Source organism: Alteromonas sp. ABV4_515, from assembly GCF_056160345.1.
Map to the genome: position 1 here is coordinate 346,029 of NZ_JBSWWZ010000002.1, position 115,343 is coordinate 461,371.

Annotated in this window: 97 protein-coding genes, 1 other RNA gene and 1 riboswitch (2 of these 99 cut by a window edge); of the genes, 64 read left to right on the forward strand and 34 right to left on the reverse strand. The window is 48.5% G+C overall.

From position 1 onward, the window contains the following. The 3 genes from ACXAGX_RS05840 to ACXAGX_RS05850 all read right to left on the reverse strand — a co-directional run. Positions 1–782 carry the 5' portion of a GGDEF domain-containing protein gene (locus ACXAGX_RS05840; RefSeq protein WP_474837167.1) on the reverse strand. The gene continues 253 nt to the left of window position 1, outside the view, so only the first 782 of its 1,035 coding nucleotides appear in the window; its start codon is at positions 780–782; its stop codon lies off the left edge, out of view. Positions 783–961: 179 nt separating this feature from the next. Beyond that, positions 962–1,294, reverse strand: a complete 333-nt coding sequence (locus tag ACXAGX_RS05845; RefSeq protein WP_474837169.1) for a ribbon-helix-helix domain-containing protein — start codon at positions 1,292–1,294, stop codon at positions 962–964. Beyond that, complete coding sequence (locus ACXAGX_RS05850) at positions 1,254–1,949, reverse strand: AAA family ATPase (protein ID WP_474821170.1); 696 nt, start codon at positions 1,947–1,949, stop codon at positions 1,254–1,256. Before ACXAGX_RS05850 ends, ACXAGX_RS05845 begins: the two co-directional genes overlap by 41 nt. An 89-nt stretch (positions 1,950–2,038) precedes the next feature. Further along, a riboswitch (cyclic di-GMP riboswitch) is annotated at positions 2,039–2,129 on the reverse strand. Positions 2,130–2,381: 252 nt separating this feature from the next. Between ACXAGX_RS05850 and ACXAGX_RS05855 the strand changes: the two genes are divergently transcribed. The 5 genes from ACXAGX_RS05855 to ACXAGX_RS05875 all read left to right on the forward strand — a co-directional run bounded on the left by ACXAGX_RS05855 (position 2,382) and on the right by ACXAGX_RS05875 (position 8,995). Then, entirely contained in the window at positions 2,382–3,425 is a 1,044-nt protein-coding gene (locus ACXAGX_RS05855; RefSeq protein WP_474821174.1) for an alpha/beta hydrolase, read from the forward strand. Positions 3,426–3,657: 232 nt separating this feature from the next. Continuing rightward, positions 3,658–4,047, forward strand: coding sequence for a YybH family protein (locus ACXAGX_RS05860; protein ID WP_474837171.1), 390 nt, complete (start codon positions 3,658–3,660; stop codon positions 4,045–4,047). A gap of 145 nt (positions 4,048–4,192) precedes the next feature. Then, positions 4,193–4,534: a hypothetical protein gene (locus ACXAGX_RS05865; protein WP_474837173.1), complete on the forward strand. Its 342-nt coding sequence runs from the start codon at positions 4,193–4,195 to the stop codon at positions 4,532–4,534. A 56-nt stretch (positions 4,535–4,590) separates the two neighbouring features. Then, positions 4,591–7,164 (forward strand): protein translocase subunit SecD, encoded by a 2,574-nt coding sequence (gene secD, locus ACXAGX_RS05870; protein WP_474837175.1) that lies wholly within the window; start codon positions 4,591–4,593, stop codon positions 7,162–7,164. Between the two features lie 115 nt (positions 7,165–7,279). After that, positions 7,280–8,995 (forward strand): potassium/proton antiporter, encoded by a 1,716-nt coding sequence (locus tag ACXAGX_RS05875; RefSeq protein WP_474837177.1) that lies wholly within the window; start codon positions 7,280–7,282, stop codon positions 8,993–8,995. Positions 8,996–9,090: 95 nt separating this feature from the next. Here ACXAGX_RS05875 and ACXAGX_RS05880 read toward each other — a convergent pair whose 3' ends face one another. Both ACXAGX_RS05880 and ACXAGX_RS05885 read right to left on the reverse strand, forming a co-directional pair. Next, a complete protein-coding gene (locus ACXAGX_RS05880) occupies positions 9,091–10,260 on the reverse strand; it encodes a dipeptidase (protein ID WP_474837556.1) in 1,170 nt (389 codons plus the stop codon). A gap of 80 nt (positions 10,261–10,340) precedes the next feature. After that, positions 10,341–12,269, reverse strand: coding sequence for a S9 family peptidase (locus tag ACXAGX_RS05885; protein ID WP_474837179.1), 1,929 nt, complete (start codon positions 12,267–12,269; stop codon positions 10,341–10,343). Between the two features lie 450 nt (positions 12,270–12,719). Here ACXAGX_RS05885 and ACXAGX_RS05890 point away from each other — a divergent pair, with 450 nt between their 5' ends. After that, complete coding sequence (locus ACXAGX_RS05890; RefSeq protein WP_474821193.1) at positions 12,720–13,487, forward strand: SapC family protein; 768 nt, start codon at positions 12,720–12,722, stop codon at positions 13,485–13,487. A gap of 81 nt (positions 13,488–13,568) precedes the next feature. Here the strand turns inward: ACXAGX_RS05890 and ACXAGX_RS05895 are convergent, their stop codons facing one another. Next, positions 13,569–13,895, reverse strand: a complete 327-nt coding sequence (locus ACXAGX_RS05895) for a YkgJ family cysteine cluster protein (protein WP_474821195.1) — start codon at positions 13,893–13,895, stop codon at positions 13,569–13,571. A 234-nt stretch (positions 13,896–14,129) separates the two neighbouring features. Here ACXAGX_RS05895 and modF point away from each other — a divergent pair, with 234 nt between their 5' ends. From modF to ACXAGX_RS06075, 36 genes are all read left to right on the forward strand, one after another. Further along, on the forward strand, positions 14,130–15,569 hold the full coding sequence (gene modF, locus ACXAGX_RS05900; RefSeq protein ID WP_474837181.1) for a molybdate ABC transporter ATP-binding protein ModF: 1,440 nt from the start codon (positions 14,130–14,132) through the stop codon (positions 15,567–15,569). A 268-nt stretch (positions 15,570–15,837) separates the two neighbouring features. Beyond that, positions 15,838–18,573, forward strand: a complete 2,736-nt coding sequence (locus ACXAGX_RS05905) for a TonB-dependent receptor (RefSeq protein ID WP_474837183.1) — start codon at positions 15,838–15,840, stop codon at positions 18,571–18,573. 64 nt (positions 18,574–18,637) lie between these two features. After that, positions 18,638–19,591, forward strand: a complete 954-nt coding sequence (locus tag ACXAGX_RS05910; protein ID WP_474837185.1) for a pectinesterase family protein — start codon at positions 18,638–18,640, stop codon at positions 19,589–19,591. Positions 19,592–19,921: 330 nt separating this feature from the next. Continuing rightward, positions 19,922–20,380: a division/cell wall cluster transcriptional repressor MraZ gene (gene mraZ / locus ACXAGX_RS05915; RefSeq protein ID WP_070124983.1), complete on the forward strand. Its 459-nt coding sequence runs from the start codon at positions 19,922–19,924 to the stop codon at positions 20,378–20,380. Further along, the gene (rsmH, locus tag ACXAGX_RS05920; protein WP_474821210.1) at positions 20,377–21,312 is read left to right on the forward strand and encodes a 16S rRNA (cytosine(1402)-N(4))-methyltransferase RsmH; all 936 of its coding nucleotides are present in this window, start codon (positions 20,377–20,379) and stop codon (positions 21,310–21,312) included. The genes mraZ and rsmH overlap by 4 nt, the downstream gene beginning before the upstream one ends. Then, positions 21,309–21,650 carry a cell division protein FtsL gene (gene ftsL, locus ACXAGX_RS05925; RefSeq protein WP_070124987.1) on the forward strand — a complete coding sequence of 114 codons (342 nt, stop codon included), beginning with the start codon at positions 21,309–21,311 and terminating at the stop codon, positions 21,648–21,650. The genes rsmH and ftsL overlap by 4 nt, the downstream gene beginning before the upstream one ends. Then, the gene (locus tag ACXAGX_RS05930) at positions 21,647–23,422 is read left to right on the forward strand and encodes a peptidoglycan D,D-transpeptidase FtsI family protein (RefSeq protein WP_474821216.1); all 1,776 of its coding nucleotides are present in this window, start codon (positions 21,647–21,649) and stop codon (positions 23,420–23,422) included. The genes ftsL and ACXAGX_RS05930 overlap by 4 nt, the downstream gene beginning before the upstream one ends. Continuing rightward, positions 23,412–24,938: a UDP-N-acetylmuramoyl-L-alanyl-D-glutamate--2,6-diaminopimelate ligase gene (locus ACXAGX_RS05935; protein ID WP_474837187.1), complete on the forward strand. Its 1,527-nt coding sequence runs from the start codon at positions 23,412–23,414 to the stop codon at positions 24,936–24,938. Before ACXAGX_RS05930 ends, ACXAGX_RS05935 begins: the two co-directional genes overlap by 11 nt. Further along, positions 24,938–26,341, forward strand: a complete 1,404-nt coding sequence (locus ACXAGX_RS05940; protein ID WP_474837189.1) for a UDP-N-acetylmuramoyl-tripeptide--D-alanyl-D-alanine ligase — start codon at positions 24,938–24,940, stop codon at positions 26,339–26,341. Before ACXAGX_RS05935 ends, ACXAGX_RS05940 begins: the two co-directional genes overlap by 1 nt. Beyond that, complete coding sequence (gene mraY, locus ACXAGX_RS05945; protein ID WP_070124995.1) at positions 26,335–27,417, forward strand: phospho-N-acetylmuramoyl-pentapeptide-transferase; 1,083 nt, start codon at positions 26,335–26,337, stop codon at positions 27,415–27,417. Before ACXAGX_RS05940 ends, mraY begins: the two co-directional genes overlap by 7 nt. 2 nt (positions 27,418–27,419) lie before the next feature. After that, positions 27,420–28,730, forward strand: a complete 1,311-nt coding sequence (gene murD, locus ACXAGX_RS05950; RefSeq protein ID WP_474837191.1) for a UDP-N-acetylmuramoyl-L-alanine--D-glutamate ligase — start codon at positions 27,420–27,422, stop codon at positions 28,728–28,730. Then, entirely contained in the window at positions 28,727–30,037 is a 1,311-nt protein-coding gene (ftsW, locus tag ACXAGX_RS05955; protein WP_474821230.1) for a cell division protein FtsW, read from the forward strand. The genes murD and ftsW overlap by 4 nt, the downstream gene beginning before the upstream one ends. Then, positions 30,030–31,103, forward strand: a complete 1,074-nt coding sequence (murG, locus tag ACXAGX_RS05960; RefSeq protein WP_474837193.1) for an undecaprenyldiphospho-muramoylpentapeptide beta-N-acetylglucosaminyltransferase — start codon at positions 30,030–30,032, stop codon at positions 31,101–31,103. Before ftsW ends, murG begins: the two co-directional genes overlap by 8 nt. Next, positions 31,103–32,548 carry a UDP-N-acetylmuramate--L-alanine ligase gene (gene murC, locus ACXAGX_RS05965; protein WP_474821236.1) on the forward strand — a complete coding sequence of 482 codons (1,446 nt, stop codon included), beginning with the start codon at positions 31,103–31,105 and terminating at the stop codon, positions 32,546–32,548. Before murG ends, murC begins: the two co-directional genes overlap by 1 nt. Beyond that, a complete protein-coding gene (locus ACXAGX_RS05970; protein WP_474821240.1) occupies positions 32,548–33,498 on the forward strand; it encodes a D-alanine--D-alanine ligase in 951 nt (316 codons plus the stop codon). Before murC ends, ACXAGX_RS05970 begins: the two co-directional genes overlap by 1 nt. 6 nt (positions 33,499–33,504) lie before the next feature. Then, positions 33,505–34,233, forward strand: a complete 729-nt coding sequence (locus ACXAGX_RS05975; protein ID WP_070125002.1) for a cell division protein FtsQ/DivIB — start codon at positions 33,505–33,507, stop codon at positions 34,231–34,233. Positions 34,234–34,253: 20 nt separating this feature from the next. After that, positions 34,254–35,483 (forward strand): cell division protein FtsA, encoded by a 1,230-nt coding sequence (gene ftsA, locus ACXAGX_RS05980; RefSeq protein WP_070125095.1) that lies wholly within the window; start codon positions 34,254–34,256, stop codon positions 35,481–35,483. 107 nt (positions 35,484–35,590) lie between these two features. Continuing rightward, positions 35,591–36,754, forward strand: coding sequence for a cell division protein FtsZ (ftsZ, locus tag ACXAGX_RS05985; RefSeq protein WP_070125003.1), 1,164 nt, complete (start codon positions 35,591–35,593; stop codon positions 36,752–36,754). Positions 36,755–36,910: 156 nt separating this feature from the next. After that, positions 36,911–37,822: a UDP-3-O-acyl-N-acetylglucosamine deacetylase gene (lpxC, locus tag ACXAGX_RS05990; protein ID WP_474821249.1), complete on the forward strand. Its 912-nt coding sequence runs from the start codon at positions 36,911–36,913 to the stop codon at positions 37,820–37,822. A 221-nt stretch (positions 37,823–38,043) separates the two neighbouring features. Further along, the gene (locus ACXAGX_RS05995; RefSeq protein ID WP_474837195.1) at positions 38,044–41,115 is read left to right on the forward strand and encodes a diguanylate cyclase domain-containing protein; all 3,072 of its coding nucleotides are present in this window, start codon (positions 38,044–38,046) and stop codon (positions 41,113–41,115) included. 129 nt (positions 41,116–41,244) lie between these two features. After that, positions 41,245–42,126, forward strand: coding sequence for a peptidoglycan DD-metalloendopeptidase family protein (locus ACXAGX_RS06000; RefSeq protein ID WP_474837197.1), 882 nt, complete (start codon positions 41,245–41,247; stop codon positions 42,124–42,126). Between the two features lie 152 nt (positions 42,127–42,278). Then, positions 42,279–44,993 carry a preprotein translocase subunit SecA gene (gene secA, locus ACXAGX_RS06005; protein WP_474837199.1) on the forward strand — a complete coding sequence of 905 codons (2,715 nt, stop codon included), beginning with the start codon at positions 42,279–42,281 and terminating at the stop codon, positions 44,991–44,993. After that, positions 44,993–45,376, forward strand: coding sequence for an 8-oxo-dGTP diphosphatase MutT (gene mutT / locus ACXAGX_RS06010; protein ID WP_474837201.1), 384 nt, complete (start codon positions 44,993–44,995; stop codon positions 45,374–45,376). Before secA ends, mutT begins: the two co-directional genes overlap by 1 nt. 407 nt (positions 45,377–45,783) lie before the next feature. Beyond that, complete coding sequence (locus ACXAGX_RS06015) at positions 45,784–47,694, forward strand: methyl-accepting chemotaxis protein (RefSeq protein WP_474821264.1); 1,911 nt, start codon at positions 45,784–45,786, stop codon at positions 47,692–47,694. A 36-nt stretch (positions 47,695–47,730) separates the two neighbouring features. Continuing rightward, positions 47,731–49,260 (forward strand): chemotaxis protein CheW, encoded by a 1,530-nt coding sequence (locus ACXAGX_RS06020; protein WP_474837203.1) that lies wholly within the window; start codon positions 47,731–47,733, stop codon positions 49,258–49,260. A gap of 7 nt (positions 49,261–49,267) precedes the next feature. Further along, positions 49,268–50,323, forward strand: coding sequence for a chemotaxis-specific protein-glutamate methyltransferase CheB (gene cheB / locus ACXAGX_RS06025; RefSeq protein WP_474821270.1), 1,056 nt, complete (start codon positions 49,268–49,270; stop codon positions 50,321–50,323). Positions 50,324–50,332: 9 nt separating this feature from the next. After that, the gene (locus ACXAGX_RS06030) at positions 50,333–50,962 is read left to right on the forward strand and encodes a HEAT repeat domain-containing protein (protein ID WP_474821272.1); all 630 of its coding nucleotides are present in this window, start codon (positions 50,333–50,335) and stop codon (positions 50,960–50,962) included. Further along, positions 50,959–51,831 carry a CheR family methyltransferase gene (locus tag ACXAGX_RS06035; protein ID WP_070125021.1) on the forward strand — a complete coding sequence of 291 codons (873 nt, stop codon included), beginning with the start codon at positions 50,959–50,961 and terminating at the stop codon, positions 51,829–51,831. The genes ACXAGX_RS06030 and ACXAGX_RS06035 overlap by 4 nt, the downstream gene beginning before the upstream one ends. Continuing rightward, positions 51,828–52,196 carry a response regulator gene (locus ACXAGX_RS06040; protein ID WP_474821276.1) on the forward strand — a complete coding sequence of 123 codons (369 nt, stop codon included), beginning with the start codon at positions 51,828–51,830 and terminating at the stop codon, positions 52,194–52,196. Before ACXAGX_RS06035 ends, ACXAGX_RS06040 begins: the two co-directional genes overlap by 4 nt. Before the next feature lies 1 nt (position 52,197). Continuing rightward, a complete protein-coding gene (locus ACXAGX_RS06045) occupies positions 52,198–54,912 on the forward strand; it encodes a chemotaxis protein CheA (RefSeq protein WP_474837205.1) in 2,715 nt (904 codons plus the stop codon). Further along, entirely contained in the window at positions 54,903–55,166 is a 264-nt protein-coding gene (locus ACXAGX_RS06050; protein ID WP_474821284.1) for a hypothetical protein, read from the forward strand. The genes ACXAGX_RS06045 and ACXAGX_RS06050 overlap by 10 nt, the downstream gene beginning before the upstream one ends. Then, positions 55,163–55,906 (forward strand): ParA family protein, encoded by a 744-nt coding sequence (locus ACXAGX_RS06055; protein WP_474821288.1) that lies wholly within the window; start codon positions 55,163–55,165, stop codon positions 55,904–55,906. Before ACXAGX_RS06050 ends, ACXAGX_RS06055 begins: the two co-directional genes overlap by 4 nt. Before the next feature lie 14 nt (positions 55,907–55,920). Next, positions 55,921–56,283 carry a response regulator gene (locus ACXAGX_RS06060; RefSeq protein ID WP_070125032.1) on the forward strand — a complete coding sequence of 121 codons (363 nt, stop codon included), beginning with the start codon at positions 55,921–55,923 and terminating at the stop codon, positions 56,281–56,283. 8 nt (positions 56,284–56,291) lie between these two features. Next, positions 56,292–57,581, forward strand: a complete 1,290-nt coding sequence (locus ACXAGX_RS06065) for a methyl-accepting chemotaxis protein (RefSeq protein WP_474837207.1) — start codon at positions 56,292–56,294, stop codon at positions 57,579–57,581. Between the two features lie 545 nt (positions 57,582–58,126). Beyond that, entirely contained in the window at positions 58,127–58,774 is a 648-nt protein-coding gene (locus tag ACXAGX_RS06070; protein ID WP_474837210.1) for a hypothetical protein, read from the forward strand. Between the two features lie 45 nt (positions 58,775–58,819). After that, on the forward strand, positions 58,820–60,082 hold the full coding sequence (locus ACXAGX_RS06075) for a hypothetical protein (RefSeq protein ID WP_474837212.1): 1,263 nt from the start codon (positions 58,820–58,822) through the stop codon (positions 60,080–60,082). Between the two features lie 75 nt (positions 60,083–60,157). On the opposite strand, the gene ACXAGX_RS06080 is transcribed toward ACXAGX_RS06075, so the two are convergent. The 9 genes from ACXAGX_RS06080 to ACXAGX_RS06120 all read right to left on the reverse strand — a co-directional run bounded on the left by ACXAGX_RS06080 (position 60,158) and on the right by ACXAGX_RS06120 (position 67,218). Then, positions 60,158–61,030, reverse strand: a complete 873-nt coding sequence (locus ACXAGX_RS06080; RefSeq protein WP_474837214.1) for an aspartoacylase — start codon at positions 61,028–61,030, stop codon at positions 60,158–60,160. A gap of 78 nt (positions 61,031–61,108) precedes the next feature. Then, entirely contained in the window at positions 61,109–61,339 is a 231-nt protein-coding gene (gene yacG, locus ACXAGX_RS06085; protein ID WP_474837216.1) for a DNA gyrase inhibitor YacG, read from the reverse strand. 51 nt (positions 61,340–61,390) lie between these two features. Beyond that, positions 61,391–62,143 (reverse strand): cell division protein ZapD, encoded by a 753-nt coding sequence (gene zapD, locus ACXAGX_RS06090; protein WP_474821309.1) that lies wholly within the window; start codon positions 62,141–62,143, stop codon positions 61,391–61,393. 146 nt (positions 62,144–62,289) lie between these two features. After that, complete coding sequence (coaE, locus tag ACXAGX_RS06095) at positions 62,290–62,907, reverse strand: dephospho-CoA kinase (protein ID WP_474837218.1); 618 nt, start codon at positions 62,905–62,907, stop codon at positions 62,290–62,292. After that, a complete protein-coding gene (locus ACXAGX_RS06100) occupies positions 62,904–63,785 on the reverse strand; it encodes a prepilin peptidase (RefSeq protein WP_474837220.1) in 882 nt (293 codons plus the stop codon). The genes coaE and ACXAGX_RS06100 overlap by 4 nt, the downstream gene beginning before the upstream one ends. 109 nt (positions 63,786–63,894) lie before the next feature. After that, a complete protein-coding gene (locus ACXAGX_RS06105; RefSeq protein ID WP_474837222.1) occupies positions 63,895–65,103 on the reverse strand; it encodes a type II secretion system F family protein in 1,209 nt (402 codons plus the stop codon). Positions 65,104–65,164: 61 nt separating this feature from the next. Next, positions 65,165–65,593 (reverse strand): pilin, encoded by a 429-nt coding sequence (locus ACXAGX_RS06110; protein ID WP_474837224.1) that lies wholly within the window; start codon positions 65,591–65,593, stop codon positions 65,165–65,167. A gap of 242 nt (positions 65,594–65,835) precedes the next feature. After that, positions 65,836–66,693 (reverse strand): carboxylating nicotinate-nucleotide diphosphorylase, encoded by an 858-nt coding sequence (nadC, locus tag ACXAGX_RS06115; RefSeq protein ID WP_474821324.1) that lies wholly within the window; start codon positions 66,691–66,693, stop codon positions 65,836–65,838. Positions 66,694–66,711: 18 nt separating this feature from the next. Then, positions 66,712–67,218, reverse strand: a complete 507-nt coding sequence (locus tag ACXAGX_RS06120) for a retropepsin-like aspartic protease family protein (RefSeq protein ID WP_474837226.1) — start codon at positions 67,216–67,218, stop codon at positions 66,712–66,714. A 99-nt stretch (positions 67,219–67,317) separates the two neighbouring features. Between ACXAGX_RS06120 and ampD the strand changes: the two genes are divergently transcribed. The 12 genes from ampD to ACXAGX_RS06180 all read left to right on the forward strand — a co-directional run bounded on the left by ampD (position 67,318) and on the right by ACXAGX_RS06180 (position 83,186). Continuing rightward, complete coding sequence (gene ampD / locus ACXAGX_RS06125; protein ID WP_474821331.1) at positions 67,318–67,863, forward strand: 1,6-anhydro-N-acetylmuramyl-L-alanine amidase AmpD; 546 nt, start codon at positions 67,318–67,320, stop codon at positions 67,861–67,863. A 25-nt stretch (positions 67,864–67,888) separates the two neighbouring features. Beyond that, positions 67,889–68,755 (forward strand): regulatory signaling modulator protein AmpE, encoded by an 867-nt coding sequence (gene ampE, locus ACXAGX_RS06130; RefSeq protein ID WP_474837228.1) that lies wholly within the window; start codon positions 67,889–67,891, stop codon positions 68,753–68,755. A 380-nt stretch (positions 68,756–69,135) separates the two neighbouring features. Further along, on the forward strand, positions 69,136–69,894 hold the full coding sequence (locus tag ACXAGX_RS06135; RefSeq protein WP_474821338.1) for a GntR family transcriptional regulator: 759 nt from the start codon (positions 69,136–69,138) through the stop codon (positions 69,892–69,894). Between the two features lie 165 nt (positions 69,895–70,059). Then, the gene (gene aceE, locus ACXAGX_RS06140; RefSeq protein WP_474837230.1) at positions 70,060–72,726 is read left to right on the forward strand and encodes a pyruvate dehydrogenase (acetyl-transferring), homodimeric type; all 2,667 of its coding nucleotides are present in this window, start codon (positions 70,060–70,062) and stop codon (positions 72,724–72,726) included. Between the two features lie 20 nt (positions 72,727–72,746). After that, positions 72,747–74,762, forward strand: coding sequence for a pyruvate dehydrogenase complex dihydrolipoyllysine-residue acetyltransferase (gene aceF, locus ACXAGX_RS06145; protein ID WP_474837232.1), 2,016 nt, complete (start codon positions 72,747–72,749; stop codon positions 74,760–74,762). Positions 74,763–74,905: 143 nt separating this feature from the next. After that, positions 74,906–76,324 carry a dihydrolipoyl dehydrogenase gene (lpdA, locus tag ACXAGX_RS06150; protein ID WP_474821346.1) on the forward strand — a complete coding sequence of 473 codons (1,419 nt, stop codon included), beginning with the start codon at positions 74,906–74,908 and terminating at the stop codon, positions 76,322–76,324. Positions 76,325–76,464: 140 nt separating this feature from the next. Beyond that, the gene (gene amt / locus ACXAGX_RS06155) at positions 76,465–79,533 is read left to right on the forward strand and encodes an ammonium transporter (protein WP_474837235.1); all 3,069 of its coding nucleotides are present in this window, start codon (positions 76,465–76,467) and stop codon (positions 79,531–79,533) included. A 3-nt stretch (positions 79,534–79,536) separates the two neighbouring features. Continuing rightward, on the forward strand, positions 79,537–80,034 hold the full coding sequence (locus tag ACXAGX_RS06160) for a hypothetical protein (protein WP_474821351.1): 498 nt from the start codon (positions 79,537–79,539) through the stop codon (positions 80,032–80,034). Between the two features lie 173 nt (positions 80,035–80,207). Then, positions 80,208–80,489 (forward strand): DUF1289 domain-containing protein, encoded by a 282-nt coding sequence (locus tag ACXAGX_RS06165; protein ID WP_474837237.1) that lies wholly within the window; start codon positions 80,208–80,210, stop codon positions 80,487–80,489. Between the two features lie 75 nt (positions 80,490–80,564). Beyond that, the gene (locus tag ACXAGX_RS06170) at positions 80,565–81,383 is read left to right on the forward strand and encodes an HDOD domain-containing protein (protein WP_474837239.1); all 819 of its coding nucleotides are present in this window, start codon (positions 80,565–80,567) and stop codon (positions 81,381–81,383) included. 59 nt (positions 81,384–81,442) lie between these two features. Beyond that, entirely contained in the window at positions 81,443–82,264 is an 822-nt protein-coding gene (locus tag ACXAGX_RS06175) for a DUF481 domain-containing protein (RefSeq protein ID WP_474821363.1), read from the forward strand. 178 nt (positions 82,265–82,442) lie between these two features. After that, positions 82,443–83,186: a DUF481 domain-containing protein gene (locus ACXAGX_RS06180; protein ID WP_474821367.1), complete on the forward strand. Its 744-nt coding sequence runs from the start codon at positions 82,443–82,445 to the stop codon at positions 83,184–83,186. A 72-nt stretch (positions 83,187–83,258) separates the two neighbouring features. Here the strand turns inward: ACXAGX_RS06180 and ACXAGX_RS06185 are convergent, their stop codons facing one another. The 9 genes from ACXAGX_RS06185 to ssrS all read right to left on the reverse strand — a co-directional run bounded on the left by ACXAGX_RS06185 (position 83,259) and on the right by ssrS (position 91,872). Then, positions 83,259–84,062, reverse strand: a complete 804-nt coding sequence (locus ACXAGX_RS06185; RefSeq protein WP_474821371.1) for a substrate-binding periplasmic protein — start codon at positions 84,060–84,062, stop codon at positions 83,259–83,261. A 1-nt stretch (position 84,063) separates the two neighbouring features. Then, positions 84,064–85,185 (reverse strand): porin, encoded by a 1,122-nt coding sequence (locus ACXAGX_RS06190; RefSeq protein ID WP_474837241.1) that lies wholly within the window; start codon positions 85,183–85,185, stop codon positions 84,064–84,066. Positions 85,186–85,392: 207 nt separating this feature from the next. Next, positions 85,393–86,622, reverse strand: coding sequence for a phosphoglycerate dehydrogenase (gene serA / locus ACXAGX_RS06195; RefSeq protein WP_070125060.1), 1,230 nt, complete (start codon positions 86,620–86,622; stop codon positions 85,393–85,395). Positions 86,623–86,765: 143 nt separating this feature from the next. Beyond that, complete coding sequence (gene rpiA / locus ACXAGX_RS06200) at positions 86,766–87,422, reverse strand: ribose-5-phosphate isomerase RpiA (protein ID WP_474821381.1); 657 nt, start codon at positions 87,420–87,422, stop codon at positions 86,766–86,768. A gap of 118 nt (positions 87,423–87,540) precedes the next feature. Beyond that, positions 87,541–88,149 (reverse strand): 5-formyltetrahydrofolate cyclo-ligase, encoded by a 609-nt coding sequence (locus ACXAGX_RS06205; protein ID WP_474837244.1) that lies wholly within the window; start codon positions 88,147–88,149, stop codon positions 87,541–87,543. Next, positions 88,130–89,734: a GAF domain-containing sensor histidine kinase gene (locus tag ACXAGX_RS06210; RefSeq protein WP_474837246.1), complete on the reverse strand. Its 1,605-nt coding sequence runs from the start codon at positions 89,732–89,734 to the stop codon at positions 88,130–88,132. The genes ACXAGX_RS06205 and ACXAGX_RS06210 overlap by 20 nt, the downstream gene beginning before the upstream one ends. A 77-nt stretch (positions 89,735–89,811) precedes the next feature. After that, the gene (locus ACXAGX_RS06215) at positions 89,812–90,753 is read right to left on the reverse strand and encodes a nucleoside hydrolase (protein WP_474821392.1); all 942 of its coding nucleotides are present in this window, start codon (positions 90,751–90,753) and stop codon (positions 89,812–89,814) included. A 15-nt stretch (positions 90,754–90,768) separates the two neighbouring features. Further along, entirely contained in the window at positions 90,769–91,668 is a 900-nt protein-coding gene (locus ACXAGX_RS06220) for a ribokinase (protein WP_474837248.1), read from the reverse strand. A gap of 21 nt (positions 91,669–91,689) precedes the next feature. Beyond that, positions 91,690–91,872: non-coding RNA, 6S RNA (gene ssrS / locus ACXAGX_RS06225), on the reverse strand. 330 nt (positions 91,873–92,202) lie between these two features. Here ssrS and ACXAGX_RS06230 point away from each other — a divergent pair. Genes ACXAGX_RS06230 through ACXAGX_RS06245 form a run of 4 tightly spaced genes read left to right on the forward strand, consistent with a single transcriptional unit; the run spans position 92,203 to position 96,465 of the window. After that, positions 92,203–92,769, forward strand: a complete 567-nt coding sequence (locus ACXAGX_RS06230; RefSeq protein WP_083272975.1) for a UPF0149 family protein — start codon at positions 92,203–92,205, stop codon at positions 92,767–92,769. Between the two features lie 2 nt (positions 92,770–92,771). Continuing rightward, positions 92,772–94,082: a Xaa-Pro aminopeptidase gene (gene pepP, locus ACXAGX_RS06235; RefSeq protein WP_474837250.1), complete on the forward strand. Its 1,311-nt coding sequence runs from the start codon at positions 92,772–92,774 to the stop codon at positions 94,080–94,082. Between the two features lie 3 nt (positions 94,083–94,085). Continuing rightward, positions 94,086–95,282: a 2-octaprenyl-6-methoxyphenyl hydroxylase gene (gene ubiH / locus ACXAGX_RS06240; RefSeq protein WP_474837252.1), complete on the forward strand. Its 1,197-nt coding sequence runs from the start codon at positions 94,086–94,088 to the stop codon at positions 95,280–95,282. A gap of 10 nt (positions 95,283–95,292) precedes the next feature. Continuing rightward, positions 95,293–96,465 carry an FAD-dependent monooxygenase gene (locus tag ACXAGX_RS06245; protein WP_474837254.1) on the forward strand — a complete coding sequence of 391 codons (1,173 nt, stop codon included), beginning with the start codon at positions 95,293–95,295 and terminating at the stop codon, positions 96,463–96,465. A gap of 40 nt (positions 96,466–96,505) precedes the next feature. Here the strand turns inward: ACXAGX_RS06245 and ACXAGX_RS06250 are convergent, their stop codons facing one another. After that, the gene (locus tag ACXAGX_RS06250; protein ID WP_474821412.1) at positions 96,506–96,751 is read right to left on the reverse strand and encodes a hypothetical protein; all 246 of its coding nucleotides are present in this window, start codon (positions 96,749–96,751) and stop codon (positions 96,506–96,508) included. A gap of 160 nt (positions 96,752–96,911) precedes the next feature. Between ACXAGX_RS06250 and ACXAGX_RS06255 the strand changes: the two genes are divergently transcribed. Next, positions 96,912–98,198 (forward strand): M24 family metallopeptidase, encoded by a 1,287-nt coding sequence (locus ACXAGX_RS06255; RefSeq protein ID WP_474837256.1) that lies wholly within the window; start codon positions 96,912–96,914, stop codon positions 98,196–98,198. Here the strand turns inward: ACXAGX_RS06255 and ACXAGX_RS06260 are convergent. Then, positions 98,195–99,388: a porin gene (locus ACXAGX_RS06260; protein WP_474837258.1), complete on the reverse strand. Its 1,194-nt coding sequence runs from the start codon at positions 99,386–99,388 to the stop codon at positions 98,195–98,197. The two genes, ACXAGX_RS06255 and ACXAGX_RS06260, sit on opposite strands and share 4 nt — an antisense overlap. Before the next feature lie 256 nt (positions 99,389–99,644). Next, on the reverse strand, positions 99,645–100,496 hold the full coding sequence (locus ACXAGX_RS06265) for a LysR family transcriptional regulator (protein ID WP_474837260.1): 852 nt from the start codon (positions 100,494–100,496) through the stop codon (positions 99,645–99,647). A gap of 139 nt (positions 100,497–100,635) precedes the next feature. On the opposite strand from ACXAGX_RS06265, the gene gcvT reads away from it, so the two are divergent. The 3 genes from gcvT (at position 100,636) to gcvP (ending at position 105,130) form a co-directional block, all read left to right on the forward strand. Further along, positions 100,636–101,715, forward strand: a complete 1,080-nt coding sequence (gcvT, locus tag ACXAGX_RS06270) for a glycine cleavage system aminomethyltransferase GcvT (RefSeq protein ID WP_474837262.1) — start codon at positions 100,636–100,638, stop codon at positions 101,713–101,715. Between the two features lie 32 nt (positions 101,716–101,747). Continuing rightward, complete coding sequence (gene gcvH / locus ACXAGX_RS06275; protein ID WP_070125073.1) at positions 101,748–102,137, forward strand: glycine cleavage system protein GcvH; 390 nt, start codon at positions 101,748–101,750, stop codon at positions 102,135–102,137. A 95-nt stretch (positions 102,138–102,232) separates the two neighbouring features. Beyond that, on the forward strand, positions 102,233–105,130 hold the full coding sequence (gcvP, locus tag ACXAGX_RS06280) for an aminomethyl-transferring glycine dehydrogenase (RefSeq protein ID WP_474837264.1): 2,898 nt from the start codon (positions 102,233–102,235) through the stop codon (positions 105,128–105,130). Between the two features lie 116 nt (positions 105,131–105,246). On the opposite strand, the gene ACXAGX_RS06285 is transcribed toward gcvP, so the two are convergent. The 4 genes from ACXAGX_RS06285 to ACXAGX_RS06300 all read right to left on the reverse strand — a co-directional run bounded on the left by ACXAGX_RS06285 (position 105,247) and on the right by ACXAGX_RS06300 (position 112,135). Next, positions 105,247–109,080: an NACHT domain-containing protein gene (locus ACXAGX_RS06285; protein ID WP_474837266.1), complete on the reverse strand. Its 3,834-nt coding sequence runs from the start codon at positions 109,078–109,080 to the stop codon at positions 105,247–105,249. 390 nt (positions 109,081–109,470) lie between these two features. Continuing rightward, positions 109,471–110,478, reverse strand: coding sequence for an MBL fold metallo-hydrolase (locus tag ACXAGX_RS06290; RefSeq protein ID WP_474837268.1), 1,008 nt, complete (start codon positions 110,476–110,478; stop codon positions 109,471–109,473). Positions 110,479–110,578: 100 nt separating this feature from the next. Continuing rightward, positions 110,579–111,445, reverse strand: a complete 867-nt coding sequence (locus ACXAGX_RS06295; RefSeq protein ID WP_474837270.1) for a lysostaphin resistance A-like protein — start codon at positions 111,443–111,445, stop codon at positions 110,579–110,581. Positions 111,446–111,553: 108 nt separating this feature from the next. After that, positions 111,554–112,135: a YceB family lipoprotein gene (locus ACXAGX_RS06300; RefSeq protein ID WP_474837272.1), complete on the reverse strand. Its 582-nt coding sequence runs from the start codon at positions 112,133–112,135 to the stop codon at positions 111,554–111,556. A gap of 18 nt (positions 112,136–112,153) precedes the next feature. Between ACXAGX_RS06300 and ACXAGX_RS06305 the strand changes: the two genes are divergently transcribed. After that, the gene (locus ACXAGX_RS06305) at positions 112,154–112,375 is read left to right on the forward strand and encodes a M61 family metallopeptidase (protein WP_474824190.1); all 222 of its coding nucleotides are present in this window, start codon (positions 112,154–112,156) and stop codon (positions 112,373–112,375) included. A gap of 242 nt (positions 112,376–112,617) precedes the next feature. On the opposite strand, the gene ACXAGX_RS06310 is transcribed toward ACXAGX_RS06305, so the two are convergent. Next, a complete protein-coding gene (locus tag ACXAGX_RS06310; protein ID WP_474824192.1) occupies positions 112,618–113,295 on the reverse strand; it encodes a type 1 glutamine amidotransferase domain-containing protein in 678 nt (225 codons plus the stop codon). 120 nt (positions 113,296–113,415) lie between these two features. Here ACXAGX_RS06310 and ACXAGX_RS06315 point away from each other — a divergent pair, with 120 nt between their 5' ends. Further along, a complete protein-coding gene (locus ACXAGX_RS06315; RefSeq protein WP_474837274.1) occupies positions 113,416–114,300 on the forward strand; it encodes a LysR family transcriptional regulator in 885 nt (294 codons plus the stop codon). Between the two features lie 82 nt (positions 114,301–114,382). On the opposite strand, the gene ACXAGX_RS06320 is transcribed toward ACXAGX_RS06315, so the two are convergent. After that, the gene (locus ACXAGX_RS06320; RefSeq protein ID WP_474837276.1) at positions 114,383–114,718 is read right to left on the reverse strand and encodes a beta-propeller fold lactonase family protein; all 336 of its coding nucleotides are present in this window, start codon (positions 114,716–114,718) and stop codon (positions 114,383–114,385) included. Further along, positions 114,718–115,343 carry the 3' portion of an MBL fold metallo-hydrolase gene (locus ACXAGX_RS06325; RefSeq protein ID WP_474837278.1) on the reverse strand. It continues 19 nt past the right edge of the window, so the window shows 626 of its 645 coding nt (coding positions 20–645); the start codon falls outside the window, past its right edge; it ends in the stop codon at positions 114,718–114,720. The genes ACXAGX_RS06320 and ACXAGX_RS06325 overlap by 1 nt, the downstream gene beginning before the upstream one ends.

The window sequence follows — 115,343 nt, forward strand, 5'->3', positions numbered from 1 at the left end:
ACACTGCAGGTAAGATGGATAACCTCTCCGTTCGCCACAATGAACCGCTTTTGCCTTACCGCTTCAATCAATCGATTTGCCAAATCGGTCAATTCTCTTCTGTCGGCCTGCCGACAGATGATCAGAAACTCTTCTCCTCCCCATCTCACTAACAGATCGGTGCTTCGAAAAAGCGTTTTTAACACCTGAGTGAACTGTACGAGGACCTGGTCGCCAGCAAGGTGACCGTATACATCGTTAATCCGTTTAAAGTGGTCGATATCGACCAGAAAGCACAGCAGATCTTGTTTGGTAGCATGTTGTAGATGCTTGGTACTGGCGTAATAGTGCTGCACTCGCGTAATCTCACCAGGAAGATGGGCATTCAAAAAGTTGCGGTTGTTCAGCCCCGTGAGCGGATCGCGCATGCTCACTCTTTCCAAAGCTTTGTTGGCCGCTTCTAATTCGGTATTTTTTAATTCGAGTTCACTGGTACGGGCTTTTATCTGTGCAGCAAGGAAACGGTTTTGACGATATTGTTCGTAGCGCCCCCAGCATAAAAAGATGAGCAAAAGGGCTGATACCAACGAACCTAATACAAACATATTATACAAACTGCGCTGTCTGAGTGCTGCGAGTTCCTGTGTTGCCACCAACTGTTGCTTTTCAAGTGAGAGGGTACGAATTGCCAACTTAGCATCGGCACTGGTTTTTGCCAGGTAGGCAGCTTGTTCTTCAGTCAGTTGCTTACTGAATGCCTGTGTGGTGTTATCGGCCAGGTCATAGTCTTGTGAATTTGCCACAGCACAAACACTACAAAACGCAGTGAGAACAAAAATACTGCGGTACCAGAAACTCTTCATCATCATCCTGTCTTGAAAAAGTTAACAGCAAAGGGAAGCAGTAAATGCTTCCCTGGGTGGCCGGAGAGCACTCCATGTCACTCCGTATTGTGAATTGCCTTGTTATTAAGGCAGAAGAATCAGGGGGTATTGTCGGTGAGTACAGACGCTATCTCGCCGTTAATTTGTTTTTCAATCCAGATCCTGATTAATCTGGAACGACATATCCCGGTCGTTTCTGATAACTCACTCAGTTTATCTATGGCATTTTCAGTTAGCGTGAAGGTGGCTCTGCGCATGGGGCCCGTAGGCAACGGTGTAACAACGGGTGCGGGTTCTGGCAACGCGTAGAGTTTTGCACCTGAAGGCTTACCTGCAGCGTAGGTGAGCGCATCATCAATAAAGCTATCAATACTGACTGGCGCCGCAGGTTTAGCTGACAGCGTGGATTTTTTGAGACTGCAAAGGCTCATAAGATTCCCCCTTACCCCGGGACAGAAGCTCTTCGATAATACTGCGAATTTCCGTCGATGCTTTGCCGGTAGGCTCACTTTCCATTACCGACTGGCCGGATTCCTCAGAATCATCATACATGTTGCGACTGAATGTCACGGCATCCAACACCGGCACTTCAAAAGAGCGGCAGACCTCTTTGGCTTCTAATATGCGACTTGCCAGAGAAGGAAGGGAAGGACACTGGGTGATAACGAACGCCGCATTCATAGTGGGGTTAACCATTTTACACGTCGATAAAATGTCTTCCATATGAGGTACGGTTTTCAGGTCGCGACGTTTCGGACGCAAAGGAATAAGAATGTGGTCAGCCACCGCCATGGATGAGCGCAGAGCGAGGTTATCCTGACCACCGCAGTCGATAACGACAAAATCGTAATGTTCGCGCAGACTGAGAAGCTCATTACGGATCTTTCCGTATAGCTGAACGCAGTTAATCGAAGGTAACTTTTCGTTTGCCTTGCGTTCCTGTATCCAGTCTGACGTGGTGCGTTGAGGGTCGCAGTCGACCATCAGCACGCTGGCATTTTTTTCAGTTCGTAAATATACAGCGATGTTTTGTGCGAGACAGCTTTTTCCGCTGCCGCCTTTTTCGCCACCAACTAACACGATCATTGTCAGTTCCTCAACGTTCGCTACAGCAACCACTGCAGCTAATGAATGTGACTGAAAAAGTGAACCTAAGTCCCGAAGAACTATGCTTGTTCGGTAACCCCGCTATCGTGGTCTGCTACACAGACGGTAGACCGGAGGCTTTGCGTCACGGGTTTTCACGCCGCTTTGCCTTTTTCAACAGATTTACTACAGGCATTACAGCCGATTGTGGCTGCAGTAACCAGTTGGTGAGATAGTAGTCAAAACTGAATGCATCCGCCGCATGTTACGGAATATTCAGGGATAAAATAATATACCTTTCATTTCTTTACTACCGGTACAAATAAACCGTATCTGCGCACCGTTTATCCAATGTATAACCATCCTAAACCGGTTTTTATCTGTTACTATTAAGAGGTTATCAATATTTATACCAGCGAGAAGGAGAGGCGAGTGTCTAAGGCTGCCTTATTCAGTGCACTGTTGTTGGTTATCAGCGCCACAACAACCGCAAAGGAAAACGAACTGAGTGACGGATTCGCCGCTTTCAGTCATTTGTATGAAGAGCGGTTAGGGCAGGTGCGAGCCTGTATGAACCGTTCAGTGACGCGTTTTGATGTGTGTTCACCGGCTCTGCGAAACGATGGAAATGCGCCTTATATCCTTCATCACGGAAATAAAACCGCGAAAGTGGCCGTACTGCTCCACGGCCTGAGTGACTCGCCCTTTTATATGACGGGCATTGCCCGCTTCCTGTATGACAAAGGGTTTAACGTGATTGTGCCGCTGAACGTCGGGCATGGTCAGCTAGAAGCCGACGACGAAATGAGTGACAGCCAACTCGATGAGCGCTGGGCTGCACATTTGAATGATGTTATGGCGCTGGCTCCCCAGTTTGGCGACGAAATTTTCCTCGGCGGTTTTTCGACCGGTGGGGCGCTGTCGGTACAGCACTATCTTCATCACCCGGATAATATCAAAGGGCTAATGTTATTCTCTGGTGCACTGGCGCTGGATAGCGGGGTAGAGCGGTTGTCAAAAATCTGGGGAATTAGCCTGGTTGCACGGATGATCGACGGTACCTATGTCACCCAAGGGCCTAATCCATATAAATATCCGACAATCGCCAGCTTCTCTGGGTTGGAGTTAATGGATGTCATTAACGATATACGCGAACAATACGAAGAGGGTAAGACCATCGATATACCGGTATTTGCAGCCCATTCGCAGGCCGATACCACTACGCCCATTGTGGGAATTGAGACCTTGATGGCGCACACGACCACCAAAACAAATACCTTCTTTGTTATTGATGAGAGCTTTAAAACTTGCCATGCCGATGTCGTAGTTAACAGCAAAATGGTGGTAGACATGCATTTCGACGATAGCAACGTGGACTTGCGAGACAACTGTGCCGCACCGCAGGCAAACCCGCTGTTCCGGCAGATGATTATGATGTTAGGCAGCTTTGTTGATGAAGTGGCGGAAAAAGGTTAAAAAGCCATTTGACTCCACATGCCATAACGCTTACCTTTTAGGCATCACGTACCGGAAAAATAATGAACCTTACTACCAGCGCTATCAAGGCAACTAACATCGCTCTTATTATTCTACTCGCTATTCTTAGAAATGGGCGGGTTTGCTAGTACGTAAATAAATTAACTAAAACCCGCCGCGAAGGCGGGTTTTTTGTTCGTCTTCGTGGTTATAAATCAGGAGACGACAGATCATGAACCACCCAATATCCCAGCAATTACAGGCGTTGCATCAGGCTGTAAATAGCAATGATGCCGCCGCATTGCAGCAACTCTACAAAGATGACGCTGTGCTGGTAGATAAGCCTTTTATCTCTGAGCACCGCGATATTCACGGCGCGTTACATGAGTTTAAGTCTCGTTATATGCCAGAACATGTAGTGTCCCATGGTGATGAGGTAGTGATTGAAGCGGGCGATACCGCGTTGGTGATCAGTAAGTTGTACCTGAACAGCAAACAGGCCATCGACAAGATGGGCTGCGACTACAAAAAAGCCATTTACGTGTTCCGTAAAAATGAGAGCGGGGAATGGCAATGCGCCATCGACAACTTTTTTGGTGTCGATCTCATTGATTATGTGTAATGGCAGCAGGGCTGATATTGAATTTCAGCCCTTCGCTCCCATATCTGATGCACAGATAATGCGGTCTGCGTATGCTTACGTCCGCAAACAGAAGAATTAAACCGTGAATCACACACCATTACCGAACAGGCAATCCAGCCGGACCATGCAATTTGTGTCCGCTTTTTTGTTGTTCCTGGTGTTAGCTGCTGCAGCAAACAGTGGTCATCGGTTTACTGGTAATGCGTCGACGAACTACGCGCCTTTTGAGCATTACGGCGGCCTGGTACTTTCGCGCACAGATTTGCTGCCTTCAAGACAAACCTTACCTAAAGCGTCTCGTGTTAGCTTTGATGGTAATGGTACTGAATGGACGGAGCAAAACTATCCTCAACCGGCAGTACACTGGCACCTTCGTGGCATTGTAAGTGAGTCAGTTTATTCCGTTTTATTCACACCGGCGTTTCGCTGGTTCCGCCCCTTACTACGTGCACCACCTCAACCTTAGAACTTTCACTTTCACGGGCTAAACGCCCATTTTGCTGACAATTTCTAAGGATAATCATGAAAAAATTCTCCGTACGGGGCGTGATATACGTGCTCGTAATTTTGCTTGGCCTATTCAGCGCCTTGCCTAACCTGCTGCCCGCGTCTGCGCAGCAGAAACTGCCAAACTGGTATACCCAAAATCAGCTATCGCTGGGATTGGATTTACAGGGTGGTTCTCATCTTTTGCTCACTGCGGATACGGCCCCGCTGTTCGACAAAGCCTTTGACGATATGCGTGAAAGTCTGTTTAAACAGTTTCGCGATGCGGGTATTCGCTATCAGGTGCAGTCGGCGGCGAACCATCACCTTCAGTTCACCTTGATGGCGAATGCTAATGCACAGAAGGCGTGGGATATTCTCACTGCTTATCGCTACAGCACCGAGGGTAAACCTCAGTTCGCTATAGACCGCAACGACAATGTGATTTCGGTTGCGCTTACCGATGAATATAAAACAGCGCTGGTGAACGATGCCATGGCGCGTAGTGTGGAAGTGGTGCGCCGCCGACTGGATGAAACCGGGCTTGTCGATCCCAGTATCTCCCGGCAGGGCGATGACGGTGTATTAGTGCAAATGCCGGGGATGACCGACCCCTCAGCTATTCGAGATCTCCTTGGCACCACCGCGCAAATGCGCTTCCACTGGGTAACCGACGGCAGTCAGCGAACCGGCGTTATTCGTGTTCCCGACATGCAAGGGAACACCACCTACACATTGGAAAAGCGGGTGGCGATGGAAGGCGAACACATCAGTGATGCCCAGCTAGCGTTCGACCCCAACACCGGCAACCCTGTCGTAAACTTTAAACTCGATAGTGTGGGCGGCAGCCTGTTTGCCGACATGACCCGTTCGCATATCGGTGTGCCTTTGGCTGTGGTGCTCGACGGCAAAGTAATTACAGCACCGGTGATCCGGGCGGTTATTGGCGCAGGTGGCGGTGAAATAAGCGGCGACTTCACTGCTAACGAAGCCAAAGAGCTGGCGTTGCTTTTACGGGCGGGGGCATTACCCATGCCTCTGCATGTTATTGAAGAGCGTACGGTTGGGCCGGATTTAGGCAGTGATGCTATTGAAATGGGATTAACCACCGGCCTTATTGGTGCCGCCATGGTGCTGGCTCTGATGGTGGTAATGTACGGCCGTTGGGGCGTAATTGCCTGTACCAGTCTGGCAATTAACATTGGTATGTTGTTTGGTGTGCTCAGTGTGTTTGGTGCCACACTCACGTTGCCCGGTATCGCAGGGATAATTCTGACGTTGGGCATGGCGGTAGATGCCAATATTCTGATTAACGAGCGTATAAAAGAAGAATCTCGGCGTGGTAAACCCGCGGGCACGGCTATCCGGGCTGGGTTCGACAAAGCGTGGTCAACGATTCTCGATTCCAGCCTAACTACACTCATTGCTGTGAGTTTGCTGTTTATGTTCGGTAGCGGCCCGGTGAAAGGGTTCGCCATTACCATTGGCATTGGTTTGTTTACGAGTATGTTCACCGCAATCGCGGTCACCCGAATGCTAATTTCAGCCGTAACCCGCGGGAAAGAGCGTCAGATTCTGCAGTTCCCCGGCACTGGTTGGTTCAAGCGAAAAGCCGGAACCCCGATAAACTTTCTTCGGGGACGAGTCACCGGCCTGTGTGTTTCTGCATTTTTGTCGGTGGCCTCAGTGGTGGCCTTTTTCACGCCAGGTTTACAGCATGGTGTTGATTTTACTGGTGGCACACTGGTCGAGGTAAGCACGCAGCAGGTCCAGGTTGATGCACTGCGCAGCGCTTTTGAAGCCAATGGTATCGAAGGCGTGTCTATACAGGAGTTTGGCAATCAGGGGGACTACCTGATTCGTGTGCCCGTTGAAGACAGTCCAAATAAGGCCAATGCGGAAGGTGTGAATACTGAGCAATCTGAACCTGATACCAGTAGTCAGGTCGCGCAGTCGGGTCAGGTAGCAGCAGTAAAACAGGTCGTGCAAAGCCTTGATGAAGATGCAACCTTTCCTCGTGTTGATATGGTGGGCTCAAAAGTCAGTAGCGGCTTTGCAGATGCTTCTATTTTAGCGGTATTGATTGCGGGCGGTGGCATTCTGGCCTATTTATGGCTGCGCTTCGAAAGTCACTTTGCTTTAGCGGCCACCGCCACCATTGCGCTAGACCTCACCAAAACCATTGGTTTCTTTGCGCTCACAGGGCTGGAGTTCAATCTTACTGCGGTGGCAGCCTTATTGGCACTGATTGGTTATTCTATCAACGATAAGGTCGTGGTATTTGACCGGATCCGCGAAGGATTCCGTATGACACCGGATAAACCCATTGAGGAGGTGCTCAATAGCAGTATCACCGCAACGTTAAGCCGTACGGTGTTTACCTCATTAACCACGTTGCTGGCATTGTTACCTATGGGCATTGCTGGCGGGGCGTCGGTCGCGAGTTTTGCGCTGCCCATGCTGTTTGGCATCGTTATTGGCACCAGTTCCTCTATATTTATTGCATCACCTATTCTTTATTACCTCGGTAAACGCCGTGAGGCAAAAGGACTGGCGCAACTGCGTCCAACATCAGAAGAAATCAGGGAGTCGCTGGCGCACATTCCCTAACACTTACAGTGCAGAGCCATTATGGCTCTGCATAGTGAACGATTACCCTGACAACAGGGTCTGTTATTACTGTAGGAACACGAAACACATGGCTGAGGTTTAAAGGAGTACCGGTATGTTTGCCATTGATTATCAAATCCTTATCGCATCGGTATTACTCTTTGTCGGCATACTGTCGAGTAAATTATCACCCCGACTCGGATTACCTCTGCTGGTGGTATTCCTGCTGGTGGGAATGTTCGCCGGCGAAGACGGCCTTGGCTTATCTTTCGATAATGCTGGTGTAGCCCATGCATTAGGTACGCTGGCACTGGCGATGATCCTGTTTGATGGTGGTCTGCAAACCTCATTTTCTTCCATTAAGCTGGTGTGGAAGCCCGCATCCATCCTGGCAACCTTAGGTGTGGCAATTACCGCCGGGGTAACTGGCTTTGCTGCAGCCCATATTCTCGGTGTGCCGCCCATGGTGGGCTTTTTGATAGGCGCCATTGTGGGTTCAACCGATGCCGCGGCGGTATTTTCCATTTTGCGCAATGCCGGTGTATATCTAAGCCCGCGCTTAAAAGCCACCCTGGAAATTGAAAGTGCTTCCAACGATCCCATGGCAATCTTCCTTACCGTGGGCATTCTTGAACTTCTTACGCATCAAATGGAGCCGGGTTGGGATTTAGCCATGCTTTTTGCTATGCAAATGGGCATTGGTACGCTGGTGGGTTTAAGCATTGGCTGGCTTGCTGTGAAGCTGATTAACCGCATTACGCTGGGGGCGCCTGGGTTGTATCCAGTGCTGGTTGCCGTATGCGGTTTCCTTACGTTCGGGGTATCCGCAAGTCTTGGCGGCAGCGGCTTCCTCGCGACTTTTATTGCCGGTGTTTTTATTGGTAACAGTCGGTTTGTACTCAAACGCGCCACCTTCATGTTTCACGATGGCCTAGCGTGGATGAGTCAAATCGGCATGTTTGTCATGCTGGGATTGCTGGTGAATCCCAAATCTCTGCTCGATGTCTGGGCAGAAGGCTTGCTGATTGCCGCCGTACTGATATTTGTAGCACGGCCGCTGGCAGTGGCGCCATTTATGGCGATGGCAGGTTTTAACAAGCGTGAAATTGGCCTGTTATCCTGGGTTGGGCTTCGGGGTTCTGTCCCTATTATCCTGGCGATATTTCCGTTGCTGTTCGACATTCCACAAGCGTATTTGATTTTTAATGTGGTGTTCTTTGTGGTGCTAATATCCGCCACCTTGCAAGGTTCTACGCTACCGTGGATGGCGCGAAAGCTGAAGTTGCTGGAAAGTGCCCCGGTCACGCCCTCAGCCACATTAGAAATTAGCTCACTGGGCGATGTAAACGCCGATATCGTGCAGTACACCCTTGGTGATAAAGCCAAGGCGGTAAACCGCACTCTGGGCGAACTAGCGTTACCAGAAGGGGCGGTAGTGGCGATGATCACAAGGGGCGACGCGGTATTTCCGCCACGGGGGTCTACCATGCTGTTACCGGGCGATCACATTTTTATTCTTATCCGGCCGGGCCTGAAACCTTTTGTCGACAATATCTTTTCACACATACAAAGTCTGGAGAAAGCCCATTTTTCCCGCAGCGAATTGGTCATAAAAGGGGTCGCTAAGATGAGTGAAATCAGTCACGCCTATAATCTGGATTTCCCATTGCCGGAAGACGAGATGGAGTTGACGCTGAACGAGTTTCTGAAAAAGCATCTGGGGAATACCCTCAGTGAAGGGCAAGCGCTAAGTCATGATTTTGGATTGTTTGAAATAAAGCATGTGCGCAACGGTTACGCCATGGCTGTGCAATTTCGCCCGACAGTATGAGTGGTGTTTAGATACGAGAGCCTGTGAACAAAAAATGCCGACACACGTGACTGTGCGTCGGCATGCTTTTTAATGCTGATTTTTTGCTGAGCGGATTAGTGGCTGGCGGCGTATTTTTCTACTTCAGACCATACCCGTAGCAGGTTGCCGCTGAGTACTTTCTCAATTTCTGCACGAGAATAGCCACGATCTAACATGCCTTGAATGAGGTTCGGGTAAGACGATACGTCTTTCAAGCCCACCGGCAGCGAATCACCGACGCCATCATAATCAGACCCAATACCAACATGGTCAATGCCGATCAGTTCCACCACGTGATCGATATGGTCCAGCACCTGCTCAAGGGTGGAATACGGATAAGGATTCTCTTCACGATATTTCTTATCAAATTCCGCCACCTGCGGGCTATCTTCACCCACTTCCTTAATTAACGCATTTTTGCGCTTAGTCAGATTATTGCGCCAATCCTGGGTTTCTTTGGAAACAAAACTAGAGCCAAAGTTAATCATGATCACACCGTTATTTTCTCCCAGTGCTTTCACCATCTTGTCGTCCATATTCCGCTCAAATCCTGGCGTGTATTTACGTAACGATGAGTGGGAAGCAATAACCGGCACCTTGCTGATTTCAATGGCCTGATAGAAAGCTTCATCTGACACGTGACTGATGTCTACCATGATGCCTAAATTGTTCATTTCTACCACCACCTCTTTACCGAATGGGCTCAAACCGTGCCACTGGCGACGTAAGTCGTAAGATGAATCAGAAATATGGTTGCTGAGCGAGTGGGCGAGGGTGATATAGCGTATACCGCGCTCGTAAAAGGTCTTCAGGTTTTCCATGCTGCCTTGTAAGGGGGAACCGTTTTCCATACCCATTGGTAAAGAGATCAAGCCTTCCTTAAATTGTGCTTTTACATCTGCGACCGACTTTGCGATAGCAAATTTATCCGGTGAGCGGTACACCATGGCTTCAACCAAGTCGATCAACTGGTGAGCAACGGCGGTAGATTCCGCAGAGTTGTCTAAACTCGCTGGCACGTAAATCGACATGAAAGGCGCGGTAAGTCCGCCTTTCTTCGCTCGGGGATAATCAAAGTCACCGCCTTCGGTGGCAACGCTGACATCTTCCCATTTTTTATGCACACGGTAAGGTACGTCAATATGCCCGTCGACAATGATATTCTCTTGCGCAATCTGGTTTGCCTGCGCCGATACTTTGATTGGCGAATCTGCATGACTGCTGAAACTTGCCAGTGACAGCATGGCTGGAATGATAAGCGCCAGTGTTGATTTCCTTGCTAAGATTGTGTTGCTGAGTCGCCCCATGTTATTTCCCTTCATCATTATTGTGTTTTTAAGTGCAGCTCTAAGAATGCAGCGAGTTCCCGATAAAAAATAATCCTGTTTTCCAGCTTACTTACACCGTGGCCTTCATCAGGAAAGCGCAAATAAGTGACAGGTATGTTTTTGTCCCGAAGGATTTTTACCATGCGATCGGATTCTGTTACCGGATCACGGGGATCGTTAGCGCCATGCTCATAAAACATCGGTGCTTTAATATCGTTAACGGTGTTTATAGGTGAGTTTACCGCGTAAAAGTCCTGCCATTTTTGTTCTCGGATATCGCCATACTCAATGCGGTCTGACGCCATGAGGGCAGGCGATGCACTTTTTAACGCTCGTACCCAGTCTGATACCCCAACAAACGAGGCGCCGGCTTTAAAAGCATCGGGGTATTTACCCATTACCGCATTCACCATGTAACCGCCGTAAGAGCCACCCATCACCGCGGCGTTGTTGGCATCTAAACGGTTGTCTGTTTTCATCCACGTTAGCGCATCGACCAGGTCGCGCACACTATCGAGACGTTTTTCCTGGTTATCTAAACGGGTGAATGTTTTGCCGTAGCCGGTAGAGCCACGCACATTGATATCGAGCACCGCTATACCTTTACCAACCAGGTACTGCGTTAGCGGTTGCCAGCCCATTTTGGCTTGAGAAGTAGGGCCCCCGTGAACATCGATAACCACCGGTGCCTGGCCTTCTCGCCCTTTTGGCATATAGAGTTGTCCGTGCAGTGTGACACCGTCGCGGGCCGGAAAGCTAACCTGCACTGGGTTAACCAGGTTCTTACGGGAAATACCGGCCATTTCAGCACGATATACCACGGTTTGCTGCATACTCTGCACATCGATTAGGTAAACCTCACCCGGCGAAGTTGCACTGTTAATGCTAACCAGAACGTTGGCGCTGTCTTTGGTACAGCTAATTGAGTAATCGCCGTCTGGCAGCGGAATTTCGCTGGTTTCAATACTGCCAACCGGTTTCTTTAAAAGGGTATCGATACCGTCGCGATTCTCGGTCCACAGAAGCATGGAATCCTGTCCGCAAACGATAAAGTCATCAATATCGAACTGGCTACCAATAACGTGTTTGGTTTTTTTGCTGGCTGGGTCGTAAGCGAAAATGGCTTTCATCTCACGGTTTAAATTCGATACGAAATATAACTTGCTGCCATCGTCAGTCCAGTGAAACTCACTAAAAGCGGCAGCTACATCAGGTTTAAACAACGGACGAAGTTCCCCACTTTCTGCAGACAACATATAAACGTCTTCGGCATCTTCGCCCCGTGTCTCTGTCACGATAATTTCGTCAGAACCGGGTCGCCACGCTTGTGGAAAATATCCAAATTCAGCCTGAAATATCATTTTGTTCTCACCTGTTTTCATATCATGCAGGTAGATATCAAAATCTCGGCCGTTGCGCTCTGTCGATGCGTAAGTGAATTTTTCTCCGTCGTTGGAAAAACTACCGAATGAACGAAAACCGTCGCTGTAAGGCAGTAAAACTTTTTCTTCTAAACCATCGGCATTCAGAATGAAGAAAGCTTCCCGCTCGTCGCCATTGTTGTCAGCGCCGTAAATTAAGCGCTGTCCGTCGGGGTGCCAAGCGTAAAACGAAATGCCATTTCCCCAGGTCAATTGCTTCGCCTGTCCGTCGGGAAGGTTCTTAATCCAGAGTTGGCGGCGCCCGGTAACGTTATCGACAAATGCCATCTGGCTTCCGGTACTGTTTATGCTACTTTGCGATGCCCCTCGGGCAAGAAGAAAGCGTGCAATATCAACGGGCTGTTCTCCAGCCAGGCCCACATCTAAAGTTTGTGATGCAGGAATGTCAGCGGCATAAGGCCACGCTGTTTCTGGTGCAGAAAAAACGAGATGACTGAGAAAGCTCAGACCAATTAAGGTGGAAAATGTGCGAAGTGGACCCATGATGAAACCTTTTAGTTTTTATTTTCTTCAGCCTACGAAATATTGCGCGATGCCACAATCACCTAACCATCAATAGCCGGTGCAATGGTAAATATTTCCGGTGGATGCCGGTATCGCCGTTGTGGGCATGTCTTTGCAGGAGCGGGTTGTTACTGACAAGAAAGAGGCTTGTAATAAAAGTTTAAATTTTGATATGGTTCTCAGGGCGTGACTTAAGACGGTAAATACGGGATACTGCTTGGCAACCTGTTTTACAGACTCATGCCAGTCTTAAGCAGGCAACAAGAATAATCTTCGTGGTAATCCTCTCCTCATCTGTGTTTGGTGAGTCCATTGACCAGAGTTGTTAGTGGTCGCGTGCGCAGGGACTGCAGGCTTTCACCAATAGGGCATTTCCTCTGGCGAATTCCACAATTGATTACCACCAATAAACGTAATGAGAACAGATTTATGGCTATTAACTACATTCCGCTGAATAAAGAAAAACACAAAGACTTAAAAGTAGCGGTTAACAGTGCATTTGAGTTTGCAAAACAAACTCACCTGTCTGCAGCTTCTATTCGTGAATATGCGCAGCTTGCTGCAACAATGCCTTTGGTATTTATCAAAGACCCTAAGAGCGACCGTTATCACACCGTTGCTATGCTGGGCATGGAACAGAATCAAAACCTGTTCTTGGCTACGGGTAAGTGGAAAGCACCACACGTACCAATGAACATCATGCGTTACCCTTTCGATATTCGTCCTGATGCTGACAAGCTTGGCGTTTACATCGATGAAGAGAGCAACCTGGTTGGCGCAGAAGACGGTGAGCCGTTGTTCAATGAAGATGGTACGCCGTCTGCTTTCCTGGAAAATCGTCAAAAGTTCTTAGGTGAACTGGCTAACAGTGAAATGCTGACACAACGTTTCATTGCGAAAGTTGTTGAACTGAATCTGCTTGATCCAATTCAAATTCGTCTTACTTATCAAGACGGCCAACAGCGTAACGTTACTGGTATGTTCAGCATCAACGAAAAACGTTTACTGGAACTGCCAGAAGCAACCGTGACCGATCTGCACAAACAGGGCTTCTTGGGCGCACTGTACGCAATCATGTTATCACTGGGTCAGCTGAACCGTTTGGTTGAACTGTCTAACGATACGCAAAACCCAATTGCGAACATGCAAATTGCAACGGATAACGGTCCTGCGCCAGAACAAGCGCCAACAGCGTAAATTCAACATTATGCATACGTAAAAAGCGGGCCTGGCCCGCTTTTTCTGTTTTTATACTAGGGGTGTGGCAGTTCACATCGCTCAGGCTGCGACAACTGGAATAAGATCCTCATTAATGCCGTGCCTGAGTCGGGCCTTTAAGCAATCTGCCGTTCCCGCTTCAAACTCTCGGCACGTTGACGAACGGCGCTCATAAATACCGCACCCCACCTGAAAGCCCACTTCACCGGCTAACGCCACGCATCGGGGAGATGGCTGATTCGTGCCTTTCATTGCCACCAGGTTGGGTGAAATTTTCTCTGTTAGTTCTGCCGGTACCGAGCCGCCTGCAAAAGGATCGGACTCAGACCAATAAAAAGAAACACGAAAAGTTGCGCAACACGCGCCACAGTTAATACAGGGATTCATTGCCCTTGCTTGCTCCACACTACGTGCACAACAACCAGTTTTGGACTGGGTTGGCCATCAAATACACATTCATTCGATGTCCCATGAGCGAACAGGATGAGCCAGAAAAGCCTTGTCGCTCGGACGGCGCATTATTTCAGTATTTTGTTAAAACGCAATAAGAATATGTATTACCGCATTCTTCTTAGCACCCCATCACTTATCAGGCATAATTTTCTTATTAAAGGAGATATTATGATCGCATTAGAGCAGTGCCGCGTGGCGCTATCCGATACATTTTCGTGTTTTACAGAACATTTTGACATTCAACCGCTTAAGCACGTTGCGCTGGTGGGGGCGAATGGAAGTGGGAAGTCTGCGTTAGCGGCGGTGCTGGCAGGGCAAGGCGAAGTCGTAGAGGGTGAACGCACAAGATCAATCAGCACTGGCTGGGTGAGCACAGCGCAGCAGCAAGCACTTATTGCTGAAGAAAAGAAAAAGGACGATGCAGATATTCTTGATGTGGTTCCCGTGCCCAGCACGACCACTGAAGTGATGCTTAAACAATGCGGTAAACTCGGTGCCGAGCAGCAGGCGTTTTTCGACAAACTTACGGCTGGCCTGCGCATGAACCATTTTCTCGATAATGCCTTTCTTGGCCTGTCTACTGGCGAAACCCGTAAAGCGTTGTTGGTGAAAACGCTACTCGAAGCCCCGCAATTGCTTATTCTCGATGAACCCTGGGACGGATTGGACGCTGCCTCTTCTGCATTTTTGCGCGAGTTACTTGATGAACTGAGCGAAAAAATGACGATTGTGATCGTTGTTAATCGCTTGAGTGAAATTCCGAGTTTCATCAATCAATTGGTGTTAATGCAAGATTGTAAGGTCGCCTGGGCTTCTCAGGGGGATGTGGTCTCCAAGGATGATCGTGAACAGATAAAACATCTGCTGCATCTTGAGAATGTGCCAACGAGTTTGCCACCCAAGGATGCTGATCGCGCTTCGCCGCAAATGAAGGATGATGAAACTACGCTGGTTGCATTGAAAGATGGCAAGGTGAGTTACGATGGCCGAGTTATCTTTTCGGATCTCAACTGGCAGGTAAACAAAAGCGAGCACTGGCAGGTAGTAGGGCCAAATGGTTCCGGGAAAACCTGTTTGTTGTCGATGATCACCGGTGATGATTCACACTGCTACACCAATGATCTAACGGTGTTTGGCTACAAGCGAGGCAGTGGCGAAAGTATCTGGGACATCAAGCAGCACATTGGACTGGTTTCAAATAGCTTTCATTTACAGTATCGCGTGAACAGCCCGGTGTTACATGTGGTGCTTTCCGGTTTCTTTGACAGTATCGGTCTGTATGAACAGCCAACGGTAAAACAAAAACAGCTTGCCAGAGAATGGATTGCGCTTGCGGGCATGACCTATAGGCTGAACACGTCGTTCCAGTCGCTTTCATTTGGTGATCAGCGCTTGCTGCTTATCGTGCGCGCCATGGTAAAGCACCCAACACTGTTAATTCTGGACGAACCTTGTAATGGTTTGGATGAAATTAACCGGCTTAAAGTGCTCGCACTGCTTGGTATTATTGCCAAAGGCGGGGAAAGCACGCTGCTATATGTTAACCACCATAGTGAAGACCGCATTGATGGAATAGAGCGGGTGTTGAATATGCAGGATTATAATTAGCACAGTATCAATTCTAATTTGCTATCGGTGGCATTTTGGTTTTTTGTTAACGGTGTTATGTGACTTGGTCGTCCTGCTACTGGCCTGATATCTACTAATTATTTCTAATTTCATGCGTGTTTCTTAGCTTAAATGTTACATATATAACTATTATTTTAATGCCACCGGTAGCAAATGTAATTTAAATGTTATATAAATGTGTGCGAGATACGGGCATGGGATGAATGGCACCTAGCCCGACCAAACGTTCAATCGGGAAGGACAGCACATGAAATCCAAGCACACATTTAGCTACAGCAAACTTTCTAAAAGCATACTCTTAGGTTTATCGATTACATCACTCAGTTTTATTTCAACGGCGCAGGAGGCTGTTCAGAATTCGGCTGAAGAGCAAGACGGTGATGTTGAAGTCATTGCGGTTAAGGGCTTTCGCGGTGCGCTGGTAAAAGCACTTGACGCAAAACGAGACGCGTCAAACGTTCGCGAATCAATCATGGCGGAAGACATCGGTAAGTTTCCCGACCTGAACGTCGCTGAGGCCATTCAGCGCGTGCCAGGGGTCGCAATTTCCCGGGAGGGTGGTGAAGGACGTAATATTACATTGCGTGGATTCAGCCCAGGCTTTACCCGTACCACGTTAAATGGTATGGAAGTGCCTGCGGGAAGTGATGGTCTCGATTCCGGCGGTGTCACCGTGAACAGTAGTCGTTCTTTTGACTTTCATGTGTTTGCATCGGAATTGTTTAATCGAATCGATATCCAGAAAACGCAAACGGCTTCAATTGAAGAAGGGGGGATTGCTGGTACGGTTGATATGTATTCCGCAAGACCTTTCGATTACCAGGGATTTGCCTCAACGGTATCGTTGAAAGGCGGCTACAACGACCTCACTGAAGAGGTCGATCCGCGTACGGCTTTCCTGATCAGTAACACATTTGCTGATAACACCATTGGCGCACTTTTCTCTCTGGCATTGTCTGAACGAACTATTAGACAGGAAGGCTTCGGCAGTGTGCGCTGGCAACCCACTTATCAAATTGGCGATGGTACTTGGGGAGATACGTCTCAACTCACCGAAATTAATGGCACTCCAGATAATTATTGTGGGGCTGAAGAAGCCATCTCTTGTTTGTGGGTGCCCAGGCTTCCTCGTGCCGACTTCTTTGGAAACGATCAGAAGCGGATTGGCGCCACAGGTTCGTTCCAGTTCAAACCAAATGACGACATGTTATTCACGCTGGACATTCTGCATTCCGAGCTGGAAAACGATCGCCGCAGCTACAACTCTATGGAGTGGTTTATTAATCGCGGTGCACCGGGTAACTTTCAGGGGCAAACCCCTTTATCGTTTACCGTCGATGAATCTGGTCGAGTGCTTGAAGCGGCCAGTTTCGATAATGTGACATCCTGGTATGAGAGTCGCTATCAGGTATCCGAGTCGACCTTTGACCAGGTCGTCTTATCTGGTGATTTCCAAATTAACGATTATTTGGCGCTGGATGTCATGACAGGCTACGCAGCGAACGATGCAGACCGGGAAGAAATTCGCTATTACTACCGCTCTGTACCGCACTATTACGCCTATGATTATAGTAGTGGTGATGCTGCGACGGTGGACTACGGTGATTACGACACCATGGATCCGAATAATTTTGTCGACGCTGTAAATGCTGCAAACCGCAACCACAGAGTGAAGAAAACCAACTACACCACCAAAATCGATTTAACTTACCTGGGTGACGGTTACGATTTGAAAACCGGTTTTGCTTTTAATAACCGTGAAGTTGATTATCGTCAGGGTGATGGCGAATTTACCGCTTTCGATCCGAGTCAGTATACGACTCCGTTCCCTTACGATGATTTTGGCAATGGCTTAGATGGCGCTACTTTGGTCCCTTTCCTGGTAGCTGATTTTGAAGCGCTGGAAGCAGATGGCATTCTGACTCACAATTATACGCAGGATCTTGAATCAAGCTGGGTGGTAACGGAAGCAACCAAAGCCGTCTATGTCGAATACAATTCTGATTTTGATGTCGCGGACATGTTGCTTCGTGTTAATGCGGGTGGTCGTTATATTCAAACCGAAGTAACGTCTGAAGCGTTAGTCAGCGGCAATCCTGTGAGTATCACCCGTGACTATGATAATTTTCTACCTTCAATCAATCTTGCGCTCGAAGTTACCGACGACTTAGTAACACGCTTGTCTTATGCCAGAAGCATGACACGCCCAAGCCTTGGCTCGCTAAATATTGCGGCTCCCAATTTTGGTTTTACAACCTTTACGGTGAGTAATCTTGGTAACCCCGGACTTGACCCTTACGAATCAAACGACATCGATTTAGCATTAGAGTGGTACTTCAGTGAAGAAGCAGTGCTTGCGTTGAATTTGTTCAGTAAGGATATTGTGACTTCGCTGGATACTGAGCTGGTGGAGCGTCTTGTTGATGAGGAGTACTGGCCGGCCATTTACAATGATCCGCAATACCAGGCAACTGCGCCGGTTGGCGATCCTGCTACTCAACTCTATACGCACAGTATTCCGGTAAATAATAATGACGGGTTTACGGTTAAAGGCTTCGAGCTTATGTACCAGCAACCTTTCACCTTCCTTGATGGCTGGATGTCTAATTTCGGGGTAGTGGCAAACCTGACTCGCGTTATTGCGGAAGACTCAACAGGCCTGTCTCCTAATTCCTATAACTTTACTTTGTATTACGAAACAGACAAATACGGTGCCCGCGTTTCGATGAACAAGCGTGATGATTATCTACTGCGGGAGCCTGGCGGCAATGGTCATGCGCAGGAAATGAAATACGGACCTACTCATGTGGATGCATCAGCGTTTTATAATGTGAATGAGAAGCTTACTCTCACGCTGGAAATTATTAACCTGACAGACGAAGTTGAGCGCATATACGGTACGGGCGATGGCGACATGGATTTGACCCGTGAATACAGTCATACCGGTTCCCAGTATTTCCTGGGCGCGCGCTATACATTCTGATATTGGTTTAACTAACCAAAGCAGGCAGCCACGGCTGTCTGCTTTTTTTTTAATAGGAGAAAGGATGCGATTCGTTTATTTGCTTTTCATGCTGTTCAGTTTCAGCACGGTTGCTCAAAATTATGAAACCCGGTTAGTGGTTGCCAAAGATGGCTCTGGAGATTTCACTTCAATTCAGGATGCCATTCACGCCACTAAAGCGTTCCCGTGGACAGATATCGTCCTATTCATTAAAAACGGCACTTACAAAGAAAAAGTCAATGTTTACGCCTGGAATACCCGTCTAAAAATGATTGGTGAAAGCCGGGAACATACCATCATTACGTTTGACGACCATTTCGACAAGCTGGGGCTTGGACGAAACAGCACGTTTCACACTTATACTCTGCGTGTTGCTGGTAATGACTTCAGCGCTGAGAACCTGACAATAAGAAACACGGCGGGACCAGTGGGTCAGGCTGTTGCACTACATGTAGAAGCAGACAAAGCCGCTTTCTTTAATGTCAGTATTGAAGGATACCAGGACACACTCTATGTAGCAGGGGAAGGGCATCGTACTTACTTTGAAAACAGCCTTGTAACTGGGTCCGTGGATTTCATTTTCGGTGAAGGCACAGCGCTTTTTGAAAACTGTGAAATTCGATCTCTACTGAGTAATACATACGTTACCGCTGCCTCAACGCCTTTAAATCAACCTTATGGATTGGTGTTTCACAATAGCCGGTTTACTGCGCCTGACGGTGTCAACAATGTCTATTTAGGACGTCCATGGCGTCAGTTTGCAGCGACTACCATTATGAACAGTACACTCAATGGACATGTCCACCCAGCAGGCTGGCATAATTGGAGGGACCCTTCTAAAGAGACAACCAGTCGGTATGGTGTTTCAGGTAACAAAGGGGCAGGAGCAATGTCACCTAAGCGCGTATCGTGGCAACACACACTGGAGCCAGAACAAGCAGCGAAATATACCCAAGCCAACATCCTCCGGGGCTGGAATCCGAAAAAAGCGATCTAAACTCCACTTATTGATCGCTTTGCAGGCCCCGAAAAACGGGGCTTCAACCAATTATTTTTTGTTTCTTCAAAAACTTTTCACGTATCAAATCTGACTCTTTTTTAATCTTTTCAGTTACTTTACAAATAGTGCTGTATATAAAAACAGTCTCCAGCCCAGTGTTTACGCGGGTTTTAGCCTTGTTTTTCCTTGACAGTGGGGAAAGTAGAGACCAAACTGTCTAGCAAGTGGGTAAATGTGGCGAATTGTGGATCGAGTCATCAACGAATTGCAGATTGGTACTCAGAAAACAAGAACAACAAGAGCACAAAAATATAAAAGGCTAGGGGAATGTTCCGCGGCGCTAATGCAATCAATCTGGATCCCAAAGGTAGACTGGCTATACCAACAAAATACCGCCAGTCACTTCTGGATGATTGTAACGGACAACTGGTCTGCACAATCGATACACAACAAAGTTGTTTGCTACTTTACCCACTTCCTGAATGGGAGGAGATCGAACTCAAACTGAGTAAGTTCTCCAGTATGGTTCCGGCTGAACGCCGGATGCAGCGGCTGCTACTTGGTTATGCCACCGAAGGTGACATGGACAAGAGCGGCCGTTTCCTTCTCCCCGCACCTTTACGTCAACACGCCAAACTCAGCAAAGAAGTCATGCTTGTCGGACAGCTTAACAAATTTGAGATCTGGGATGCAGATATCTGGGCTAAACAGATTGATGCAGATATGGAAACTGAGCGCGATGGTGCATTTGAACTTACTGATCGTCTGCAGGAATTCTCACTATGAGCAACACCCCGTTTAAACACATTTCGGTGTTGCTGGAGGAATGTATCGAGGCGTTGGCCATTAAGCCTGACGGTATCTATATCGATGCCACGTTCGGACGTGGCGGTCACTCTGCACGCATTCTCGAATCACTCGGCGAACATGGCCGCTTGATTGCGTTTGATCGCGATCCTCAAGCTATTGCTGCTGCCGAACGTTTTAAAGACGATAACCGTTTTACTATTGTGCATGAGCCGTTCGGTGAAATGGCCCGTGTTATCAACGAAATGTCGCTTACCGGTAAAATCGACGGTGTGCTGATGGATTTAGGCGTATCGTCGCCGCAACTTGATGATGCTGAGCGTGGTTTCAGCTTCATGAAAGATGGTCCCCTAGACATGCGTATGGATACCAGTCGTGGCCAGAGTGCCGCCCAGTGGCTGGCACATGCCGACGAGCAAGACATCACGCAGGTTATCAAAGAATTTGGCGAAGAGAAGTTCGGTAAGCGTATTGCGCATGCCATTGTCGAGCGCCGTAAAACTCAGCCGCTCACCCGCACTGCTGAACTGGCTGCGTTGATTGATGAAGCGGTGCCAGTGAAAGATAAATTTAAACACCCTGCAACTCGTGCATTCCAGGGGATCCGTATTTACATCAACGCGGAGCTTGATCAACTTCGTGTAGGCCTGAAAGCGGCAGTAGAAGTACTGGCAAAAGACGGCCGTTTAGCCGTTATTTCGTTCCATTCTCTTGAAGACCGCCTGGTTAAACGGTTTATGAAAGACCAAAGTCGGGGCAAGGTGGTGCCCGCAAACCTGCCTGTCACCCAGGCTGAAATCGATGCTGATAAGGTGCTCAAGGCACTTGGCAAGATGAAGCCGTCGAAGGAGGAAATTGCACAGAATGTGCGTTCCCGAAGCTCTGTGTTAAGGGTGGCCGAGAAGCTATGAGCGAGGGGCAGAATTCACGGACGACGTCTCCGACAAATTTCAGTTTAGTACTGATCCTGGTCTCCGATTTGACCCGCAACAAGTTGCGGGTTTTGTTGTATTTAATGGTTGTGTCTACCGCTATGGCGGTGGTGCTGGGGAGTCACCTGAATCGACAGCAAAATATGGCCATGGAAAACCTGATGCAGCAGAAAGATGATCTGGACGTGGAGTGGCGGAACCTGGTGCTGGAACAGCGGGCGCTTACCGAGCACAACCGCATTGAAAACGAAGTGCAGAAGCAACTTAACATGTACCGTCCTTCAGCGGACGAAGAAGTCGTGGTGAAGTTAAAATGAGCATATTTGCCCTGCCTGCGAAAAAAACGAAAAAAGGCGCTAAGCAGAACGTGACGCCTTCCTTCATGCAATGGCGTTTTATGCTGGTTATTGTGCTAGTCATTGCCGTTTTTGTGGGCCTTGGCGTGCGTGCTGCCTATATTCAAGTGATTGCGCCAGATAACCTCATTGCGCAAGGTGACAACCGGACCATGCGCACCAAAGACATGCCTACCTATCGCGGCATTATCACTGATCGCAACGGCGTGGAACTGGCGGTGAGTGTGCCGGTGCGAGCAATTTACGCCGATCCAAAAATTATCCACGAGCAAGGCGGCCTGGAGCAGTACGAACGCTGGGAAGCCCTGGCCGATGTGCTTGGCCGCGATGTTGAAGACTTGCGCAGCAAGGTGCAAAATCCAAAACGTCGGTTTGTTTACCTGCAACGTCAGGTTTCACCGGCCATGGCCGACTACGTAGACAAACTGGACATTCCCGGTATCTATCTGCGCCGTGAAAGCCGTCGTTACTATCCCAATGGTGAGGTAACAGCACAGCTTATCGGTATTACTGATGTGGACGATTCTGGTTTGGAAGGCCTGGAGCGCCAGTATGATGACTGGTTAACCGGCACGCCGGGCTCCCGGGTGATTCGTCGTGACGCTAAAGGGCGTACCGTGGAAGTACTGAAATCCACCGATGGCGAAGAAGCGGGGAATTTAAAGCTCACCATCGATCAGCGAATTCAGGCGTTAGCCTACCGCGAAATTAAAGAAGCGATGATGTATTTCCAGGCCGCCTCTGCATCGGCCATCGTGGTAGATATCCATACTGGCGATGTGCTAGCAATGGTTAACGCGCCGTCGTTTAACCCGAATGATCGCGGGAATGCGTCGCCTCATCGTATGCGTAACCGCACCATCACCGATGCCTTTGAACCCGGCTCGTCATTAAAGCCCCTTGCCGTGCTGTCGGCATTGGAATACGGCAGTGTGAAAGTGGGCGATACCGTAGACACCTATCCAGGGTGGATGCGCTTGGGTGGCAGCCTGGTAAAAGATCATCGCAATCTGGGCAAACTTACGCTGGAAGAAATCATTCAGCATTCATCCAACATGGGAACGTCTAAACTGGCGCTGGGCGTACCTAAACCCTTCTTGCTGAATATGGTTTACAGCATGGGGCTGACATCTGACACCGGTATCAATATGCCCGGTGAAAGCAACGGATTATTCCATGAGCGCACGCGCTGGTCTGATTTCGAACTGGCCACCTTATCTTTCGGTTACGGTATTTCGGTAACAACCGCACAGCTAGCCCGCATGTATGCCACCCTGGCCAATGGCGGTATCAGCATGCCGCTGCGCATCGTGCAGCAGCCTGAATCTGACGTTTATCGTCCGCAGCCACAACGTGTGGTATCTGAGAAAAATGCCCGGGCGGTACTGGAAATGATGGAAAGCGTGGTGTTGCGAGGCGGTACTGCGCCAAAAGCGGCGGTACCTGGCTACCGTGTAGGTGGGAAAACCGGGACCAGCCGTAAAGCGGTTGCTGGCGGTTACGGTGATGAGTACGTGAATATTTTTGCTGGTGTGGCGCCATTGTCTGATCCGCAGATCGCCACCGTGGTGTTGATAAACGAACCGGCGGGCGATCTTTATTACGCCGGTGATACTGCTGCGCCTGTATTTTCTGAAATCATGGGTGGTGCGCTGCAACTGATGAACGTGGCACCAGACGACAAACAGGTGACTTCAACGAAATGGCTCAACGGAGGCAGCAATGGTGGTTAGCAAATTTGAGCAGAGCCTCGGCGTTCTGCTGCAAAAATTTGGAATCAGCGCGCCAGACGTTCGCATTCGGGGGCTCACCCTGGATAGCCGTCGCGTTACCCCGAAATTGGCCTTTGTGGCAGTGAAAGGCCACAGCCAGGATGGGCGTGAATTTATTCCGCAGGCTATTAGTCTGGGCGCGAAAGCCATTCTTGCGCAAACTGAAAAGGTGCGTGAGCACGGCCGTATGGAAATGCGCGGTACCACAATTATTGTGCATCTGTATGAATTAACAGACATATTGAGCTCGCTGGCTGGTGCTTTTTACGACTATCCCGCCACTAAATTGCAAACGGTAGCGGTAACCGGCACCAATGGAAAAACCTCTGTGGTGCAAATGTTGTCGCAACTTACCACACTGGGCGGAACCCGCTGTGCGGCAATAGGCACGCTGGGTGCAGGCCTGTATGAAGGCAGCAATACCGACTGGCTGCCCACCCCGGGTGGTAACACCACGCCCGACGCTATTCGGATGCAGTATTTGTTGGCAGACTTTGTGCAACACAACGCCCGTCAGGTGGCTTTTGAAGCCTCATCCCACGCCTTAGTGCAGGGGCGTCTAAGTCAGCTGAATACCGATATCGTTGTGTTTACCAACCTGTCCAGAGATCATCTCGACTATCACGGCACCATGGAAGACTACGCCGCAGCAAAGCGCCTGGCGATGAAACTTCCTGCAGTGAAAACGGTGGTGCTGAATAAAGATGATGAGGAAAGCGCGAATTGGCATAGCCATAAACCCGAAGGGGTGGAAACGGTTTGGTTTGGTTTAACCGAATTGGAAGCGCAAAAGCCCGAAGATCGCCATTGTTTGGCCACAAATGTGAAATATCATCCCGATGGTTGTCAGTTCAGACTGGTATCCAGTTGGGGAAGCCGCGACATCAACGTACCGCTTTTAGGCGCATTTAATGTGCACAACCTGCTGGCGGTAATTGCTGTGATGTTGGTGCAGGGGCAGCGTTTTGAAGATGTGGTGTCGTTGCTGCCGAAAGTGTCGCCAGTGGCAGGGCGCATGGAAGTATTCCGTTTTGAAACGCACGCTAACGTGATTGTGGATTATGCTCACACGCCGGACGCACTGGAAAAAGCTCTGCTGAGTACCCGTGACCATACCAACAGCGACGTATGGTGCGTGTTTGGTTGTGGTGGCGACAGAGACAAGGGTAAACGTCCGCTAATGGGACAGGCGGCTGAGAAAGGGGCTGATCACGTGATCATCACTACCGACAACAGCCGTTCAGAATCGCCAGCCGCTATCGCAGCAGATATTCGTACCGGACTGACACAACCGCAATGTGCGGTGGATGAGCCGGACAGAGAAAAGGCCATTCGCCACTGCCTGGAACAGGCAGCTCCGGAGGATCTGATCCTCGTGGCGGGTAAAGGCCATGAAGATTATCAGATCATCGGTGAACACAAGAACAATTATAACGAGCGCGCCGTTGTAGCACGCTTGCAAAGGGAGTACAGCTAATGATTCTGACTACACTCTCCTGGATCGCCGACAAAGTAAAAGGCACCCTGAAAGGGGATGATCAGGAAGTTAACGGGGTAAGTACCGATACCCGTACGCTGCAAAAGGGTGATGTGTATATCGCCCTGTGCGGCGATAATTTTAACGGTCACCGGTTCGTGGCATCAGCAGAAAAGGCTGGTGCCAGTGCTGTGATTGCCAGTGAAGAAATCAGCACCTCGTTGCCGGTTATTAAAGTTGCCGATACCAAGCTCGCGCTGGGTTTACTCGGTGCAGCAGTGAAGGCTGAAGTGGCACCAAGAACCATCGCGGTAACCGGTAGTAGCGGTAAAACCACAGTAAAAGAAATGACGGCGGCTATTCTTGCTCGTCGAGGCAACGTGCTGGCTACTGCCGGAAACTTCAACAACGACATTGGCGTGCCTCTGACGCTGTTACGTCTTGAGCCTGAACATGACTTCGCGGTGATGGAGCTAGGTGCCAATCATTTGGGTGAAATTGCCTATACCACCGATTTAGTAAAACCCGATGTGGCGACCATTGTGAACGCCGCGGCGTCTCACCTGGAAGGCTTCGGCAGTTTGCTTGGCGTTGCGCGGGCAAAAAGCGAGATTTTTAAAGGTTTAGGTGAATCTGGCACTGCCATTGTTAATGCTGACAGCCAGTTTGCAGAATTCTGGTTAGGTAAACTCAAATACAACCACTCACTAACATTCTCTCCGCAGCAACAGAATACGGCGGATTTCACCGCTGAAGATATCACTGTTGGACTGGATGGCTGTGCTGAATTCAACATGGTGACCCCACAGGGGCAAACCGCGGTGCAACTTCGCATTCCTGGCATTCATAACGTAGGCAATGCGTTGGTTTCTGCGGCATTATCCATGCAGGTAGGTGCGACCCTTGAAGACGTGAAAGACGGCTTGCTCAATATGGCGCAAGTGAAGGGCCGCCTGAATGTTAAAGCATTATCTGCGCACTTCCGCCTGCTTGATGACACTTATAACGCTAACGTCGCCTCGGTGAATGCCGCTATCGACACACTTTCTAGTTTCTCCGGGTTACGTGTACTCATTCTGGGTGATATGGCAGAGCTTGGTGAGAAAGCGCGCTACTACCACGAGGAAGTGGGCAAATATGCGCAACAAAAAGGCATCGATTACCTGTTCACCTTGGGTGTGCTTAGCCAAAGCGCCAGCGCGGTTTACGGTGACAGCGGTTTTCATTTCAGTGACGTGGATGCGTTGATGGAAACGCTTACGGATGTGCTAATGGCCGATCAGCGTGATATTTCTGTTTTAGTTAAAGGTTCGCGAAGCTCGCGAATGGAACGGGTTGTAGATGCCATCGAGGTATCTCGCCTGGGAAAGTTTGAACGCCGTCGGGAGCGAATAGCATGTTGATGTGGCTGGCCGACTGGCTTAAACAATACGAACCGGGATTCTTTGTATTCTCGTACCTTACTCTGCGTGCCATATTAAGCACGCTCACTGCACTGGTGATTGCCATTGTAATTGGGCCAAAAATGATTCGCTGGCTACAGCGTTTGCAAATTGGCCAGACTGTCCGCGATGACGGTCCGCAAAGTCATTTGTCTAAGGCGGGTACGCCCACCATGGGCGGCTTGTTGATTTTATCTGCCATTGTGATCAGTGTGCTGCTATGGGGCGACCTCACCAATCGCTATGTGTTGGTTACCCTTGCCGTGGTGATTGGCTACGGCATCATTGGTTTTGTCGACGACTACCGCAAAGTAGTGCGTAAAGATTCAAAAGGCCTCATTGCTCGTTGGAAATACTTCTGGCAGTCAGTGATTGCGCTGGGTGTGGCGTTTTATCTTTATGCGTCGTCCACGCTGCCGCAAGAGACGTCACTACTGGTGCCATTCTTCAAGGAAGTCATGCCACAGTTGGGGCTGTTCTACCTGGTTGTGGTGTACTTTGCTGTGGTGGGCACTTCTAACGCGGTAAACCTCACCGACGGCCTCGATGGACTGGCTATTGTACCTACTATTCTGGTGGCTGGTGCGTTGTCCATATTTGCCTACGTAACAGGTAACTTTAATTTTGCCACTTATCTGAATATTCCGCACATTCCGCTGACCAGTGAATTGGTAATTGTGTGTACTGCCATCGTTGGTGCCGGTCTTGGTTTTCTCTGGTTTAACACCTATCCGGCACAGGTATTCATGGGCGATGTGGGCTCGCTGGCCCTTGGCGGTACGCTGGGTGTGTTGGCGGTACTGGTGCGTCAGGAAATCGTGCTTATTATTATGGGCGGCGTATTCGTAATGGAAACTGTATCGGTAATTCTGCAAGTGGGTTCGTTTAAGCTCCGCGGCAAGCGCATTTTCCGCATGGCGCCCATCCATCACCATTTTGAACTTAAAGGTTGGCCAGAACCCCGCGTGATTGTGCGCTTCTGGATCATTTCATTAATTCTGGTGCTGGTTGGTCTGGCAACGCTGAAGTTACGGTGACGATGAACGAATTACTCGCTTCTCAACAGGTAGTGGTGGCCGGTCTTGGATTGACCGGTCAGTCTGTTGTGCGCTTTTTATCTGCCACTGGCGCTACCGTCAAAGTGTGGGATACCCGCGTAAACGCCGTGGTTCCAGAAAGCTTTACGCAACCCGTAACTTTGGGTGAGTTGCCTCCTGGTTATTGGGAAGGCGTAGACACTTTGGTATTGAGTCCGGGCATCTCACCGTCTCATGCGTCGGTGAAAAGCGCAAAACTAGCCGGAGTGGAAGTGATCGGTGACGTGGAGCTGTTCGCTCGCCTGCAGCGTATCCCGGCATTTGGTATCACTGGCTCGAATGGTAAAACCACCGTAACCTTATTGCTCACCCATATTCTAAACCAAGCAGGTCTGAAAGCCTGTGCGGCAGGAAATGTGGGTCGCCCGGTGCTGGAAACTGTGGGCGAGGAATGGGATTTTCTGATACTCGAATTATCAAGCTTTCAGCTCGAAACCACCTCCTCACTGAATCTGCTAGGTGCCACCATTTTAAACGTGACTGACGATCATCTCGACCGTCACGGTACGATGGCGGAGTACGCCGCCGCCAAACAGCGTATTTTTGCCCATTGTGAACACGCGGTGGTGTGGCAAGGCCACGAAGAAACCTATCCAGCTGCAAAGGTAGCGAAGCAGACAGCATTCCAGGCACAGTCCTCAGCGAAAGATTTTGGTTTGACCGACAATTACATTACCTGGCAGGGTAAGCCTGTCCTTGATATGGCGTCGGTTAAACTGGTGGGCAGTCACAATGTGCTGAACATTCAGGCGGCACTGTCACTGGCATTGGTTGCCGGGTTAAAAATCGACACGGCCTGTGAAGCGGTGAAATCCTTCGAGCCTGCACCGCATCGCTGTGTAGAAATTGCCAATACCAATGGTGTGCGCTGGATTGACGATTCCAAGGCAACCAATGTGGGCGCGACCCTGGCGGCCCTTGAAGGATTAGGGGGCACCAAAACCGGCAAGCTTATTCTGATTGCGGGTGGTGACGGAAAAGGGGCTGATCTTACAGCGCTTAAAGCCCCCTTCAATCGCTACGTGGATTTAGTCATTACCGTTGGTAAAGATGGTAAAGCGATTAGCGAGCTGGTGCCGGGTTCTCAATATTTACCTGATCTACCCAGTGCGGTGAAGCTTGCTGCTCAGCAGGCCGAACCTGGCGACATGGTGTTACTTTCGCCAGCCTGTGCCAGTATTGATATGTTCGACAACTACGCCCATCGCGCGAAAGTGTTTGCCGATGCAATCATGGAGGTCACCGCAAAATGAGTGAGGCGGCCACCAAATTGTCAGATATTTTTGCTCAGCGCCACGGTGAGGCGAAGTCGGCTTCACCATATGATACCGGTTTATTACTGGTGGCGATTGCCCTGGCTACGCTGGGTCTGGTAGTGGTGACGTCGGCGTCTATGCCGGTGGCAGACCGTCTTTATGGCAATCCGTTTTACTTCTCCATTCGACACGGTATTTACCTGTTATTTGCATTGCTTACTGCGGGCGTAGTGATACAGATCCCCATGAGTTTCTGGCGCAAAGTGAATCCCTGGTTGCTGCTTGCGGCTATAGGTATGCTGCTGGCGGTACTTGCGGTGGGGCGGTCAATTAACGGCAGTACCCGCTGGATTGTGATTGGCCCCCTTACGTTACAGCCCGCGGAACCGGCTAAACTTTTTTTCTTCACTTATCTCGCCGGGTATCTGGTACGCCGGTATGAGGAGGTAACGGAAAACATCAAAGGGTTCTTAAAGCCTCTGGTTGTTTTCTTTGTGGTCGCTATTTTACTGCTGCTGCAACCCGACTTCGGAACCGTAGTGGTAATGTTTACCACTACCATGGGCTTGCTGTTCCTTGCCGGGGCGCGGCTCTGGCAGTTCTTCGCCATTGTCTTTGTGGGTTTGCTGGCCATCGTATTCCTGATCGTGTTCGAGGAATACCGTATGCGCCGGGTAACTTCATTTCTTGACCCTTGGGCAGACCCTTTCGGTAGCGGTTATCAGTTAACGCAGTCTCTTATGGCTTATGGCCGCGGCAGTTGGCTGGGGCAGGGCTTGGGCAACAGTTATCAAAAGCTGGAATTTTTAACCCAGGCGCACTCCGATTTTATAATGGCGATTCTGGCCGAAGAACTCGGCTTTGTGGGCGTATTAGCGGTACTCGCGCTTATTCTATATCTGGTTGTTAAGGCACTTAAAATTGGTAATCACGCATTAGCGAAGCAGCGACCTTTTGAAGGATACCTTGCTTATAGCATTGGCATTTGGCTGAGTTTCCAAACCGCGGTAAACATTGGTGCCAGTGCGGGTATTCTGCCCACCAAAGGATTAACGCTGCCCCTCATTAGTTACGGGGGGACAAGCCTAATTGTCATGATGGTAGCCATTGCCATGCTGATGCGAATCGATTTTGAATTACGTGTCGATGGTGTACAAGCCATTGAACGTAAAAACCAACGTAAGAAGCAGCAAAGAATCAAAAAAGCTGAAGACAATACAGCAGATAAAGAAACCCAGCAGAAGAGTAAGGATGATATTCGCGCCATGCTGAAAGATGTAGAGCAGGAGGCGCAGTATGACTAAGCGTTGCCTGATTATGGCGGGTGGTACCGGTGGACATGTGTTCCCCGGGCTAGCGGTGGCCCATGCGCTGAAAGCAAAAGGCTGGGACGTACACTGGCTGGGTACCGCAGAAAGAATGGAAGCACAGTTGGTACCAGAACATGGTTTTCCCATCCACTTCATTCATGTGAAGGGGTTGCGTGGTAAAGGCTTATCAGCCCGTGTTAGCGGCGTCATGGCACTGCTTAAAGGCATGGGAGAAGCGCGAAAACTGATGGGGCAGCTGAAACCCGATCTGGTGGTTGGCTTTGGCGGCTACGCCAGTGGCCCTGGCGGTGTTGCTGCCTGGTTACGTGGTATTCCGCTGATGATTCACGAGCAGAACGCCGCTGCTGGTATGACTAACCGTATGCTGGGTAAACTGGCAAAGCGGATCATGTTGGGATTCGGCAATGCCCGCGGTGGCTTTGAGGGGGCCGCGTCTAAATGTATGACGGTTGGCAATCCGGTACGAAAAGAGATTGTCGCCCTGGCAGATAAAACTGAAACCCACTCACCTCTGCGCATGCTGGTGATTGGCGGCAGCCTCGGTGCGAAAGCGCTGAACGAGGGCGTGCCAGCGGTGTGCAAAAACCTGTATGGCCTGACAATCCGTCATCAGGCAGGCAAAGGCAATACCGAATCGGTGCGTGCTGCTTATGCATCGGGCAGTGTGGACGTACAGGTAAGCGATTTTATCGCAGACATGGCAGCTGCCTATGCATGGGCCGACTGTATAGTTTGTCGCGCGGGTGCATTGACGGTGGCAGAGGTTGCTGCTGCAGGGTTACCTGCGGTATTTGTTCCTTTGCCCCATGCCGTGGATAACCACCAAACTAAAAATGCCCGCTCATTGGTCGATGAGGGCGCCGCGGTGTTATTGCCGCAAACAGAATTAGAAAGCGGGTTGGGCAAAGTGCTGGAAGGCTGGCTGCGTCAACCCCAATCGTGCCTGAATATGGGGAAAAAAGCCCGTCAGGCGGCGATCATAAATGCAACACAGCAGGTCGTAGAACAATGCGAACTGCTGACAGGAGAGAAAGCCTGATGGTAGGTGAAAAACCATTCCAGAGCCCGCAAATGCGCAAAGTAAAACGTATTTTCTTCATCGGTATCGGTGGCGCGGGAATGGGCGGTATTGCAGAAGTACTACTCAATGAAACATACGACATTGCCGGGTCTGATATTCAGGCTGGTGCGATGACAGCGCGCCTGGAAGAACTGGGCGCGGAGATATTTATCGGCCATCACGAAGATAACGTGGTGGGCGCCGATGTCGTGGTGGTATCCAGTGCTATTAACGAGGCAAACCCGGAAATTCGTTATGCCCGGGAACATCGTATTCCCATTATTCGCCGCGCTGAGATGCTGGCCGAATTGATGCGTTTCCGTCATGGAATTGCCATCGCGGGTACGCACGGGAAAACCACAACTACCAGTTTGATTTCCACTATCTTCGCCGAAGCTGGCTGGGACCCGACGTTTGTGATTGGTGGCCTGCTTAACAGTGCTGGCACTAATGCCCGTTTGGGTAAAAGTCGCTATCTGATTGCTGAAGCTGACGAAAGCGATGCGTCTTTCCTGCATCTTCAACCTATGGTCTCCGTGGTCACGAATATTGAGCCGGACCACATGGGCACCTATGAAGGTGACTTCAACAAGATGAAAGACACCTATATCGAATTCCTGCACAACTTGCCGTTTTATGGTCAGGCTATCTTGTGTGGCGATGATGAGGTGATTCAGTCTCTACGTCCGCGCATTGGGCGAAACATTCTGACCTACGGCCTTGATGCCGCTAATGATGTGCGGGCCGAAAACGTGCAGCTACGTTTCGGTCAGGCTGAGTTCGATGTGGTTCGCCCTGACATGCCGGCTCTTCGAGTTACCTTGAATCTCACCGGTATGCATAACGTGCTGAACGCGCTGGCAGCAATCGCAGTTGCTACCGATGAAGGTGTGGACGATGAATCCATAGTCAAAGCGCTTAAAGGTTTTGGCGGTATAGGTCGTCGTTTTGAAGTGCTGGGTGAGTTTTCTACCAGTAAGGGTGATGTATGCCTGGTGGATGACTACGGTCACCATCCGACAGAGGTAAAAGCCACCATCGCCGCAGCGAGAACGAACTGGCCAGATAAGCGACTGGTTATGGTGTATCAGCCTCACAGATACACCCGCACAAGAGATTTATACGAAGACTTTGTTGATGTTTTATCTCAGGTCGATGTGTTATTGCTGCTCGACGTTTACGCGGCCAGCGAGCAGCCCATTGACGGTGCCGACAGTAAAGCATTGTGCCGGTCGATTCGTCTGCGAGGACAAGTGGAACCGATTTACGTTGGTGAGCCGGATTCACTGGCCGATATCCTTGCCAGTGTGATGCAGGAAAACGACGTGATCATGACCCAGGGAGCAGGTAATATCGGCCAGATTGCCAGAAAATTGGCAAATTCAGAATTAGAACCAAAAAAATTTCAACGTGAGTGGCAGTAATGTTTGAGCAGGCAGATGTTCAGAAATTTGGTCGTGTAGCGGTCATGTTTGGCGGTGAATCCGCCGAGCGCGCTGTGTCTCTTAGGTCGGGCGAAGCGGTATTTAATGCCCTTTTAAGACAGGGGGTAAATGCGTATGTATTCGACCCTGCGGAAAGGCAACTAACTGAATTAGTTGATGAAAAAACCGATCGTGTATTAATCATGTTACATGGTCGCGGCGGAGAAGACGGCGCAATGCAGGGTGCGCTGCAGCACCTGAAAATACCATACACTGGCAGTGGCGTGTTGGGATCTGCATTGGCAATGGACAAGATCCACACCAAGCAAATCTGGCAAACCCTTGGATTATCTACGGCAAAATATCAAATTGCTGACAAAAGTGACTTTGAAGCTGGATCATGCGCGGCTATAATGATGGAATTGGGGAATGAAGTCATGGTCAAGCCCGCCCGAGAAGGTTCCAGTATCGGGATGGCGAGAGTGACAAGCGCTAAACAACTAGAAACTGCCGTTCAGGACGCCTTTAAGTACGATAATCAGGTCCTGTTAGAGCAGTACATCGATGGCCCCGAGTTCACTGTCTCTGTTTTGCAGGGCAGGGCATTGCCGTCGATCCGCATGTCTACCCCCCATAACTTTTATGATTACGCGGCAAAGTATCAAGACGATACCACCGTGTATCACTGTCCCAGTGGTCTGTCACAAGACAGAGAAGCTGAGCTGGCAGCGCTTTCGCTTCGTGCGTTTAAAGCGTTGTCGTGCAGCGGCTGGGGTCGCATCGATGTTATGCAAGCTGCTGACGGAACGTTTTATTTGCTTGAGGCAAATACGGTTCCAGGTATGACTGAAAAGAGTCTGGTACCGAAAGCAGCCAAAGTGGCTGGCCTGAGTTTTGATGAACTGACGCTGGAAATTCTAGCAACCAGTTTAACTGAGCATGAGGCGTAAACCTGCATGACTGAAGTAAGACACAAACAGATCCGATTCTGGTCCGGCGTAGCGTTTCTGCTGGCAGTGATTACCGGTCTGATTGTGGGCGGCGTGAAAATTCAGGAATACCTGCAGGACGCCCAGCGGGCACCGGTTCAGGTAGTGGATTTTTCCGGCGATTTCAGTCATGTGAACGTTACCCGGCTTGAGCGTTTGATCAGGCAGTCGCAGCCCGGCAGTTTTTTTGCCCTCGATGTGAACGAAGTATACAAGCTGGTAGAGGCGCAGCCTTGGGTTTATCGCGCATCGGTTCGCAAACAGTGGCCGAATACGCTGAAGATTTACCTGGTTGAGCAACAGCCCGTGGCACAGTGGAATGATGATTTTTTGCTGAATCCTTACGGTGAAACTTTTAACGCCAGTGCAGATGACTTAGGTCTGCCAAAGTTATTTGGTCCCGGTGGTAGTGAGAAAACGGCATTGGAAGGTTACAACGCCATGCAGTCACTATTAGCAACAACGGCGATGCCGATTGCTGAAATGTCACTGAGCGAGCGCTTCGCCTGGCAGATACAGCTTGAAAATGGCATAGAATTGAATCTGGGCCGACAGGAATTTATCGATCGTTTGCAGCGATTTATTGATGTTTATCCGCTGCTGGCGAAGCAACCCAAAGCGGTGAAGTACGTGGATTTACGTTATGACACCGGGCTGGCAGTAGGCTGGCAGGAAGCGGAAGATGAAAAAAGTTAATGAGAGAGTTTAAAAATACCATGTCAAAAACTGCTGAACGCAATCTGATTGTCGGACTGGATATCGGAACCAGCAAAGTGAAAGCCGTTGTCGGTGAATTGCTGGCAGACGATCAGATCAGTATTGTAGGCGTTGGTACCCATAATGCGCAGGGCATGGACAAAGGCGGCGTAAACGATCTCAATTTGGTGGTTAAGTCAGTACAAAGTGCAGTCAGTGAAATGGAACTGATGGCAGATTGTCAGGTTTCTTCGGTGTTTATGTCGATTTCAGGTCGCCATGTGAAATGCCAGAACGAAAGTGGCATGGTACCGATTAACAATCAGGAAGTGACGCAGGAAGACGTAGACAACGTGATCCACGCTGCCCGTTCAGTGCCGATTGCATCAGAACGTCGTTTGCTTCACGTGCTGCCGCAGGAATTTACCATTGATGTGCAGGAAGGAATTAAAAACCCGGTTGGCATGTCAGGCGTAAGAATGGAAGCCGAAGCGCATATCATCACCTGTGCGGATGATATGGCCAAGAATTTGGTGAAGTGTATTGAGCGTTGTGATCTGAGTTCAGATCAGCTTATTTTCTCAGCGCTGGCATCAAGTTACGCGGTTCTTACCGATGATGAACGTGAACTGGGCGTATGTGTAGTGGATATCGGTGGCGGAACCATGGATATTGTCATTTACACCGACGGCGCAATTCGTCACACTGCTGTGATCCCGGTTGCGGGTAACCAGATAACCAGTGATATTGCAAAGATTTTCCGTACGCCAATCAGTAACGCGGAAGAAATTAAGGTGAATTACGCCTGTGCGCTGAAAGACATGGTCAGCATGGAAGAAAATATCGAAGTGCCCAGTGTGGGCGGTCGACCTGCCAGAGCCATGTCCAGACACACCCTGGCAGAGGTGATAGAACCTCGTTATCAGGAATTATTTGAGCTGGTGCAGAAAGAGATCCGTGCCAGTGGATTTGAAGAACAAATTGCAGCAGGGCTGGTTCTGACGGGCGGTACCGCCAAGATGGAAGGCGCTGTTGAATTTGCGGAAGAAATCTTCCAAATGCCCGTGAGAGTGGGCAAACCAATAAATATGCGCGGATTATCGGAGTATACCGATGATTCAAGCTTTGCAACCGTTGTGGGCTTGCTCCACTACGGCAAAATGCAAGCAGATAATAAAAAGACCAGTAAGCAGAAGTCCGGCGAAAGTTTCTTTCAGCGCGTGCAAAGCTGGTTTAAAGGTGAATTTTAATTTTATTTTGGGGGCGCTAAGACTCGGCATACGGTCGCATGGAGGCATCCGACCGTCGTATATGACCTGGCTTAGTGTTGTTAGACGTACCAATCCGGAGAGTAAGTATGTTTGAGTTAATGGATAGCCACGGCGAAGAAGCCGTAATTAAAGTTATCGGCGTCGGTGGCGGCGGTGGTAATGCTGTAGAACACATGGTGACACAAAATATCGAGGGTGTTGAGTTCATTGCGGTGAACACTGATGCCCAGGTACTGCGCAGTTCAAGCGCAGACGTGACACTGCAAATTGGTTCCTCTGTCACCAAAGGTTTAGGTGCAGGTGCCGATCCAAACATTGGTCGTGAAGCGGCCCATGAAGATCGCGAAACTATCCGCCAGTCTCTTGATGGCGCCGATATGGTGTTTATCGCGGCGGGTATGGGCGGTGGTACCGGAACTGGTGCAGCCCCTGAAGTTGCGCGTATCGCACGTGAAATGGGTATTCTGACCGTTGCGGTTGTCACCAAACCGTTTCCTTTCGAAGGTAAAAAGCGTACTGCTTTTGCTGACCAAGGTATTGTTGAGCTGGCGAAAAACGTTGACTCACTGATCACCATTCCTAACGAAAAACTGCTGAAAGTGATGGGCCCAGGCACACCTCTTCTGCAAGCATTCAGTGAAGCCAACAACGTACTTAGCGGTGCGGTGCAAGGTATAGCTGAACTGATCACCCGTCCTGGTCTGATTAACGTTGACTTCGCCGACGTGAAAACAGTGATGTCAGAAATGGGCAGCGCAATGATGGGTACCGGTGTGGCATCAGGTTCTGACCGTGCAGAAGAAGCTGCTGAAGCGGCAATTGCCAGCCCGCTGCTGGAAGACATCGACTTGTCTGGTGCGCGCGGTATTCTGGTGAATATTACTGCGGGTCCTGATTTCTCTATCGACGAATTCGAAACTGTGGGTAACGCGGTTAAAGCGTTTGCTTCAGAGAACGCCACTGTGGTTGTGGGTACGGTTATCGACATGGAGCTGGGTGACGAGCTGCGCGTAACGGTAGTTGCAACCGGTATTGGCGCTGAGCGCAAGCCTGATATCTCCCTGGTGAGCTCTGAAGGTTCTCGTTTGTCTTCTGCGGCCCGTGAATTTGGTACCTCGCATGCTACCGAACAGCGTAGTGTTGGCGGTACCGACGGTAATCAGGCACTGAAAGTCGAGAATGACGTTCAGCCAGGTAGCGATTTGGAGTATTTAGATATTCCAGCGTTCCTGCGTAAACAGGCTGACTAAGACTAAGCTGTTAATATCAGGAAACTTTTTTCTGATATTGTTGTCAATGTATAAGAAGTTGGTGTTTAACCAAGGCTGCGCATGACAGAAATTTGACAGACTGAACTTTAGTCTATATACTGCGCGACCGCTTTTTGAACAGGTAAAAGCAACGAAATGATTAGACAACGTACAATCAAACAATCGGTACAAGAAACCGGTATTGGTTTGCACAAAGGGGAAAAGGTCACTATGACTCTCCGGCCTGCGCCTGCGAACACAGGTATTGTGTTCCGTCGCATCGACCTGGACCCGTTTGTAGATATTCCTGCGCGTGCGAACGCTGTGGGCAATACCATGCTGTGTACGTGTGTAAACAATGAAGATGGTGTCAGCATTCACACTGTTGAACACCTTGCTTCGGCTCTGGCCGGTCTGGGCATTGACAACATCATTGTAGAAGTCGACAGCAATGAGCTGCCAATAATGGACGGAAGCGCAAGCCCGTTCGTATTTCTGCTGCAGACGGCCGGTATTGAAGAGTTAAACGCGCCGAAGCGTTTCATTCGTATTACTAAAACCGTACGCGTGGAAGATGGCGACAAGTGGGCAGAACTGCGTCCTTACGATGGTTTCCGTGTGGATTTCCGTATCGACTTCGATCACCCGGTTATCAGCCAAACAAATCAGCACATGGTTATGGACTTCGACAGCAATTCTTATGTAGACGAAGTAAGCCGTGCGCGTACTTTCGGTTTTATGCGTGATTTGGAATACATGAATGCCAACAACTTAGCGTTGGGTGGTAGCATGGAAAACGCCGTTGCGTTGGATGACTTCCGTATTCTGAACCCTGAAGGTCTTCGTTATGACGATGAATTCCTTAAGCACAAAGTTCTGGATGCAGTGGGCGACCTATACATGGGTGGTCATAGCATTATTGGTGAGTTAGCCGCGTATAAAACCGGTCACGGCCTCAACAATAAACTGTTGAACGCAGTATTGGAACAGCAAGATTGCTGGGAATACGTGACGTACGAAAACCAGGAAGAGATGCCAATTCGCTACGCAGCGCCGGTCATCGCATAAATTACTATTTTAAAAGCCGCTTATTGAAGCGGCTTTTTTTTAATCTTCGTTACTTCTGGTTAGGTATGATCAGGAAGCGGGGGTGTATAACACCCTAACTTTAAAGCTTAAATCTGATTTATTAAGATTATAAGCCTATCTTACTGCTTCATAATTATAGGGATATACAGCAGCTTATGGAGTTCTGGCTGGCTTGTTTTGTAACATTCCACAGGGTTGTGGTGCGACGCAGTGAAATCTTATTAGCTTGTACTGCTAGCTTCTTCCTCATTTCATTACAATTTGTCTCGGCTTCACCAATCAACTCCGACAAGGTGGTTGCTTTCAGTGAGTACCATCAGCGTTTGTGGGATACCCGGAGTCACTTACCGCAAATTTCCGCAATTAGCATTGCTGAAGATCCCCGCGGCTATATTTGGGTTGCTACCGAAGGTGGATTAGCCCGTTTTGACGGCAACCATTTCGAGGTTTTTGACGGCAGCATTTCTCCGTTATTTGCCGATCCGCTATTAAGAAAAGTGTTTGTCGCGCCCGACGGTGTGGTGTGGGTGGGCACTACCGATCGTCTTATCACTATTTGTACCGATAACCATATCCGGGAAATCACATTTGCCGATAATCCGCTTGGTAGAATTGACGATATCGTATGGTTTGAAGGCGCTATTTATGCGGGCGGTGATGCCTTGTATCGTATTGATGTTTCGCACGCCGATAAATCCAATTCGCATAGCGATGAAGCGGTGACACAATTGCCAGTCACGCAGGTTACTGCACTGACGGTAAAATTTGATGAACTCTGGGTAGCAACCGATCAACGTTTACTTTCCATAGGTGACGCCCGTGTCGTACAGGAAATCGACCTCGCATCGCTCGAAGATAGAACCCATATCACTAGCATGGCCCTCTACGAAAATCGCCTTGTTCTTGGTACCACTTCAGGCTTAATGCAGCTTGATGACAATCTACAACTTTCGTCATACAAGCTTAACGCATTGGAAATACCAGACAGCATAGAGCTCACCTTTGCAGACAGCTATGGCAACCTCTGGGTGGCTGGAAACCAGCGCTTACTGCAAATTGTTAAAGATCAGCTCGTTGAAGAAATCAGTGAAATCGATGGCAAAACGGCGCCTTGGTTTGTTACCGGCTTCGAAGACCGATGGGGAGACCTGTGGTTTGGCAGTCGTACCCACGGGATTCAGCGCCTACGCTTCGATGGCACTCGCCGGTTGGGTGAGGCTGAAGGGCTCGCAGAGTCCTATGTTTGGACGTTTACTCACAGCAAAAACGGGATTTTGGTAGGCACTAACCGTGGACTGTTTCTCTATGCAAATAAGCGGTTTACGCAGGTCGTCGCAGACCAACGTTTACCCAACAAAGTCGTGTATTCGTTATTTACCGATAGTAATGAACAATACTGGGTTGGAACGCGGGCTGGTCTGGTGCTGCTGAATGCAGATTTTAGCATCAGGCAATCCTTTCCTATGCTCGACAACCATCAAATCAACAGCATTGCTGAAGGCGATGATGGTGCCGTGTGGATAGCTACATTCGGCGGTTTGTTTCGTTGGAAAGATAACGCGTTGCAGAATATGACTGCAGAATTTGAGCTAAGCACAGTGAATATTCGCTATGTGTTTGTCGACAACAAAAACACGTTGTGGGTAGGTACTGCAAGGGGCGTGTATCAGTTTACTCATGGTAAAGCGCGGTCATATACCGATGATAAAACACTGTCAGAGACCTCTGTGTCTTATATAGGTCAGCTTTCTGATGGTCGTATCGTCGTTGGCACCTTTCAGTCTGGTTTTGCAGTGAAAAACTCTGACGGTTGGCGGTGGATGACACCGGATTTATTACCCGCTGCCGGAGTGATGTTTATGGCGGAAGACAGCGACAAGTTGATCGTTTCAACATTGCGCGGTGTTTACCAAATGAGTAAACAGTCACTCACTACGGAAGGTAAACCAGATGCAAAATTGATAATTGATGATTACGGCCAGGAAGCGGATGCAGATGGGATTCGATGCTGTAATGGCGCCGGAAGTGGTAGGGGAATATTGGAAGACAATCATCTCTATCTGCCTACACTAAACAATGTTGCCAGACTTGACTTAAAACAGGCTCTCACCCGAGAGCGCCCGCTATCAACGGTGGTCGAGTCTCTGAAAACCCGCAACAAGCAGTATTTTTCTGGTGAGCCCGAATTACCCGTTGGTGTTCGCAATGTGCAATTCAGATATACCACGCCGCTGTTTTATCGAAATAGTGCGCTGACTTTTCGCTATCGGCTAGTGGGATACGATCCTGAATGGACTAACGTAGGTGGAAGACGGGAAGCTTTCTACACCAACCTGCCAAAAGGAAATTACACCTTTGAAGTGCAAAGCAGGCTAAAAGAGCAAAATCAATGGAGTGAAGGCGCGACTTTCCAGTTCAGTATTACGCCTTTCTGGTATGAACAACCTTGGATGCGATTCCTGTTCTTAATTGCTGGTATGTTAGTCCTGTGGGGATTTTTCTATGTCCGAACCATACGTTTACAGCGTGCAAAACAACGACTGGAAGATGTCGTTCAATCGCGCACCCGTGAGTTAGATGCGGCGAATCAACAGCTTGCTGAAGCAAATTCGCAGCTGAAAAAAGCCAGTCTGAGTGATGCGCTTACCGGTTTGAACAACCGCCGCTATCACGATTGCAATATCAAGACTATCCTTGATAGAGCTGAGCGGAAGCAAGGCGTATATGCCGTATTGCTCGACATTGATAATTTTAAAGCACTCAATGACACCTATGGCCACGCAGTGGGTGATGAAGTGCTGATGAAGTTCAGCAAGGTCTTGCACCAGCACGTAGCTTACAACGATCATTTAATTCGCTGGGGCGGAGAAGAATTTCTTATCATCCTTAACGGTAATGCTTCTCCTGCCGAATTTATCACTGGAATGACAAAGGCAATGCAACAAGCAACGTGGCCAGCCGCTATTGCCAAATCACCGCCAACCTGTTCTGTGGGCATTTGCTTTCATGCGCCTGTTCAACACCATAAATGGGTTTGGCAGCACACACTGGTGCTGGCAGATAAAGCTATGTATTTGGTGAAACGACAGGGTAAAGACGGTTGGCTGTTACTCTCACCAGCCGATCACGCTCGCGATGCTATTGCAGATGCAGTCATTCACCAGACACCCGATGCGTTATTGACGCAGGAGGCGCTCACAATGCGCGGCTCTGCGCACGTGATTGATGCTCTACAAGTGCTGTCGGCGGACAAGGGAGCATCCAGTGATTAGCAGCAAAAAACGACTTTGTGAGACTTTCTATCACCAAGGTATCAAAAAAAACAGCTGAGTATCTGATTGTGGTTTGTTCATTTGCTTTAACAGCGTTAAACTAACACGGATTTTCATCATGGGCTTAAAATGAAACTAACCATTTCTTTTATCGGAAAACAAAAGAGATACCGCAGAAGCATCAGTGTACGTACACTGGTGAGCTTTACTGTGCTGTCTTCTTTACTGATGTTAGTCTCTAGCCGTTCCACTGATTCTGTGTCTGAAGACATCGCCAGAATCAAACTCGCACAAGCTGCCAACGAAGCTGAAAATGTTGAAATTAGCGAATTGGCAGAAAGCACCCGCTTGCAGCTGCAAGTGCTGGCTGCGCGCCTTGCTGAGATAGACGCAACGGTGACCCAACTTGATGAACAGGGCAAATTAATTGCCGCCGAATTCGGGATGAAAGCTGAAGATTTAGAGGCTTTCAACCCAGACTCTACGCCGATAAACGTGGATAACGACCCCCTCCTTAATCAGATCGCAACGCTTCAGCAGTCCGTTACAGCAAAAAAACAACAGCTGGCAATGCTTGAAAGTCTAGTGCGGGGGCATCATATCCATGAGCAGAGTCAATTATCTGGCCGACCTATACAGTCGGGATGGTTGTCTTCTTATTACGGCATGCGCAAAGATCCCTTTACCGGCAGTCCAGCAATGCACAAAGGCCTGGATTTCGCGGGTAAAACTGGTGATGACGTGGTTTCTACTGCAGCGGGTATTATTACCTGGGCGGGAGAGCGTCATGGTTACGGCTTACTGGTAGAAATAGACCACGGCGATGGCATAGTCACGCGCTATGGGCACAACAACGCGTTGTCAGTTTCTGTTGGTGATGTGGTAACAAAAGGCCAACCGATTGCCATTATGGGCAGCACAGGCCGCTCAACCGGGGCGCATGTTCACTACGAAGTAATAAGACACGGGCAACAAATCGATCCTCTACCGTACGTCACCAAACGACGTTAGGTAGCAGCCAGAACAGGTCTGCATTTGCCAGGCCTCCAACATTATTTAGGGTGTCGGTCATGCACATGATGTGCACGGGGGCATTTATTTTAAATCGACGGGCTAATCCGGGCTGCCGGAACTCGTAAAAAAGTAGTGGAATCATCAACCTAATGTTTGCAAGCATCCTGAAGAAAGTATTCGGTAGCCGTAATGACCGACTATTAAAAAAACTAAAAAAGAATGTCGATGCCATCAATGCGCTGGAAAAGGAATACGAAGCGTTATCCGATGAGCAGTTAAAAGCCAAAACTGCTGAGCTCAGAGCGCGCCTGGAAAAAGGCGAGTCTACCGATGATATCCTCAACGATGCCTTTGCTACCGTACGCGAAGCCAGTAAACGGGTTTACGGCATGCGTCACTTCGACGTGCAGATGCTAGGTGGTATGGTGCTGCACGATGGCAAAATTTCAGAAATGCGTACGGGCGAAGGTAAAACCCTTACTGCAACGCTGCCTACTTATCTCAATGCGCTTTCTTCAAAGGGTGTGCATGTTATTACGGTGAACGATTATCTGGCTCGCCGTGATGCTGATTGGTCGCGTGAACTGTTCGAATTCCTTGGCATGACAGTGGGTTGTAACGTGCCGGGTATGTCACCAGAAATGAAGCGCGCTGCCTATAATGCAGATGTGACTTACGGCACCAACAACGAATTCGGTTTCGACTACTTACGTGACAACATGGCGTTCAGCCCTCAGGATCGCGTACAGCGTCCGCTACACTATGCGGTAGTGGATGAAGTTGACTCCATCCTTATCGACGAAGCCCGTACACCGCTCATTATCTCCGGTGCCGCCGAAGACAGCTCACAGCTGTATAAAGCCATCAACACCGTTATTCCTGAGCTGGTACAGCAGGAAAAGGAAGATGAAGAAGGGCAGGAAGGTGACGGTGATTACACCGTTGACGAAAAAGCCCGTCAGATCCACCTGACTGAACGTGGTCAGATTCGTGTGGAAGAAATTCTGCAGAAAAACGGTATCCTGCCAGAAGGCGAATCGCTGTTCGCTGCCGGCAACATTTCCCTGCTCCATCACATTAATGCGGCGCTACGTGCTCACAAGTTATTCCAGAAAGATGTAGATTACATCGTGAAAGAAGATCAGATCGTCATTGTTGATGAGCACACGGGCCGTACGATGGAAGGCCGTCGTTGGTCTGAAGGTTTGCACCAGGCTGTAGAAGCCAAAGAAGGCGTGAAGATCCAGAACGAAAACCAGACCCTGGCTTCCATTACCTTCCAGAATTATTTCCGACTGTATGACAAACTTGCGGGTATGACAGGTACAGCCGATACCGAAGCTTTCGAATTCCAGTCGATTTATGGTCTGGAAACCGTGGTTATCCCAACGAACCGCCCCATGGCCCGTAAAGATATGGCCGACCTTATCTACCTCACCGCGCAAGAAAAATACGACGCCATTGTGGCCGATATTCGTGTTGCCGTGAAGAAAGGTCAGCCTGTACTGGTGGGTACCGTATCCATTGAAAATTCAGAACTGTTGTCACGTTTCCTGAAAAAAGAAAAAGTGCCGCACAAAGTACTGAATGCCAAATTCCACGCTCAGGAAGCCGACATCATCGCACAGGCGGGTAAGCCTGGTGCCGTGACTATCGCGACTAACATGGCCGGTCGTGGTACCGACATCGTGTTGGGCGGTAACTGGAAAGCAGAAGCGGAAAAAATTGAAAACCCGACTGAAGCACAGATCCAGAAGCTGAAAGCGGAATGGGAAGAGTTGCATAAACAGGTACTTGATGCGGGCGGTTTGCACATCATCGGTACCGAGCGTCACGAGTCACGTCGTATCGATAACCAGCTTCGTGGTCGTGCGGGTCGTCAGGGCGATCCGGGTTCAAGCCGTTTTTACCTGTCTCTGGACGATGCGCTGATGCGTATTTTCGCTTCTGAGAAAATGGCGGGCATGATGAAGCGTTTGGGTATGGAACATGGTGAAGCCATTGAACACCCGTGGGTAACTCGCGCTATCGAAAATGCCCAGCGTAAAGTGGAAGGCCGTAACTTCGACATTCGTAAGCAGCTGCTGGAATACGATGACGTCGCGAACGACCAGCGTAAGGTGATTTACGAACAGCGTAATGAACTGCTGGACGAAGGGGATATCAGTGAAACTATTCAGGCTATCCGCACCGATGTCGTGAACAGTGTGGTAGATGAATATATCCCACCGCAATCATTGGAAGAAATGTGGGATGTGCCTGCGCTGGAAGAACGTCTGAAAGCTGACTTTAAAGTAGATCTGCCGGTTCAGAAGTGGCTGGATGACGACGACAAGTTGTATGAAGACAGCCTTCGTGAACGCATTCTGACTGAAGTCGAAGGCGCTTATAAAGCGAAAGAAGACATGGTTGGCCCAGACGTACTGCGTCAGTTTGAAAAAGCTATTATGTTGCAAAACCTTGACAGCAGTTGGAAAGAGCATCTGGCAGCGATGGATCACCTACGTCAGGGGATTCACCTGCGTGGTTATGCGCAAAAGAATCCGAAGCAGGAATACAAGCGTGAAGCATTTGAATTGTTCTCTGCCATGCTCGAAAACCTCAAGGTTGAAGTGATTACCATTCTTAGCCGTGTACAGGTAAAAGCTGAATCTGACGTTGAAAAAGTGGAAGAGCAACGCCGTCAGGCTGACGACGTGCCGAAGAACTTTGAACACACTACGGCGCCTGAGCAAGAGCCGGAAGCGTCTGGTGAAGCGGCCGTACGCTCTGAAATGCGTCAGGGTCCGAAAGTTGGCCGAAACGATCCGTGCCCATGTGGTTCAGGCAAGAAATACAAGCAGTGCCACGGTAAGCTGTCTTAATGAAAGAAGTGCACGTAGCAGTGGGCGTGATCCTGCGGGATCAACAGGTATATATCTGTAAACGCCCCGACGACAAGCACCAGGGCGGCAAGTGGGAGTTTCCCGGTGGTAAAGTGGATGCTGGCGAAACCGTTACGCAAGCCCTTGCCCGGGAGCTGGATGAAGAAGTCGGCATTACTGTTCACGCCAGTTCTCCGCTAACCGTAATCAGCCACGACTATGGTGACAAGCGGGTTCTGCTTGATGTGCATACGGTGCCTGAATTTACCGGTGAACCTGAGGGGCGCGAAGGTCAGGAAGGGAAGTGGGTAAAGCTTAGTGCCCTAGTACCAGAAGACTTTCCTGCCGCAAATGTCGCTATCATTGAGAAACTCACAAAGTAATTTCTGGCGAATTAAACGCTTTATTTTAAAACCCCGGCCTTTCAGTCCGGGGTTTTTCGTATTTAAAGTAATAAATTTCATTACATGCATGTAATGTTGAAATAAATAGTAAAAAAGTTAGGTCTTTTTTGTAACACTACGCCAAAAGACTAAATTGACAGCGTTTGGCAACCATAACTTGCTTTACAAATGATGCTAAGTAACTGACATTAGTTGCTAAATCTCCTTTTGGTGACATTTGTGCATAAGATGACAAGGGTGCCTTACTTGTGTCGTCATGCACGCTATAGATTCCCGCCTATACCTGCGTATTCTGTTTTATACCTAAATATTTTTCTGATGCTCTAAACATTTACTAAATGCGCTGTTAAGCAATCGTTCATTCATAGTAAATTCCGAGGTTTTCCATGGCACTGAAAAAAAGCACTGAGGCCAGCCCGGCCACACCAGCCGTAAGAGTTGACGCGAAACTACGCAGAGAAGCAGAAGAGCAGCGAAGAAAAGCACGCACGCTCGCCAGACAACAACAAGCTGCCGAGCGGGTAGCGACAGCGACGGCTGAATTGGCCAGTGGTATTAGTCAGTCTGCTAGCGCGACCGATCAGTTAGGCACTGCCATCAACGAAATTGCAGCCGGTGCAGAAGAGTCAAGCAGTGCAAGTCAGGAGAGTCTGGCGGCAATTACTCAAATTTCTTCTTCATTGGTGTCACAGCTTACGTTGTCCGGACAGACCTTGGATAAAACCAATGTGCTTCAAACCTTCGTTGACCGTGTTATGGGCAACCTCGGCAATATGATGGATAGCGTAAAAACAGCGTCTGAACACCAGTCACGCTCTGTGGTGATGATGAGCGAGCTGGAGCAGCAAGCATCCAATATTGGTGAAGCGGTTAAACAAGTTACCCGCATTGCTGATCAGACCAACCTGCTTGCATTAAATGCCGCAATTGAAGCCGGACGCGCCGGTAAACACGGCAAAGGCTTTGCGGTAGTGGCCGATACTGTACGTGCTTTGGCTGAAGTATCGGACAAGAGCGCTGCCGACATCGCCATGCAAATTGAGCAAATTCAGCAGCAGTCAAATCAGGTTTCTGATGCAGTAAAGCAATCATCGGAAGCCGCGTTGGAAGAAGTCACAAAAGGCGAAGCGGTAACCAGCCAGCTGGCCACAATTAAAGAAGATATGCAGATCATTGCTACCGGCTCTGAAACGCTGCAAACCAAAATTCGCGAAATGGACAATGCTGCCAAAGAAATCCAGGCCGGGTCTGAAGCCATTTCCTGTGCTGCCGACGAACAGTCTTCTGCTGCCCAGGAAGTGTCCAGTAACGTATCTGAACAAAGTAGCGCTCTGTCACAAGCTGAGCAAGCTGCCCAGTCTCTGGAAATTATCACTGAAGAGCTGAAAAACAGCACCGACATAAATAAAAGTGCGGAAGAAGTGGCGTCCTCGGCAGAAGAGTTATCTGCAAGCATGGAGGAAATCAGCCGCTCAACCACAGAAATATCCACGGCACTAAACCAGATTAACAACGGTGCACAACAGGCAGCATCGGCGGTTGATCAGGCAGTGAGCAACATCGATACCCTCCGGGATGGTGTAGCGGAAGCTTCTAATCAGTCTGAAAACGCGCTTACCCGTGGCGCGGCGATAACAGAACTGCTGAAAGAGAACCGTGCACTTATCGAAGAAATGGTGGAAGGCATCAATACCGCACTGGAAACCAGTAAATTGAACGTATCCGCCATTACTGATATGGAATCAATGACCCGTACTATCGACAAAGTTATCGATACCATCACAACCGTGTCAGTGAAAACCAGCATGCTTGCCGTTAACGGTGCTGTAGAAGCGGCCCGGGCGGGTGAATACGGTAAAGGTTTTGCCGTGGTATCTGCCGATATTCAAAGCCTGGCCGATGAGGCCGCTGAGAATGTTGAACAAATCAAAGATCTCATCAAAGCCATTCAGGATCAGACACAAAATGTAAAAACTGATCTGACCAACGTGGCAGAAAGTGCCTACCGTGAGGTGCAAAAAGCGAAGCAAACCACTGAGGATATCGCTGGTATTGCCAAAGATATGGCTGAAGTACTTTCTTACAACAAAGAAATGCAGCAAGCCGGTGAAGAAATTGCAGCTGCTGTAGCGCAGGCCCAAAAAGGCCTGGAGCAAATTGCCGCAGCGAATGAACAGGCCAGCAGTAACTGTCAGCAGGCATTGTCTGCCGCAGAGCAGCAGACCAAAGGTGTGGAAATCCTGGCCCGCTCTATTGAGGAAATTTCCTCTGTCGCTGATGAAATGCAAAATAGCTAAGGCCGGTTGATTCAGAGTTAAAGGTGAGGTGAGACCATGCAAGAAATGGAAACTCAGGAAATTACCGCAACAGACACCGAGCTGCAGTTTGTTTCTTTCCAGATTGGAAAAGAGAAATTTGCATTTCCCATGCAGTCTGTTGGCGAAATTATTCGTGTACCCGTGATGGTGGGGGTTCCGCTGGGACCCCACCAGATGATGGGACTGGCAAACCTGCGGGGTAACGTACTGCCGGTTTACGATTTACGGGCTATTTTGCTGTCGTGTGCAGCAGAACAAACTGAAACATCCCGCGTTGTCGTTGTGGAGTCAACACTCGGTATGACGGGCTTTCTGGTTGACAAAGTAAACCGTGTTTACAGTGTGCCGAAAGACACCGTGGTTAATGACAAACAAGGCGATTCGTCAATTTCTTATGACTACCTGCAAGGGTTGATTAAGCAAAAGAACGAACCGCTGGAGCAGATCCTCAATGTTGAAAATCTGGTGCAGTCACAGTTAACCGTCAGTCATAAAAAAGACGGCTCTGGCCTGCAACTTCAGCAAAACCGCACCGGTTCGCAAGACAACAACAGCGAAGCCGAAGATGATTTGCAGCAACTGGTGTGTTTCTCCATTGCCGGGCAAGAATTTGCCTTTTATCTCCATGATGTGGGTGAGATTGTGCGGGTTCCCGACGACATATCCGCCTTACCCGACAGTAATCCTTCGGTACTGGGGCTGGTTAATCTGCGGGGAAGAATTATTCCCATCGTCGATCTGGCCATGAATCTTGGCATGCAGCCCTGCGAAATGAACGATGCTACCCGCATCATCATCGTTAACTGCAGCGACAGCAGTCAGTCTGCTGTGGGCTTTGTGGTCGCGAAAGTCAGCAATGTGGTGAGTATATCACCGTCGGCGCTGGAGCCTGTGCCGTCTATGTGCAACGACGGATATACCGATGGCGCGCTGGAAGCCGTGTACCGTGTGGAAGGCACCAAGCGACTCATATCTATCGTTAACTTGCACAGCGTTTTCCAACGCTCCCTAAGCCAGGCGCTGAGCCAGGTTGATTTACAAGATGAGGTTTCTGATATGGCTGATCAGGACGAAGGGGTGCTGACCGAAGAAGACTATGCCCAATACGTGATCTTCTCCATTGCCGGTCAGGAGTACGGGGTCAGCATCGAAGATACCCAGGAAATAACACGCATTCCCGACAAGTTGGAAAGTGTGCCTAATACACCGGACTACCTGCAAGGCATTGTCAATCTGCGGGGCACGGTACTGCCTGTGATTGATTTACGCACGCGATTGGGATTACCCAAAGCGGAAGCCACTGACCGTCAGCGTATTGTGGTGCTTACCCGGAACAAGCAAAAAACCGGCTTTATTGTGGATGGCGTGGCAGAAGTTAAAACCGTTATTACCGATTCTATCGAAGATGCGCCTTCACTGTCTGATGAGCAAACTGAGCTGTTAAACAAGCTCATCAAGCTCAACAAAGAGCAGCGCATCATTCAGCTCATCGAGCCGTCGGTACTGCTGAACGACAACGATATTGCAAAAGTAAACGGGGGTTAACGGGAAGATGGCAGTCAAAGTATTAGTGGTAGATGACTCTGCCTTGATGCGGAAACTGTTCACACAGGTTTTCACTGCACGGGGCTATCAGGTTGACTCAGCCCGCGATGGCGAGGAAGCACTGACGAAATCAGCGGCTTTTAAACCTGATGTGATTACTTTAGATATCAACATGCCGGTGATGGATGGTTTGACCTGTCTCAGCCTGCTAAGAAAGTTTCACCAGTGCCCAGTACTGATGTTGTCTTCGCTGACGCAGAAAGGTGCATTGGTGACACTAGAAGCGCTGGCACTGGGAGCGGCAGACTTTGTCTTGAAGCCCGGCGGAACGGTAAGTGCGGATATAAGCGATATTGAAGATGAGCTGATTTGCAAAATAGAAGCGCTTACTGCAAACGTTCGGCGAACGGCAGCGCCGTCGAAGCCCATGCACTCGCCACAGCAAGCTGCAGTGGCAAAAGCAACGGCAGCGCCGGTAAAAAGTGGCAAGGTTCAGGTGGTCATGATTGGCGTGTCTACCGGTGGGCCAAGGAAACTTGAGCAAATATTGTCTCAGCTTCCTGCGCATTTTCCTTGCCCGGTTGTGGTAGCGCAGCACATGCCGAAGGCATTTACCGCCGCGCTGGCGAAAAGGCTGAATGATTTGTGCCCCCTTGAGGTGGTGGAAGTCAGCAGCCGTATGCCATTAGAAACCGGCAAAGTGTATATCGCCAAAGGAGATGCCGATGTGTCGTTCGTGAAAAACCAGAATATGGTTTTTGTCAGACCCATACCGGCCAGCCCTAACTTCCTCTGGCACCCCAGCGTGGATCGCATGGTGGAATCGGCATTGGGATGTTTCGATGCTAAAAACATGCTGTGTGTTCAGCTTACCGGTATGGGGTGTGATGGTGTCGCGGCAATGTCTAAGGCTCATAGCCGCGGTGCAATCACCATTGCCGAGAGTGAGGTAACAGCCACCGTGTTCGGCATGCCAAAAGAACTTATACAGGCGGGATGCGCGACGCATATCCTTGATAGTCACGCCATCGCGCAACGCGTTAATCATCTTTGTAAACAGTAGGAGAACGCCATGGGACTGAGAAAAAGCCGAGGTGAATCTGCCGCTCAGGCAGATCGCCGTCAAAGCAGCAGAGATCTCACGTCTCTTATTGACGATCTGCAAAACGAAGCTGCTGATGTACGGCGCTGGGCCGCCCGTGATCTTTCAAACAATCTTGAGGCGCGCAGGGCTTTACTGGATCGCATCGATGTTGAGCATGAGCCTATGGTACTCGAAGCGTTATTCAGTGCAATCGAAGACATGTGTGACGAAGAGGTTGCCGGTGAGGTCTTGATTAAACTGAAGTCTGAAGATGCGCAGGTTCGTAATGGTGCCATAGAGTTGCTGCAAAATAAGCCTGTGTTATTCGCCAGTCACGTTAATGAGCTGTTGAATGACGAAGACAGTGATGTTCGCATTTTTGCTGTGGACGTCATTGGCGCGATTCGTCATCCCGACGCCGCGTTATGGTTACACGACGTTGTGATGAACGACAAAAACATCAACGTGGTCGGCACCGCAATCGACAAGCTTTCAGAAATTGGTAACAGCGAAACCCTCGATGTGCTTGAAAAAGTCTCGGCGCGCTTTTCGAACGAAGCTTATATCCAGTTTGCGATCCAATGTGTTCGTCATGCCGTTGCAGGAGAGGAAATATGACCAGCATTGGAGCCGCAGCGGCGGCGGGGGAAATTTCTGACGCCGACTTCGACCGTTTTCGTTCGATGTTTTACCGAAAAACCGGTATTTATTTTGAAGATTCAAAACGTTACTTCGTCGATAAACGCTTAAAAGAGCGTATGAAACAAACGGGTCATACGTTGTTTAAAAGCTACTTCACATTTATGCGTTTTCAGGCATCAGGCGATGAACTGCAAAGCCTGGTCAACGCGATGACGGTGAACGAAACCTATTTTTTCCGCGAAGATTATCAGTTTGAAACCATGTGCCGCCATTTAATGGACGAACTGGATGATATGCGCCCGGCTGGCGAAGATTTACGAATATGGTCAGTGCCTTCGAGCACGGGTGAAGAACCGTACTCTATTGCCATCTACTTGCTGGAGTACTGGAAAGGATTGGAGCATCGCGATGTCGAAATTGTGTCATCGGATATCGATACTAGCGTTTTAGAGCACGCCAAGCGCGGCATCTACTCTAAGCGTTCGGTGCAGAATATCCCACTCACCATGCGTCAGCGCTATTTTACCCAGCATGGTAACGAGTTCCATCTTTGCAGTGACATTAAAGACTCGGTCACTCTTTGCCTGGCAAATATTCTCGGTGCAGAAGTGCCTGGCCGCTTCCGCTCATTCGACCTGATTTATTGCCGCAACCTGCTGATCTATTTTGATGATGATTCGCGACGCAGAGCAGCACAGGTGCTGTATGACGCATTAAAGCCCGGTGGCTATATTTTCTTAGGTCACAGTGAATCAATGAGCCGCATTTGCTCGCTGTTTAAAGTGAAAAAATTTGGCGATGTTATCGTTTATCAAAAGCCCACTAATGAGGGAGCGTTCAGATGAAAACTATCATGATAGTGGATGATGCAAACACCGTCAGAACTTACCACAGAATGATTGTTGCCAATGCACAACGTCAGGTAGAGGAAGCTGAAAATGGCGTCGAAGCGCTCGAAAAAGCCATGGGTAAGCAAATCGATCTGTTTATGGTAGACGTGAACATGCCCAAAATGGATGGCTACAGACTCTGCCAGGAAATCCGTCGTGACGACGCGCTCAATCAGGTACCGATTATCATGATCAGTACGGAGTCGCAGGCTGGTGATGCCACCAAAGCGTTTGATTGCGGTGCTAATTTCTACATGACTAAGCCGGTAGACGGCACCACGTTAAACGACATGGTGTCTCTGATGTTGGGAGAAGAATAGTATGAGCGAGCTGTTAGATACGTTTATCGGAGAGTCCCGGGAAAACCTGGAGTCGGCCAGTCAGGAACTGATCACGTTGCAAAGCGTCGGGTATGACGCTCAGGCCGTTGATACGATTTTTCGTGATATTCACACGATCAAAGGTTCGTCTGATTTATTCGATATTAAACCTCTGACACGCTTAGCCCATGCTTCTGAAGATTTACTCGACTGTTTGCGTGCTTCGGACATCCCGTTCTCCGATGAATTAGGCGATGTTTTACTCGAGAGTTTTGATCAAATCAGTACCTTCTTTGACGAACTCGAAGCCGGTACACATCAACTCTCCCAATGGGAGGGCGTATCTGCAGAGTTGGCCGGTCGTTTAAGAAACTTTATGAACACCGCAGAAGCTCCTTCCGGCATTGAGGCTACTCAGTCAGCGGAGAATGCCACTGAAGCTCCTGCGGGCATCGCAGCGCCAGTCGCCGCGTTACCAGAAACTGCCGTCAACTGGTTATCGTCAATGTCGGATACGGCCCGGCTTACACTGTTTTTTAAATCACAGGAATCTACCGGGCTACATTATTTCCATTACACGCCGGATGCAGACTGTTTTTTCCGTGGAGAGGACCCATTTAATGTCAGTCTGGCGACACCAGGGCTAATTACCCATACCATCACGCGTAAAGCGCACGTTGAAGGCCCTGAAGATGTCTTCCTGTGTCATCTGGATATTCTGCTCCTAAGTAGTGCCGACTGGGATTCGCTGTCGTCACACTTTGCTTATTATGAAGGGCAATATGAGCATACCCAAATCAGTGCCGAGCAGGTGTATCAGCAATGTGCGCCACTGATTAGCCAAATTCTGCATGAAGAAGAAGTCGAGACACTGGCACAGGCATTAGAAAACGAAGGGCCGGAACAAATCGCCAGGATCTGTAATTTTATTTGTGCATCCACAAACCCTGATTCAGTGGTATGGCAATTCTGCGCGGGTATCGAGCGGCTCACTGAAAACCCAGCAATGCTTAGCGCATTCTGTCAGTGCTTGTTTGCTACGCCTGACACTGCACAGACCGATGAAACGCCGGTTACAGGTGACGTTAGTGAGGAACCCATTGCTGAAGCTGCCCCCACGCAGCCAGCAGAAAGCGAAGGGCTGTCTGAAAATGCTCTGGCCATGCTTAAGCAGCAGGAAACGGTATTAATCAGACTGATCGATGGTCGAGGAAATCAGGGAGCGTTGGCATCGATAAACTTAATTGTGAGCCGTATCCTCAATCTTGATGTCGTCGACAGAACCCCGGAAGATCTTTTGCGCGTCATCGCAAGTGAGGGCGCGCAGAATGACAGTCAGGAAGCGCCAGATTCTACCGGCGCTGAAGCGCTTGCCGCTACTGATGCAGAAGCGCCCGTGGCCAGCGAACAGGCTGCGGCCATGAATGATGACAGTGCCAGTGAGAACAAACCTGCCGCTGAAGCGACGCAGGCTGAACCGGCAGAGGTGAAACCTGAACCCGTCAGTGAAACGTCGGCGAAGCCTGCAGACCGTCAGGTGCCTCGCACATTAAAGGTGAATCAGGAAAAAATTGATTACCTGATGGATCTGGTGGGCGAACTGACGGTAGCAAAAAACTCGCTACCTTATCTGGCGAGGCAAGCCGAGGAAGATGGCGGCAGTCGTAAGCTTAGCAAACAAATTAAATCACATTTTACTATCGTGAATCGTCTTACCGAAGAACTACAAAGTGCGGTTCTACAAATTCGCATGGTTCCGGTATCGCATGTGTTCCAACGATATCCTCGTTTGGTGAGAGATTTAGCCCGCAAGCTGAATAAGAAGATCGAGCTGGAAATGCAGGGGGAAGATACCGAGTTCGATAAAAACCTCATCGAATCGCTGTCGGAACCGCTCATTCACTTGTTGAGAAACAGCATTGACCACGGTATTGAGGCGCCCGCCGACAGGCTCGCTGCAGGTAAAAATGAATCTGGCTGTATACAGCTGATTGCTACGCCACAAGACGATAACGTCGTCATTGAGATCCGCGATGACGGAAAAGGGATCGACCCGGCAAAAATAAAAATGCTGGCCTACCAGAAAGGCGTTATTACTGAATCGCAACTCGAATCGATAAACGACGAAGAAGCCCTGCAACTCATTTTTGCCCCCGGTTTCTCTACCTCCGAGCAAGTTTCAGATTTATCGGGTCGTGGCGTGGGTATGGATGCCGTTAAAACCATGGTGACGCAGGCCGGCGGTTATATCGAAATGCAGTCTGAAGTGGGCAAGGGCACACAGTTTCGTCTGGTGTTGCCACAAACCATGTCTGTGAACCGGGTCATGATGTTCGAAGTAAATGAGCAAATGTTCGGTGTAAGCATGGACAGCGTTGTGGAAACGGTGAAAGTGCGTCCTGAAGAAATTCAACAAATTAAAAATCATCAGGTTCTGGTTATCCGTGACAAGTTGGTCCCCCTTCACGACCTGCGCGAATATTTAGGTTTCGAATTACAAACGCAAAATGTCGAAGAGCAGTCTATCCTTGTAGTAAATACCGGAAATGGTGATATGGGGTTAGTTATCGATAAGTTTCATGAAGGTATTGATGTAATTCAGAAGCCTCTGGAAGGTGTGATGGCGGGTTACTCCCACTTCAGCGGTACTGCTTTACTTGGCGACGGACGTGTTTTGCTAATCGTTAATGTACCGGAGTTACTGTCATGCCGATAACCTACAAACAAAAAGTTGCTGTTCTGGACGGAAACTGTGAGGTGGATCTTGCAGAAGAACTGGATGCCTGGTTAGCGGAAAATCCTAAACGACAACTCAATCTGAAAAGTCTGACCCACGCACATACTGCAATTTATCAGGTGATGATTAAGCATGGCATATCGGTTTCGGTGTGGCCTGCAGATGATCAGGACTGGCACTGGCTAAAAGTGGCCATTGATAGCAAATTGTACGATGAAGAGACGAACCCATGAGCGATGTGTTGGTTGTTGCGAATCGAAAAGGCGGCACAGCGAAAACCACCACCGTGGTGAACCTGGCCTATGCATTAAGTGAGCGTGGCGCGAAGGTGCTGGTCATCGATTTGGATAATCAGGGCCATGTTGAATTTGGTTTCAGTGCAGGCGATGCCCAGGGCGCCCAATTATCCATGCCTGATTGGCTAAGTAGCTTTGAGGAATTCAAAGGCGTTTTCTGTTACAGCGAGAACATTCAGCTTGTGCTGGCCCATACCAATAGTGCATTTGACGAATCAGCGTACAAACTTGACAGATTCAGCTCTATGTTTGATGCCATAAGCAGCACAAATCAGTTTGATATTATTCTTGTCGATACACCGCCAACCCTTGGGCCGCGTTTACTCTCTGCCCTGGCGGGAGCCAATAAAATTGTTATTCCGGCTGAACCTACACCATTGGCATCAGATGGCGTAAACAAGCTACTGAACGCCTGTATGAAGGCGATTCAAAATAAACATTTCAGAGCCACAACCATTGATATTTTACCTGTGATGGTTGACGGCAAATTGCGAATTCACCGGCAGACGCTGGGGCTTTGGCAACAAAAGTTCGGTGCAGGGCGGATTCTTCCTGCAATACGCCGTAACGTTAAAGTGGCAGAGGCATTTGCGGTGCATTTGCCGGTGTCTGAGTATGCGCCGCTTTCCGCCGGGGCAGAAGACTACCGTTGCCTTTGTGACAGACTATTCTCATAGAAAAGAGGTGATCAATGAAGACCATCCATTTGGTAGACGATTCAGCCACGATGCTGATGAGTATGGAAATGCTACTCAAACGTGCGGGCTATGATGTTATTAAGTCTGAGAACGCCGAAGTCGCACTCACAATGTTACAGACTGCTACACCAAAATTAATTATCACAGACTTAAACATGCCAGGTATGAATGGCATTGAGTTAATCAAAGAGATTAAGAAGAACAGTAAGTTTCGGTTCACGCCTATTCTTATGTTAACCACTGAATCTCAACAAACTAAGCGTGAGGAAGCCAAACGCGCTGGCGCCACTGGATGGCTGGTAAAACCGGTCGAACCTGATCAATTGATAGCCGTTGTAAAACAATTGGTGCCGTAGGAGGCTTTATGATTAATTTGCGAGAAACAGGGCTTGAAGTCATTGCGCGGTTACGTCGTTCACAGCGACTCAATAACCCAACTGTGCAAGCAGTATTACTCTCAATACTGGGAGCCGTATTTGCGTTGTCTGGTGTGGTGGCGGTAAACGTATTCACTAGCGCGCAATTCTCAGTAGGTGTTGCTGTTGTTTGTAGTCTCGTAACCAGTGCTTTCTGGATTGGTAAGCAATTACTCACCAGTGAAAATTCTAATAATGCCGAGCTTGAACAGGCGCTTGCACAAGCCAATGATTATCTCGACAGGACGTCTGCGCAGTTGCACACCACCCACAAACAGGTGGATGAATATGCCGCAATCCTTAACGGCCAGATTGACGGTATTTCCAATATTACGGAAGAAGCTTCTGTCGACCTGATGAGTGCGTTGTATCAGATTGAAGAAGTGATTCACAACGGCATCGACAGTATCGAAATGTCTCAGCGCAATACGGCCTCGTTTAAAGCGGAAAGTGCTGCAGAAATTGATGATGCGAATCAGCGACTGGAAGAAATTACCCAGCTAATACATAGCCAGCAAGAACACGACAAGGCGCATACTGCGGCGATTCAGGAAGTGCTTGGTGAAATTGATAAACTGAAAGAGCTTACTGAGCTGGTAAAAAATATCGCTTTCCAAACAAACCTGCTTGCACTCAATGCGGCTATCGAAGCTGCCCGGGCCGGTGACTATGGTCGCGGGTTCGCCGTGGTGGCAGAACAAGTAAGAACCTTGTCTTCACAATCTTCAGAAGCCGCAGAGAAAATTGAAACAGGCATTCGCTCAGCGATGGAAACCGCCAAGGTGCATGGTGAAAAGTTATTATCTACCAATCAGAGTCAGGAAACCTGCGATCTGCTGACGTCGTTCTCCGGTTCTTTAGCCAATATGACAGACCATTATCGTAGGCTGGAAGAGTTTAGCCCTCGTATGCTGAGTTGTTTTAGTGGGGTGGCGAAAGATATTGCAAGCAAAGTGAGTGGGGCGATAGGAAAGATCCAGTTTCAGGATATTATCCGGCAGCGAGCTGAAAACGTAAAACTGGAACACGAGGCACTGGTGAGTCTTTTCGGACAGTTTTCAGAGTACATCGATGGACGCAAAGCCTTTGACGACTCGTTTAACCTGAGTACCGCTGAAATGTTTGAAAAGTATGTGATGGAGGACCAGCGTCGTATACATTTTGATTTGGCGAATTCTGATGGTGAAAAGCGCGAGGTCGTTGAGGAGACCCGTGAGCCAAAAATAGAACTCTTCTAATCCAGACACTACGCTTTTTATCCAGGCAATATTCAGACAAACAATGCGACCGTGCTGCTGTGCCGGTCGCTGTTTCAATGAGCCGAACTCTCGTCTTTACAACTAGTCGCACCGTTAGCTTCACAACCAGTCGCACTCGCAGCAGCATAAGTTTCTACACCTTTGGGCTGTTCTCTTTCCTACACGCATCTGTGAAACCCTTTCAACTAACAAAAAAGTGTGACGAATATTTCGCATTCTCTAAAGGTTAATTGACATATCACCGGTTTTTCTAAGGGCAAAAGCCTAACGATAAGTGTTTATTTTTACTGCATATGTGTAATTGGTGACATTTGTGACTATGTTGTACTGACGCCGTGCGCGGTAGTTTTGCGGAATAAAACCAGAATGCATTTTATACAATGTTATCTCAATTAATACATTATTTCCGTCCAAAGTGGCTCATGCTTAAGTCGTGCAAAGGCTGGTAGCTTCTCTTCCGGGTTTGGAGAGTTGCCAGTCTTTTGCAATATGTTTCACCATTATTACGGTAGTAGGAGGACTTCATGAGTCAGAATTCAAAACGCGCATTATCAAAGCACGACGAATTTCAGAAAGTCAGCGAAGAACTGGAGCAGTTGTTAACACAGCTTCGTCAGTCCTGCGAATCCGTAAAAGAATGGGCGGAAGATGATTTACTCAAGCAACTGAGCGAAGCCATTGCCGGTGTACCTGAATGCGATGTGGACGACGCTGAGGCAGTAAAACAACTATTATTTCCACAAGGGAAAAAAATATGTCGTGGAGAAGTTACCGCTGTTCTGTTTGAGCAACTAAACTCAGAGAGTTTGCAAATGCGCCGGGCCGCTATTCAAGTTATAAAACTTCAGCCGCTTTTGCTCATCGACTATGTGAGTCCTATGCTTTATCACGTCGATGTTGAAGTGCGCAAATTAGCCATCGAACTGGTGTTGTTCTGTGAACGGGATGAAGCGTGCTATTGGTTGCACAGCATTGTACTGGAAGATCAGAGTGAGGAAGTCGTGGGTCGTGCCATTGAAGCGCTGTGTGATGTAGGCAACAGCCTAACGCTACCATTACTCAATCGTATAGCAGCACGATTCCACTATAGCGACTATATTCAATTTGCAGTGGCTTACACGCGGCAGTCTTTAATTAGCAAAGCCTGGCTGCTCGGAATCAAAGGTGAATAATGTCTTATCCGTTTTAAATTAGCGGATGTAGGCTGAGGGGTAAACATGGGCGAACTCAAGACGAGCATTATTGCACAGGCACTGCGCAACCTCGCCCAGGCTCGACATTGTCTGTCGACATTGGAATCTGATAACCTATCGCTGACTGCCTCTTCGTTTGTCATTAAACATACAGAAACCCTTACCACGCTGTCGGCGCTACTGTCATCCGACGCCATGAATACGCTTACGCAGTTCGCTACAGAGGTGCTAAAAGCGCTACAAAACGGCGAATTACTTTATACCGACGAGGTTCATGATGTGCTTTGTCAGGTGTTTGAAAGACTGCAACTGTTTCTTGAGCAATGCGACGCGCCAGATTTCGACGAACCCATTTTTCTTTGTCAGGCTGAAGCTTTGTGTGGGCACGCTGACGAAGCTTTAGAACCCGTCAGAAATATTGCCCGGGCAGCCCTTGATAATTTGGATAGCGCAAAAGAAAATCATGTGGAGCCATTACCTGATTTTCTGAACGCATGGCTGGCAGGTTGTCACAACAAACTTCTGTGCGACGCGCTTTTTACTTCCCTTGCTTACGATAAACCATTGCAAATTGTTATTTATCGCCCTGATCCAGATTGCTTCTTTCGTGGCGAAGATCCTTACGCCATTGCCAGGGCCTGCCCGGGATTTATTGGTCAGCGCATTAAAGCGAAACCTTATATAGAGGGGCCAGAAGATGTGTTCCTCTGTCATTTGGATATATTTATCTTCACCATCGGCGACGACGAACTGCTTAACTACCTTTCCCCGCTGTATGAGCAAGTGGAAGTGGCAACAGTGTCTGTTTACCAGCTTTTTCCTTTTTGTAGTCACATCATCAGAGAAGCATTGCTTACTGAAAAAGCGGAATACCTCAACGACATGTTAGCGCTGGAAGATGCCAAGCAGGTTGCGTGCGCCAGCGGCCTACTTTTCAGTGAATATGAAGATTGCGCGCCGCTGAAAGTGGTTTATGCAGGGATCGAACAATTAGCCCTTGACCCGGCTTCACTTGAACGATTCTTGTATCTGCTTTCTTTTAACCCTGAACCCGCAGAGGCAGAACGGGCAAAACTGATGGCGGTGAACGCGATTGATGGTGAGCCGGTTACGCCAGTATCAACAGAACAATCTCACACTGCGTGGCGACAGGAAACAAAGGCACTACTTGAAAAGCAGAAATGGCTGACAGGTTTGATGTTGGCAAATGAACAAGACGTGAGCGCACTGGCGCATATTCAGTGTGCGCTGGCGGAAGCGATACGACGGCATTTAAGCCGTAATTGAAATCATTCGAAGGTCACCTCGCCAAAGCAGAACAATGTTATTCGGTGAGGTGACCTTAAGCATTTAATTCGAAAATCAGAACTCTATGCGATCTGACGTCGAAAATGCCACGTCGAGTTTGTGATACGCCGCTTCATTCACAAAGTGAGGATAGGTTTCTTTCTCTCCATCCCATACATAATCAGAACCATCGAATCCGCGGAACATGGGAGCGCCAGGTAAGAGTGGGATGAAATCCTGATCCTGAATGCTGTGGTGGATCATGGCTTTTCGCATGCCGTCTTCATCGAGGGGGAATTTGAGTTCATAGCCAAGACGGAAAGCTTCACAAGGCGGCAGTTCGTTCAGTGCTGCGTCCTGATTGTTCCAGGCCAAACAAAAATCCAGGATGGCTTCTGCCATGGTAAGCGTTAACTGATAGACATCTTCCCGCAGCACGCCCTGAGGTTGTGCGCCGACTTCTATCATCACCCCTTTTTTGCCCACCGTGCAAAGGTAGCCGTGTTCTGCGAATGCTTTTTCATCTTCAACCAGAATGTTGGCTTCTGGCATGGCTTGTTTTACGAAACGTGCCAGCTTCACATTGAAATCATCATTTTCCAGTACAATCAGGGTAGCGCCCATGTTGCTGGTGGTGTTATGAATATCAATAAAAAAATCTGTGCGTGTATAGCCTTTAGGACCGAATTTCTGGTTCAGTTCCTTGGCCAGAACCGCTTCACGTGCCGGATTGTCTCCCGCAAGACGTTCAGCAGTAAACTGGCGATTAAGATCTTCATCTAAGAAGCGTACGTTTGCCGCAATCGCTGCAGTATTCGCCAGTGAACAATCGACATTAAGGGCAGAAAAGCGGGAAGGCAGGCCGAATTTAAGCCAGTTGCGAATAAGCTGGATGCCACTGGTTTCGTTGCCGTGTGTGCCACCCGTCAAAGTAATGGTATTAAGCATAATGGGTTGGTGACCTCATCAGTAGAAGGGAAGTGCGTTGTTAGCTTCCCGGGAAATCAGCCGGACAGGGCAGGGCGATCAATGCTTGAAAAAGTCGTCCTGCTGCTGGCTCAGCATTGCTTCTATGTCTTCAATGTCCGGAAGACCCGGAGGTGTATCAGAATGTTGTTTAGGACCAGGGATTGAGCGGTCTTCACCCGCCCATTCGCCAAGGTCGATAAGCTGACATTTTTTTGAGCAAAAAGGGCGGTGTTCACTTTTTTCCGACCATTCCACGTCAGCACTGCAAATAGGGCATTTCACTTTCACAAGTATTCACCTTTGCGCTACAAAATAATGCGGATAAAACGTGTTCGGAGTTTAACAGGACGCCATAGCAAAAGACACAGTGTTCTCTACCGAGGGCGATTGTCCCGCGGCGCTTTCAAACAGCATGAAACGAATGGCGTAGCGGTATTTGTTACCGCTAAAAGTGGGGTAATAGCCTTGATTACTGTCGCAGCGAATTCGCATTAACCCGCATTTGTCATCGGCCACGCCCTGGTAAAAGCCGTTGCTGGCTTCGAAGGGTTTAAATTGTCCACGCTCACGCAAAAACGAAAGCAATACAGAGACGGTTTCATCGAGCAGCTTCAGCGATGACAACCAATTTTTTACTGATTCGTGTATGTCGTCTTGCGGTCGGTTCAACCAGTAATGCAGGTTGGGTAAATCAAAACTACATGTACCGCCAGGGATGCTGAAACGCTGACGGATAGAGGCGAGAAATTTATCGTCTTTCAGTGCAGTGCCGAACTTGCGTTCTTCTTTCAATTTACTTTTTAGTTGAATGATCAACTTTAAAGATTGTTCCAGCGCATTGGTGTCGATGTTGGGATGCTGTGACCAGTGCACCAGATTGCGCTCATGAACGTCGAGATCTTTTACCAAGTCGGTACGCAAATCCAGTCGGTCAAGTAAGTCCATCAGGGTGAACAGTTGTTCAAAGAAATATATCTGTAATGCAGGGTTTTGCACCGACGCACCGGTTTTCAACTGCGCTAACAAATGCTCGATACGCAGGTAATTCCGCACTTTTTCTTTAAGTGGAAATTCGTAAATGGTGGTCGTCATGGGCCCTCTCTGCATGGTTGAAACTGGTAAGCGTGGTTGTAAGAAACTGGTCTATATGTACCGTTATCGAACAGCGAAGATCACCAGACTCTTGCACTACAGCGCAAAAGTACAAAAATATCAAGCTTTAAGCCGGGATCGGAGGGTTAGCGGCCACTTTTTTGCGCGGATTGTTGCGTATATTGCTGATGCAGAGATTTTACCTGTAAAGGCAAGGCAGAAAGTTCACCGTTGTTGTCGATGACATTTTGGGCTTTCTCGAGGCGTTGCTGACGGGTGGCCTGAGACGCCATTATGCTTTTTATGGTTTCAATATTGCTGCCATCGCGACGTGTTGCCCGGGCGAGTTGTGTTTCTTCACTGCAATCTACAACCAGCACAGTATCGGCCATACTGTCGAGGCCATTTTCAATGAGCAGCGGAACTGAAAAAACCACATAGGGGCTGGTGGCTTCCTGAAGTTGGGTTTGCATCTCCGCGCGAATAGCTGGGTGGAGCAGGGCATTCAGCCACTGTTTGTCAAGGTCGTTTTCGAACACCCGTTTGCGTAAAGCGGGTCTATTCAGGCTACCATTCTCGGTAATAATAGCCTCGCCGAAGTGGTCGATGATTGCCTGAAGCGCAGGCGTTCCCGGTTCGACAACCTGGCGGGCGACGACATCAGCATCCACAATATCGATGCCCTGTTGTGCAAATAAATCGCTAACCGCAGATTTACCGCTACCAATCCCACCAGTGAGACCAACAACAAAAGGTTTACTCATGCGCCGAATGCCCAAGCTAAATAGGCATCTATAATTTCAGCTTTATAGAGTAGCGTGAGGTAGCCCGCAACCGCCAGATAGGGTCCAAACGGTATCGCCAGTGATTTACCCGAGCGCTGGGCCACCATGAGTGCAATGCCTGCAACGGCACCCACCACGGATGAGAGTAAAATGATAATAGGCAACCCTTGCCAACCTGTGAACGCGCCCAGTGCCGCCAATAATTTGAAGTCGCCGTAGCCCATGCCTTCTTTGCCGGTCAGCAATTTAAATAGCCAGTAAACCGACCATAAACTTAAGTAACCTGCAGCAGCACCAATAATGGCATCGGTAGTGCCCACAAACACATTCAGGGTACTTAAAATGAGTCCTAACCACATCAAGGGCAGAGTCAGCTGGTCTGGCAGCAGCATTTTGTCTAAATCTATAAACAGTAGAGCGATCAACACAAACACAATAAGTACAGCCCATAATCCCTGTGCAGTTGCACCGAAATGCCAGGCCGTAAACGTGCACACCAGCGCGGTAAAGAGTTCTACTAACGGGTAGCGGATAGAAATCGGCGCTTTACAACCGGCACATTTGCCGCCCAGCATGGCGTAACTAATCAGGGGAATGTTTTCCCAGGCGCGAATTTTATGTTTGCAATGTGGGCAGGTGCTATCCGGCTTTACCAGGTTAAACGGTGCCTGCTCGGCCGCAGCGGTGTCGTCGGGGTGGAAGTAACTTTCGTACTCTGCTTTCCAGCTTCGTTCCATCATAATGGGAAGACGATAAATCACCACATTCAGAAAGCTGCCAACCAGCAGGCTAAAAATAAAAATAGTGGTAAGAAAAAGTGGTGTGCTTTGCTGAAGCAGGGTAAAGATTGCGTCCATAGTTCTTGCTTTTCTGTGGGTTAGAGTAGACCGGATGGCTTGTGGCAAGACTGCCTGAAAAGCCGTCTTGCCACAATGAATATTTTAACGGGGCGATACACTGCCTCGGTTAAACCACGCTACCCATCTGGAAGATTGGCAGATACATGGCGATGATCAAACCACCAATTACCACGCCAAGAACGGCCATGATGATCGGTTCAAGTAGACTGGTGAGTCCGTCAACCATGTCATCAACTTCAGCTTCATAAATAGACGCAATTTTTGCCAGCATTTCATCAACGGCACCGGACTCCTCACCAATGGCGACCATTTGTGTCACCATGTCAGGGAATACGTTCGTTGCGCGCATGGCGGTATTCATTTGCAAACCACCGGCGACTTCTTTCTTAATGAATAAAATCGCATCGCGGTAGATAGCGTTACCTGACGCACCTGCGGCGGAATCCAGTGCGCCGATTAACGGAACACCGGCTGAAAAGGTGGTCGATAATGTACGGGCAAAACGGGCAACCGAGGCCTTTTTCAGAATGTCGCCAACCACAGGGGCTTTTAGGACGGCAGCATCCACTTTATCTCTAAGTGCCTGAGATTTCCTGTGTGCACGAATGAAAAGAAAGATAGCAGCGGCGATACCAGCACCGATAAATATGCCGTAATTTTGTACAAATTTAGAAATGCCAAGCACAAATTGGGTAAAGGCTGGTAGTTCGGCACCAAAGCTACTGAATATTTCTTCGAACTGTGGAACAACAAAAACCAGTAGGATGGTAGTAACGATAAACGCCACGACTACTACCGCAATGGGGTAGAACATGGCTTTTTTAATTTTGGATTTGAGTGCTTCGGCTTTTTCTTTATAAACCGCAATGCGATCAAAAATGGTTTCAAGTGCACCAGACTGTTCACCGGTTTTCACCAGATCGCAATAAAGATCATCAAAATAGAGCGGGTGTTTTCTTAATGCACTGGAAAGGGGATTACCGGATTTTACTTCGGTAGCAATTTCAGACAGTAACTTGCGCATGGACGACTTATCGTGGCCTTGGGCAATCATATCTAAAGACTGAATAAGGGTTACGCCAGCACCTAACATGGTAGCAATCTGACGGGTAACCACAGAGATGTCTGCCGCATTGACTTTTTTCTCGCCACCAAACAGCGGTTTGCTCTGTTTACTGACTTTATGCGCTGATATGCCCTGTCGTCTCAACAAACTTTTGGCTTCAGACAAAGTGAGAGCCGAGATTTCACCTTTGCGGTTACTGCCTTGTCTATCCTTACCCTGCCAGACAAAGGTAGTTGCGACTTTTGCCATTACAATCCCCTTCCAATGAAAAAGCCCAAGCAGAGCTCGGGCCTTTTAGAAAATCAGTCGATTAACAGAGTGATGCAGCGATACAAGTACTAGCAGCGTTAACTGTCCAAGTGATCTTGCCGTTTGCCAGTGTTGGAGTCAGTACGTAAGTCTCACCGTTCAGACCATTTGCTGATGCTGCAGTTGCAGTCAGTGAAGGTGTACCTTCAGCCCATACCAGGCTTGTTAAGTGGCCGCTTGCGCCCAGGTCAGCTGGAACACCGTTAGTTGAAGGTGCACAGTTTGAAATCGCGCCAGTTGCTTGTGCGCAGACTTCGATAGCTGTTTTGTGACCAGAGGTCGCCAGAATAACTTCAGAGAACTTCGCTTTAGAAGTGTATGTCTGATAGGCTGGCAGAGCTACTGCAGCCAGGATACCGATGATAGCAACAACGATCATCAGTTCGATTAAGGTAAAGCCTTTTTGGTTTTTTGCGTTAAATTTAGTCATGGTATCTCTCCGGGTTTGCGTATAATGCGCGAAATTAAATTGGGTCATTCAAAGTTACGATTTATACCTGAGTCGTTTATTGAACGTCCCCGGTACTTGATGCTCAGTATAGGCGGAGCAAGCCAACTGACAAGTATTCAGAAATATACATATGGATAGGAAGTACGGCGGTAAGGGGATGAGCGTGGATACCTTTAGGGGAGAAAGTTAAAGTACCCACTTATCTGATATTAAAGCAGTTTTTAATCTTTCATTGCCACTCGTAACGACAAATCCACAGCCATTACGTTTTTGGTTAAAGCCCCAGAAGATATAAAGTCAACACCTAATTTTCCTAAAGATTGCAATCTTTCATCCGTGATATTGCCAGAAACTTCGAGTTTACTTTGCCCTTTCGTAATGTCGACTGCGCTTCGGATCTGATCATTACTGAAATTATCCAGCATAATAATGTCGGCACCGGCTTCGAGTGCTTCTTTTAATTCCTGCAGGTTCTCTACTTCAACTTCCACAGGCTTGTCTGGATGATTTTGTTTCGCCGTTGCCACCGCTTTTTCAATAGAGCCGCAGGCGAAGATATGGTTTTCTTTAATCAGAAAGGCATCAAACAATCCGATTCGGTGGTTTTTACCCCCGCCACAGGCCACTGCATACTTTTGTGCGAGTCTCAGGCCGGGTAAGGTTTTACGGGTGTCCAAAATCTTGGTTGGGTAAGGGGCAAGTATCGACGCATAATGATGTGATACCGTCGCCGTAGCAGACAGGGTTTGCAAAAAGTTCAGTGCAGTTCGCTCTGCAGTGAGGATACCGCGCGCAGGGCCTGCCAGCGAAACCAGCACATCATCGGCTTTGGCTTGTTGGCCGTCATCGATAAGAATGTTGACTTCAATACTTTCATCGATGAGAGAAAAAGCCGCTTTCACCCATTCCATACCACATACAATGCAGTCTTCGCGGGTAATAATCGTAGCGGTGGCCTGGGTATCGGCGCTAATCAGGTTTGCGGTAATGTCTTGACTGGCGTCGGCGCTGCCGCCTAAGTCTTCTGCCAGGGCCTGCGTGACCTGCTGTCTTATGTCGTCCAAAGTCGGTGTCGTCATACTGAAACTCTGCTTATATTAAAGTGTACGCAATATTAACCATTCTCCGCGCTGAGTAAACTCAAGCTGCCTCAAAACACTCATTCCAAGGAGGATCTGGTTATCATTCATACCGGGATTAAGGTTCGCACGCACATCATGCAGCACAATGTCGCCAATGCGTAACGTATCTATACTTGTACGGGCCACACGAACCACACCATTTGCCGTTTGTGCCATGCCAGATCCCGTGGCGGTTAATCCCAGCTTTTCTTGCAGGTAAGCCGGAATGGCAACATCGGTAGCCCCGGTATCGACTAAAAAGGTGACTTCTTCGCCATTAATAAAGCCATTGGTCACATAGTGGCCAGCTCGATTTTGTTTTAACCGGACTTCTGTTTGGTTATCTAGTCGCACGGATTCCGGCTCACGATTGGGATTTTCTTGTCTGTCGAGCAAGTCCGAAAATACAAACGTCAATAAACCCAGCCCACAGACCCAAGCCAGCGCATACATCCATTTCCCTGTACTCTGATTACTACTCATTTCTGCCTCTTTTTGTTTCTGCAGTGGTGGTTCGCTCTCTTGAGTAACACTGCCGCAGGTGTCAAACTTGCTTATAAATAAGTATCGAACCCTTTTTATATGGACTTAATTGCAGATTGCCAGTTTACACCTTCACCTTTTTATGACGAACGACCTGACAACGAGCAGGTGTCGTTACTGGTGATCCACAATATATCGTTACCGGCAGGCCAGTATGGCACCGGGGATATAAAAAGGTTGTTCATGGGCACCATTGATTGTAACGCACATCCCAGTTATCACGACTTAGCGGGTATAAAGGTGTCTGCCCACTGCGTGATCTATCGCACCGGTGAGGTTGAACAATTCGTGCCGCTGACAAAAAGGGCATGGCATGCTGGTCTTTCTGTGTTCCAGGGGCGTAGCAGATGTAATGATTATGCCATAGGTATAGAAATGGAAGGGTGTGATACTGAACCGTTTACCGATGCACAGTATCAAAGCCTGATCCGTGTCACACAAAAGATAATAGATAGCTTTCCGTTAATTACCGCAGGCCGTATCATTGGCCATAGTGATATTGCCTTTGGCAGAAAGACAGACCCAGGTGAATTTTTTGACTGGAGCCGATACAGACAGGCGCTGTCTTTTGGCAATAAAAAATGAGCATCCTTAATAAGGGAATAATGAAGTGATTCTGATTAGTTTATTACTCGCGTTAGCGCTGGACAGAATGGTAACCCGAACGAAGTACTGGCAGTCTGCTGTTTGGGTTCGTGCTGGTCTGCGTAAATTTAACATTTCAGCACAACAGGATGAGGCTTCTCGCCGTATTTGGTTGTACTTATTCGTGCCTGCACTTGTACTGGCACTGTTAGAAACTTACGTTTTAGGTGGTTTTCTTACCTTTATAGAGCAAACAATCGTGCTGTTCATTGCGATCAGTTGTACCCGTTTCCGAGATATTTATAAATCCTGGATCCAGGCAGCTCATCGTGAAGATGCCGAAGCGTGCGATCTGTATGAAAGGCAACTACATCTCGGACTACTTGGCAAACGCGATAAAAAATCGACCCCTGACGACGGTACCCGCATGCAGCGTTTGTTACTGCTTGCGAATTTCCGCTATTTCGGTGCAGTAATATTGTTCTTTATCTTCTTTGGCGCGCCGGGTGCACTATTCTATATGTGTGTGAGAGAAGCCCATCAATATTACCGCGAGCATCAACATGCTGCTGCACGAGTGACGCATCGCCTGTTATTTGCTCTGGAATGGCTACCTGCCCGTGCAACCACACTGGGTTATTTAATTGTGGGTCATTTCTCTAAAGCGGCAGGGGCATGGCTTGAGTCGATCACAAATACCGCAAACGACAGCGCTGATGTGCTCTGGTCTGTGGCCCGTGAAGCAGAAGTGATAGATGATGAGGGAAGCTTAGGCTACTCAAAAGCCGCGGCGCTCACTCATGTTCAGGCTGGCGTGCGGTTAGCAAAGCGTAATATCATCTTTTTACTGGTTGTTACTTCACTCCTCACTTTAGGCGGTTGGTTAGCATAACCATGCAGTGGTAGACCATTGAAGCCTGCTAATCGGATTACCACTATTACAGTATAAAGCGCGGTGTTTTCATGATGAAAACGCCGTTTTTATTTATGCTGCACCTGCACAAAAATGGTTGTTAAATCAACCTGTTCCGTTCATAAAATCATCTTTATTTCACTCGTCAGACCAGATTGGGCTGTAAAAAAATTTCAACAATTTCAATTGTTAGCTCAATCAAAAGGTTAAATGTAAGTTACTTTCGATGAGTGACTATTTACCTACATTTCGATCTATCCTAAACTAGATAGGTAAAATGGTATTACCAATGTGGCGGTGGCATGTAACTTTGTTTACATATTGGCCGTCTAATTTCGTAAGCGAGGAACCGCAACGGTATGCGTGACGGCCGGAAAAAATTATCAGATGTCATTACTGAACAACTCGAATCGATGATTCTTGATGGCAGTCTGTTGGCTGGGCAACAGCTACCGCCAGAACGTGAACTGGCTATCCAGTTTGATGTATCCCGCCCCTCACTTCGTGAAGCAATCGGTAACCTTCAAGCCCGTGGTCTGGTTGAACGCAAACAAGGTGGTGGCACTTTCGTAAGCCGCAATCTTAATGCCGCCATTACCGACCCGCTTATGGCCCTTATCAGCCGTCGTCCTGAAACCCAATTTGATTTGTTGGAGTTTCGTCACGCGCTGGAAGGTATGGCTGCTTACTACGCAGCGTTACGGGGCCAGCCTGAAGACTATAAAGCCCTTCAGGAAGCGCTGGATAACTTACCTGCGCTGAAACCGGGCGGAAGCAAACGTGACATGGCCGAAGCGGTAACCGCGTTCTACATGATTATGGCCCGCGCTTCACACAACATGGTGTTATTGCACGTTATGAGCACCATGAAAGACATGTTGGTTGACAATATCGAACGAAACTTTGACATGCTTGCTCTACACGAAAGTGGCGAGGAGGCTGTCTACCGGGAAGTCGCGCAACAACGTAAGGTTATCCTTGCAGCCATTGTTGCGCGAGATCCTGAAGCGGCCCGGCAGGCATGTAATGCTCACCTGGCGCTAATTGAAAAAACTCTCCTCGACATCAATCAACGCGACAGTCGCGTTCAGCGAGCGTTGCGACGTCTGGAGATATAAGGCCTGGCCTTAAAGTAAAAATACCTTGCCGGTTAGCAGTAGGTAAGAAAAGAAAAAGGGTGAGCCGCTTAGGCCTGCTCAAAGTACAACCTAGTTTAGTCTTTCATCCTCCATGGATTCGCCATGCGGGATGATTTTTACTATCAGCAACAATAGGATGGCACCATGACTGAAATGATGCACCAAGATGTGGATCCACAAGAAACACAAGAATGGCTGGAGTCGTTAGAGTCAGTATTAGAAGAAGAAGGCGTTGAAAGAGCGCACTTTTTATTAGAATCACTGATTGAGAAAGCACGCAGAAATGGTGCCCACTTGCCGTACGACGCAACCACGGCTTACATCAACACGATTCCACCGGGGCAAGAACCAACCATGCCTGGTGACCAGACTATTGAAGGCAAAATCCGTAACGCCCTGCGTTGGAATGCCCTGATGATGGTTCTGCGTGGTTCTAAGAAAGACTTAGAGCTGGGCGGTCACATTTCAAGCTTCGCGTCTTCTGCCATGCTGTATGATGTGGGCTTCAACCACTTCTACCGTGCACCAAACGAAAAAGACGGCGGTGACTTCGTACTTTACCAGGGTCACGTTTCACCAGGTATCTACAGCCGTGCATACATTGAAGGTCGTCTCACCGAAGAACAACTAGATGGTTTCCGTCAGGAAGTAGACGGCAAAGGTCTGTCTTCTTACCCACACCCTAAATTAATGCCTGACTTCTGGCAGTTCCCGACTGTTTCTATGGGCTTAGGTCCAATGCAGGCGATTTATTTGGCCCGCTTCCTCAAGTACCTGACTGATCGCGGTATTAAAGACTGTTCTGAACAGCGCGTATGGTGCTACATGGGTGACGGTGAGTGTGATGAGCCGGAAAGCTTAGGTGCTATCGGTCTTGCAGCTCGCGAAGGCCTAGACAACCTGACTTTCGTTATCAACTGTAACCTGCAGCGTCTTGATGGCCCTGTACGTGGTAACGGCAAAATTATCCAGGAACTGGAAGGTACCTTCCGTGGCGCTGGCTGGGAAGTTATCAAGGTTATCTGGGGTCGCTACTGGGATCCTCTGCTGGCTCGCGACACATCAGGCAAACTGCTTGATCTGATGAACGAGACCATCGATGGTGAATACCAGAACTGTAAAGCTAAAGGCGGCGCGTACACCCGTGAGAAGTTCTTCGGTAAATATCCAGAGCTGAAAGAAATGGTTTCTAATATGTCAGATGAAGACATCTGGCGTTTGAACCGTGGTGGTCACGATCCGGTTAAAGTTTACGCAGCTTACGACCGTGCCACTAAAACTAAAGGTCGCCCACAGGTAATCCTGGCTAAAACCGTTAAAGGTTACGGTATGGGTGCATCTGGTGAAGGTAAGAACATTGCCCATCAGGTTAAGAAAATGGATAAAGACGCGGTTAAGCAGTATCGCGATCGTTTCAACATCCCTGTATCTGACGAAGCATTAGCTGATCTGCCGTACTACAAGTTCGACGAAGACAGCGAAGAGATGAAATATCTGCGCGCCCGTCGAGAAGCCCTGCATGGTTACATGCCGGTACGTCGTGCTAAAGCGTCTGAAGATTTACCAGCGCCAGCAATGAAAGCGTTCGACGCGATCACTAAAGGTTCTGGCGACCGTGAAATCTCTACCACAATGGCGTTCGTACGTGTACTGACTGCACTGCTTAAAGACAAGCAAATCGGTAAGCGCATCGTACCTATCATTCCAGATGAAGCCCGTACTTTCGGTATGGAAGGTCTGTTCCGTCAGGTGGGTATTTACTCTTCACAAGGTCAGAAATACGAACCACAGGATTCTGATCAGGTTGCTTATTACCGTGAAGACCAGAAAGGTCAGGTACTGCAGGAAGGTATCAACGAACTGGGTGCAATGGCATCGTGGTTAGCAGCAGGTACTTCTTACAGCACTAACGACCTGCCAATGGTACCTTTCTATATCTATTACTCCATGTTCGGTTTCCAGCGTGTTGGCGATATGGCGTGGGCAGCAGGTGACTCACGTACCCGTGGTTTCCTTGTTGGTGGAACTGCTGGTCGTACAACGCTGAACGGCGAAGGTCTGCAGCACCAAGATGGTCACTCCCACACCCAGGCGGCATTGATCCCGAACTGTGTGAGCTACGATCCGACTTACGGCTACGAAGTAGCAGTTATCGTTCAGGACGGTCTGCGTCGCATGCTGGAAGAGCAGGAAGACGTGTTCTACTACCTGACAGTAATGAACGAAAACTACAAGCAGCCTGAAATGCCGAAAGGTGTTGAAGAAGGTATCGTTAAAGGTATCTACAAGCTGGATACTGTGGGCAGCAGCGATAAGAAAGTAAAACTGCTGAGCTCGGGTACTATCCTTGAGCAGGTACGTGAAGCCGCTGAGAAACTGGCGTCTGACTACGGCGTAGAAGCCGAAGTATACAGCGTTACTTCGTTCAACGAACTGGCTCGCGATGGTCAGAACTGTGACCGTCACAACATGCTGCACCCTGAAGCCACAGCTAAAGTGCCTTACATCACTGAAGTACTCAGTGAAGGTAATGATGGCCCGACTATCACCGCAACTGACTACATCAAGAACTACGGCGAACAGGTACGTGACTTTGTACCAGGTGCTTACCGCGTTCTTGGTACAGATGGTTTCGGCCGTTCTGACAGCCGCGCGAACCTGCGTCGTCACTTCGAAGTTGACGCTGCATATGTAACTTACGCAGCGCTGTACGAACTGTACAAAGCGGGCTCTGTTGATGCCAAGACGCTGTCTAAAGCGATGACTGATCTGGGTATTGATGCTGAGAAAGTTAACCCACTTTACGCATAAGCTAAGGGAGACTAACGAACATGGCAGATATTAAAGACGTACTGGTACCGGATCTGGGTGAAGATTCGGTAGAAGTAATCGAAATTTGCGTAGCAGTGGGTGATTCCGTAGAAGCGGAAGACGCACTGGTTACAGTAGAAAGCGACAAAGCCAGCATGGATATCCCTGCACCGTTTGCCGGTAAGGTATCTGAGCTGAGTGTTAAAGTTGGCGATAAGATCTCCGAAGGCGATTTGCTGGCGAAACTAGAAGCGGCGGGTGCTGCTGACAGTGCGCCTGCAGCTGAAGAAAAGCCTGCTGAAGCACCAAAAGCTGAAGCACCAAAAGCGGAAGCGCCGAAGGAAGAAGCTCCGCAACCTGCCGCTGCACCTGCAGCGTCGGGTGGTACTTCGGTAATCGAAGTTACTGTACCGGATATCGGTGACGCTGCTGACGTAGACGTTATTGAAATTCTGGTCGCTGAAGGCGATTCTGTTGAAGCGGAAGATGGCCTGATCACCCTGGAAACTGACAAAGCAACCATGGACGTACCTTCGCCGCAGGCAGGTAAAGTGGTTAGCCTGAAAGTAAAAGAGGGCGACAAGGTTTCGGAAGGCTCTCTGGTTCTTACGCTGGAAGTAGGCGGTGGCGAAGCCGCTGCTCCTGCACAGGAATCAGCGCCTGCTGAAACGCCTGCGCCAGCTGCAGAATCTGCCCCGGCAGCAGAAGAAGCGCCTGCTGAAGAAGCTGCAGAAGAAGAAATTGAAGTTCAGGTTCCTGATATCGGTGGCGATACTGACGTAGACGTTATCGAAATTCTGGTTGCTGAAGGCGACACCGTGGAAGCGGAAGACGGCCTGATCACGCTGGAAACTGATAAAGCGACCATGGACGTACCAGCGCCTAAAGCCGGTACCGTTACCAAACTGCTTATCAAGCAGGGTGACAAAGCGTCTCAGGGCACACCTGTTATTATGCTGAAAGTAAAAGGTGCGGCGAAACCTGCTGCTCCAAAAGCTGAAAGCAAGCCAGCGGCATCTGCTCCAGCTCCGGCTGCACAGGCGCCACAGCAGAAAGCACCACCGGTTCCGCATCACCCGTCTGCAGGCAATAAGCCTAAGTCTGGTAAAGTGCATGCGTCTCCGTCTGTACGTCGTCTGGCCCGTGAATTTGGTGTTGACCTCACTCAGGTTGACGCGAGCGGCCGTAAAGGGCGTATTGTAAAAGAAGACGTACAGTCTTATGTGAAACACGAGCTGTCACGTCCGAAAGCTACTGCTGGTTCAGTATCTTCCGGCAACGGCGGTGGTGGTTTGCAGGTTATTGCACAGCCTAAAGTTGATTTCTCCAAGTTTGGTGAAATTGAAGAGAAGCCGTTAACCCGTATTCAGAAGATTTCTGGTCCTAACCTGCACCGCAACTGGGTAACCATCCCACATGTAACGCAGTTTGAAGAAGCAGATATCACTGATCTGGAAAACTTCCGTAAAGACCAGAACAAGATTGCCGAGAAGCGTAAGCTGGGCGTTAAAATCACGCCTCTGGTATTCATGATGAAGGCGGTTGCCGATGCGCTGAAAGCGTATCCGGTATTCAATACTTCACTTTCTGCCGACGGTGAGTCTTTAATTCAGAAGAAGTACTACCATATCGGTATAGCGGTAGATACTCCGGGAGGCCTGGTCGTGCCGGTTGTCCGTGATGTTGATAAGAAAGGCATCATGGAGATTTCCAAAGAGTTGATGGAAATCAGTGTGAAGGCGCGTGATGGCAAACTGAAAGCTGCAGATATGCAAGGTAGCTGTTTCACCATCTCAAGCCTTGGCGGTATCGGTGGTACGGCATTTACGCCAATCGTAAATGCGCCGGATGTTGCTATCCTGGGTGTGTCGAAGAGCGACATTAAACCTAAGTGGAATGGTAAAGAGTTTGAACCGCGTTTGATGGTGCCGTTATCACTGTCATACGACCATCGTGTTATTGACGGCGCGGTGGCAGCACGCTTTGCTGTACACTTAAAAGCAGTTCTGGAAGATATGCGCCAGATGCTGCTGTAGAAAAAAGTGAAGGGGAGGGAATAAATACCTCCCCTTCGTGATTTTTATGATCATAAAGCCGTATCGGCTTTACAGGCATTAACAGCCCTAGTTACAATCCGTAACACATAGTTATCAAATATTTGGACAGATTTGAGGTCACAATGAGCGAAATAAAAACGCAGTTAGTAGTATTGGGCGCAGGACCTGGTGGTTATTCCGCCGCTTTCCGCGCTGCTGATTTAGGTATTGAAACCGTTATCGTAGACGCCCGTGAAACGTTGGGTGGGGTATGTTTGAACGTAGGCTGTATCCCTTCAAAAGCCCTGCTGCATGTTGCTAAAGTGATCAAGGAAGCTAAACACCTGTCATCTCACGGTGTGACGTTTGGCGAGCCTGAAATCGATCTGGACAAAATCCGCTCTTATAAAGACGGCGTTGTTGGCCAACTGACTAAAGGTCTGGCTGGCATGTCTAAAATGCGTAAAGTTAAGCATGTTCAGGGCTACGGTAAATTTACCGGTGCAAACACCCTGGAAGTAGAAGGTAACGACGGTAAAACCACCATTACTTTCGAAAAAGCGATCATCGCTGCGGGTTCAGAGCCAGTATCTCTGCCTTTCATCCCTGAAGATGACCGCGTAATCGATTCAACCGGCGCGCTGGAAATGAAAGATATTCCGGAAAAAATGCTGGTACTGGGCGGTGGTATCATCGGTCTGGAAATGGGTACTGTTTACGAAGCGCTGGGTGCGAAAATTGACGTGGTTGAGTTCCTTGACCAGCTGATCCCTGCTGCTGACAAAGACATTATGAAAGTCTTCATGAAAGACTATAAAGACAAGTTCAACATCATGCTGGAAACCAAAGTGACCGCGGTTGAAGCAAAAGATGATGGCTTGTATGTAACTTTCGAAGGTAAGAACGCCCCTGCAGAAGCCGTACGCTACGACAAAGTACTGGTTGCTGTTGGTCGTCGTCCTAACGGAAAACTGGTAGGCGCAGACGTTGCTGGCGTTAATGTTGATGACCGTGGTTTCATCAATGTAGACAAGCAGATGAAGACTAACGTTGACCATATCTTCGCTATCGGTGACCTGGTTGGTCAGCCTATGCTGGCGCACAAAGCCGTTCACGAAGGCCACGTGGCAGCAGAAGTTATTGCCGGTAAACAGCACTACTTCGACCCGCGTTGCATTCCTTCAGTTGCCTACACTGAGCCAGAGGTTGCCTGGGTTGGTCTGACTGAAAAAGAAGCGAAAGAGCAGGGTATCAACTACGAAACTGCGACGTTCCCATGGGCAGCGTCTGGTCGTGCAATCGCGTCTGACGCAACCAACGGTATGACCAAGATGATCTTCGATAAAGACACAGCACGTGTTATCGGTGGCGCAATGGTGGGTACCAATGCCGGTGAGATGCTGGGCGAAATCGGCCTGGCTATCGAAATGGGCGCTGATGCAGAAGATGTCGGTCTGACTATTCACGCTCACCCAACGCTGAACGAGTCAATCGGTCTGGCGTGTGAAATTTTCGAAGGCAGCATCACTGACCTGCCTAACCCGAAAGCGAAAAAGAAATAAGCGCTTTAAACGGTTAATAAAAACGAGGCTTCGGCCTCGTTTTTTTATGCCTGTAGGAAAACAGAAGAATTCTGTTAATAATCAATTTAGTGCATGTTAATTGCATCATCCTAAACAAAATTTAAAATCAGGGACAATCTTTGGCAGAATCCGCGTGGTTGCTGGCTTCAGCATTTCTTGTTTTTCTCATGCAGGCAGGTTTCTTATGCCTCGAATCCGGGAAAATTCGTAGTAAAAACAATATCAATGTTGCTGCTAAGAACCTTTCTGATTTCATTATTGCCGCCGTTGCATTCTGGGCTTTCGGGTTTGGTGTCATGTTTGGTGATTCTGCTGACGGCATTGTTGGTGCGAGCGAGTTCTTTTTTGGTGCACAGCACACCGCCTGGCAATACAGTTTCTTCCTGTTTCAACTCATGTTTTGTGGTACTGCCGCTACGCTGATGTCTGGTGCGGTGGCTGAACGCATGTCATTCAGTGGCTACATTGCCATTTCAGTCATTCTCTGCTGTTTGATTTATCCGCTTGTTGGTCACTGGGCCTGGGCATCATTATTTAATGCTGAAAATCAGGGCTGGCTTGAAAGTCTGGGGTTTGTTGACTTCGCCGGCTCTACCGTTGTTCACAGCGTTGGTGGCTGGGTAGCACTGGCGGCAATCATCGTTATCGGTCCGCGATTAGGACGCTTCACAAAAGGGCGTCGGCAACCCTCAGCCAGCAACATGCCCTTTTCGGTTCTCGGTACCTTACTCATCTGGTTAGGCTGGTTCGGTTTTAACGGCGGTAGTGCGCTGGCGTTGGATGAATATGTGCCCGCGATAATTTTTAATACCTGCCTGGCCGGGGCCTGGGGAGGTCTGATTGCCACACTGGTTTGCAGAATGCTGTTCGGCTACGTGGATGTCTCGTATATGTTAAACGGCGTGATCGCGGGTCTGGTTGCCATCACCGCATCGGCTGACGTCGCCTCGCCGCTAGCGACTATGCTCATCGGCATTGGTGGCGCCTTGATAATGGTATTGGGTGTCGAGCTGCTGGAAAGATATAAAATTGATGATGTGCTCTGTGTGGTGCCGGTCCACCTGGGAGCCGGTATTTTTGGCACCCTTGCGGTTCCTTTTTGCGTTGCTGTGTTGCCGGAAGGATTATCGCTGGCAGGTTTCCTCGGTGTGCAGCTGCTGGGCATCACCGTCATTGGATTTTTCAGTTTTGTTTCGTCCCTGGGTATCCTGCTGGCGCTGAAAAGGGTCATTCCATTAAGGGTGTCGGCCCGTGACGAGCTGTTGGGCATGAACATTTCTGAGCACCAGGCTTCTACTGAAATTATCGATTTGCTGAGGGTAATGAAAACCCAGTCCCGTCAGGGCAACTTTAACCGCCGGATGCCGGTAGAACCCTTCACCGAAGTCGGTCAGATTGCCCAGGAATACAACCGGGTTATCGGACGGGTACAAACGGAAATCGATCAGCGTCAGCAGGCGCTCGAAGACTACCGCTCCAGTGAGCAGCGTAAAACGGCCATCCTCGACTCTTCCATGGACAGTATTATTACTCTCGATCGGAACGGAACCATCTGTGAGTTTAATCCTGCCGCAGAACGCACCTTTGCCAGTTTGCGGGCTCAGGTCATCGGTCAGAATTTTGTTGAGCTGATGGTGCCCGCAAAGCACCGTCAGGCGATTTATACCAGTCTTGAGCACAAGTTTACCGCCTCCGTGGGCCTGCTGATCAATCGCCGGAATACACTTCTGCTTTGCCGCAGTAGCGGAGATACTTTTCCCGCGGAAATAACGGTCACCGGCGCGGGAGCAACAGAACCCTGGAAGCAGGAGTTTACCCTTCATATCCGTGATGTGACCCGTCAGCGTAAAGTACAGGACAAGCTCAGACAGCTAGCCTACAGCGATCCCCTCACGGGTTTATTCAATCGCACCTATTTTCTGGAATGTCTGGAAAAGGCCCTGAAGCAGATGTCAGCGATTCAGCCCTCGGTGTGTGTATTTTTCCTCGATCTTGATCGGTTTAAAAAGGTTAACGATACGCTGGGTCATAAAGCTGGCGATGAGTTACTCATTGAGGTCGCAAGACGCCTGCGCTCAGTGACACGGGATGACGACGTCATCGCTCGCTGGGGCGGCGATGAATTTGTGCTTTATATTACCGGGGGACTTAATCAGTCGGCTGTAGAGGCGCTGGCAGAAAAAATTCTTATTAGCATGAGAGAACCCGTCACCCTGGCAGGGCAGGAGCTTAAGATCCCTACCAGTGTTGGATTTACCCTGTGCGACGAGTCTAATGTGACACCGGAAAGTCTCATCCAGCAGGCGGATATTGCCATGTATTACGCCAAGCAGGATGGTCGTGATAATTATAAGGCATTTCGTTCTGAGATGGCGAACAAGGCCTCTCAGGACTTTAACTATGAGCAGGCCATGCGTCAGGCACTCATCCGTGACGACGAGTTCTACATGGTTTACCAGCCGAAAGTAAATCACACCATGGAAATTGTAGGCATTGAGTCGCTGGTGAGATGGAAAACTAAAACCAGTGAGCAGGTGAGTCCGGCTCAGTTTATTCCACTGGCTGAAGAAGCAGGGCTAATTATTCCGCTTGAAAAGAAAATTATTGAAATGGTATTTACTCAGATTGCCGAATGGCATGCTGATGGCTTTGCTGCTCCCCGGGTTGCGGTGAATATTTCCGGCAAACATCTGCTATCCGGGGAGCTGCTTACGTTTATAAAGAGTGCGATGAATGTACACGGGATCAGTGGCAAACAGCTTGAAATTGAAGTCACAGAAGGGGTATTCCTGAGTGATTTAGAGCGCTGCTCAGAAGTCCTTAATGCCCTTCGGGGGATGCGTATTAAAATCGCCATCGACGATTTCGGTACCGGCTATTCTTCGCTGAATTACCTAAAAGCACTGCCGGTGGATATTCTTAAAATTGACCGCTCCTTTGTGGACGAGTGCGCCTCGTCACCGGAAGATTCAAAAATATGTGCAACTATTATCGGCCTTGCGGAAACACTTGGATTCACTACCATCGCTGAAGGAGTAGAGAACCAGGCGCAGTTTGATTTCCTACAAACGAATGGTTGTGACGAATTTCAGGGCTATTTTTTCCATCGTCCGTCTGACCCGAAAGCAATTGAACAGTTGTTTAATAAATGTGCAGAGGGTACATTGGAGGCAAACGGCGGAGAATAAATAATGCGCGAGAAAGCATGGAGGCTCATAAAACTTTACAACGATGTCCTGGTTATCTTGGGATTGTTGGTTGCTTACCTGCTTTACCTACAGTATCAGTCCTGGCAGGCTCAGACGCTCATCCACGAGCTGCGCAAAAGTGACTTCGTGTTTATCGACTATCAGGCTATCGATCCTGAGTCCGACAAGCGCTTCCGCTATATTCCTATGAAAGTGCTGAATACCGGCGAAGAGAATATCACTTTTAAAGTGGGGAATATTGCCTTTACTAAGCCCGTATCGCCACGCACGCACATGCAGTTCGATAGGCCGCTTTTACTGCGAAATTTCTACCGCGACGGCACACTGAGCATCGCATCAGAAAAAGTGGTTGATTGGTTTGAACAAGGCATTATTTACGATGTCAGACGCCCAAAGAGTATCTACATCGATGGCTGGATCGTTATCCATGAGCGAGAAAGGTATTTTGATAATCCAAAGCAGCCCGAGGCATCGACATAATTCATCACAATTCTTACACGTAAAAGCCGCTTTCACACATTAATCTGGCTAAGGTTGTTATCGTAAAGACATTGAATCTGACCGCATCTGATTGCGGTGCGGGTAGCTTAGCGTCTACACTGTTTCACAACGAACTGGCAGAGAAGCGTGTTGATGAGTCAAATAGGTAAAAGATGGCGGTAAAAGCACATCACCCTGATCAACTAGAAATCTTTGCGGTACCCAGTCCTTGCGTGGGTGTATGCCAGTCTGGGCCAAAGGGTTGTTGTTTAGGTTGCTATCGTAGCCGGGATGAGCGCTTGTACTGGCTGAAAATAGACGATGCTGCCAAACGCACTATCATTCGTGCTTGTCAGCGTCGCAAAGCGTTAGCCCTGCGTCAATCTAATGATGCAGGTAGCGCAGGCGGTGTAGATACGCCAGAGCAACAGTCTTTGTTCCCCGAAGGCGACTAGCACCCATGTACAGCGTCTGAATCGACGTTGAATTGCAAACGCATCAGAATAACAAATCAGGTAAGTGCATCGTTTATGGAAAAGTATGTAAAGTTTGCTTCTCAGTCCTTCACATTCCCCACTGTCTGCGTAAAAATCAGAGAAGTCTTAGATGATGCACGTTCTGACATGCATGACGTGGGGCAATTGATTGCGATTGACCCATCATTAACCGCTAAGATTCTCCGGTTAGCGAACAGTGCGCTCTTTCGTTTTCCGTCTCAAATCGATTCTATCACCAAGGCTGTTAACGTTATTGGTGGTGAAGCCTTGTACAATCTGGTTATTGCTGAAACGGCCAATTCTGCTTTCAGTCATTTCAGCAGTGAGCATATTAATCTGGCCAATCATTGGCAGGTATCGGTGTACAACGGCATGTTGGCAAAGTATCTGGCCAGACACACAGGATTGAGAGGGGATGAGCGGTTTTTTGCCATGGGAATCTTGGCGCATTTTGGCGAGCTAGTGGTGGCAAAGAAAGATCCCGAGCGTTATCTGAAATACCGCGCAGATGACAGTGCACTTTTGCCATGGGAGAAGCAGCAAACCCATTTTGGATTTACCTTTGCGGCATGCTCAGGTGAGATCATGGAACGTTGGCAGCTGCCTAGGCCGCTTTATTACCCGGTAAAAAATGTTCACATAAGTAATAAACAAGCTGAAGATGTGGATATTGGTTTGTTGGCCGCTTCAATGCGGGTTACAATTCGTCAAAATCTGCACGCAGATTACGGTGAGATTGAACTTGTCACACCTGAGATAACTAATAAATTAGTGGTTCAGGGAGAGACCCTGGGTAATGCAATCGCATTCGCGGATCAAGAGACCTTCAAGGTATCTGCATTAATCCTGTAAGAATATGATCAATCGCCAGGGACGGTTCTTAACAAGTGCGCTAAATAAAAAAATATAACATGTTAAATCCGTTTATAACCCGGTTTCTACTGGCGACTGCCTGTTTGTCGGGCTGCCTGTGTACGGCTCAGGCTGCCGATAGAAACCTGATCCAAACGCTGTATCATACCGATTTCGGCGAAATCGGTGATGGTGGACAGCCGCGTTTTACCCTCGATGGTGAACTCGGTTTGCTGGCCGCAAAAGGTAATACCAACGCGAATTCATTGAAGGCCGCTTTGCGCTCTGAACATGAAACCGCACGTTGGAACAACAATTACGCCGCAGAGTTACTTTATAAGCAAAGTAAAACTGAAAATGACGACGGCGAAGAAACCAGCGAAGTCACCGCTCAGCGTTTTTTTGGCGCTGCGCAATTTGATTATAAACTTATGACGCCGGGACAACGTACTTTCATGTACGCCGATTATGAGAACGACCGTTTTAACGGTTACGATTATCGTGCGTCGCTGGCAGCCGGGTGGTCGCAACGTATGTGGAACGAAGACGAAAGCTCTTTTGTTTACAGCGTCGGTCCGGGCTATGCCTTCGTTTCTGTTGAAGATGGCACTGAATCTAACGTAAATAACGGGTTTATCGCCCGGGCTTCATGCGAGTATCAATACATGTGGAATACCGGTGCCCAGTTACGACAGTTCCTGAGTGCTGAGGTGGGAGCGGAGAATATCAAAACCCGTTCAACCACCGCGTTGTCTGCAAACTTGTTTGATTCTCTGGCAATGAAGCTTTCTTTCAATTTGGCCTATGAAACGTCTCCTTTGGAAGATGTGGAAGGGTTAAACACAGAAACTTCGGTATCTATCGTTTACCGGTTTTTTTAAAAAATAATAAAAGACGTCGCTGAACGACAGCGCGCTACTAGCAGTGCCACCGGAACGGCACTTCGCTTTGGGACGGGGAACAATCACTATCACGGATGATTTACGCTAAGTCGGATTTAAAAGGTTGATAGAGAAGTACAACAAACCGGCGTGATGGAAACCTATATTAGGAATACAAATGAAAAAGCAAGTTTTAGCAGTTGCTCTGCTCACCGCTCTTGGCTCCACTTCAGTAATGGCACAGGATGACGTTAAGCCGTTCACACTTGAAGGTGGACTGGGTTTTATCTTTACTTCAGGTAACACTGAGACTACGTCAATTAACGCGTCTTTAGTGGGCCACCAGGAGTTAGATAAATGGAGCAACGACTATACGCTGGAAGGGTTGTACAAAGAGGAAACCGTTGAGGTTGATGAGGAAGAAGTAAACCGCACGTCTGCGCAGAAGTTTTTCGCATCAGGCCAGGGTAACTACAAACTGGAAAACCCTGATTACCGCCTGTTCGGATTTGCTTCATACGAAGATGACCGCTTCAGCAGTTACAACTATCAGTCAACATTGGCTGCGGGTTGGAACCAAAAGCTTTGGGAAAACGATACAACCTCTCTTGAATACTCAGTGGGTCCGGGTTATTCGTGGGCTGAAACACAGGAAGACGTTGAACAGAACAGCTTCATCGTTCGTGCTTCTGGTGCCTTTGAATGGTTGATTTCTGATACCGCTAAATTTACCCAAACGGTCAGTACCGAGGTGGGTAGCGAGAATACTAAATCTCGTGCGGAATCAGCGCTTTCAGCTACCATTAGCGGTAACCTTTCTATGAAGTTGTCGGTTAAGCTTGATCACAACTCTACGGTTAACGAAGGTGTTGAAAAGCTGGACACTGCCACTGCAGTAACACTGGTTTATAGCTTCTTCTAAGTTGTAGCAATAGCAAAAAGCCCGGTAACCTTGCTTAGGTTAACCGGGCTTTTTCATGCCTGAAATCTTGGTTTAGCGTCTGTCAAAATCCACTGGCTTTTTCGGATCTTGATAATAGCCTTCCCGCAGTAATCGCTTAAATTTGTCCAAAGAACCGTCACGTTTAAGCTCTTGCAGCCCTTTATTGAAAAGCTCCAGCACCAAGCGATTATCCCGGCCTTTGGGCACCAACAAGTGCGTGGTTACCGTGGAAAGAATGGGTTCGATAGCGATGATTTCGTCACGTTCTGCATCATTGAAATCCCGCTCCAGCAAATACCAGCCTGTTAGCTCATCGATAGGAAATACATCAATGTCGCCGTCGATGAGAGCATTAAAGTTGTCTACATCGGTTTTTGCTTCAACCACATTTTTGCCTTCTTTGATGTAGGCAGCCAATTCGTTGTTGTACAGGTAGTCTTCGGTGATCCCCATTTTAAAGTCTTTCATGTCAGACAAGGCAGACCACATCCGCGGGCCAGACGCATTATTCGCGTAAAACACCAGGTTTTCAGAGGTAATCGGTTCGCTGTGCCAGAATTCATCTTCCCGCTCTCGAACATAATTACCGTAAGACACCGCATCAAACTTACCGCTTAATGCACCTTCTAAAGCTTCATCCCAGCTTAAGGATACGAATTCTACTTCAACGCCAGTTTCCAGAAAGGCTTCGCTGATAATGTGATTCATATAGCCCTCATGCTCCATCTCAGAGGATGTATAGGGCGCGTATTCGGTAGTGGCGATGCGAATTGTCATCCACGTGTGAGCTTGTGAAAGGGCAGGCATGAGAGCCAATGTCAGTAAGCTTGCCTTAATGAGTAGTGATTTAAGCATGTTAGAAATAGATCCCCATACTGATATTTAATCGGTGAGTGCTTTGCGGGTCGTCTGCAAAGTCGAGCCCAATGCCCGAGCCGCCAGAAAACCACATGTTCTTTCCTTGAATGCTATCAACATAAACAAATAGCTTCGACCAGCCAAAGCTGCAACCGTTAACCCACTGCGTGCTGTCACGGCCATTTTCCACGTCGGGCTCAATGAGTGTGTATTCACTGTAGCATTTAATGTCAGACACCGAGCGGAAGCTTACGGGGAGTGTGTAGACAAGGTTTGCCATATACGATTTACCCGCACTAGCCATTAAGAAAGGCGCCTCGAAGGAAGACATGGCTAACCGATCTGTTAACTGTCCCTCTGGGGCAGCGAGGTCGTAATCGTAGTCGAGATATTGCAGTTCAATTTTTATTGGGTCTTGGCTATGACGAAGGTGAACGGCATACGCCGTCATATCACCTTTGTGCTGGGTATCGAAATTAAAAATATCACCTTGCTGGAATGACACCCCCACATCGGTAGTGGTGCGAGGGATAATGTGTGCGGCGTAATTTACGCGAAGATTATACTGTCCATCTTCCTGATTGCGATACTCTGCATCGTCTGCCACATCGAAGGAATAGCGTCCAAATTTGGCTGCGTCGTTATATTCATCATTGAGAAAGTAGGCCGCGTGAACGGTCCAGTTTCTGCGTTCGTACTTCGCCACTACGCCAGCATCATAATCATCTTCGAAGCCCAGGTAGTAGTTGCCCGAAAACCAAAAGCTGTTTGACGCAAAGGGCTGTAAGCCGAAGGGCACCTTCGTGATACCAGCGGTGACATCGAGGTATTCATCGTAGTGGTAGGTTAAATCAGCATAACGCACGGTGTTGAAATCGGTGTTTTCATACCAGCGATAATCCGCTTTATATGAGAAGTCGTCGAATTCGCCGTCGATGGTGAGTTTTAACGATTCGAATTCAAAACCATCGCGTATGGCAGGGGCTTGCCAATCGCGGTGACCATAGTTAACCCGAATGTGTCCACCTAAGTTGAACGGCATGTCATCGGCAGCCATCACCGGCCAGGCAGACAAGGTGATCGCACTGAGAGAAAGATACAGAGACGTGTGTTTTAGCATTCGCAGTCCTTGCTAAAGGTGTATGTCTGCAAAGCAAATCGTGCAGCATTCACTTGGCAATAGGTTTTATTACTATTGATGAAAGTACTCTGTGGAATTCGCGAAAGATCACACCTGCAGGGAGGAAAGCCGTTAGACTGACGTTTAATAGATCAAAAAAATCCGGTCAACAGACCGGATTTCAAGGGGAATGGGCTAACTGAAGGATCAGTGTAGCAACCGGGTTTTAATGGTACCCGCGATGTGTTGCAGTTCCTGTAAACCTTCTTCCGCTTTGTTGGCTTCAACATCTACTACCACATAACCGATGTCAGCGACAGTTTGCAGGTATTGTGCTGCGATATTGATGCCTTTCGCTGCGAACGTCTGGTTGATTTGGTTCAGCACGCCCGGACGGTTTTCATGGATGTGCAGCAGACGTGAACGGCCTGGGTGATCTGGCAGAGAAACTTCAGGGAAGTTAACTGCAGATAAGGTTGAACCGTTGTCAGAGTATTTCGCCAGTTTACCCGCCACTTCAATACCAATGTTTTCCTGCGCTTCTTGCGTGCTACCACCAACGTGTGGAGTCAGGATAACGTTATCGAATTTACGCAGTGGCGATTCAAATTCTTCGTTGTTAGACTTCGGCTCAACCGGGAACACATCTACTGCCGCACCACCAAGGTGATCCGCTTCCAGGGTGTCTACCAGGGCGTCGATATCGACAACGGTTCCACGGGAAGCGTTAATGAAGATGGCACCTTTCTTCATTTTCGCGAACTGGTCTTTTCCAATCATGTCTTTGGTAGAGTCGGTTTCTGGCACGTGCAGAGAAATTACGTCAGACGTTTCCAGTAGTGTATCAAGAGACTTGATTTGTACCGAGTTACCCAGCACCAGCTTGTCTTCGATATCGTAAAACTGTACGCGCATACCTAAGTGTTCAGCCAGAATGCTCAGCTGCGTACCAATGTGGCCGTAACCGATAATACCCAGCGTTTTGCCGCGCGCTTCGTAAGAACCTTCGGCATTTTTCTGCCATTCACCACGATGCGCTTTTGCATTACGAGCAGGGACGCCACGCAGCAACAGAATTAATTGACCCAGTACCAGCTCAGCAACAGAACGAGTGTTGGAAAACGGTGCGTTGAATACCGGAATACCACGAATTTGTGTGGCTTCCAGATCAACCTGGTTGGTACCAATACAGAAACAGCCAACAGCAACCAGCTTTTGCGCTGCTTCAACCACGGCTTCGGTGATTTGAGTGCGAGAACGAATGCCGATGAAATGTACATCTTTGACTTTCTCGATGAGATCTTCTTCGGACAGGGAGGTCTTAAGATACTCCACGTTGGTGTAACCATTGTTAGCCAGGGTTTCCACCGCGCTCTGGTGAACGCCTTCCAGCAGCAGAATACGGATTTTGTCCTTAGGTAGGGATACTTTACTCATTGCCTCACATCTCGGTTAGTTGGTTGCAAAAAGACATCTGGACGTCTATACGGGCAAAATAACAGATATCGTTGGTGGTTAAAAGTGCTATTTAGTCGGAAAACGCCAATTTTTAGCGTCTTCCGATGAACGACTGTGATTTATTAATCCAGCGTGAGTACGCCATTTTCAGTGGCGACTAGCACAACATCGGCGCCGCGATTTGCAAAAATGCCGTTGGTGACCACGCCGACAATCCCGTTGATAGTCGTTTCCAGTTCACGTGGGTTAACAATAGACAAGTTGTGAACGTCTAAAATAACGTTACCGTTATCGGTAATTACGCCTTCTCGATAAACCGGGTCACCGCCCAGTTTTACCAGTTCGCGGGCCACGTAAGAACGGGCCATGGGTATGACTTCCACAGGCAGCGGGAAGTTGCCCAGTACGGGAACCTGTTTGCTGTCATCCACAATACAGACAAAAGTTTTTGCTACGGCTGACACAATTTTTTCGCGGGTCAGCGCTGCACCGCCACCTTTAATCATGTGTTTATGTTCGGTAACTTCATCTGCGCCGTCTACATACACATCCAGTGTATCCACCTCATTCAGCGAAAACACTTCAATACCGTGGGCCTTGAGGCGTTCGGTAGAGGCGTCTGAACTTGAGACTGCACCAATAATGGTATGTTTAATCTCTGCCAACGCGTCGATAAAAAAGTTAACTGTTGAGCCTGTGCCAACGCCAACAATGGTGTCAGCCTTAATGTATTTTACGGCCGCCTCGGCCACCGCTTTTTTCTTTGCGTTCTGATCCATAGGGTTTCTCCAAAGTTTTGCTGAAGTTTAACCGAAAAATGCGCAACCTGTTTATTTTTGTCTGAATTTGCACATCACTAATAGCCCTGGCAAGCAAGGGCCAAAGGCGTGTGAAAGATTATCGCGCTGGTCTGAACACTTGTGACGGCGTTATCACTATATCGAGGGGAAAATCCCAGGGTTCGACTGGCAGGTGATCAACGTGTTGGCAATCGTGGGCCGTACCTATAAGGAGGGGGCGGTTCTTTCTATGTCGGTAAGGCGCCAGCACGCGGTCGTAGAAGCCTCCGCCCATGCCCAAACGATTCCCATCAGCGTCGAAGCCCACTAGCGGCATTAAAATAAGCTGGTGATGGGAAAAGGGCACCACGTCCGGGCACCGCAAAACCGGTTCCTGGATATTGAAACGGTTTCGGGTGAGTACGGTGTTTTGGTGGTAGCGCAGAAATAGCAAATGCTGGCGGTTAAAAGGGTGGATAACAGGCAGACTAAGGATTTTGTCTGCCTGATTTGCTGAATTTATCACCGCCTGTAAACCGACCTCACCGTCGTTTTCAAGGTATGCCGCCACTGTACTCGCCCGCTGCCATTCTGGTAGCTTGGTGAGCTGTTTTGCGAGCTTGTGGGCTGCGTCTTGCTGTGCTTCCGGTGTCAGGCTGTTGCGCTGGGTACGTAAGCGCTTGCGCAAATCGCCTCGGGATAATCCTTTACTGGGTAAACTTGCCATCTGCTATCAGGTAAAAGCTTAAGATTGGCGATAGTGTATCACCATTCAACGGCCAGGCGGTGACGTGATCGGCAGGTATCCTACTGGTTTCATCCACAAACAGTTCGTCACTTATAGCGACAAGGGGAGTGCAGGGATGCTGCTTGCGTACCCTGTCCAGTGTTGCGTGACTACAGGTAGACACCGACATAATTACTAAATCGTAGGGTTGTGTATCAATCAGCGCCATGGCTTGTTGCTCGTTGTCGGCAAGGTCGGCTTGCAAACGGACGTCTGCCAGGGTTGTCACCATTTCCTGTTGATGTGCCTCGTCTTGCTCTACAAAAAGAATGCGTGGCGATTTCATTAGTAGCGGCATTATTTTCTTTATTGAATCTGAAGGTGTAGCATCCGGCTCTTCACTGTTGTCTTGTGCCGATTTCGTGTGAACAGGCTCTACCACAACGGAGAAAGTCACTAAGGTGCCCGCGCCCGGTGCGGATTTTACTTTAAGCTTACCGCGCATTATTTCAACAAGCTTAGGCAGCGCCCCATCCTGTCGGTTCGACACGAAAGCGAGCAATTGCTCATCAGACATACCGTGGCCGTTGTCTCTAACGGTAATGATCAATTCATTGTGGTAGTAATGCACACTCATCTCAATGGGCATGTTCTTTTGCGAATATTGCAATGCATTACCCGTGACTTTCATGATGACTTTGCCCAGTTGGGTTTCATCCAAAAGCACGTTTTCAGGCACTTTACCATTGAGCTTACCGCGAAACTTCATGTTCTTCTGTTTTGCCAATCCTTCCAGGCTATGAAAGATATGATGGAAAAAAGGCCGGGTGGGGGTGTAATCCGTTTCGGCGTGTTCAACGCCCCCAGCGACAGCTTCGGTAGCAAGAATACTGTTCACCGCCCGCATCAGGCCGAGGCCACTTTGTTCAATCAGGCCTAGTGAATGGCGAAACAAAGGTGGCAATGCCGATGCACGAGATTCTTCCTGCAACAAATTGCTGAATGTACAAATCGATTTCAGCGGGGTTTTGAATCGGTGGCTAATATCGCTCAGATACCGGGCTTTGAGGGTATTCACCTGTTTCAGAACATGGTTTTGTTTACGTAATTCCAGGTGTGCAATAACACTACGCCCTAATGTAGCAAGTGCATTGCGTTGCAAGTCGGTGAGAGTGCGAGGCTCTCGGTCAATGGCGCAAAGTGTGCCCAGCGGGTAGCCTGTTGGCGTAACAAGCGGCGTGCCTGCGTAAAAGCGAATGTTAGGCTCGCCGGTAACCAGCGGGTTATCATGGAAGCGCTTGTCGAGCAGGGTATCGTTCACTTCCATCAATTCATCTTTCAAAATCGCGTGGCCGCAGAATGAGATATTACGATGGATCTCGCAGACATCTAAACCGACTTTAGATTTAAACCACTGACGGTCTGGGTCCACCAAGCTGATCAGCGCGATTGGCGTTTCGCAGATCTCCGAGGCCAGAGCGGTAATATCATCAAGGAGGTCTTCGCTTTGGGTGTCGAGAACACCGTAACTGAGTAATTCGGCCAGGCGAGCCTCTTCATTTTCCGGTAATGGGGGCTGGATCATAAATCCTCGTGATTGTCCTTAAGTCACAAAAAAAGCGCCCGGAGGCGCTTTTCAAAATGGAAATATCGCCCCTTAGCTTATAAAGCGTAGGTGCTGATGAACAATTGTTCCAATTTTTCGTGGTCAACATCCACTGCCACGTCAACCATGTTTGCTTCATTCCAAAGCGGGCTTGGCGTAGAGCCAGCCGGTGCAATAACGGTTTGACCGCGATCCAGTTCGCCGGTACCCACACGGGCGTGACCGCTGGTAATAGCAAAGTACTCAGGGTGAACCAGGTGAGCGAGCGGGAACGAGTCGTGGAAGAAACACACGCGCTCGTCGCGGTTGGCTGAATAGAAGTCCACATAAAACTGCGATACTTTTTTCACAAAGCCGCCCAGTTTGTCGTTGCGGGCTTCCAGCTCATCCAAAAATGCTGGCGTGAATGGCGTTTTCAGCGTGACATCCAGACCAAACATGGTGACTTTCCAGTCGGCTGCAAAAACAATCGCTGCGGCGTGGGCATCGTTCCAAATGTTCGCTTCGGCTACCGGGGTTACGTTGCCCGGCACAAACGCCGCGCCACCCATAATGCTTACGCCTTTAATGAGCTTCGGTAATTCAGGCTCAAGACGCAGTGCTAATGCCAGGTTACCCAGCGGGCCAATCGCAACAATGGTAATTTCACCAGGATGCTGGCGCGCCATGTCGACAATAAATTGTGCAGAGCTGCGTGGGTCCAGTTCGCGCTTCGACGCATCCGGGAACGTATTACCAAAGCCGTCGTCGCCGTGCACGAAGTGGGCATAACCCGATTCTGGTCCAACCCATGGCATACCTACGCCTTGCGTTACTGGAATATCTTCACCAGCCAGTTCACACAGGGTAAGCGCGTTGCGGGCAGACATGGTTACCGGTACGTTTCCGAATACGGTGGTCAGGCCCAGCACTTCAATTTCAGGGTGTTGGAAGGCGAAAAATATCGCCATTGCATCATCGATACCCGGATCGGTATCGAGAATAATTTTGTGAGTCATAATTATCCTTGTGAACTATCGGGCATGCTTAGCCAGAAAACGATCGACTTCTTTTTGTTGTGGAATAGATTGCGCTGCGCCTTCCCGGGTAACCGCTATGGCTGATGCCGCACAGCCACGCACCAGTGCCTGTTTAGCATCGGTGTGATTACTGTAGGCCGACAAAAAATAGCCGATAAAACAGTCTCCTGCGGCAGTGGTATCAACCGCATCTACGGTGAAAGCATCCACTTTAATGATGTCACCGCTCTTACGCAGCATCATCACACCGTCTTTACCCATGGTCAGGATCACTTCGCCCTGTTTCCAATTCTCTTTAAACCAGCTGATGATGTCTTCAAACTCATCTTGTCCGGTAATCGCTGCGGCTTCAGTTTCATTGACAATAAGCAAATCAACGCATTCCAAAGGCAGCGACTTAACCGACTCGCTCATAGGCGCCGGGTTAAACGCCACTTTCAGACCTTTCTCTTTTGCTTGTGAAAGAATGTCTGCAATGCTGCTGGTTTCATTCTGAGTCAGTACCCAGTCAGCAGACGTAGTATCGCTTAACGCTTTACGTACGGTGGCATCGGTAATGGTTTGATTGGCGCCGCCAAACAGCACAATGGCGTTTTCGCCGCTGGGCGTGACTTGGATAATCGCATGACCAGACGGTGTTTCACCGCAACCCATATACTGACAATCCACGCCGTGGCGAATAAGCGTTTGTTTAAAAGCGGCATCTGACTGGTGAATAGCACCTACGTGCTTCACATCTGCGCCAGCGCAGGCCAGTGCAATAGACTGATTGGCACCTTTGCCACCCAGTAACTGACTGTATTTTATGGAGGCCAGGGTTTCACCCGGGCGTACGAAATGCTCTACATGGTAGACGTGATCGATGTTTATTGAACCAAAATTAATAACTGCCATTTCTACTTCCGTCGAAAGAGGGCGCCTTCCAGAATGCCGCTGTTCATCGTTCGCCCGTGAACCGAAAGATTCAGGGCGGAAGACTCGTCGTTGCCGTAGGCTTCTCGATACGCGCCGAGCTTGCACAATAGCAACAATGTCATCTTCCTAGGTTTAAAGCATCGGCCAGGGACATGAATGAACTGGCGAACATTCCAGAAGACATAGATTATAAAAACAGCGCAACAGAGTATATCAAACGACAGGCTTCGTGAAGCGGATCACCTGCATAAGTTTACATTACTTTGTAAAAAACACTGAATTATTGGTTCAAAGCCTGTTGTGGTAAGGGTTTCGCATCTTGACCATCTGGTTAAGCTTGGTGCTTAATTGAACAGGTTTGTATCGTCAACAGGAGCGATCCTAAAGCATTCCGGTTGCGGTTGAAAGAGGCATTGATTCAAGTGCGCAATCGCTGAGCACGAAAATGGGTTAAACTGGGTTTTAATACGCCTTTTTGTTAGCATGGCGGCAATTAACCAATGGAATTTTTTCGTGGAAAAGCAACTTGATTATGACCGCGTGACTAACACGCTGTCGCAATATGATGTAATCGCCGACGGCGCTGAGCTGCAGGGTATTCTTTGCGGTATGTTAAGCGGCGGCATGCCGGTATCGGAACGCAAATGGCTGGATGTATTAAAAGACACGCTGAACCAGGGCGCGGCGTTCCCGCCGGAGCTGGAAAATATGCTCACCGATGTATTTAATAGCTTATGTCAGCAGTTGGTCGAAGCTGAATTTACCCTCAGTCTGATGCTGCCCGACGATAAAGCACCTATTAATGATCGCGGTTTGGGCCTGATTAATTGGGTACAGGGCTTTATGCTGGGCTTTGGTTTGTATCAGCAAGACATGATGCAATGCTCTGAAGATGTAAAAGAAGCGCTGCAGGACTTCTCTGACATCGCGCGCATGGAAGAACCCATGACGGAAGATGAAGAATCAGAGCGAGCACTTTTTGAAGTGGTGGAATACGTGAAGATTTCCGCACTGCTATGTTTCAATGAGCTGGGTCAGTCACTCATTGAAGATCAAAAAGATAAACCATCGGTACATTAGTTATGATTAGTCCGCAGGAATTTATAGCTCGACAGCATCGTCTGCTTGCATTGTGCGAGCCGGAAAGTGTTTGTGTTATTCCAGCGGCGAGTTTAGTGACCCGCAGTCGCGACACCGAGTACACATTCCGGCAGGACAGCGATTTTTGGTACCTCACCGGGTTTGCCGAACCTGACTCCTGGCTGCTGTTATCGAATCATAGCCAATTCTCCGACCCGTACCGGGCTATGGTTTTCCGCCCTAAAGATAAACAAGCTGAAATCTGGCAGGGCAGAAGGCTGGGTGCTGATGCCGGGTTATCTGAATTTTCTCTCGACGAAGCGTTTGTTTCAGACGAATTGTCCCATGTGTTAGAAGAATGGCTGGGCGGACACGACCATGTGTATTTCCCGTTCGGTAATATGGCGGCAAGTACAGAAATACAGCGCGCTTGCACGACTCTCGCAGCCGCGCACAAAGAAAATCTCGCCCCGAGTGCACTACACGACATCCTGCCACTCATTCATGAGATGCGCCTGTTTAAATCTTCCTGTGAAGTCGCGCTAATGAAGGCCGCAGGAAAAATATCGGCCCGCGCACATAGCCGCGCCATGAAATTTGCCCATCCTGGCTGCTTCGAGTATCAGCTCGAAGCCGAACTGCATCACGAATTTGCCATGTCTGGCGCGCGAAGTCCGGCTTACGGCACCATCGTGGGCAGTGGCGACAACGCCTGTATCTTGCATTACACCGAAAACGCCGATGAAGTAAAAGACGGCGACTTGATCCTGATCGATGCTGGCGCGGAATACTTCGGCTACGCTGGCGACATCACGCGTACCTTCCCGGTATCGGGCACATTTACGCAGCCCCAGCGGGAAATTTACCAACTGGTGTTAGATGCACAAATGGCCATACTGGACCGCATCGGCCCAGGAATGACCCTTACTGAAGCCGGTAATGTGGCGGCCGAAGTGATCACCGAAGGGCTGATTAAACTGGGGCTGTTATCTGGTTCGGTGGCAGAAAATCTTGAGGCGCTGTCGTATCGCGAATTTTTCATGCACGGCATTGGGCATTATCTCGGCCTGGATGTGCACGACGTAGGTGATTATCGTCTGGATGGCGAAGAACGGCCCCTACAGCCAGGCATGGTGATCACTATCGAGCCAGGTATTTATATCGCCCCAGATGCCGATGTGGATGCGCAGTATCGCGGCATAGGTGTGCGAATCGAAGATAACTTGGTGATCACGGCTACCGGGGCAGACGTAATCACATCTGATGTACCTAAAGAAATCGACCAGATTGAAGCATTAATGAGGAAGTCTTAACTGGTGATCCAGACAGATATCGTAATTGTGGGTGGCGGGGCCGTGGGTCATGTTATCGCCCGCGGTTTGCTTGCCCATACTTCTTTTTCCGTGGCACTTGTCGAAGCCAATCAGTATTCAGCGTCGGCCCATCATCCTGGCTTCGACGCCCGCGTTATCGCTTTGGCGAAACGCACCGTTGATGAGCTCAGCAGCCTTGGTATCGACGTTAGTCATGCCGGTGCCGTGCCTATTCGTCATATTCAGGTATCAGATAAAGGGGCTGCAGGTTTGTGTCAGCTCGACGCGGCCGATTTTCATGTAGACCACTTTGGTAAAGTGGTGTCGTTGCATCAACTTGGGGCGGCGCTTCAAATTGCTCCCGACACAGATGACTTTACGCTGCTTTGCCCCCTCACTGTGGATACGGTAGAACGTAAGCAGGATGGTGTTTTATTATCACTTAGCGATGGGCAACAAGTGTCGGCCCGATTAGTTGTGCTGGCAGACGGCGGACGTTCGGGGCTGGATGAACAGCTTGGATTCGAACGCCAGGAAGACGATTACGGCCAAACTGCCATCATTGTTAATGCGTTAACCCAGAAACCGCATAATCATAAAGCTTACGAACGTTTCACTTCACAGGGGCCATTGGCTTTTTTACCTTATGACCCTGGGCTGGCGAGCGGACAAGAAAACGATCAGGGGTTTTCTGTGGTATGGACAGTGCCGCCTGAAAAGGTGGATAACGTTATGTCGCTTGGCGATAACGATTTTAAACGATTATTACAGCAAGCTTTTGGCTGGCGACAGGGCGCTATCACGCAAGTCGGTGAACGTAGCGCTTATCCGCTGGTACTTAAACAAGTGACCACGCCCGTGACGCACCGTGCGGTGGTGTGTGGTAATGCGGCGCAATCACTTCATCCCATTGCCGGGCAAGGTTTCAACCTTGGTTTACGGGATGCAATAGGCCTAGTGAAAACCTTGGCAAAAGCCGACGACCCTGGCGCGTTTTCTGTTTTGCGGGAATATCAGCAAAGCCGAAGAAAAGACAAGCAAGCCACTATTACGCTTACTGATGGGTTAGTGCGTTTATTTTCAAATAATAACCGTGGCCTTATCGGGCTTCGGAATGTGGGACTGGTCGCCATGGACAATTGTCCGTCGTTGAAGCAGGCGTTTGTTAGACAAACCACTGGATTTGCGCCTGGCGCTTAAGGAGAAGTAAGTGGAAAATGTGGATATCGCCATTGTTGGTGGCGGCATGGTGGGATTAAGCCTCGCATCGGCATTAGACGGCAGTGGCCTTAATGTGGCCGTGATCAGCAACCAGCCTTTCGAACAAGCGATGCCGGAAGCCCCCGCATTGCGCGTAAGTGCAATAAACGGCGCGAATCAGCAAGTATTAACCGACTTGGGTGTGTGGCAACGCATGCCGACCAACCGTTTAAGCCCTTACAAAACCATGAGCGTGTGGGATAAAGACAGCTTCGGTCGTATCGATTTCAGCCACGACGATCTCCCCGCGCCCCAGCTTGGTCATATCATTGAGAATCAATTACTCACCAACGCCCTGGCAGAAAAGGTAGGGCAGCAAGCCTCGGTAAAATTGATCGAGGCGAAAATAGACAAAGTGCTCACCGGTCAGCGTGAAACCATGCTGATGCTGAATAACGATGAAGTGATTGCCTGTCGATTGCTGGTGGGGGCCGATGGCGCAAATTCCTACATTCGTCAACACGCGCAGTTTCCGCTGGCATTTAAAGATTATGGCCACACTGCCATTGTCGCCACCATTCGCACCGAAAAGCCCCATGGCCAATGTGCCAGACAAGTTTTCACACCCGACGGGCCATTGGCCTTGTTGCCGTTGGCGGACCCCAATGAAGTGTCCATTGTGTGGTCTCAACGTAACGAAGTGGCGCAAGACATTCTCGCTCTGGATAACGCGACATTCAGCCACCGCCTAACGGCGACCAGCGACTGTGTGTTGGGTCTATTGAGCCTCGACAGTGAACGTATGTCTTTTCCGCTAACCATGCGTTATGCCAGACAATGGGTGAAACCCGGTGTAGTGATCATTGGCGATGCTGCGCATACTATCCATCCCCTTGCTGGGCAGGGCGTGAACCTGGGAATGCGCGACGCTTTCGCATTGGCTGACACATTGAAAACGTGTGTACAGCAAGATGTGGATTTTACCGATGTGGCACAGTTACGTAGTTTCGAACGTGCAAGGAAAGCGGATGCCGCTGCCGTGATTGCCGCTATGGACGGTTTCAAAACATTGTTTGCGGGTGATAATCCACTGAAAAAACTCATTCGTGGAGCCGGACTGGTGGTGACCGATTCCCTACCGGGACTAAAGCGTCAGTGGTTGGCGCAGGCAATGGGGTGGTAGCAGGGCGCCACCGAACAGGAATTCGAGCACGAAAGGGACATTAAACCCCAGCGACTTCCGTCGTTCGTTTCTGGGTTTGAGGATGAAAAATTTCGTACTCTGCCTCAAGCTCAGAAATAAGCTTAATAGTTAGTACAGAAGTGTCGTACAGTTCCGCAACCAACATACGATCATAAGCATCCTCTATGCTCTTGATCAACAGACGTTTGTTGTCACAATAGCGGGACAGGGCAGACAACAAAATAGAGTTAACCTCTTTCAGATTGCTTTCCAGTTTGTTTTCCATGGTAATTGCCTAAGACAATAATTATCGTTGCGCGTTTAGGATTTGTGACAAAACTGAACGCTAAAGACTCGCGCTTCGTCGACAATAGAAGACAACCAGTATACTGCGTGAAAATATCAGGTAATTTAGACAAAAGTATAAAATTAAAAAGGGAATTCCAATGAACAAACGCGCATTTATGAAACTTACAGCCGGTTTCGGCGCCATGACTGCCATGGGTTCGACACTGGCATCAAACGCATCTGTATCCACCACCGGGCAACAATCTAACGCACTGCAACCCATCACCGGCAACGTAAAACCAATTAGCAAAGCAGAGCATGAAGCGCGGATTAAAAAAGCCCAGCAACTCATGGTAAAGCAGGGGCTGAGTGCGCTCGTCATCGAGCCTGGTGCATCTATGACCTATTTCAGTGGCATGCAATGGTGGCGCAGTGAACGTCTTACGGCGCTGGTTATCCCTCAAGAAGGTCAGCCAGCTGTTGTCACCCCATTTTTTGAAGCCCCAAGCGTGAAAGAATCTCTGGCCATCGATGCCGAGGTACGGGTGTGGCAGGAGCACGAAAGTCCGTTTGTTCAGGTAAACGAAGCACTGAAAGCCCGCAATCTTGATAAAGGCAAAATCGGTTTTGAAAATACCGTTCGTTACTTCGTACTGAATGGTCTGATGTCGCAAATGACAAGGTGTGAACATGTACCTGCAGAACCGGTGATTTTGGGCTGCCGCATGTACAAGAGTATCCATGAACTGCAACTCATGCATAAAGCCAACGAAGTCACGTTAAAGGCTTACGAGCATGTGTACTCACAACTCGACGTTGGTATGGCGCAAAGTGATGTTAAACAAATTATGGCTGCCGAACAGCAGCAATTAGGCGGTTCATCCATTTGGGGCCTGGTACTGTTCAACGAAGCCAGCGCTTACCCTCATGGTACCAGTCAAAAGCAAGTGATCAGCGAAGGGTCAACTGTACTTATGGACTGTGGCTGTGCTGTGCACGGGTATCAGTCAGATATCAGCCGAACCTGGGTGTTCGGCGAGCCGTCGAAGAAACAGCGCGAGGTGTGGAATGCCGTGCATAAAGGTCAGCAAATTGCGTTTGAAAGAGCGCAGAACGGCACGCCAACCGGCAAAGTAGACGATGCGGTACGCGAATATTACGAAACCTTGGGTTACGGGCCTGCATACGCATTACCGGGGTTGTCTCACCGAACCGGGCACGGTATTGGAATGGAAGGCCACGAAAAAGTGAATTTCGTACACGGAGAAACCACCAAACTCGCACCAGGCATGTGTTTGTCGAACGAACCGGGTATTTATATTCCGGGTGAGTTTGGCGTGCGATTAGAAGACTGTTTATACATGACTGAATCGGGCCCGGCCTGGTTTACCGAGCCCCCGGAAAGTCTGGATAAGCCGTTAGGCCGTTTAAGCCCGATGGCTTAGAAACTCACGTCCCATTGCAAGCGCCAGGTGGTGCGGTCGCCCACTTCAATGTCTGACTGTTCCATACTGATATGACTAACTTCAGCGGTCACCTTGTTGTCGTGACCGCGAATGAACCAGTTGAGCGCCAGCGACTTCTCAAAGAATTCGTCAGCATTATCGGCGGTGTTCGGGTCGTAGGTGGCATAGCGCACGGCAATTTCTAATGGCGCTGGCCACCAATCAAACGCTTTATGCACAAAGTAACCTGCCTGTCCGTAATAACCGGTCAGAAGAGTTTTTATGCCGCCGTTTATTCTGTCGGTAACTGACTTTTCGTGAAATTCAGCCTGCGCATTGAAGCCCTGGTAAAAGTAAGCCGCATCGATAACGTATTGCTTCACGTCATACTGGCCGGCCGATTCACCAATATCCACATTATCCAATGCGCCGGCACCGGATGAAGAGAATCGAGTATAAATGCTGCGGTACTTTGCGCCTGCTATAGCCAGTGCCGCTTTGGGTTTTTCAGAGCGTTTAATGTCACTGTTTTTAAAGCCCACTTCTTCGCCAAGAAAATTCCACTGCAAGCGACCCGAATACAAGTTCTCCCCATCATGGTTATTGTATTCGCCGCGGCCAGAACCGGTGTAAACGCCCGCCCAATAATTCATGTTCAGTGCACCGCCGCCATCGAAATGACCGTACACCGAGGCACCTTGTTGGCGGTCGATGGTGAAAATACGGTTGATAATGGAGCGATCCATCATTTGCTGACCACCACTGCTTACGCTGCGCTCACGGGAATATTCCACTTTCCATTGGCCTACTTTGAATTTCAGCGCATCGTATTTTTCTACCATGATAGTGGCATTAAGCGTACGGTCGTCGGCTACCTCGTATTCCCAGTAGTATTTCAGCCAGTCACGCACCATATGACCACCTACTTTGAGGCGGGCACGATTCACGTCAAACTGGTTACCACTTTCACGAATGAAGTCACCGGGATCGTTCGGCTGACCAAGGCCAGGATTTGCAAAGCGAGTTTGTACACGTCCGCGCAATTGCATCAGGTATTGGCCGTCGTCACTTTCGAAAATAAGGCCCTTACCGTCATAGTTAGCGAGCGCATCAGATAAGCCCGATGCAGACACGTCAAAAGAGATAATGAGAAATAGGGCGGTTAAACGTTTACATATAAAAGCAGACATGGAGCAACTTGAGGACGGAAAAAAAGGAATGCGAAGTGTAAATATTTTCAGTCGGTGATCAAGGCTGAAAGTCATAAAAGTGTCACCAAAGCGTCATAAATCGGGATGGGTACCACGAGGATCAAAAAAACGGCCGAAATACAGACCGTTTAGTCATTCCACTTTAACGACAATTCATCCAATTCAGATCGCTATTCAGTGCTTATTCACGTTCACCCATTTACACAAAAACGCATTGTAAACGGGCCGCTGTAGACTACCCCTGTAACCGGCTTTTGATGAAGTCTGCCAGTGTGCGGCTTACCACGGGATGCTGAATGCTTTGGTTAAACAAACAAATGTTCACCTTGCCTAAATGGGGGAGTCGGTTGTCTTTCAGCACGGTGAGGTTTTCCGGCATACTCGCGCGGGCGAGGGCGGTAATGCCTAAACCTTGTTGAATAGCCGCCACCAGACCGCTCAAATCCGCATTGGTATAACTGATTTTCCAGGAACGGGTTTGCTGTTTTAATTCGTCGATAACCCGGCTGCGATACATACAGCCATCTGGCGCTAGCACCAGCGGAATGTTTTCGCCTACAAAAGGCCGGTTAGCATCGCCTACCCACACCACATCATCTTCCAGCACCAGTTCACCGTCGTCAGATTTCGCATCAGGGTTCACTAACGCCAAGATTAAATCGAACTGGTTACGGCGTGAGGCATGCAGTAAATCCCGGCTTAACGAAGAGGTAACTTCCAGAGAGACGTCAGGATAACGCTTGGAGAACTCACCAATTAAACCCGGAAGTAGGGTAGAGGCAAATTCATTAGGGATACCCAAACGCAAGCGGCCGCTTAACGGCGCTGGTGTGAGCGCACGGAAAATGCCGTCGTTCAGTTCCAGCAGTTCCTTAGCTTTCGGGTACAGCCAGTTGCCATCGGTACTGGGCATGTGCCGCTGGCCCACTTTGGTGAACAGTTTGCGGTCGAGCTGTTCTTCCAGCTTTTTGATTTGCAGGCTGATGGCAGGCTGTGAACGACCAAGGAAATCCCCGGCTTTGGCATAGCCACCTTGTTCAATTACGCTCACGAAGGTGCGCAGGTTATCTAACGACAGTTGTTTCATAATGATTTGAAATGCTGATGATACGACTGCCTTATATTATATTTGCAAATGTAATGATAAGAAATTCCAATTTGATTGGTCTTTTGTCGTAACCCTATACTTTGTGCTGTTATTAACACATCGAAATGGACAAAGTCGCATGACGAATACTACCGCGTTACACGCCAAGCACCTGGAAGCCGGTGCAAAAATGGTCGATTTCTTTGGCTGGGATATGCCAATTAACTACGGTTCACAAATCGAAGAGCATCACGCGGTACGTCGTGACGCCGGTATGTTCGATGTTTCTCACATGACCATCGTTGATGTGACCGGTGCGCAGGCAAAAGATTATCTGCGTTACCTGCTGGCCAACGATGTAGCCAAGCTGCAGGTTAAGGGCAAGGCGCTGTACAGCGGCATGCTGAACGAAGAAGGCGGCGTGGTTGATGACCTCATCGTTTATTTCTTCGACGACACCAATTATCGTCTGGTAGTGAACTCTGCTACCCGCGAAAAAGACATGAACTGGCTGAACGATAAAGCCAGTGGTTTCGATGTCACCATCACTGAAAAACCAGACTTCGCCATGATTGCCGTTCAGGGCCCGAATGCGAAAGAAAAAGCCGCCACCTTGTTTAGCGCCGCGCAAAAAGAAGCGGTTGCTGGCATGAAGCCATTCTTCGGCGTGCAGGCAGAAGATCTGTTCATCGCCACTACCGGTTACACCGGCGAGGCGGGTTATGAAATTATGGTACCAAAAGCACAGGCCGGTGCGTTCTGGCAGAGCCTGCTGGACGCTGGCGTGAAGCCATGTGGTCTGGGCGCACGTGATACCCTGCGTCTTGAAGCCGGTATGAACCTGTACGGTCAGGACATGGACGAAACCGTTTCACCACTGGCCGCCAACATGGGCTGGACCATTACGTGGGAACCAGAAGATCGTGATTTCGTGGGCCGTAAAGCCTTAGAAGCACAAAAGCAAGCCGGCACCGATAAGCTGGTAGGCCTTGTGATGACCGAGAAAGGCGTACTGCGTCATGGTCAGAACATCCGCACAGAATCAGGGGAAGGCGTGATCACTTCAGGCACCTTCTCTCCAACATTAGGGCATTCCGTTGCACTTGCCCGTGTACCTGCTGATACTGGTGAAACAGTAGAGGTGGAAATGCGTAAAAAGTGGGTTACAGTAAGTGTTGTTAAGCCCAGCTTCGTGCGCAATGGTAAAAGTGTATTGTAATCCCAACATCAAGGAATAATCAGGAACTAATTATGAGCAATATCCCAACCGATTTACGTTATGCATCAACTCACGAGTGGGTTCGCCCGGAAGGCGACGGTGTATTCACCGTAGGTATTTCTGAGCACGCTCAGGATCTGCTGGGTGACATGGTTTTCGTTGATCTGCCAGACGTAGGCGACGCAGTAAGCACTGGCGACGACGTGTGTGTAGCTGAATCTGTAAAAGCCGCTTCAGACGTATACGCGCCAATCAGCGGTGAAATCGTTGCGATTAACGAAGCGCTGGAAGACTCTCCTGAGCTGGTAAACAGCGACCCGTACGGTGACGGCTGGTTATTCAAAATTAAGGCAGATGACGCCACTGAAGTAGAAGGTCTGCTTGACGCAGAAGGCTACGAAAACAGCATCGACGAAGAGTAATCGTCGCGCGCAGCTAAACATCTACAAGGCGTAAAAGGGGCAGGTTATCACGCCCCTTTTGTTTATCTCATCCATTGCGAGTGCTTAACAATACTATGTCGAATTCATCTGTTTCTCTGGCTCAGTTAGAGCAAAAAAATGCCTTCATCCGCCGTCATATCGGTCCGGGTGAAGAAGAAATTCAGGCCATGCTGGCCAAAGTTGGTGCCGAGTCGCTAGACGATTTAATGGCGCAAACCGTACCTGCTGCTATTCAGCTGGACAAGCCAATTGAAGTCGGTGAAGGACAAACCGAAGTTAATGCACTGGCAGCGCTGAAAGCCGTTGCGGGTAAAAACAAAATCAACCGCTCTTTCATCGGTATGGGTTATTACGACACCCACGTACCCAACGTAATCTTAAGAAACGTGCTGGAAAATCCAGGCTGGTACACCGCGTACACGCCGTATCAACCAGAAATCGCCCAGGGCCGTCTGGAAGCTATCCTGAACTTCCAACAAGTCACCATGGATTTAACCGGTTTGGAACTGGCGTCTGCATCACTGCTTGACGAAGGCACCGCCGCTGCTGAAGCCATGGCACTGGCCAAGCGCGTTTCTAAAAACAAAAAAGCCAACCTGTTCTTCATCGCTGACGACGTTCACCCGCAAACCAAAGACGTGGTCGAAACCCGCGCAGAAATGTTTGGTTTCGGCATTGTGACCGGTCCTGCTGCTGAAGCGGCTGATCACGACGTTTTCGGTGCACTGCTGCAATACCCAACGTCTACCGGTGAAGTGAAAGACATCAGCGACATCATCGCTGCTGTTCAGGCAAAAAAAGGGATCGTAGCCGTTGCAGCCGACCTGATGAGCCTGGTAATGCTGAAATCGCCGGGTGAAATGGGTGCCGACGTAGCGCTAGGTAGCGCACAGCGTTTCGGCGTACCAATGGGCTACGGTGGTCCACACGCGGCATTCTTCGCCACCAAAGACGCGCACAAACGTTCACTGCCTGGTCGTATCATTGGTGTGAGCAAAGACACCCGTGGTCGCCGTGCACTGCGTATGGCGCTACAAACCCGTGAACAGCATATTCGCCGTGAAAAGGCCAACTCCAACATTTGTACCGCGCAGGTGCTGCTGGCCAACATGGCATCTTTCTATGCGGTTTATCATGGTCCTGAAGGCCTGAAAACCATCGCTAACCGCATTCACCGTTTTGCCGACATACTGGCAACCGGTTTAACGCAAAAAGGCATGGCGCTGAAACACAGCACCTATTTCGATACCCTGACTGTGCTGGTGGACAACAAAGCTGAAGTACTGGAACAGGCTTACGCACGTGGCATGAACCTGCGTGCAGACATCGACGGTGCAGTGGGTATTTCACTGGATGAAACCACTAACCGCGAAGACATTCTGGCATTGTTCGACGTGCTGTTGGGTCTGGAACACGGTCTGACCATCGACGGCCTGGACGCGGAAGTCACCACGCAGGGCAGCAAGTCTATTCCTGCTGAACTGGTACGTACCTCAGATTTCCTGACCCACGAAGTATTTAACTCGTATCAGTCTGAAACCGAGATGCTGCGTTATATCAAGTCGCTGGAAAACAAAGATCTGGCGCTGAACCACTCAATGATTTCTCTGGGTTCATGCACCATGAAACTCAACGCCACTGCCGAAATGATCCCGGTAACCTGGCCTGAGTTTGGTCAACTGCACCCGTTCGCCCCTGTTGAACAGGCTGGCGGCTATAAAGAAATGATTGATGAGCTGAGCGACTGGCTGATCAACATCACCGGCTACGATAACCTGTCTATGCAGCCTAACTCCGGTGCGCAGGGCGAATATGCTGGCTTGCTGGCGATTCAGCGTTACCACGAGAGCCGTGGAGAAGGCCACCGTAACGTGTGCCTTATCCCAAGCTCTGCCCACGGTACTAACCCGGCGTCGGCGCAAATGGTAAGCCTGAAAGTGGTTGTGGTTGCCTGTGACAAGAACGGTAACGTTGACCTGGCCGACCTGCGTAAGAAAGCCGAAGAAGTAGGTGATAACCTGTCCTGTGCCATGATCACGTACCCGTCTACCCACGGTGTGTACGAAGAAACCATCCGTGAAATCTGTGACATCGTGCACGATCACGGCGGTCAAGTTTATATGGACGGCGCCAACATGAATGCTCAGGTAGGCATTACCGCACCTGGTTTCATCGGCTCAGACGTATCGCACCTGAACCTGCACAAAACTTTCTGTATCCCGCACGGCGGTGGTGGCCCGGGCATGGGTCCTATCGGTGTGAAATCGCACCTGGCGCCTTTCCTGCCAAACCACGCAGTAGTGAACATTGAAGGTACCGGCAAAGATTGTGGTGCCGTTTCCGCAGCACCATGGGGCAGTGCGTCTATTCTGCCAATCAGCTACATGTACATCAAAATGATGGGCAGTGCTGGCCTGCGTAAGGCAACCGAAGTGGCTATCCTGAACGCCAATTACATTGCAAAGTCGCTGGAAGGGCACTATCCGGTACTGTTCAAAGGCCGCAACGATCGCGTAGCCCACGAATGTATCATCGATCTGCGCCCGCTGAAAGAAGCCTCTGGCGTAACCGAAGTGGACATCGCCAAGCGTCTGAACGACTATGGTTTCCACGCACCTACCATGAGCTTCCCGGTAGCAGGCACGCTGATGATTGAGCCTACGGAATCGGAAGCCAAGTTCGAGCTAGACCGCTTCATTGAAGCCATGGTTAGCATTCGCAACGAAATCGCCAAAGTGGAAAGCGGCGAGTGGGATGCCACCGACAACCCGCTGCACAACGCACCACACACCCTGGCCGATATTTGCGACAGCGACTGGAACCGCAGCTACGACCGCAACGTTGCCGCTTACCCTGTAGCTACCGTAGCCCGCAATAAGTTCTGGCCAAGCGTAAACCGTATCGACGACGTTTACGGCGACCGCAATCTGGTGTGCAGCTGCGCGCCGATTGAGAGCTATATTGAGGAGTGAGGTTTCACTTGTCAGTTTCGAATGAAGTTTGTGTTGCTTAAATAAAGTTTGTGATTCAAATGAAGTTTGTGAAAAGGGCCGAAAGGCCCTTTTTTACCTTTAAGCCTAAACTTTTACTAATGCATTTCACTCGGTAATGAACAAACAAGCTCTATATGAAGTTTTTGAGCCATACCTTTCAAGCGTCCATCATCACAGTCTATACACTTTATTAAATCGTATAAAATTTCCACCCAATAGTAGGTATTTCCTCTACGGCTAGCAAGGAAAGAAAGTAACAATTTTTTTTCATCTAATGAAGATTGCCTCATTATTTCAGAAACTTTTAAAGCTTTTTTCTTCATTCCATTTGAATATTCTAACTCTAGTATTAGCTGATAAACGCTGTCGCTGTAGAATTTTCTTGAGGTTTTTAGTAGAGCTTTGTTGATCTTAATGTGTAGACCACAGGAAATAAAATAGCATATTAGTCTAATAATTTCTGGCATTTCTTCGAAATTTAGCTTGGTCAGGTAATTTATGTTAACATTTTCAGATGGGAACACTACGCCCTTGTTTTCGAAGTAACCTGGAGAAATAAATTTTACCAATTCAGCATAGAATCTAGACCAATGATGAATTAAATTTTTTGATTCAAATATACTCTTAGGAGCAAGAGGTACAGAGTGGATGAATAAATTTCCATCAAATCTCTCTAAAGCTTTAGTTAGGGTTTCAATTTCTATATTTTCTAAATCATCAACTCGGCAACTAAGAAGAAATAGAATGGCAGCTAGATTATTTTTCCAATTACGAAGTTCTGAAAGTTCATTTATAATTAAGTTGATATTTTCTATTTCGCCACCAATATGAACTCGGCTATTACTGAAACTTTCTAATATATTAGTCTCGTTTGAACATAGAAGCTCTTCGATTTCAAATTCTTTTTTCTGAAATCCATCCTCGATTGAATCACAAAATACGGAGAATTCATTCTCTGGAAATGTAAAGTTTGGTAGCTTATTTAACAGGAGGTAGTAGTTTACGGAATAAAGAATAATCCAAGGACTACCTCTCCTCACTACGGAATATAGAAAGGTATCATCTTGCTTCACAATACTAAGTGTTGCAATTTCAAGGCTTTTTTTAGTTGGGTTTGTGATAAATTTACTCAAATTAAGTAAAGCATACCAGCAAGGATGTATATCATCAGGATCTTTTTTTCTTATATCATCGACGAATGCTTCTATCCTGTCGCTATCGATATCTAGATCATAGTGAAAAACCCTATTGAAAACTAGACTAAGTCCAGTTTTTAATATGGGTTTTGACACATTCCTGTTTAATCTATTATGTCCTTGTAATAGAATTTTTAAAATTTCGCTGAAGATGTCATTTTTTACATTTTCAAAATTGAAACTAAAATTTAAGGGGGAACTTATCGCCGGATGTATCCGCAAACTTAATTTTGCTAGTTCATTATGTTCGTCTTCTTTGCATAAATCTCTTGAGTAAAATAAATTTAAAATTGTCAATCTGTCCTTTTCATTATCTGGCCAGAATTTTGCCTTTACTTCACTTATCCATATGCAATCGGCTTTGCGTAAATACGCGTACAACAGCCAAGTTGATAGCGTTTTCGAAATTTCACGTTGTCCTAGTCTCATTTCTATTTTTTCTATAAACTGTGCCTTCACGTTACTAGTGGCCAGATTTGAAATTCTACTCGGAAAGTTCAATTCGTTTGGCGATGTATCCAAGAGCTCTAAAGCTGTCGCTATTAAGCCTCTTATGAAAGCTGGTCTATTACCCAAAGTCCCGCTTTCTAAAATATCTAGAGCTAAAATCGAGCCAGGCTTTATTGCACTTACAGCATCTGTAAAGTCAGATTTATTTAAATCGTCACATAATATTCGTATTCGGTCTCTTTCTTGATAGAACTGCGCATCATGAAAAAAGCGTCCAACAGCAAATAGTAGAGTATTTCTCCAATAATCAGATAGGGCAATTTTATGCATGCGTTCAATAACTTTATCAGCGCTTCCTGTTGTTATTTTCATCGCGGCCATATATTCCTGAAGAGATCTAACTTCAAAGCTAAGTAACTCTGGTTTTTTACTAGTTAAAAATACTAGTCTTTGGTTTGCTGCTCCAATGATGTAATTAAGTTCATTTTTTAATTCTTCCCCTTCAAGGCCGTCCTTTTCTAGAAGTTCTTCTACCATACAGCTGAATTCATTAATGGGAAGTTCAGCATTGGTTTGTTTAGTTTCGGCTTCACTTTGTAAGTGAAATGCAACATCATGGTGTATCACGTCAATTACTGGCTTTCTTTTGTTTAGTACTTTATCAAATGGTGCAACCGCCTTCTGTTTCTCCCTTGCATAAATAGTTCGATAATAATCGTCAAAAAGTTGCCAGCGACTCTCACTCGGGGTTCCATGTGAATCGAGAACTGTCACCATAAATGTTATTTGTAATGGTGACTGCATTAATTTTTCTACCAGATGGTTTTCAAGAGCTTCCTTAATCTTGTCTGTTTCTTCGATTCTTTTAGAAGGATGCTTTTCATACCTGGCACGAATATATCCTTCTGCACAACTGAGCGATTGCTTTTTTGTTAATGGGAGGAGATACTGGTGTTTTACTCCTGAATCATCAAATTCGTTGCGGTAGCCATCTGGTCTTGAACTTGCTATCACTAAAACGTCAGCTTCTCTCGCTCTTATATCTCCCAAAAAATTCTGAATACATAGAATCACTTCTTCTCTGTTAGCAGAATTGGGGACTTCGTCTAATCCGTCAAATATTAGAATGCACGGTAAGGCTTCAAACCAATTTAAAAGTTGTGTATGTTTTATTTCAATATCTATAGAGATCTTGCTTCTTATATATTGTGATAGACTGGAAATTCCATCCTTATCTCTTTTTTTTGCTAGTTTTTTAGCAAATTGGTTTAAATCAATTCTGAATGGATATCGAGGCGTTTTAGGCCATGAAAAATCCTCTTTTACACATTTTTCTTTAATTGTAGATATAGCTTTCTTAATTGTCCCAGTGTTTATAGATTGTGGCAACCTTTCCAAAATGGCAGCTCTATGAATCTGCGATAGAAATTGTCCAATTGTAGACTTTCCCGAACCTGGTCCACCAATGAAAACATATTGGCCGGAGTAACTGGAAATATTGTTGCTTTCAAGATTAATTGGGTCCAAGTTACAGGCTGCCGCTGAAAGCAATTCTCTCATTGAGTTGAAAGAATGATGATCATTAGGTTCATCAAATTTGTTAACGGAAGAAGGTAAGTCCACAAATACAGTCGCAAGATCGAGTGAATCACCAGTTCTATCACCCGCTTGAGTTATTTTTGCGTCTCTTTCTGCTAGAAGTTCATTTCGTACGTATGTCATGAGGGTTGTAATGTCTGCTTCAAAAGCGAATTGCTTGGCAATTTCAGCCAACAGATCACCCGAGGTAAAGAATGCCGTAAACCTTCTTCTTATTTCACTGTGGCAGTCAATTAGTACACTTAACTTGTCTTTATCCCATATATCATAGCCGGCTAATTCTAAATTTGACTTGTAGGAATTTATTAATTCATTTAACTTGTCTTTGCCTCCTCCTGCAGAAGATGTTAATTCAACGTTTGTACAAAAAATAAAGTAATCAGGCTTAGGTTCTCGATTTTTAGATTTCTCCCAAAGCTTAAGTTCTTTCTCAAGTTGAGAATAAGCCCATTTAAACTCAGCGTCGCGGTTTTCTATTCTTTCTTTATATTTTGCCTGAATAACCCCGTAACCATCCCAAGATTCATTCCCTTCAATCGGAAAATTTACTTTTCCATTGAATGTAGCTTCTCTTCCACCATCTGGTCCATTACCAAATATCGCGACTCCATTACCAAAAACTTTAACAGATAACGCGTGGACTAGTTGTTCAAACGAGTCTGTAGTGAAGTTATTAAAATCCATTTTCCGTCCAGTAAGTAAACATAATTTCCAATTTATTACGACTAGACTATTACCTTTTTAGGTTAAATGTCTAATTTTATTGACCTTATAAAGGCGATCATTCTCAACTTAAGAACAGTATTCGACAATCAAAGCTATCCAGTTTAAAGGCAAACGATCTTCAATTTCGCCTTTGGCATCAGAATAGGGTAAGGTTATAAAACAGCACGATGCCATTCTTGTCAGTAATCAGAAAGCATGACTCGCGAAAGTTAGCATAGGCTTCAGATAGTTTTAATGAGCCCTAGACTGTAGGTAGGGTATTATAATTTTCTAACTCACTGTATCAGCTACAATAATGCTGTTTAGGTAAATACTAGCTTACTCCCAAAGTGCTAAGTTTCTACTGCGTTACAACGACACGCTTTCTCCTTCATTCAGAATCACCAGCGGCAATTCAGTGTTTACCTGTTGATGCATTTTCAACAATCGCTTAAGCGGCGAGTGGGAAGAGTGGTCGCCCATTTGCCAGCTGGCATTGCCGTAGCCCCATGGGATCATCACTTTGCATCCAAGATCCTCTGCGGCGACTAATGCATCTTCGGGTGTGGTGTGAACATACCGGTACCACTTTGAATATTCCGGGTGGTAGTACGATGCTATAGGCATTAAGCAAACATCAATATCGCCGTATCGTTTTTGTATATCTTTGAAGTGTTCTGAGTAACCGGTGTCACCAGCGAATAAAAGCTTTTTGCCTTCGTGCTCAATTAACCAGCCACCCCATAGCGCCTGTTCGTTATCCTGGTAGATGAAAGGTACCCAGAAGCGACTGTTGAAGTGATGCGCTGGTATTGCACTAATCTTTGCAGCTCCTAACTGATAATCACTGTACCAACCCATTTCTTTAATAGTAAGTCCGTTATCAGGTAAGTAACTGCCGGTGTCCTGATGCACGAAATAGGTTGGCTCGTTGCCTAGTTTGCTGATGTCTGCTTTATTGAAATGATCGTAGTGCAAATGTGAGTAGAGTACTACATCGATGTCAGTAGTCGCCGCATCTGGCCAATCAGGAGGCTGGCGGAGGATGCCGCCCGATAATGCATGTGCCCAGTTTATCGGCCAGTCAAACTGTCCGCTTACCGGGTCGAAAAGTAGCTTAGTGCTGTCTGAAAGTGTTACTAGAAAGCTTGCATGACCCAACCAGGTTATTTCGAAGCCATAAGACTGTTTGACCTTCGGGTTTTCTCCGCGAAACAGACACCGGCTGCTGTCTTCGTTGCATTGCATCAGGGGAGTGTCTGGATAACAGTTTTCTTCACAGATAACCGGATATTCTTTTTCTCCCGGATAGCTATTTTTATATCTGCCATCGCTCGCTTTGGCTACAGGGCCTGATTCTGAATATATGCGTTCCACTGAGTTGGGCTTTGAAAATATAGAACACCCGCTTAGTGAAATAATGAAGAACAGGCATGCGAGTAGGTAGGATAGTGTTTTCATTTCTTGTATCTTCAATTTAACTATTCATCATCGGATAAGTCAGCAACAACATGTGCGTCACGTTCAGCAACCAGTGGGTGATTACGGCAAAAATAATGCGTCCGGTAAGCAGGTAAACCGTACCGTAGAGTAATCCCGCCACTGTCGCGACCAGCACGTAACTTGCTCCACCTGCAAAATGCGCGACTCCAAATACAACGCTGGTTATTGCTAGCACCAGAGTTGTACGCACTGTTGGTGAATGGTAGGCTGGAAGCTTCGCAAGCACGAGCTTAAACAACAACCCCCGGAATAACAGTTCTTCAGCCACGCAGGTATTGATGAGATTAGAAATGGCGATTAATGGAAAGTAGCCTGGTAAAGCGATTTGCCAGGTGACGATGCCTGTACTGACTGCAATAACGACTACAGCAGCGATCCCCAAGGGTACGCAGAGTGTGGGTATCCACCAGTGAATCGATTTATCTGACGGCAAACTGCGTTTAAAAAACGGAACAAAACATAGCGCTGACCAGCTAAACAGGGCTTTATCAACATTCAGATACAGGTTAATGGGTAAACTGTTGGCTTTGAGCACTTCGTTTTCAGCCAGCAAAAGCCCATGGTAACCGGGGAGTTGATGAACGATGAGTCCTGCACTCAGTAGTATCCAAATCAGCTGATAAAGCCGGGTTAACCATATATTGTCAGCGTTGTTGTCAGGTTCGGCCAATCGCCAGGTGACGTAAATATAAAGCGCTACGAAAAGTAAAAATACGGGAGACAGGGAAACAAAACAGAGCGCCGATAAAAGCACAAACGGCAGCCCGAACTTCACCCATCGGGAAGCCGCAAAACTGCTCGCTATCAATAAAGCGGATACGGATAAATAGAGTTCTGCCAACGGTTCTCTTCCCTGAGTTTCAAAATATTCTCAAACGCGCCATAGCGCGTCAGCGATTTAGCTTTACTTCATACCTTCTTTTTTGTGCAACTAAAATTGCCACTTTCATTACTCAGAAGTTTGCGGCCTAAACAAAATCTTGCCGGATTCAACCGTCATCACTAGCGGCATATCGGTCAGCCATGCGTAGGTAGCTGGTACATCCTTCACTTCGTAAACGGGCTGCTCCATCAAAAAATGATTCAGCAGGCTCATTACCTTACTGCTCACCGGCGCAAGGTTGCCGCGATAACCCATGGCATCGACGGTGGTGTCGTTCAGTACCAGCGAGCGAATGAATACGGCCTTTTTGCTTGGGTCGTAATAGGGCATACCTTCAACGTCTAGCTTCACTTTGGCTGGATATTTCATGCCGAGCACGGATACGCTTGCCGTGGCATCGGCAATGAGCTGGATGGTCTGGCGATTTTCCGGCCCGATATTCACTTGCATGTCGTCTACTTCGAGAAGCAGGGGGATGCCAAGAATCGAACCTTGTTCCTGCACGCTAGCTACCTGCCTATCTACTACCCGCTGAAGGTCGGCATTGGTTACACTGTATGAAGCCAATGAGGCGAGGGTGCTACAACCGGCCAGGGCAACCATACAAACGAAAGCAACGAGCAGGCGGAAATTTAAAAAGCGGTTCATATAAACTCCGTATTCGAGGTGAGGCGTCAGTTTACCAAACACGCTGGCAGAGCTGATAATTTATTTAAATACGCGGTACAGTTCAACAACGCGGTGCACCACGAAGCTACGATTAGCTCAACCTTCACCGGCGCGAAAGGGGAGTATTTGGATTTTCAAATGAGCCGCTCATCGCCGGGGCGTTATGCCATTCATGAATTCGCTACAAGCGTTTCGATAAAGAACTGGAAACGGAAGTAACGTTTTATCAAAAGCCAGATTTGAAGATTACCGAGATGGCGGAAGACGAAGTGAGTTATAAAGCGACATCATTCCGTAGTGCATGGTTGGGTGAAGCGGAGAGCGAAGAGGAGAGGTAATTCCGTTTCATTATTTGATTAAAGCACGACAGAAAGCGGGAGATACATCAGAGTGCCTCCCGCTTTTTAAATAGTGCTCTTGCTAACCTACTAGTTTTAACGAGCAGCCTTGGCGCGAAGTCTTCAGTGGTTGCTGAGCTGTTTAACCATCGCCTTTGCCACACTATGAGCACTCGACGGGTTCTGGCCTGTAATCACGCGGCCATCCTCAATCACAAAATCCTGCCACGGCTGTACTTTACTGAATCGCGCCGCCTTTCGCGCTAGCGCTTCTTCAAGTAAGAACGGAATGTCGTCGATGGTACCGTAATCGATTTCTTCTTCGCGAGTAAATGCGGTCACTGACTTGTCTGCCAGTAAGGTTTCCCCGGAAGACAAGGTGATTGGCAGCAGTGCAGCAGGACCGTGACATACAGCGCCCAGTAATCCGCCTTGTTCATAATGGGTGGCCGCAAGTGTGGCAAAGTCTTTATTAGTCGCTAAATCACTCAGCAAACCAAAACCACCGGGATAGAAGATTGCTGCGTAATCATCAATGTTCACTTCTGAGACAGGCAGGCTGTTGCTAATCCGGCTCTTAACATCGTCGCTGTTAAGCACCTGCGCGTTAATCTCATCACCTTCGATATCCGTGCCATAAATCGGTACCTCGCCACCTGTAATAGAGGCAATGTCATATTCATAACCGTGTTCATTGAACACATGCAGCGCATGGGTAAGCTCAGGTGAATAGGTGCCGTTAGCCTGATCGGTTGAACCCAGGGTAGCGTGATTAGTGACGGGAATTAGTATCTTTTTCATCGGAAGTCCTCCGGTTGCTGTATTGATTCGCGACCACTATATAATGCAACCTGTTGGTTGATAATCCGCTGAATTTGATAAACACTGTTGCTGTATAGCAATAATCAGGCGTTGAAGCAGATGGACAGTTTTGAAGGTGTTGTGGAATTTATCGCGGTGGCAGAAACAAGGGGCTTTTCTGCTGCCGCAAGACAGCTGGGATGTAGTACAAGTCACGTAAGCCGTCAGCTTGCCCGATTGGAAGAGCGGCTTGGTTGTGTGCTGTTGTCCCGCACCACACGGCTGGTGAGTCTGACCGACAGCGGTGAAGTGTATTATCAGCAGGTAAAAGATTTGCTTACTGGCCTTCAGCAAGCCAATGAAATGGTGAACGTGCAGCAAATTAATCTTACTGGCACGCTGCGTGTGAGTGCTGCCGGGGGATTTGCCGAACATTATGTCGCACCGGCACTGATGCGTTTTACCGAAGCCCATCCCGGCCTGTCCATTGAAATGGATTTCAACAGCCGTATGGTTAACTTTGTGGAAGACGGCGTCGACTTCGCTATTCGCTACGGCGAACTCACTGATTCAAGCCTCATTGCCCGCAAGCTGGTTAATCGCCCGATGATGGCGGTTGCAGCCTCACACTATCTGGCGCGATGCAGCGAACCGAAAGAACCGGGAGATTTGAAAAAACACAGCTGCATTATCTCAAATAACGACACCTGGAAATTTCAGCGTAATGATGTCGTAGAGACTATAAAAGTTAAAGGGCGCTGGCGAAGCAATAACGCTAATGCGGTACTACAAGCCTGCGAGCAGGGCCTAGGCATTGCTTACATGCCGGCGAGTACTTTTTCAGCCGCTGTGGATAGTGGACGGTTGCAGCCTGTGCTGAAGCCTTGGTGGGGCAAGGGCGCAGGCAGCTGGCTCGTGTATCAGAATAGACGGTTCATGCCCCTGCGAACGCGCATGGCGATTGATTACCTGGTGGATTATTTCGCGGATTGGCGGGAAGAGTAAAGGCAGAAACCAGGTTGGTTTCTGCGCTCAGGGCCAATGGTGTCCTGTAGCCAGGTAAAAGCGCTGAATAAGCCACCATTGCTTATTCAATAACAGTAATAATCTCTACCCAGTTAGCGCCTGTATCCGTGGGCGCTTCATCAACTTTTTTCGCCAGACCGGTTTCAGCGTTAAGCCGGTATAAACCAACGGATGATGCTTTTTCACCTGCCACCACCATAAATCGCCCATCTTCGCTAAGGTTAAAGCCTCTGGGCTGGGTTTCTACTTTTGTCATACCAGCGAATTGCCCGCTACTGGTTGATTCGGTTCGCCGTGCCCAGTTGCGGCAATCAGGCTCAATACCATTAATAATAAGAGCGATTTTACGTGGCGAGGGAGTATCGTCATGGCTTCGTCCTTTTAAGCTCAGCCCCATCACCCAAATTTACTGTCTGCCACAAACGGATTGGTTTTGCGCTCGGTACCAATGGTGCTGGTGGGTCCGTGGCCAGGATAGACGGTCATTTCATCGGGCAGGGTAAACAGCTTATTTCGAATGCTATCGATGAGTTGTTGATGATTGCCCCGTGGGAAATCGGTGCGACCGATGGACCCGGCAAACAGAATATCTCCCACAATCACGGTATTGCTGTCTCGTTCTACCAGCGCCACGTGACCGGGCGTATGGCCGGGACAATGAAGTACATCAAGGGTGAGGTTGCCCACGGTAATCGTGTCGTTGTCGTTCAGCCATTGATTTGGTGCGAATGGGGAAGCTGGCGGGAAACGAAACATCTGGCTTTGCTGCGGTAATCCATCCAACCAAAACTTATCGCCAACATGTGGGCCGATTACGGGTACATCGTAGTGTTTAGCCACTTCTGTGGTCGCGCCAACATGATCGAGATGGCCATGAGTGAGAATGATTTTTTCAATCGTCACTTTGTTTTGCGCTGCTGCATCGTACAATTTAGCGCTGTCACCGCCTGGATCAACAAACGCCCCTTTCATGGTAGCAGGGTCCCAAATAAGCGAACAGTTCTGGGCAAAGGGCGTAACAG

Coding starts and splice junctions, on each gene's coding strand:
- ACXAGX_RS05845 (WP_474837169.1), bottom strand. CDS start 1,294: ATGAGCCTTTGCAGTCTCAAAAAATCCACGCTGTCAGCTAAACCTGCG.
- ACXAGX_RS05850 (WP_474821170.1), bottom strand. CDS start 1,949: ATGATCGTGTTAGTTGGTGGCGAAAAAGGCGGCAGCGGAAAAAGCTGT.
- ACXAGX_RS05860 (WP_474837171.1), top strand. CDS start 3,658: ATGAACCACCCAATATCCCAGCAATTACAGGCGTTGCATCAGGCTGTA.
- ACXAGX_RS05865 (WP_474837173.1), top strand. CDS start 4,193: ATGCAATTTGTGTCCGCTTTTTTGTTGTTCCTGGTGTTAGCTGCTGCA.
- secD (WP_474837175.1), top strand. CDS start 4,591: ATGAAAAAATTCTCCGTACGGGGCGTGATATACGTGCTCGTAATTTTG.
- ACXAGX_RS05875 (WP_474837177.1), top strand. CDS start 7,280: ATGTTTGCCATTGATTATCAAATCCTTATCGCATCGGTATTACTCTTT.
- ACXAGX_RS05880 (WP_474837556.1), bottom strand. CDS start 10,260: ATGCTGTCACTGGCAAGTTTCAGCAGTCATGCAGATTCGCCAATCAAA.
- ACXAGX_RS05885 (WP_474837179.1), bottom strand. CDS start 12,269: ATGGGTCCACTTCGCACATTTTCCACCTTAATTGGTCTGAGCTTTCTC.
- ACXAGX_RS05890 (WP_474821193.1), top strand. CDS start 12,720: ATGGCTATTAACTACATTCCGCTGAATAAAGAAAAACACAAAGACTTA.
- ACXAGX_RS05895 (WP_474821195.1), bottom strand. CDS start 13,895: ATGAATCCCTGTATTAACTGTGGCGCGTGTTGCGCAACTTTTCGTGTT.
- modF (WP_474837181.1), top strand. CDS start 14,130: ATGATCGCATTAGAGCAGTGCCGCGTGGCGCTATCCGATACATTTTCG.
- ACXAGX_RS05905 (WP_474837183.1), top strand. CDS start 15,838: ATGAAATCCAAGCACACATTTAGCTACAGCAAACTTTCTAAAAGCATA.
- ACXAGX_RS05910 (WP_474837185.1), top strand. CDS start 18,638: ATGCGATTCGTTTATTTGCTTTTCATGCTGTTCAGTTTCAGCACGGTT.
- mraZ (WP_070124983.1), top strand. CDS start 19,922: ATGTTCCGCGGCGCTAATGCAATCAATCTGGATCCCAAAGGTAGACTG.
- rsmH (WP_474821210.1), top strand. CDS start 20,377: ATGAGCAACACCCCGTTTAAACACATTTCGGTGTTGCTGGAGGAATGT.
- ftsL (WP_070124987.1), top strand. CDS start 21,309: ATGAGCGAGGGGCAGAATTCACGGACGACGTCTCCGACAAATTTCAGT.
- ACXAGX_RS05930 (WP_474821216.1), top strand. CDS start 21,647: ATGAGCATATTTGCCCTGCCTGCGAAAAAAACGAAAAAAGGCGCTAAG.
- ACXAGX_RS05935 (WP_474837187.1), top strand. CDS start 23,412: ATGGTGGTTAGCAAATTTGAGCAGAGCCTCGGCGTTCTGCTGCAAAAA.
- ACXAGX_RS05940 (WP_474837189.1), top strand. CDS start 24,938: ATGATTCTGACTACACTCTCCTGGATCGCCGACAAAGTAAAAGGCACC.
- mraY (WP_070124995.1), top strand. CDS start 26,335: ATGTTGATGTGGCTGGCCGACTGGCTTAAACAATACGAACCGGGATTC.
- murD (WP_474837191.1), top strand. CDS start 27,420: ATGAACGAATTACTCGCTTCTCAACAGGTAGTGGTGGCCGGTCTTGGA.
- ftsW (WP_474821230.1), top strand. CDS start 28,727: ATGAGTGAGGCGGCCACCAAATTGTCAGATATTTTTGCTCAGCGCCAC.
- murG (WP_474837193.1), top strand. CDS start 30,030: ATGACTAAGCGTTGCCTGATTATGGCGGGTGGTACCGGTGGACATGTG.
- murC (WP_474821236.1), top strand. CDS start 31,103: ATGGTAGGTGAAAAACCATTCCAGAGCCCGCAAATGCGCAAAGTAAAA.
- ACXAGX_RS05970 (WP_474821240.1), top strand. CDS start 32,548: ATGTTTGAGCAGGCAGATGTTCAGAAATTTGGTCGTGTAGCGGTCATG.
- ACXAGX_RS05975 (WP_070125002.1), top strand. CDS start 33,505: ATGACTGAAGTAAGACACAAACAGATCCGATTCTGGTCCGGCGTAGCG.
- ftsA (WP_070125095.1), top strand. CDS start 34,254: ATGTCAAAAACTGCTGAACGCAATCTGATTGTCGGACTGGATATCGGA.
- ftsZ (WP_070125003.1), top strand. CDS start 35,591: ATGTTTGAGTTAATGGATAGCCACGGCGAAGAAGCCGTAATTAAAGTT.
- lpxC (WP_474821249.1), top strand. CDS start 36,911: ATGATTAGACAACGTACAATCAAACAATCGGTACAAGAAACCGGTATT.
- ACXAGX_RS06000 (WP_474837197.1), top strand. CDS start 41,245: ATGAAACTAACCATTTCTTTTATCGGAAAACAAAAGAGATACCGCAGA.
- secA (WP_474837199.1), top strand. CDS start 42,279: ATGTTTGCAAGCATCCTGAAGAAAGTATTCGGTAGCCGTAATGACCGA.
- mutT (WP_474837201.1), top strand. CDS start 44,993: ATGAAAGAAGTGCACGTAGCAGTGGGCGTGATCCTGCGGGATCAACAG.
- ACXAGX_RS06015 (WP_474821264.1), top strand. CDS start 45,784: ATGGCACTGAAAAAAAGCACTGAGGCCAGCCCGGCCACACCAGCCGTA.
- ACXAGX_RS06020 (WP_474837203.1), top strand. CDS start 47,731: ATGCAAGAAATGGAAACTCAGGAAATTACCGCAACAGACACCGAGCTG.
- cheB (WP_474821270.1), top strand. CDS start 49,268: ATGGCAGTCAAAGTATTAGTGGTAGATGACTCTGCCTTGATGCGGAAA.
- ACXAGX_RS06030 (WP_474821272.1), top strand. CDS start 50,333: ATGGGACTGAGAAAAAGCCGAGGTGAATCTGCCGCTCAGGCAGATCGC.
- ACXAGX_RS06035 (WP_070125021.1), top strand. CDS start 50,959: ATGACCAGCATTGGAGCCGCAGCGGCGGCGGGGGAAATTTCTGACGCC.
- ACXAGX_RS06040 (WP_474821276.1), top strand. CDS start 51,828: ATGAAAACTATCATGATAGTGGATGATGCAAACACCGTCAGAACTTAC.
- ACXAGX_RS06045 (WP_474837205.1), top strand. CDS start 52,198: ATGAGCGAGCTGTTAGATACGTTTATCGGAGAGTCCCGGGAAAACCTG.
- ACXAGX_RS06050 (WP_474821284.1), top strand. CDS start 54,903: ATGCCGATAACCTACAAACAAAAAGTTGCTGTTCTGGACGGAAACTGT.
- ACXAGX_RS06055 (WP_474821288.1), top strand. CDS start 55,163: ATGAGCGATGTGTTGGTTGTTGCGAATCGAAAAGGCGGCACAGCGAAA.
- ACXAGX_RS06060 (WP_070125032.1), top strand. CDS start 55,921: ATGAAGACCATCCATTTGGTAGACGATTCAGCCACGATGCTGATGAGT.
- ACXAGX_RS06065 (WP_474837207.1), top strand. CDS start 56,292: ATGATTAATTTGCGAGAAACAGGGCTTGAAGTCATTGCGCGGTTACGT.
- ACXAGX_RS06070 (WP_474837210.1), top strand. CDS start 58,127: ATGAGTCAGAATTCAAAACGCGCATTATCAAAGCACGACGAATTTCAG.
- ACXAGX_RS06075 (WP_474837212.1), top strand. CDS start 58,820: ATGGGCGAACTCAAGACGAGCATTATTGCACAGGCACTGCGCAACCTC.
- ACXAGX_RS06080 (WP_474837214.1), bottom strand. CDS start 61,030: ATGCTTAATACCATTACTTTGACGGGTGGCACACACGGCAACGAAACC.
- zapD (WP_474821309.1), bottom strand. CDS start 62,143: ATGACGACCACCATTTACGAATTTCCACTTAAAGAAAAAGTGCGGAAT.
- coaE (WP_474837218.1), bottom strand. CDS start 62,907: ATGAGTAAACCTTTTGTTGTTGGTCTCACTGGTGGGATTGGTAGCGGT.
- ACXAGX_RS06100 (WP_474837220.1), bottom strand. CDS start 63,785: ATGGACGCAATCTTTACCCTGCTTCAGCAAAGCACACCACTTTTTCTT.
- ACXAGX_RS06105 (WP_474837222.1), bottom strand. CDS start 65,103: ATGGCAAAAGTCGCAACTACCTTTGTCTGGCAGGGTAAGGATAGACAA.
- ACXAGX_RS06110 (WP_474837224.1), bottom strand. CDS start 65,593: ATGACTAAATTTAACGCAAAAAACCAAAAAGGCTTTACCTTAATCGAA.
- nadC (WP_474821324.1), bottom strand. CDS start 66,693: ATGACGACACCGACTTTGGACGACATAAGACAGCAGGTCACGCAGGCC.
- ACXAGX_RS06120 (WP_474837226.1), bottom strand. CDS start 67,218: ATGAGTAGTAATCAGAGTACAGGGAAATGGATGTATGCGCTGGCTTGG.
- ampD (WP_474821331.1), top strand. CDS start 67,318: ATGGACTTAATTGCAGATTGCCAGTTTACACCTTCACCTTTTTATGAC.
- ACXAGX_RS06135 (WP_474821338.1), top strand. CDS start 69,136: ATGCGTGACGGCCGGAAAAAATTATCAGATGTCATTACTGAACAACTC.
- aceE (WP_474837230.1), top strand. CDS start 70,060: ATGACTGAAATGATGCACCAAGATGTGGATCCACAAGAAACACAAGAA.
- aceF (WP_474837232.1), top strand. CDS start 72,747: ATGGCAGATATTAAAGACGTACTGGTACCGGATCTGGGTGAAGATTCG.
- lpdA (WP_474821346.1), top strand. CDS start 74,906: ATGAGCGAAATAAAAACGCAGTTAGTAGTATTGGGCGCAGGACCTGGT.
- ACXAGX_RS06160 (WP_474821351.1), top strand. CDS start 79,537: ATGCGCGAGAAAGCATGGAGGCTCATAAAACTTTACAACGATGTCCTG.
- ACXAGX_RS06165 (WP_474837237.1), top strand. CDS start 80,208: ATGGCGGTAAAAGCACATCACCCTGATCAACTAGAAATCTTTGCGGTA.
- ACXAGX_RS06170 (WP_474837239.1), top strand. CDS start 80,565: ATGGAAAAGTATGTAAAGTTTGCTTCTCAGTCCTTCACATTCCCCACT.
- ACXAGX_RS06175 (WP_474821363.1), top strand. CDS start 81,443: ATGTTAAATCCGTTTATAACCCGGTTTCTACTGGCGACTGCCTGTTTG.
- ACXAGX_RS06180 (WP_474821367.1), top strand. CDS start 82,443: ATGAAAAAGCAAGTTTTAGCAGTTGCTCTGCTCACCGCTCTTGGCTCC.
- ACXAGX_RS06185 (WP_474821371.1), bottom strand. CDS start 84,062: ATGCTTAAATCACTACTCATTAAGGCAAGCTTACTGACATTGGCTCTC.
- ACXAGX_RS06190 (WP_474837241.1), bottom strand. CDS start 85,185: ATGCTAAAACACACGTCTCTGTATCTTTCTCTCAGTGCGATCACCTTG.
- serA (WP_070125060.1), bottom strand. CDS start 86,622: ATGAGTAAAGTATCCCTACCTAAGGACAAAATCCGTATTCTGCTGCTG.
- rpiA (WP_474821381.1), bottom strand. CDS start 87,422: ATGGATCAGAACGCAAAGAAAAAAGCGGTGGCCGAGGCGGCCGTAAAA.
- ACXAGX_RS06205 (WP_474837244.1), bottom strand. CDS start 88,149: ATGGCAAGTTTACCCAGTAAAGGATTATCCCGAGGCGATTTGCGCAAG.
- ACXAGX_RS06210 (WP_474837246.1), bottom strand. CDS start 89,734: ATGATCCAGCCCCCATTACCGGAAAATGAAGAGGCTCGCCTGGCCGAA.
- ACXAGX_RS06215 (WP_474821392.1), bottom strand. CDS start 90,753: ATGACTCACAAAATTATTCTCGATACCGATCCGGGTATCGATGATGCA.
- ACXAGX_RS06220 (WP_474837248.1), bottom strand. CDS start 91,668: ATGGCAGTTATTAATTTTGGTTCAATAAACATCGATCACGTCTACCAT.
- pepP (WP_474837250.1), top strand. CDS start 92,772: ATGATTAGTCCGCAGGAATTTATAGCTCGACAGCATCGTCTGCTTGCA.
- ACXAGX_RS06250 (WP_474821412.1), bottom strand. CDS start 96,751: ATGGAAAACAAACTGGAAAGCAATCTGAAAGAGGTTAACTCTATTTTG.
- ACXAGX_RS06255 (WP_474837256.1), top strand. CDS start 96,912: ATGAACAAACGCGCATTTATGAAACTTACAGCCGGTTTCGGCGCCATG.
- ACXAGX_RS06260 (WP_474837258.1), bottom strand. CDS start 99,388: ATGTCTGCTTTTATATGTAAACGTTTAACCGCCCTATTTCTCATTATC.
- ACXAGX_RS06265 (WP_474837260.1), bottom strand. CDS start 100,496: ATGAAACAACTGTCGTTAGATAACCTGCGCACCTTCGTGAGCGTAATT.
- gcvT (WP_474837262.1), top strand. CDS start 100,636: ATGACGAATACTACCGCGTTACACGCCAAGCACCTGGAAGCCGGTGCA.
- gcvH (WP_070125073.1), top strand. CDS start 101,748: ATGAGCAATATCCCAACCGATTTACGTTATGCATCAACTCACGAGTGG.
- gcvP (WP_474837264.1), top strand. CDS start 102,233: ATGTCGAATTCATCTGTTTCTCTGGCTCAGTTAGAGCAAAAAAATGCC.
- ACXAGX_RS06285 (WP_474837266.1), bottom strand. CDS start 109,080: ATGGATTTTAATAACTTCACTACAGACTCGTTTGAACAACTAGTCCAC.
- ACXAGX_RS06300 (WP_474837272.1), bottom strand. CDS start 112,135: ATGAACCGCTTTTTAAATTTCCGCCTGCTCGTTGCTTTCGTTTGTATG.
- ACXAGX_RS06310 (WP_474824192.1), bottom strand. CDS start 113,295: ATGAAAAAGATACTAATTCCCGTCACTAATCACGCTACCCTGGGTTCA.
- ACXAGX_RS06315 (WP_474837274.1), top strand. CDS start 113,416: ATGGACAGTTTTGAAGGTGTTGTGGAATTTATCGCGGTGGCAGAAACA.
- ACXAGX_RS06320 (WP_474837276.1), bottom strand. CDS start 114,718: ATGGGGCTGAGCTTAAAAGGACGAAGCCATGACGATACTCCCTCGCCA.